We start from the raw sequence: 115,343 nt of genomic DNA, 5'->3' as shown, positions 1-115,343 counted from the left end.
TTACAAGTACAGTACCTTCATAATTAATAAGAGCATCCTCTAAAACTTCTTTAGAATCTATATCAAGATGATTTGTAGGCTCATCCATAAGAAGGAAATTTGCTTCAGAAAGCATAAGTTTAAGTAAAGCCACTCTACTTCTTTCACCACCACTTAAGTCATTTATTTCCTTAAAAATATCATCACCATGAAAAAGAAATTGTCCTAACATCTTTCTAGTTTGATAATAGGTTAGGGAAGGATTGTCATCCCAAATTTCATCTATTACAGTTTTTTCAGGGTTTAAATCTGCTTGTTCCTGGTCATAGTATCCTAAATTTACGTTGTGTCCTATTATTATATTGCCATCAGTAGGTTTAATTTTTCCCATGATCATTTTAGTTAAAGTCGATTTACCGATACCATTTGGTCCTATAAGACCAACTTTTTCACCTTTATATATTCTAAAATTAACATTATTAAAAAGTTGAAAATCGTCAAAATTCTTTTTTAGTTGTTCTACTTTTAATACATCATTTCCACTTTTTACTTTAGGAATAAATCTAATTTTAGCTTTTTTTCTGTCATTTTCAGGCTTGTCTATTTTCTTCATCTTATCGAGCATCTTTTGTCTACTTTGAGCTTGTCTTATATATCGTTTACCACCATATGACATAAATCTTTTTATTATTTCCTCTTGACGCTTTATTTCTTTTTGCTGTTCTTCATATTTTTTATATAGAAGTTCCATTTCCTTTTTTCTCTTTTTCATGAAAGTTGTATAATTTCCATCATAAACTTTTAAATTAGAGTTACTTAAATAAAATATTTTACTTACAGTAGCATCTAAAAAATATCTATCATGGGATATTATTATTGCAGCACCTTTATACTCTTTGATGAACTTTTCAAGCCAATCAATTGCATCTATATCAAGATGATTTGTAGGCTCATCTAACAAAAGAATATCTGGCTTTTCAAGTAATAATTTTGCTAAAGCTATCCTTGATTTTTGTCCTCCACTTAATTGATATATTGGTTGATCAAATTGTTCTTCTTTAAACCCTAGCCCCTTTAGAACACCTTTTATTTCACTTTTGTACCCATACCCATTCTTATTTGTAAATTCTTCAGTTAAACGGGAATATTCTTCCATTAAAGGTTGAAGCCTTTGAGAATCTTCTTTTTTTCCTTCAATAGTAATTTCCTTTTCTAATTCTCTAAGTTTTTGTTCCATTTCAATTATAGGATTAAAAATTTGTAGAACCTCTTCAAATACAGTTTTATCACTATTAATTTGGGTATTTTGTTCTAAATGGCCAATTTTTGTGTTTTTGGCAATATAAATTTCCCCTTCATCCCTTGATAATTTTCCGGATAAAATATTAAATAAAGTAGATTTTCCAGTACCATTAAGTCCAACTAATCCAATTTTTTCGCCATTATTTATTGTAAAAGATATATTATCAAGAACTTTATCAACAATATAGCTCTTAGATATATTTTTACATGATAAAACTATCATGTTATTTCACTCCTTTAGGTTAAAACAAAATTTTCCTTTATCATATTAACAAATTTTACTGTTTTAAATTAATAGTTTTGTTATATTACAAAAAAATAATTTGTAAAAAAAATTACCACATTGGTTGATAAATTATTAACTTTTATATTATAATTTTAATATATTTTAATTTTATCAGAAACATAATATAAATTAAATATGGGAAAGTTATTATAAGTTATGGTAATTTACATAATTTTCACTAAATGGTATAATAACTTTGTTAACATAAATAAATATTTGATAAAAAGACAGTTGGAGGTTTGCTTTATGGGTAAAAAGAGTAAAGTATCTATGGCTGTTATAAGGAGATTACCGAAGTACTATAGATATCTAGGAGAACTTCTTGACAGGGATATAAAAAGGATTTCTTCCCAACAGCTAAGTGAATTAACAGGATTTACAGCTTCTCAGATAAGACAGGATTTAAATAATTTTGGTGGCTTTGGGCAACAGGGATATGGTTACAATGTTGAAGAGCTTCATAAACAATTAGGAAAAATATTAGGGTTACAAAAAACCTATAAAACAATTATAGTTGGTGCTGGAAACCTAGGTCAAGCAATTGCACATTATAGAGGATTTCAAAGAGAAGGTTTTAAAATGCTAGCCTTATTTGATATAAACCCTAGGTTAATAGGATTAAAACTTTGGGATATAGAGATTAAAGATGTAGAGACATTAGAAGATTTTATAAAAGAAAACGAAGTTGATATAGGGGTAATATGTACGCCAAAAGAGGTAAGCCAAGAGATTGCCGATAAACTTGTAAAAAGTGGAATCAAGGCAATTTGGAACTTTGCCCCAACAGATTTAAAAGTCTCAAAGGATGTAGTTGTTGAAAACGTTCATTTAAATGAAAGTTTATTTACATTATCATATTTATTAAAAGAAAAATTAAAAAAGGATGAAGAATAAAAGTTGGTGTCATAGACGCCAGCTTTTTTGCTATCTAAGAAAGTATATTTCTATGAACTGCTGAAATAAATACACATACTGTATTTAAGGTTTCCCTAGCGGAAGTGAGCTTTGCTCGCTTTTTTTATAATAAAGTAAAAAATATGCTAATGTTTATTTTGTACATGATATGATAAAATATATATAAGATAAAGGAAACAAACTGGAGGATTACAGATGGAAATTATAGCTTTAATTGGAGAAAGTGGAACAGGAAAAAGCCATAAGGCAATAATGATTGCTAAAGAGTTAGATATAGAATATATAATAGATGATGGGCTACTTATAAAAGGAACTAAAGTAATATCAGGTAAATCAGCTAAAAGGGAGAGCTCTATTGTTGCAGCAGTAAAAAGGGCATTATTTATGGATGAAGGTCATAAAAGAGAAGTAAAAAATGCAATAGATAAATTAAATCCTGATAAAATATTGATAATTGGTACATCAAATAGAATGGTTGAAAAAATATCTAAAGCTTTGGAACTACCGCCTATTAGTAAAAAAATATATATAGAAGAGATATCTAGTGATGAAGAAATAAAATTAGCAAAAAAGCATAGAACAAAAGAAGGGAAACATGTTATACCTGTACCGACATTTGAAATAAAGAAAGACTTTTCTGGATATTTTTTAGACAAACTAAAAATATTTTTAGGACGAAAGGATAAAGGGAAACAGGTATATGAAAAAACAGTAGTAAGACCTACATTTAGTTATTTAGGAAAATATACAATATCCCATACTGTTGTAATAGATTTAGTAAAGTTTGCTGCTAAAAAAGTTAAGGATATTTATAAGGTGGGAAGAATATATATAAATGACAGGGAAGAAGGAATAGTTATTGAAGTAGATGTCTCTATAAGATATGGGGAGCCGATAATTCCTATAATAACTGAGCTTCAGCGAAATATTATTCTAGAAGTTGAAAAAATGACATCATTAAATATATTAAATGTGAATGTATATGTAAAAAAATTAATAAAATAACATAAAAAAATGTAAAAAGTGTTTACAAAGAAAATTGAATATGATATTATTAGATTGTGAAAGATGAAAATATAAATATTACCCCTTAGGAAAAGGTTTGTTGCCAAATAATAGAAAATATTTTATTTTACACCCAGGAAAACCTTTTCCAAATAAGGGGGTTTGGGAAAACAAGTTAATTTTTTAACGAAACTTTAAAGTTATACTGTCATAAGTATGTACTTATTACAGCTATGATCATTTTATTTATAATCTATGTTCTAAGGTGTAATACTATTAATTAACCTTAGACTGAAAAATTCAGATATTTTATCTGAATTATAATCATATTACTTAAGTGAGGGGAGATGTAGGTATGTCTTATATTGAAGAAGTATTAGCAAAAGTAAAAGAAAGAGATGCTGATCAACCTGAGTTTATTCAAGCAGTTGAAGAGGTATTAAAATCATTAGAACCAGTACTTGAAAAACATCCAGAATATGTTAAAGCTAACATTTTAGGAAGAATAGTAGAACCAGAAAGACAAATAGTTTTTAGAGTGCCATGGGTTGATGATGAAGGTAATGTACAAGTTAACCGTGGATTCAGAGTTCAGTTTAATGGTGCAATAGGACCATACAAAGGTGGATTAAGATTCCATCCGTCAGTTTATCTTGGAATAATAAAATTCTTAGGCTTCGAACAAATATTCAAAAACTCACTAACTGGCCTTCCAATAGGCGGAGGTAAAGGTGGTTCAGACTTTGACCCAAGAGGTAAATCTGACGCTGAAATTATGAGATTTTGCCAAAGCTTTATGACTGAGCTTTATAAGCACATAGGTCCAGATGTTGACGTTCCAGCAGGAGATGTTGGTGTTGGTGGAAGAGAAATTGGATATCTTTATGGACAATACAGAAGAATTAGAGGTGCATTCGAAAACGGAGTATTAACTGGTAAAGGTTTAGCTTATGGTGGTAGTTTAATTAGACCAGAAGCTACTGGATTTGGTGTTACTTACTTCTGTCAAGAAATGTTAAGACATGAAGGAGAGTCTTTTGAAGGAAAAACTGTTGCTATTTCAGGATTTGGTAATGTTGCATGGGGAGCAGTTCAAAAGATTAATGAATTAGGTGGAAAAGTTGTAACATTATCAGGACCAGATGGATATATTTATGACCCAGATGGAGTTAAAGGAGAAAAAATTGAATACATGCTAGAAATGCGTGCATCTGGTAGAGATAAAGTTCAAGATTATGCTGACAAGTTTGGTGTTGAATTCTTCCCAGGAGAAAAACCATGGGGAGTTAAAGTTGATATCGCTATGCCATGTGCAGTTCAAAATGATATACGACTAGAAGATGCTAAGAAGTTAGTAGAAAATGGAGTAAAATTCGTTGCTGAAGGTGCTAACATGCCAACTACAAACGAAGCATTAGAATACCTACAAGAAAATGGAGTTATAATCGGACCAGCTAAAGCAGCAAATGCTGGTGGAGTTGCGGTATCAGCACTTGAAATGTCACAAAACAGCATGAGATTATCATGGACTAGAGAAGAAGTAGATAAGAAGCTTAATGAAATCATGGTTAATATCCACAACAATGCAATGAAGGCTGCTGAAGAATATGGATTTGGATATGACTTAGTTGCAGGAGCTAATATTGCAGGATTCTTAAAAGTTGCAGAAGCTATGCATGCACAAGGAAATTATTAAGGATAAAATAAAAACCCTTGACCCAGTTAGGTCAAGGGTTTTTTGATTTATAATATACACTCATATTTTAATAAAAATTTGGTAATAGTAAAATAAGTAAATGAAAATAAACCTAGGATTTTATACATTAAAAGGAAGTATATAGTATAAAAAAGCTTTATTCAGCTAAAAATGAATTTTACAGATTTAGCTAAATTGTGATATAATTCCTATTGAATGATATTTTAGAATTTTTTTGCAACTTTCATTTATTAAAAAACACATTTTGCAAACCTTTGCCTATCAAAAAACTTAATATTTACTAAGAATAATTACATAGGTAAACAAAACTAAAAGGAGGTCCTATTTAATGGCTGAAAAAACTTTAAATCCATTTGAAATTGCACAGCAGCAATTAAAAACAGCTTGTGACAAACTAGGAGCCGATGATGCAGTATATGAATTACTTAAGGAACCTAAAAGGGTTTTAGAAGTATCAATCCCTGTAAAGATGGATGATGGAAGTATAAAAGTATTTAAGGGTTACAGATCACAACATAATGATGCTATAGGTCCAACTAAAGGTGGTATAAGATTCCATCCAGATGTTACAAGGGATGAAGTTAAAGCATTATCAACTTGGATGACATTTAAATGTGGAGTAGTAGGTCTACCATATGGTGGAGGAAAAGGTGGAATAACTGTAGATGTAAATGAATTATCAGAGGGAGAAATAGAAAGATTATCAAGAGGATTTGCTAGAGCAATAGCTCCTATTATAGGAGATAAACAAGATATACCAGCTCCAGATGTTAATACTAATGGACAAATAATGTCATGGATGGTTGATGAATTCTCTAAAATTAAACAACAAAACGTACCAGGAGTATTTACTGGTAAGCCTGTAAGTTTTGGAGGTTCACTAGGAAGAACAGAAGCTACTGGTTATGGTGTTGCATTAATGATAAGAGAAGCTGCTAAGAAAAAAGGTCTTAAAATGGAAGACTTAAGAGTTGCAGTACAAGGATTTGGTAATGTTGGTTCATATGCTGCTATGTATGCAGAAGAATTTGGTGCAAAAGTAGTTGCAGTTTCAGATTCATCTGCTTGTATAATAAATGAAAAGGGCCTTGATGTAAAAGCAGTAATGAAGCATAGAGAAGAAAATGGTAAGCTTTCAGGTTTTGAAGGAGCAGAGAGAGAAGAACATAGAGATGAGATATTTAAAGTTGAACCAGAAGTATTTGCACCATGTGCATTAGAAAACGCTATCACTAGTGAAAATGTAAATGACTTAACTGCTAAAATAATATGTGAAGGTGCAAATGGTCCTACAACTCCAGAAGCTGACAAGGTTCTTTATGATAAAGGAGTATTAGTAGTTCCAGATATATTAGCAAATGCTGGTGGAGTTACAGTTTCATACTTTGAATGGGTACAAAACTTAATGAACTACTATTGGAGCTTCGAAGAAGTACAAGAAAAACAAGAAAAATTAATGGTAGATGCATTCAATAAGATTTTTGAAATAATGGAAGAACACAAAGTAGATATGAGAACTGCTGCATATATGATGTCAATTAAGAGAATAGCTGAAGCTATGAAGCTTAGAGGTTGGTATTAATTACTATTAAAATTAAATAGAGATAAAAGGCTGGTGGTTTTAATCCACCAGCTTTTTTTCTGTAATGAAACTTTAAATACAATTTACAATTAACAATGGACAATTAAGAATTAGAAGTGCAATTGAGAATTGATAATGGAGAATTGAGAATTTAAAGAAAAAAATTAGTTATTAGTGGCTGGTGATTAGTGGTTAGGGAAAGCAGTTTACAATTAAAGAAATTAAAAATTGAAAATGTAAAATGGAAAATTACAAAATACAGTTATTAGCTTTTGGCTCCTAGTTCCTAGCCAAAAAAGTTTTTAATTTTACTAAGAGCTGAGAGCAAAGAGCTAGGAACTGCTTTTAATAGCAAGAACTTAGTAAGATGTTTTTCTAATTAATAATCTTCATAGAATTACTAAAACCCAACCACTACCCACTAACCACCAAAAACTGCATTTAAAAGTAACGGTCCTCGAAGGCTACACCTCCTGGCATAGTAACATATCTTTTACTAATCACAATGTTTATAAATTAACTTTATTGGGAAAATATATATTATCAATCCAAATAAGGGAAGGTGGAATAATGGATTACAATATTATATATGAAGATAACAGAGTAATAGTTGATGATATAAAGGATTTTGAACCAAAGCATATATTTGAATGTGGGCAATGTTTTAGATGGAATGAAGAAAGTGATGGTAGCTATACAGGAGTTGCAAAGAAAAAAGTCATTAATGTAAAAAAAGAGGATAACAGGGTAATTTTCTCGAATACTAATAGGGACGATTTTGATAATATATGGTATAATTATTTTGATTTAGATAGAGATTATGGTGAGATTAAAGAGATATTAGCTAAGGATGAAGTGTTAAATAAAGCAATAAAGTTTGGATATGGTATAAGAATACTTAAACAGGATGAATGGGAAACACTTATATCTTTTATAATTTCAGCAAATAACAGAATACCGATGATAAAAAAGGCAATTGAAACACTAAGTAAGAGGTATGGAGAGTTTGTAGGTGAGTATAATGGAAAAAAATTCTATAGCTTTCCAACTTCCAAAACATTAGCCAATCTTAGGGTTGATGAAATAAAGGAATGTGGTACAGGGTTTAGAGCAAAATACATAGCAAATGCAGCAAATGTAGTGGCTGGTAAGCAAATGGATATATACAGATTAAGAAACATGCCTACAGTAGATGCAAGAAGGGAATTAATAAGGTTTTCTGGAGTAGGACCTAAAGTATCAGATTGTATAATGCTTTTTTCTATGGAAAAGTATGATGCCTTCCCAATAGATGTGTGGGTAAAAAGGGTTATGGAGTATTTTTACTTAAAAGAGGATACAAAATTGAAAGATATACAAAACTATGCCCAAGATAAATTTGGCAAATATGCTGGATTTGCACAGCAGTATCTTTTTTATTATGCTAGGGAACTAGGAATAGGGAAGTAAATATAATTGATAATTTACAATTGACAATTAAACACAATTGAAAATTAAAAATGTAAAATTGAAAATGGATAAGTTAGTGGTTAGTAGCATGTCGTTAGTAGAAAGTTAATGTTGAGGGATTACCAATCCCTCAATAACGCTAAGAGGGACCATAGAGTTTTTCTTCTAAGGCAAAGTAACGGACCAATAAATACAATTGAGAATGGAGAATTGAGAATTGACAATTAAAAGAAAAAGACTTCATAGTGTTACTTATTAGGTTAAATAACAGACCATAAAGTCTAGCGTCTATGACCAAGCAACGGACACCGGAGGCTAGACATCTTAGGCATAGTAACGGACAACAGAGCCTTGCTCCAAAGGTCAAGTAACGGACCTCAACGCATCACTACTGAGGTTAAGTAACGGACTACGTAGCCTTGACTCCTTAGGTCTAAGTAACGGACTACAAAGCATAACTTCTTAGGCTTAAGTAACGGACCTCAACGCATCACTACTGAGGTTAAGTAACGGACATCTTAGACTCTCCTCTGAGGTCAAAGTAACGGACCACAAAGAATGTCTACTTGGTCAAATAACTGTTTTCACCAATAACTAACAACTAGAAGCTATAGTTAGAAGGGGGACTGAATAATGTTAGGTACTATAGTAAATTCCTTATCAATCATGTTTGGAGGAATATTAGGAACTGTATTTAAAAATGGCTTAAAGGACAAGTATAAAGATACAGTAATGCAAGGAATAAGTATGGCAGTAATAGTTATAGGTCTTATGGGTGCCTTAGAATCTAAAAACATATTGCTTGTAATAGGAAGTTTAGTTATAGGAAGTCTTTTGGGTGAGTGGATTGATATAGAAGATAAACTTAACAGTTTTGGAAACTTTATAGAAAATAAAATAGGAAGGAAAAAATCTAACTTTTCTAAGGGGTTTGTTACTGCCTCTCTTATTTATTGTGTAGGAGCTATGGCCATAGTTGGAGCACTAGAAAGTGGACTTACAGGAAATCATGAAACACTTTTTGCAAAATCTATATTGGATGGAATATCTTCAATAATATTTGCATCAACATTGGGAATTGGAGTTGCCTTTTCTGCACTATCAGTTTTCATTTACCAAGGTTTTATTACAATAACCGCTTCACTAGTAAAAACATTTTTAACAGATCCAGTAATAAATGAGATGTCTGCAGTAGGTGGAATATTGATAATGGGAATAGGAATTAACATTCTTGAAATAAAGAAAATAAAGATAGGAAATATGCTACCTTCAATATTTATTCCAGTCTTTTACTATGGTTTAGTCCTACTATATAATACATTATTTTAGGAAAATATTGAGGAAGCGAGCAAAGCTCGCTTTTTTTATAACACATAGGAAATTATAATAAAATAAGAATTGTGAATAAAATATAATTTTCGTTATGTGTTTCGAAAAGTCAATCTTGAGAATCTTCTATTTCTAATAGAAGACTTTTTTATATAAAAGGGACAAGGTGAAAAATTGAGAAAAATAAAGTAAATTAATGAAAATAGAATAAATATTAACCTAAATGGATATAATACCTTTCGGTGGTTAATTATTGAAAAACACAGGGTTTGCTTACAATTCTTCTATTATATAACATTATACATGTGGGAGTTAGCACTCGGTAAGGGAGAGTGCTAACAAAATTAAAAAAGAAAACAATTTAATTAAAATAAAATACTAAGGAGGGTAAAGGTATGAACATCAAACCATTAGGTGACAGAGTTGTTATTAAAAAGATTGAAGTTGAAGAAAAGACTAAAGGTGGTATAGTATTACCAAACTCAGCTAAAGAACAACCACAAATGGCTGAGGTATTAGCTGTAGGCCCAGCGATTGCAAACGATGAGAAGAGAAAAGATGAAATCAAAGTTGGAGACAAAGTTATTTTCTCAAAATATGCAGGCACAGAAGTTAAGCTTGATGGAGAAGAATATACAATCTTAAAACTAAATGATATTTTAGCAGTAGTAGAATAATTAAATATCTACTTAACAATTATAAATGATTTAAAGCATAAAAAATAAAACTATAAAATTAACTAAAAGGAGTGAGGAAGTAATGGCTAAAGAAATTAAGTTTGGTGAAAATGCACGTCGTGCAATGGAAAAGGGAATTGACAAATTAGCTGATACAGTTAAGGTAACTTTAGGACCAAAGGGAAGAAATGTTGTTTTAGATAAAAAGTTTGGTTCACCACTAATTACAAATGATGGAGTTACTATAGCTCGTGAAATAGAGTTAAAAGATCCATATGAAAATATGGGTGCTCAATTAGTTAAAGAGGTTGCAACTAAAACTAATGATGTAGCAGGTGACGGTACTACTACAGCTACAGTATTAGCTCAAGCAATGATAAAAGAAGGTCTTAAGAACGTAGCTGCTGGTGCAAACCCAATGATCATTAGAAGAGGTATACATAAAGCTGTTGACAAAGCAGTAGAAGAAATAAAATCATTCTCAAAGTCAATTGATAGCAAAGAAGCTATAGCTCAAGTTGCTTCAATTTCAGCTGCTGATGAAGAAATAGGAAAATTAATAGCAGAAGCTATGGATAAAGTAGGAAAAGACGGAGTTATTACTGTTGAAGAATCAAAAACAATGAAAACTACTTTAGAAGTAGTAGAAGGTATGCAGTTTGATAGAGGTTACCTATCACCATACATGGTAACTGATACTGAAAAAATGGAAGCTGTATTAGAAGATGCATACATCTTAATTACTGATAAGAAGATATCAAACATTCAAGAAATATTACCATTATTAGAGCAAATAGTACAACAAGGTAAAAAGTTATTAATCATTGCTGAAGATGTAGAAGGAGAAGCACTAGCTACATTAGTTGTAAATAAACTAAGAGGAACATTCAATTGTGTTGCAGTTAAGGCTCCAGGATTTGGTGACAGAAGAAAAGAAATGTTAAGAGATATTGCTATTCTAACTGGTGGTCAAGTAGTTTCAGAAGAATTAGGATATGACTTAAAAGAAACTACTATAGATATGCTAGGTAGAGCTAGCACAGTAAAAGTAGATAAAGACAATACTACAATTGTAGGTGGAGCTGGAGATGAAGCTGCAATTAATGATAGAGTTAAGCAAATAAAAGCTCAAATAGAAGAAACTACTTCAGAATTTGATAAAGAAAAGCTACAAGAAAGATTAGCTAAGTTGGCAGGTGGAGTTGCAGTTATCGAAGTTGGTGCAGCTACTGAAACAGAAATGAAAGAAAAGAAATTAAGAATAGAAGACGCATTAGCTGCTACAAGAGCTGCAGTAGAAGAAGGAATAGTTCCAGGTGGTGGAACTGCATTAGTAAATACAATTCCAGCAGTAGAAAAATTAATTGAAGAGCTTGAAGGAGACGAAAGAACAGGTGCTAAAATAGTATTAAGAGCATTAGAAGAACCAGTAAGACAAATAGCTAAGAATGCTGGATTAGAAGGTTCAGTAATAGTAGAAAAAGTTAAAAATGAAGAAAAAGAAGTTGGATTCGATGCATTAAATCAAAAATATGTAAACATGATAGAAGCTGGTATAGTAGACCCAACTAAGGTTACAAGATCAGCTCTACAAAACGCTGGTTCAGTATCTGCAATGGTATTAACTACTGAAAGTGTAGTAGCAGATAAGGAAGAAGAAAATGAAGCTCCAGCTGCTCCACAACCAGGAATGGGCGGCGGCATGCCAATGATGTAATAAGTTTATAAAAACTCCGGGATTATCCCGGAGTTTTTATGTTTTTATTGCATACCTACATAGTTAACTCATATCTTTTCAATATATTCTTTACTTCCCTTTCACTAACCAACTTATTATTATTCCAGCCTCGCTTTTCAATTGCATCATATATAGAATATTCGATATTTTGGGTATTTGATAGGCATTCCGAAAAAATTTTACGTAATACAGGACATGGAGATTCTACAATTGCATTATTGTATGACATAGATAAATGCTTTTCTGACATTATAAGGTCATTTAATATTTCTCTCTCTGTTAAAGAATCATAGCTATTATATAAGTACATAAAAAGGCCTCCCTAGATTATTCCCTTAGATAAGAAAGTATCTTTTCAAAATTTTTCTTATGTTTTTGACTTGAATTATAACAAATGTTTTTTAGTTCAGCATCATAACACATATGAGAATAGTTTAAATATTTCTTGTATAAAAGTATTTCATGATTTAGCTGTTCCTGAATGATTAGGAGTGTTTTATAGTCTAAATCTTTCTTTTTGTCAGTTTCCACGGGAATACCTCCGAAAAATTTAAGATTATTTAATATTATTATGGCATTATATAAAAAAATATATAGCATGTAAAAAAGAGTGTTTGCCCAATAAAATAGCTTATTATACAAAAATGGCCAGTGATACAAAATAATAGTTTAAAAAATTATAAGTTTTCAACTTGACAAGCTTATATTTTTCTGATAGTTTATAAAAAAATCTATTATAGAATAATGTAGAAAAATTGAATATAATGACACTCATATAACTCTCAGAATATGGCTGAGAAGTCTCTACCAGACAACCGTAAATTGTCTGACTATGGGTGGAATTTGAAAGTCATAGTTATTTATAATTATGGCTAAAGGATATATTTATATTTTTTCAAAAAAACACAAATTCCACTCAAGGAATTTGTGTTTTTTTGTTTTTGATAAAAGTATATATCTATGTACTTTAAATGAATAATAATAGAAGAATTAAAAATTACTTTTAAAATGTAGTTTCATTAGTTATTGTTTTGTACTTATTTTAATTTTATCTATACGGGAAAATGTGAGATAATAAGTAAATAAAAGGAGGAAAATAATATGACAAAATTTTTAGGAGAAGGGTTAACTTTTGATGATGTTCTTTTAGTACCTGCAAAATCGGAAATATTACCAAAGGATGTTAGAGTAAATACTTATCTTACAAAAAAGATTAAACTTAATATACCTATTATGAGTGCGGGTATGGATACAGTTACAGAATCAAGAATGGCAATAGCTATGGCTAGAGAAGGTGGAATTGGTATAATACACAAAAATATGTCTATAGAACAGCAGGCTATGGAAGTAGATAAGGTAAAAAGGTCAGAGCATGGTGTAATAACTGATCCATTTTACTTATCATCTGAACATAAATTAGGGGATGCATTAGAGTTAATGGAAAGATACCATATATCAGGTGTTCCTATAACGGATAAAAATAGGAATCTAATTGGAATAATAACTAATAGAGATATAAGGTTTGAAACAGATACTTCAAGAAAAATTGGGGACGTAATGACAAAGGAGAATCTAGTTACAGCTAAACAAGGTATTGATATGGAAGAGGCTTTAGAGGTAATGAAAAAACATAAGATAGAGAAGCTTCCATTAGTAGATGAAGAAGGAAAACTTGCAGGGCTTATAACTATTAAGGATATAGAAAAGGCAATCCAATATCCAAATTCAGCAAAGGACGAAAATGGAAGGCTTTTAGTGGGAGCTGCTGTTGGAATTTCTAAGGATATGATGGATAGAGTTAAAGCACTTATTGATGCAAAGGTAGATGTAATTGTAATAGATACTGCCCATGGTCATTCAAAGGCTGTATTAGAAGCTGTTAAAAAAATAAAAGGAAGATTTCCAGATATACAATTAATAGCAGGTAATGTTGCTACTGCAGAAGCTACAGAGGATTTAATAAAAGCAGGTGCAGATGCTGTAAAGGTTGGTATAGGACCTGGTTCAATCTGTACAACAAGGGTTGTAGCTGGAGTAGGAGTTCCTCAAATAACTGCAGTATATAATTGTGCTGAAGCTGCTAAAAAATATGGTGTACCTGTAATAGCAGATGGTGGAATAAAGTATTCAGGGGATATACCTAAGGCAATAGCAGTGGGAGCCAATGTTGTAATGATAGGTTCATTATTTGCAGGTACAGATGAAAGTCCTGGAGAAATGGAATTATATCAAGGTAGAAGATTTAAAGTATATAGAGGTATGGGTTCTTTAGGAGCAATGGCAGCAGGTAGTAAAGATAGATATTTCCAAGAAGAAAGCAAGAAATTTGTACCTGAAGGAGTTGAAGGTAGAGTACCATATAGAGGTCCATTAAGTGATATGATATATCAGTTAGTTGGAGGACTTAAGGCTGGTATGGGATACTGTGGAGCTAAAGATATTGAAGAATTAAAGGAAAAAGCTCAGCTTATAAAGATAACACAGGCAGGACTTATAGAGAGTCATCCACACGATATTCAAATTACAAAAGAGTCACCAAACTATAGTATAGATAGATAAACTTATGAAGATGGAGGTAAAAGGGATGAAGCATGATTTAATATTAATATTAGATTTTGGAGGACAATATAGCCAATTAATAGCTAGAAGGGTTAGAGAGGCAAATGTATATTGTGAGATTGTTCCTTACAATTATCCAATAGAAAAGATAAAAGAAAAAGCACCTAAAGGAATAATTCTTTCAGGTGGCCCAGCTAGTGTATATCAAGAGAATTCACCTAAGTGTAGTGAGGAAGTATTTAATCTAGGAGTACCAGTTTTAGGAATATGTTATGGTGGTCAGCTGATGGCTGAGGTTTTAGATGGTAAAGTTAATAGAGCAGAAGGAAGGGAATATGGAAAAACAAAGTTACAGATAGTTGGTGGAGAAGAGTTATTTAAAAATGTAGGTAATACAATTGTTTCATGGATGAGCCATACAGATTTTATAGAGTCAGCACCAGAAGGATTCGAAGTAATAGCTAAGACTGATTCATGCCCAGTTGCTGCTATGGAAAATAAAGAAAAGGGACTTTATGCAGTACAATTCCATCCTGAGGTTCAACATACACAAAAGGGAAAAGAAATAATTAAAAACTTTTTAATAAGAATATGTGATTGTACTCCAGATTGGAATATGGGAGACTTTATAGAAGAAACAGTAGATAAGATAAGAAAAGAGGTTGGAGACGGAAAGGCATTATGTGCATTATCTGGTGGTGTAGATTCTTCTGTAGCAGCAGTATTAGTACATGAGGCTATAGGAGATAATCTTACTTGTATATTTGTTGACCATGGTCTACTTAGGAAAAATGAAGGAGACCAAGTAGAGAAGATATTTAGAGATAAGTTTAAAATTAATCTTATAAGAGTAAATGCACAAGAGAGATTCTTAAATAAATTAAAGGGTGTAACAGACCCTGAAAGAAAGAGAAAAATTATAGGAGAAGAATTTATTAGAGTATTTGAAGAAGAAAAGAAGAAATTAGGTAAAATTGATTACTTAGTTCAAGGGACAATTTATCCTGATGTAGTAGAAAGTGGTACAGAAACTGCATCTGTAATAAAGAGTCATCATAATGTTGGTGGATTACCAGAAGATGTTGACTTTAAAATTATTGAACCATTAAATCAACTTTTCAAAGATGAAGTAAGAGAGGTAGGAAGAGAGCTTAATATTCCAGAGGAAATAGTTAATAGACAGCCTTTCCCAGGGCCAGGATTAGCAATTAGAGTACTTGGAGAGATTACAGAAGAAAAGCTTGAAATAGTAAGGGAAGCAGACTGGATATTTAGAGAAGAAATTAAGAAAGCAGGACTTGATAGTGAAATATGGCAATACTTTGCAGCTTTACCTGATATAAAGAGTGTAGGTGTAATGGGAGATGAAAGAACCTATGCCTATACTATAGCCCTTCGTGCAGTTACTAGTACTGATGGTATGACAGCAGATTGGGCAAGGATACCATTTGATGTATTAGAGAAAATTTCAAATAAGATAGTAAATAATGTTGATGGTGTAAATAGGGTAGTATATGATATAACATCAAAACCTCCTGCAACTATTGAATGGGAGTAGGGAAAACAATTGAGAATATATTTGTTAGTAGTTAGTAGCATGTAGTTAGTAAATACAGTTGTTAGCTTTTGAATCCTTGTTCCTAGCCAAAAAAGTTTTTAATTTTACTAAGAGCTGAGAGCAAAGAGCTAGGAACTGCTTTTAAAAAGCAATTGACAATGGACAATTGAGAATTGAGAATTTAAAGAAAATAATAGTTATTAGTGGCTGGTGGTTAGGGAATACAATTGAGAATTGATAATGGACAATTGAGAATTGAGAATTTAAAGAAAATAATAGTTATTAGTGGCTGGTGGTTAGTGGTTAGGGAAAGCAATTTACAATTTACAATTAAAGAAATTAAAAATTGAAAATGTAAAATGGAAAATTACAAAATACAGTTATTAGCTTTTGGCTCCTAGTTCCTAGCCAAAAAAGTTTTTAATTTTACTAAGAGCTGAGAGCAAAGAGCTAGGAACTGCTTTTAATAGCAAGAACTTAGTAAGATGTTTTTCTAATTAATAATCTTCATAGCATTACTAAAACCCAACCACTACCCACTAACCACCAAAAACTGCATTTAAAAGTAACGGTCATCGAAGCATGGCATCCTAAGTCAAGTAACGGACATCTTAGATTTACTTCCTTGGTAAAGTAACGGACTGCGAAGCTTTACTACATAGGTATAGTAACGGACCTCAACGTGCTACTTCTCTGGTATAGTAACGGAGCACTACTTCTTAGGTCTAAGTAACAGACTTTAACACATTACTTCCTGGGTCTAGCCTAGTGACAATAAATTCCAAACTCTAAACATAAAATAAAAGAGAATGTTCGGGTCTGGCTAAATAAATATAATAAAAAATCGTAAAATATTCGTAAAAAATATTGACTTATACATGCTAATCTGTTAATATGTAAGTGCAGTAAAAATTGATATCGAATCACTCATATAATCCTTGGAATATGGCTAGGGAGTTTCTACCAGGTGACCGTAAATCACCTGACTATGAGTGAAAGTGTACCTAGGGTTCCGGAGAAGTGTTTTTATGTACTTCTTGTCTGGTCCAAGCGGTACAGGTATTGATTCATCAATACTACACCGAGGGGATAAAAGCCCGGACGGGTAGGTTTCACTTATAGAGCCTACCCTGTCCGGGCTTAATTTGTTTTTGTTATGTCGTTAGCTTATATACTTTTTAATATATTGGATAAACTAGTACTAATACTTAGCTAGCGACTATAATTTATTACTTATTATAAGCATTAATATTTACTCACTAAAGATAATATAAGGAGGTACAAAAATGGAATCACTTTTTAAACTAAGGGAAAACAAGACAGATGTTAAAACTGAGATCATGGCAGGAATTACAACTTTTGTTACAATGGCTTATATTATTTTTGTAAACCCAAACATTTTAAAGTTAGCGGGAATGAATACACAAGGTGCATTAGGAGATGCTGCAGCTAAAATAGGATTTGAAGACCCTATAGTTGGGGCTGTATTTGTGGCAACATGTATAGCTGCTGCAATAGGAACCTTTATAATGGGATTCTTTGCTAATCTACCTTTTGCATTAGCACCAGGTATGGGATTAAATGCTTTCTTTACTTATGGAGTAGTTTTAGGATTAGGTTATACTTGGCAGGAAGCTTTAGCAGCTGTGTTTATATCAGGAATACTTTTTATAATACTAACAGCAACAGGACTTAGAGAGGCTATTGTGGATGCTCTACCAGATTCATTAAAAAGAGCTATAGGTGGAGGTATTGGTTTATTTATTGCCTTAATAGGACTTCAACAGGCACATATTATTGTAGATAACCCAGCTACATTAATTGGATTCGGCGATTTTACTAAAGCTAATACAATAGTCCCTGTAATTGGACTTATGATAATAGTTATCCTAATGGTAAAAAGGGTTAAAGGTGCAATATTATTTGGAATTATTGCTACAACACTATTAGGTGTACCTTTTGGAGTTACAAATATTCCAACAAACTTTACTTGGTCTATACCAAGCCTTAAACCTACATTATTTACACTAGATTTTGGAGGATTACTAAACTTAGGTGAGGCATCTATTATTGGAGCGATTATGAGTGTTATTACTGTAGTTATTTCCTTCAGTTTAGTAGACATGTTTGATACTATTGGAACATTAATAGGTACAGGTGCAAAGGCTGGCTTTTTAGATGAGCAAGGAAAACTTAAAAATATGAATAAAGCACTATTTGCAGACTCAATAGCAACATCAGTAGGAGCACTTTTAGGTACTTCAACAACTACAACTTATGTAGAAAGTGCTTCTGGAGTTAGTGAAGGTGGAAGAACAGGATTAACTGCGGTAACAGTAGGGGTACTTTTCATACTTTCATTATTCTTAGCACCATTTGTAGGTATTGTTCCAGCTGAGGCTACAGCACCAGCTCTAATCGTAGTAGGTGCATTAATGATGACATCAATAACAGAAATAAACTTTGAAGACTTTTCAGAAGGTTTACCTGCATTTTTAACTATTGCAATTATGCCTTTTAGTTATAGTATTGCTAATGGAATTGCAGCAGGAATCATTTTCTATCCATTAACTAAACTATTCGTAGGAAAAGGAAAAGAAGTTCATCCAGGAATATATTTCTTAGCTATATTATTCATATTAAGATTTACAATATTACCACACTAAATGAGAAGTAAAAGTCCGAAATAGGTATGAATCTATTCGGACTTTTACTTTATTTTCATTAATAGGAGTGAATTTAATGACTAACAAAGTAAGAAGAATATTTGTGGAAAAAAAGAAAGGCTTTGATGTTGAAGCAGAAAAAGTGTATAAAGACTTAAAAAGCAACTTAAATATAGAAGGATTAAAAGGACTAAGGATAATAAATAGATATGATATATCAGGAATCTCAGATGAAGAATACAAAAAATCTATTAATATTGTTTTTGCTGAACCAACAGTAGATATGATATATGAGGAAGAATTAAAAGTAGATTTAGAAGATAAAGTATTTGCAATAGAATTTCTACCTGGTCAATACGACCAAAGGGCAGATTCAGCAGCACAGTGTGTTCAAATATTAACTCAAGATAAAAAGCCAAAGGTAAGAACTGCTAAAGTTATAGTATTACAAGGAAAGATAACAGATGAAGAGTTTGAAAAAGTAAAAAATTATTGTATTAACCCTGTAGAGAGTAGAGAAGCCTCACTTGAAAAGCCAACTACTTTAGAAGAAGATTTTGATACACCAAAAGATGTACAAGCTATAGAAGGGTTTATACAAAAGGATGAAAAGGAATTAGAAGTCTTTAGAAGAGACATGGGATTTGCCATGGATATAGAAGATTTACTATTTTGTCAAGAATATTTCAAAAATACTGAAAAAAGGGACCCAACTATTACAGAATTAAAGGTAATTGATACCTATTGGTCAGATCATTGTCGTCATACTACTTTCTTTACAAAAATAGAAAATGTAGATTTTGAAGAAGGTATATATACAGAAATGATAAAAGAGGCTTTTAAGGAATATCTAAAGTCAAGGGAATATGTATACGGGGAAGAAGAAAGAGATATTTGTCTAATGGATATGGCAGTAATCCAAATGAAAGAACAAAGGAAAAAAGGAAATCTAGATGATTTAGAGGTTTCAGACGAAACCAATGCTTCAAGTATTATAGTTGAAGCTGATATTAATGGTAAAAAAGAAGAATGGCTTATAATGTTTAAAAATGAAACACACAACCATCCAACAGAGATTGAACCTTTCGGTGGTGCAGCAACATGCCTTGGAGGAGCTATAAGGGACCCATTATCAGGAAGAGCCTATGTTTATCAGGCAATGAGGGTTACAGGTAGTGGAGATCCAAGAACTAAAATTGAAGATACCCTTCCAGGAAAGTTACCACAGAGAAAAATTACTATTGGTGCAGCTGAAGGCTATAGTTCCTATGGGAATCAGATAGGATTAGCAACAGGGCAAGTGGCAGAAGTTTATGATGAAGGCTATATAGCAAAAAGAATGGAGATAGGAGCAGTAATAGGTGCTGCTCCAAAAGAAAATGTTGTAAGAAAGAAACCTAAAGGAGGAGATGTAATTCTTTTAGTAGGTGGAAGAACAGGAAGAGATGGATGTGGTGGTGCTACAGGCTCTTCTAAAGAGCACACTAAAGAATCAATATATACTTGTGGTGCAGAAGTACAGAAAGGTAATCCTCCAACAGAGAGAAAAATTCAAAGATTATTTAGAAATCCTAAACTAAGTAAATTAATAAAGAAATGTAATGATTTTGGTGCAGGCGGTGTTTCAGTAGCAGTTGGAGAGTTAGCAGATAGTTTAGAGATTGATTTAAATAAAGTTCCTAAAAAATATGAAGGACTAGATGGAACTGAGCTTGCAATATCCGAATCTCAAGAACGTATGGCGGTTGTAGTAAATAAAGATGATGTCCAGCTATTTAAAAAGTATGCAGATGAGGAAAATTTAGAAGCTACAGTTATAGCTAAGGTTACTTCAGGTAATAGAGTAATAATGAAATGGAAGGGAAAAACAATATTAAATATAAGTAGGAAATTTTTAGATACAAACGGTGTGAAAAAGAAAACGAAAGTACTAGTAAAAGAACCTGATAAAAGTAAGAACTATTTTGAAAACGAAAAAAGTAAAATTGGACAAGATATTAAAAAAGCATGGATAGATAATTTAAAGGATTTAAATGTAGCAGGCCAAAGGGGACTAGTAGAAAGATTTGATAGTACTGTAGGAGCAGGAACAGTTATTATGCCATTTGGAGGAAAATATGGTCTTACACCTGCAGAAGGAATGGTAGCTAAATTACCTATTCTTAGTGGAGAAACAAACACATGTACAATTATGACCTATGGATTTGACCCTAAATTATCAAAATGGAGTCCATTCCATGGAGCAATGTATTCTGTCTTACATTCTATTGCAAAGGTTGTTGCAATAGGTGGAAGACATAAGAAAGTTAGGCTTACACTTCAAGAATACTTTGAAAAACTGGGAAAAGATAAAGAAAAATGGGGTAAACCATTCAGTGCTTTATTAGGTGCTTTTTATGTTCAAAAAAGTTTAGGTATACCTGCCATTGGTGGTAAAGACAGTATGTCAGGAACCTTTGAAGATTTAAATGTACCACCAACACTTGTTAGTTTTGCAGTAGCAGCTGAAGATGTAAGAAATATTATTTCACCTGAATTTAAAAAGAAAGATACTAATGTTGTATTAATACCAGTAAAGAGAAAAGTAGATGAAACCCCTGATTTTCAAAAATTAGATAAAACTTATTCTAAGATAACTAAACTAATTCATGAAGGTAAAATATTATCGGCACATACAGTTGGTAAAGGTGGGATTGCGGCTGCTACAACTAAAATGGCATTTGGTAATAATATAGGAATGGTATTTAATGAGACAATTTCAATAGAAGATTTATTTAGACCAGATTATGGTTCAATCGTTGTAGAGATTGACAAAACAGAGGAACTTGAAGGAATAGATTATATCCTACTGGGGTCTACTCAGGATAAACCAGTTATAGAAATAAATGGAGTAGAAATAGACTTAAAATTAGCATTAGAATCATGGGATGAAACATTAAATGATATTTTTCCAGTTAAAGACGATATTAAAGGAGAACCACAAGAAATTATTTACAATAGGGGAAATAGAGTAAAATCTTCTGTAAATATAGCAAGACCAAGGATATTTATACCAGTACTTCCCGGGACAAATTGTGAATATGATACAAAAAAGGCCTTTGAAAGGGCAGGAGGAATAGTAGAAACATTAGTATTTAAGAACTTAACTCCAAAGCATATAGAAGATTCAGTAGAAAAGATGGCAGAAAAAATAAATAATGCTCAGATTATTGCATTACCTGGAGGATTTAGTGCAGGTGATGAACCAGATGGATCCGGTAAGTTTATTGCGGCTGTTTTTAGAAATCCAAGGATTAAAGAAGCTGTAATGGAATTATTAAAAAATAGAGATGGGCTAATGTTAGGAATATGTAATGGTTTCCAAGCATTAATTAAACTTGGATTAGTACCATTCGGTGAGATCATAGATATTGAAGAAGATTTTCCAACATTAACATTTAACAAGATAGGACGCCACATTTCAAAAATGGTAAGAACAAAAGTAGTATCTAACTTATCACCTTGGTTTAATAATGTAAATGTTGGAGACGTTCATACAATACCAGTATCCCATGGAGAGGGAAGATTTATTGCAAATGAGAAGCTTATGAAAAAACTAATAGAAAATGGACAGATTGCAACACAATATGTAGATTTTAATGATAATCCGAGCTATGATGGAGAGTTTAATCCAAATGGGTCAGTCCATGCAGTTGAAGGTATAACAAGTCCAGATGGAAGAATACTAGGAAAGATGGGACATTCAGAGAGAATAGGTTCAAACCTTTATAAAAATGTTCCTGGTAATAAAGATCAGAAAATTTTTGAAGCAGGAGTGGAATACTTTACAAAGTAGGTAGCAATTTTACTTTAGTGAGGTGAAAAAATGAACCTGAATGATACAAAAGTTGGAATAATCGGTGGAGGGCAGCTGGGAAAAATGCTTATCCAAGAAGCAAAAAAAATGGATTTCTATGTATGTGTATTAGCTCCTTCCATCAATTCTCCAGCAGCTAAAATAGCCGATGAAGTTATTGTCGGTGATTTATATGATGAAGAAAAGATATCGGAAATTGTAAAAAAGTGTGATGTTACAACCTATGAAATAGAACATATAAATACTGATATTTTATGTAGTTTAGAAGAAGAAGGCTATAGAATATATCCTTCTCCAAAAATATTAAAAACTATAAATAATAAATATGTGCAAAAAGAGTTTTTAAGAAAAAATAACCTTCCAACACCAGAGTTTGAAAAGATTTCAGATTTAAAATATACAGCTTCAAAATTTGGTTTTCCTTTTGTACAGAAAGCATGTATAGGTGGATATGATGGCAGAGGGGTTGAAGTTATAAAAACTGAAAAAGATTTTTCTAATGCATTAGAATGTGATAGTTTTGCTGAAAAATATGTGGAGTTTGAAAAGGAGCTAGCTGTTATTGTTTCAAGGGGAATAAATGGAGAAGTAAAGGTCTTTCCTGTAGTAGAAATGATGTTTGACCATAATAAAAATATCTGTGATAGAATTATTGCCCCTGGAAGAATAGAAAAGGATATAGTAGAGAAAGTTCAAGAAATTGCTATAAAATGTGTAGAGCTATTAGATGGAGTCGGAGTATTTGCCATAGAAATGTTTTTAACTAAGGGTGGAAGAGTATTGATAAATGAAATAGCCCCAAGGGTTCATAATTCAGGTCATTATACAATAGAAGCTTGTGTTACCTCACAATTTGAACAACATATTAGGGCTATTTGTAATTTGCCCCTTGGGTCAACTGATTTAATTATCCCTGCTGTAATGGTTAATATATTAGGAGAAGAGGGAAAAAATGGTCATCCTTTTTATAAAGGACTTGAGGATATAATGAAAATATCTGGTGTAAATATTCATATTTATGGCAAAAAGATTGTTAAGCCCTTTAGAAAGATGGGGCATATAACAGTAGTTGATAAAAGCGTTGAAAAAGCTTTTTCAAAGGCTACACAGGTAAATAGAATATTAAAAGCAATTTCTTTGGAGGGATATAAAAGTGAAGAATGAAAAGAAAATAGGAATAATAATGGGTAGTGACTCAGATTTGCCAGTAATGAAAGAAGCTGCAGAAATATTAGATAAATTTGGTATAGGATATGAATTGACTATAGTTTCAGCCCATAGAACTCCAAAAAGACTTTATGAATATGCAAAGAATGCTAAATCTAGGGGAATAGAAGTAATCATTGCTGGAGCCGGAGGAGCTGCACATCTTCCTGGTATGGTAGCTTCAATTACTGAATTACCAGTTATAGGAGTGCCAGTAAAAACATCTAAATTAAATGGTTTAGATTCTCTACTTTCCATTGTTCAAATGCCTGGAGGTGTGCCAGTAGCAACAGTTGCCATAAATGGAGCTAAAAATGCTGGGATTTTAGCTGCCCAAATTATAGGTATAAAAAATGAAGAAATTCAAAATAGAGTGAAAGAATATAAAGAAGAATTAGAGAAAAGTGTATTAACAAAGGCAGAAAAATTAGAGGAAATTGGCTATAAAGATTATTTAAATGAATAGGGGGAAGTAAATTGAAAAAAGACATGGTTTATGAAGGTAAAGCTAAAAAGGTTTATAAAACTGAAGATGAAAAGAAATATATAGTTGAATATAAAGACGATGCAACGGCTTTTAATGGTGTTAAAAAGGGAACTATTAAAGGTAAAGGAATTATTAATAATAAAATGTCAGCTTTATTGTTTAAGATTTTAGAAGAAAAGGGAATTCCTACTCACTTTGAAGAGCTAATAAGTGATAGAGAAATGATAGTAAAAGCAGTAAAGATACTTCCTATAGAAGTTATAGTTAGAAATATTGCAGCTGGTTCATTAGCAAAAAGATTAGGGTTAGAAGAGGGAACAGAGCTTAAAACTACAGTACTAGAGTTTTGTTACAAAAAAGATGAACTTGGTGACCCTATGATTAATGAATATCATATAAAGGCTATAGAACTTGCTACTGAGGAACAATTAGAGAAGGTTAAAGATTATGCCCTAAAAATTAATGATATACTTGTCAAATTCTTTAAGAGTAAAGGTATAAAATTAATTGACTTTAAGCTTGAATTTGGACTATATGATGGAGAAGTTATTTTAGCTGATGAAATATCACCAGATACTTGTAGATTATGGGATGCAGAGACTAATAAAAAGCTTGATAAAGATAGATTTAGAAGAGATTTAGGGGATGTAGAAAAATCTTATATTGAAGTGTTAGAGAGAATAAAGTAAGGCAATGGACAATTAACAATTTACAATTGACAATTAAATACAATTAAAAAATACAGTTATTAGCTCTTAGTTCTTAGTTCTCAGCGCAAAACAGTAGTTACTATTTGTTAGTTTTGCTAAGAGCTGAGAGCTAGGAGCAAGGAACTGCTTTTAAAAGTAACGGACCAATAACTACAATTGAGAATGGAGAATTGAGAATTAAAAGAATAATAGTTATTAGTGGCTGGTGGTTAGTGGTTAGGGAAAACAATTTACAATTAGAAAATTATGAAAAGTTAAAATAAAAACTGTAGAGCAGACTTTAGTCTGCGATTAAAGATTGAGGAATTACGAATCCCTCAATAACGGAAAAAAGACCACGAAGTTTTACTTCTTAAACCAAATAACGGACATCGGAGAATTTTCTTCTTTGGTCAGGTAACAGACATCAGAGCTTTACTCCCTATGATAAGTAACGGACTTCGAAGTCCGGCTTCATTGGTTTAGTAACGGTCCTCATAGGCTAGACGTCTTAGGTTAAGTAACGGACCTCTTAGACTTTCTTCCTAGGTCAAAGTAACGGTCTTCGTAGGCTAGACATCTAAGGTATAGTAACGGACTTCAGAGTTTTGACTTCTTAGGATTAAGTAACGGACAGCGAAGCATTACTTCTCAGGCATAGTAACGGACATCCTAGACTTTCTTCCTAGGTCAAAGTAACGGTCTTCGTAGGCTAGACATCTAAGGTATAGTAACGGTCGTCTTAGGCTAGACATTTTAGTTCAAATAACTACCCAATGACTTTTACCCATAACATAGAAGGATGTGATTAATGTGTATAAGGATTTACCCTTTGATGATAAATTAAAAGAAGAATGCGGTGTAATGGGAGTTTACTCTAAAGATGAAGAAAGTGTTTCAAAATTAGTATATTATGGGCTTTATTCTTTGCAACATAGGGGTCAAGAGAGTGCAGGAATTGCTGTATGTAAGAATGAAACTATAGATTATCACAAGGATATGGGATTAGTGCCAGAAGTGTTTCAAGATGAAATTTTAGAAAAGCTAAAAGGAAAGGCTGGAATAGGACATGTTAGATATTCTACAACTGGAGGAAGCCAATCATATAATGCTCAACCTTTAGTTGTAAAGTATAAAAAGGGAAGTATAGCTATAGCCCACAATGGTAATCTAGTAAATGCTGATGGTTTAAGAGAAATCTTAGAAGATGAAGGAGTTATTTTTCAAACATCTACTGATACTGAAGTTATAGCTAATCTTCTTGCGAGATATCATAAAAGGGGCATAAGAGATGCTGTTAAAAAGTGTATGGATATAATTAAAGGGTCATATGCTATGGTTATTACTACTGAAAATAAATTAATAGGTGTTAGAGATTTTTATGGATTAAGACCTCTTTGTATAGGTAAATTAAAAGATGGTTATGTGTTAGCATCAGAAAGTTGTGCATTAGATACTATAGGAGCAGAGTTTGTTAGAGATGTAGAACCAGGAGAAATTGTTGAAATAGATGAAAATGGGTTAAAATCTTATAAAAGTAATAAGTGGTGTAAAAAGAATCTATGTGTTTTTGAGTTAATTTACTTTGCTAGACCTGATAGTGTAATAGATGGTGCTAATGTCTATTTATCAAGGAATAAAGCAGGCAGAATACTTGCAAAGGAAGCTCCAGTTGATGCAGATATAGTAATAGCTGTTCCAGATTCAGGGACACATGCTGCTATTGGATATGCGGAGGAAAGTGGAATTCCCTTTGAGATTGGATTAGTAAGGAATAGATATATTGGTAGAACATTTATCAAACCAAATCAAGATCTAAGGGAACAAGGAGTTAAAATTAAGCTTAATGTTCTAAAGGAAAATGTTGAAGGTAAAAGGGTAATAATGGTTGATGATTCAATAGTAAGGGGAACTACTAGTAGAAGGATTGTAGATATGCTAAAGAAGGCTGGAGCTAAAGAAGTACATGTAAGGGTAAGTTCTCCTCCAGTTAAATATTCATGCCATTTTGGTATTGATACACCATATAGAAAGAATTTGATAGCAGCTAATTATCCTGTGGAAGAAATTAAAGAAATGATAAATGCAGATAGCCTTGCTTATCTTTCACTTGAGGGACTTATTAAGTCAACTGGACAAAAGGAAGGATTCTGTACTGCATGTCTTAACGGAGATTATCCAATGGAGGTTCCAAAAGAGGGAGATAAGAGGTGAAGGTGATGAAAGAGAAAAAACTCACATACAAAGATTCAGGGGTAGATATAGAGGCTGGATATGAATCAGTAAAATTAATGAAAAAGTATGTTAAAAAAACTTTTACAAAAGGAGTAGTTTCTGATATAGGAGGATTTGGTGGATTATTTGCTATTAATAAAGATGATTATGATGAGCCCATTTTAGTTTCTGGAACTGATGGTGTAGGAACTAAACTTAAGATAGCTTTTATGATGGATAAACACGATACTGTAGGGGAAGACTGTGTGGCAATGTGTGTAAATGATGTTTTATGTCAAGGTGCAAAGCCACTTTTTTTTCTTGATTATATAGCTACGGGTAAGTTAGAGCCAAGAAAAGCTTCTGATATTGTTAAAGGAGTTTCTAACGGATGTATTAAAGCTGGAGTAGCATTAATTGGTGGAGAAACTGCAGAAATGCCAGATTTTTATAGTGAAGGAGAATATGACATAGCAGGATTTACAGTAGGTATAGTTGATAAGAAAAATATAATTGATGGAAAAGATATTAAAAAGGGCGATGTTTTAATTGGCTTACCATCAAGTGGTGTTCATAGTAATGGATTTTCTTTAGTTAGAAAGCTATTCTTTAAAATTAAAGGCTATAAAATAGACAAATATATTGATGAATTAGGAACTACTTTAGGAGAAGAATTAATAAAGCCAACTAGAATATATGTAAATCCTGTCTATGATTTAATAAAAAAGTTTAATATTAAAGGAATAAGTCATATTACTGGTGGAGGTTTTTATGAAAATATACCTAGAATGCTACCAGAGGGACTTAAAGCAGTAATTAATACAAAAGTTATAGAAAGACCTCCTATATTTGATGTTATAAAAAGATTAGGAAATATAGAAATTGATGAAATGTACTCAACTTTCAATATGGGAATAGGATTGGTTTTAGCAGTTTCTGAAGATGAAGTAGATAGCGTTATTAATACTTTAAAGGATAAAAATGAGAAAGCATATATAATTGGCCAAATTACTAAAGGAAAAGGTGGAGTTGAGTTATGTCACTAGTAAAAATAGGAGTCCTAATTTCTGGATCAGGTACTAATCTTCAATCAATTATAGATAACATTAAATTAGGTAAAATAAATGGAAAAATATCTATAGTTATATCTAATAAAAAAGAGGCCTATGGACTTACAAGAGCTAAAAAGAACGGAATAGACAGCCTATTTTTGGATAGGAAACAATTTGATAGTCATTTAGACTATGATAAAGCAATAATAGAAGAATTTAAAAAACGTGGAGTGGAACTGGTAGTATTAGCAGGTTATCTAAAAATTTTAACAAAGGAATTTGTTAAAGAATTTAGGAACAAAATAATTAATATACATCCATCATTAATACCTAGTTTTTGTGGAAAGGGATATTATGGTAGTCACGTCCATAAAGCAGCTTTAGAATATGGAGTAAAAATATCAGGTGCAACTGTACATTTTGTGGATGAAGGTACAGATACTGGACCTATAATACTTCAAGAATCAGTTAGGCTTGATGAAAGTGAAACAGTAGATTCCCTTAGAGAGAAGGTTTTAAAAATAGAACATAAACTTCTTCCAGAGGCTATAGGCCTTTATTGTGAAGGGAAGTTAAAGGTTGAGGGAAGGAAAGTACGTATAATTAATTGACAATTAACAAATTACAATGGACAATTAGAAAATACAATTGAGAATGGAGAATTAGAAAAATACAATTGAAAATGGACAATTGAGAATGGAGAATTAGAAAAATACAATTGCCTAGCTCTTACTTTTACTAATAGCTGAGAGCTAAGAACTAGGAACTAAATTAAAACAAAGGAGGATAAATGATGCCAAGAGCACTAGTTAGTGTTTATGATAAAACTGGAGTTGTAGATTTTGTAAAGGAATTAGTTAATTTAGGATGGGAAATTGTATCAACAGGTGGTACAGCAAAAAAGTTAAAGGATGAAGGAGTAGAAGTTATAGATATATCAGAGGTAACAGAGTTCCCAGAATGTTTTGATGGTAGAGTGAAAACTCTTCATCCTAAAATACATGGTGGGCTTTTAGCTGTAAGAGAAAATAGTAACCATAAAGCTCAAATGGAAGAATTAAAAATAAAACCAATAGATATGGTTATAAATAATCTTTATCCATTTAAAGAAACTATATTAAAAGAGAACGTAACACATGAAGAAATAATTGAAAACATAGATATAGGTGGTCCTTCTATGCTAAGGGCAGCAGCGAAAAATTATAAATATGTAACTGTAATTGTAGATCCTAATGATTATAGTAGGGTTTTAGATGAATTAAAAAGTGCTGGAAAGGTAACTCTAAAGACTAGAGAGTATTTAGCAGCTAAAGTATTCCAACATACTAGCCACTATGATACTTTAATTTCTAATTATTTTAATAAAATAGCAGGTATAGAATTACCAGATAAGATTTCATTTACTTATGAGAAAAAGCAAGAATTAAGATATGGAGAAAATCCACATCAAAAAGCAGCATTCTACAAAGAAATTGAAGAAACAAAGGGTACACTTTCAGAAGCAGTTCATCTTCATGGAAAACAGTTATCTTTTAATAACATAAATGATACTAATGGTGCATTAGAAATACTTAAAGAATTTGAAGAGCCAACAGTTGTTGCAGTTAAACATGCAAATCCATGTGGTATTGGAAGTGGAAAAACAATTAAACAAGCATATAAAAAGGCGTATGAAGGTGACAAACTATCAATTTTTGGTGGAATAATAGCGGCAAATAGGGAAATAGATGAAGAAACAGCCAAAATGATCAATGAAATTTTTATTGAGGTTGTAGTAGCACCTTCATATACAGATAAGGCCTTAGATGTACTTACATCAAAGAAAAATATAAGAGTACTTAAGCTTTCTGATATTATGAAAAAAGATTATACAAGTTATGATATGAAGAAGGTTTTAGGTGGATTATTAGTTCAAGAGAAGGATAAAGTTTTATTTGAAGATGAGTTAGAGATTGTAACTGAAAGAAAACCAACAGAAAAAGAAATGGAAGATTTAATATTTGCTTGGAAGGCTGTTAAAAATGTAAAGTCAAATGGAATAGTATTAGCAAAAGATAAGGGAACAATTGCAGTAGGTCCAGGACAAACAAGTAGAATATGGGCAGTAGAAAATGCCATAAAACAAGGTGGAGAAAGAGTAAAAGGAAGTGTTATGGCTTCAGATGCTTTCTTCCCATTCCCAGACTGTGTAAAAGCTGCAGCAGAAGCTGGAGTAACTGCAATTATACAACCAGGTGGTTCTATAAGGGATGAAGAGTCAATTAAAGAGGCCAATGAACATGGAATTACAATGGTATTTACAAAAATGAGACATTTTAAGCATTAATCATAAGCATTAATCAACTCCTTGAGTTGGTTAATGCTTAATTGTGAATTGTAAATTTTAAATCTTGAATTACTATTTAATGAAAATTGCCCGGGAAATATGTCGATATTTCAACTAAATAATTTAATATTCATTAAGCTAGACTTTTTCAACATATTACTAAAATTATGTTCTTACCTAGTTAATTTTACATTTTAAATTTCACATTTTTAATTTTATTTTGTTGGGTGGTGAAGTAGATGAAGGTATTAGTTATAGGAAGTGGAGCTAGAGAACATGCAATTGTATGGAAAATTGCCCAAAGTGAAAGGGTTTCTAAGATATATTGTGCTCCTGGTAATGGAGGCATATCTCAAATTGCAGAGTGTGTAAATATTAAAGCTGAGGATATTGATACACTACTTGCATTTGCATTAAAAGAAGAAATTGATTTAACGGTAGTGGGTCCTGAAGCTCCTTTGGTTGCAGGTATAGTAGATAGATTTACTGAAAAGGGATTAAAGGTTTTTGGTCCTAATAGAGAAGGGGCACGCCTAGAAGGTAGTAAGGTTTATTCTAAGAAATTTATGGAAAAATACAATATACCTACAGCAAAGTATAAAACATATAATAGCTATGAAGATGTAAAAAATGAGCTTAGTGAATACAATTATCCATTAGTAATAAAGGCCGATGGTTTAGCAGCAGGAAAGGGAGTAATAATATGTCAAGAGCTTCAAGAGGCTGAAGATGCTATTGAAAGTATTATGGTAGATAAAAAATTTGGAGAATCTGGAGATAGAATAGTAGTTGAGGAATTTCTAGAAGGAATAGAAGCATCACTTTTATGCTTTGTTGATGGTAAAAATATAGTACCAATGGAAAGTGCAAGGGACTACAAAAAAGCTTTTGATGGAGATAAGGGTCCAAATACAGGTGGAATGGGATGTTTTTCACCAAATCCTATTTTTACAGATGGTCTAAAGGAGAGAATAAGAAAGGAAATATTAGATAAAGTTATAGAAGGTTTCAAAAAAGAAAAAATTGATTTTAAAGGAGTATTATTTATAGGTTTGATGATAACAGATGAAGGTCCTAAAGTTTTAGAATTTAATGTTAGATTTGGAGATCCTGAAGCAGAGGTAGTTTTACCAAGATTAGAAAGTGATATAATTGATATTTTTGAAAAAACAATAGATGGCAGATTAGAAAAGGAAGATTTAAAGTGGTCAACTAAAAAAAGCCTTTGTGTTATAGCTGCTTCTGGTGGATATCCTATAAAATATGAAAAAGGAAAAGAAATAAATGGATTAGATAAAATAGATGATGACGTAATAGTATTCCATGGCGGCACTAAAAAAGAAGATGGAAAGCTTTATACCAATGGTGGTAGAGTATTAGCAGTAACATCATTAAGAGATGACATGGAGAGTGTAAGAAAAGTTGTTTATGATAACATAGAAAGAATAAAATTTCAAGATATGTATTATAGGAAAGACATTGGAGATGCAATTGACAATTAGGAAAATACAATTGACAATGGAGAATTGAGAATTGACAATTAAGAGAAAAAAACTAAAAAAAGAGCACGAAGCTTAACTTCTCAGGTAAAGTAACGGACCAATAAATACAATTGAGAATGGAGAATTAAAAGAATAATAGTTATTAGTGGCTGGTGGTTAGTGGTTAGGGAAAACAATTTACAATTAGAAAATTATGAAAAGTTAAAATAAAAACTGTAGAGCAGACTTTAGTCTGCGATTAAAGATTGAGGAATTACGAATCCCTCAATAACGGAAAAAAGACCACGAAGCTTTACTTCTTAAACCAAATAACGGACATCGGAGAATTTTATTCTTTGGTCAGGTAACAGACATCAGAGCTTTACTCCCTATGATAAGTAACGGACTTCGAAGTCCGGCTTCATTGGTTTAGTAACGGTCGTCTAAGGCTAGACGTCTTAGGTTAAGTAACGGACCTCTTAGCCTAGACATCTAAGGCAAAGTAACGGACCTCTTAGATTCTCTTCTTGGGTCAAAGTAACGGACCTCTTAGCATATCTTCATTGGCATAGTAACGGACATCTTAGACTTACTTCTTAGGATTAAGTAACGGTCTTCAAAGCATGGCTTCTCAGGTCAAAGTAACGGACAACAAAGGCTAGACCTCTTAGGAATATTAACGAAACACAAAACATGATACACGAAACACGCTGTAAAAAACAATTGACAATTTACAATGGACAATGGAGAATTAAATACAATTGAAAATTGAGAACAGTCAAAAAGCAGCCGTTTAGGCTGCTTTTTACTACCTTAATCTTGTATTTTTCATATTTTTAGGTGATGCCGGTATTCCCTCAATACCTCTTTGTTCTGTATGAGCTGTAACCTCTGTATAAAACCTCATACTATCAATTGCATCTACATCTCTTTGCATGCTCCATGGAAAGAAAAATGCATTTGTTTCTCTTTCGATTATAGGATATTTTTCTCTATTATAAGTTGAAACTATAGGGTCTTGGCCATTTTCAGGTCTAAATTGTCTTTGATGATCATTTAAATTACCCATTTTATCACTTCCTTCCCCTATTTAAATAATTTTTAGAAGTGCAGTAACATAGTATTTTTACTTTATTGTATATAGTTTATTATTCTCTTTTAAAATATAAGTATTACAGTAAATTTTTCCATATAATATATAAATAGAAATATGATTTTAAAAGATATAATAAAAAAGTCTTTTATTAAAAATAGAAGATTCTCAAGGTGAATTTTTTGAAACACATAACGGAAATTATATCTTATCCACAATTTTTATTTGATTATAATTTCTTATGTGTTATAAAAAAAGGAATTAGAGAAGTATTTGTAGTATTTTATTTATAATAGGAATAAATGCAGTAAAGAGAAGGAGGATTAAAATGGGTTATGAGTCTAAGCTTAAAGATAAATATTTAGATGAATTATTTGAGGCTATATTATCACTAGACAATATAGAGGAATGTTATAGATTTTTTGAAGACATATGCACAATAAATGAAATCCAATCTATTGCTCAAAGGTTACAAGTTGCTAAAATGTTAAAGCAGAAAAGGACATATAATGAAATAAAAGAAAAGACTGGGGCAAGTACAGCCACTATAAGCAGAGTTAATAGAGCATTAAATTATGGAGCTGATGGATACAAAATTATTCTAGAGAGGCTTGGATACGGTAGTAAAGAATAATTATAGATAGATAAAGGGGGATAATATGAATAAAAAATTTTTAGAAAAAGAAATAGAAATTATATTACAAAATGCAAGAAGTATACACAAAAAACCTATTGAAGCTTACTTAAGGATGTTAGGAAATCCTAAAACAGTAGGAGAATTTTTAGAGATTTTAAGTAACTCTGTTAAAGAAAATAGCTCTAAACAGACAATTTGTTTTAAAATAATTGAGAGGAGCAATATAGGTGATTTTTTCCCTTATGTTATAGATATAATTAGGGATAGTAGAAATAATATTCAAGTACAAACTACATTTAAATCTTTAAGGGTTTTGCCAGATGATATTAAGACTTTAAAAGAATATATGTCTATAATCATAGACTTAATGAAAAATAATGTTGACACAGAGGTCATTTATCATGGTGTTTGTTTAATTTATAGAATTATAAAAAAAATATCCTCAGTTAGAGGAATATTTAGTAGAGTTAAAAATAACTTTAGATTTTAAATTACTTGCAAATATTTTAAAAAAATTTGAAATCCAAGAGAGATGGGCAACTGAAGGACATAGGGGAAAATCAAAGCTAGGTTATTTGCAAAATGAAAATGAATTTTTAAGTTTTGCCACAAAATTTATTGTTTTTAATAATTAAAGATTAAAAGTTTACATTCTCCCAAGCTTTAAATATTATTTCATTAAATTTGTCTATATCTTTAATTTCAGTAGGTATATTAATTTTATATCCTTTATTTGAAGAATTAGTAATTTTTAAGTATCCAGTCTTTAAATCTTCTACAGTAGAAACTACATTTTCAATATTTTTATCAAATAATTGAGGATGAGTTATATATACACCTGCAACTATGTCCCAATTATAGAATCCATTTATTCCGAATTCTTCCATTACAGAGTCAAACCAGTTAGTAGTTTTTTCTTTTATATATTTATATATATTTAAATCTTTACTTTCAATAGTTTCATAAAATTCTTCTTTTTCAACAAAGGCTTGAAGACAAATATGTCCTGTCATTATAGTTATTTCTGCTCCTGAAGTTAAGACTTTATAACAAGCTTCATTATCAGAAGAGAAATTTAGTTCATCTAAATTTTTACCATTTATTATTAAAGGTTTAGTTATGCCTCCCATAAGTACAATATTTTTTACTTTTTTAAAGAAATCATTATCTATTTTATAAGCACCATAAAGGTTTGTTAGGGAGCCTGTGGCAAGTATTGTAATTTCATTTGGGTATTTATTAACAATGTTTACAAGAAATTCTGATGCAGGGCTTATCCTTTTACTCTTATCTTCAGTTCCTTTATAAAGGGGAATATTTTTTATATTTAGCTCTTTAAACATATTAGCTGTGTTCTCATGAACAATATCAATAGTACTATTTCCAAAGGTTGTTGTAACACCTAAAAGCTCTATATCATCTCTACCTAATAGGTATAACAGAGTTAATCCATCATCAACATCTTTCCCTTTTACTCCCATGGTGTTATCACAGTCAAATACCACTTTTTGCATATTAACTTCTCCTTTCTTTATTGCTTTATTTAATTTTAGCAAAAAAAAGGTATAAAACCAAGTAATTAACTAATATATAAAGAATCGTTATTCTATATAATTATAATATATATAAAAGTTAATTTTATTAATGTATAATAAAAATAGAGAATTTGATTATTATTTAACATTCTTTAAAGTAAATTATATAAGGAGGGACAAGAATGTCCTCGAAAATAGAAGAATTAAAGAAAAGGCGAAAAAAGGAATTTAAAAAGAAGAAAAATCAAACCCACTATGGACTCATATTGATGGTTCTGGCTTTAGGAATATATTTTTTTCTATTAGTTAAAGGCATTAGTTATAGTAGTTTTTGGATTATAGGTTTATTTATTGGTTTTGTTCTTCAAAAATCTAGATTTTGCTTTACATCCAGTTTTAGGGATTTTATTATGGTAGGAAATACAGCACTTTTTAAGGCTATAATTATTGCATTTATGATATCAACAATTGGATTTGCAATAGTTCAGTATATGAATATAGATGATATTCAAAACTTTAGTATAGAGAATGTTGTAGGAAAAATTCATCCAGTAGGAATTCACACAATTATAGGGGCCTTAATGTCCGGGATAGGTATGGTTATAGCAGGAAGCTGTGCAAGTGGAACTTTAATGAGAATAGGAGAAGGTTTTTTGTTGCAAATATTAGTTTTAGTAGGGTTTATAATAGGTACACTTTTGGGAGCTAATCAATTCCAATTTTGGGACAAGTTGTTAATAGCTCAGTCCCCTACTATTTATTTTCCTCAACATATAGGGTTTGTTAAGTCAGTTATAATACAGCTTATAGTATTAGCAGGACTTTATATACTAGCAGACTGGTATGATAAAAAAAATAATATTATGTCTATGTAATTAGGAGGGTAATAGATGAAAGAGGTTAGAATAGACTGCATGCATGAAATATGCCCTATACCACTTCTAAAGGCAATGAAAGAATTAAAAAAGATGGCAAAAGGGGAAATTTTAGTCCTAGAAACAAATCATAGCTGTTCAATAGCAAATGTAGTTGAATGGGCAAAAAAACAAGGGCATAATGTTGATTATATGGAAGTAAGTGAAGGAGAATGGGAGATTTATATAGAGAAATAAGGAGTGATATATTGAAACTTTATAATAAAATTATGAAAAAACCTTGGCCATATTTAATTGGAGGAATTCTTCTTAGTATACTAAACATAATATTAATAGCTAAAACTGGTATACCATGGAAGGTTACAACAGGCTTTTTATATTGGGGTGCACATTTTTTTGAATCTATAGGAATAGATGTATCAAGCTGGTACTATTTTCAACAGTATCAAGCCGATTTTGCTAAGGGAGAAAACTTTATAATAAATTATTATACTTTTTTAAATATAGCTGTAATTTTAGGAGCACTAATAGCATCTTTACTATCATCTGAATTTACTATAAAAAAGATAAAAAATAAAAAAGCAATTATTTTTCGGCCTTTTAGGTGGAATATTGATGGGTTACGGTTCAAGATTGGCATTTGGATGTAATGTAGGAGGTTACTTTAGTGCAATACCATCTCTATCTTTACATGGATGGGTCTTTGGAATTTTTATGTTTGTAGGTGCATGGATTGGTTCAAAAATATTATTTAAATATATTCTTTAAATATTATTTTGAAGGAGGAAATATTATGAAAAGATTAGCTGTAATTTTATTAACACTAGTTTTAGCATTAAACTTGGCTGCCTGTGGAAATCAACAGACTAAACAACAAGCAAGTGTATTAGAAAAAGATTGGGAAACAATTCTAAAAGAAGCTAAGGGTACAAAGGTTAATTTCTATGGCTGGGGTGGCAGCCAAATGACTAATAGTTGGATTGATAATTATTTAGCTAAAAGGCTAAAGGAAGAGTATGATATTACCTTAAATAGAGTTGGAATGGATATAGACTCAATATTAAACATTATGCTAAATGAAAAACAGATGGAAGTTAAAGAAGGAACTATTGATGTAGTATGGATAAATGGTGAGAACTTCTTTACTGCAAAGGAGAACGATTTACTTTTTGGACCATTTACAGATAAACTACCAAATTTCAACAAATATATTGATAAGGATTCAGTGGAAGTAAAATATGACTTTGGATTCCAAGTTGAAGGGTATGAAGCTCCTTATGGAAAGGCACAATTTGTAATGATACATGATAAGGCAAGGGTAGATAAAGTGCCTGTAAATCATGAAGAATTACTCCAGTTTGTTAAAAACAACCCAGGTGAATTTACTTATCCAGCGCCACCAGATTTTACAGGAAGTGCCTTTGTAAGAAATATAATTTATGATATTGTAGGATATGAACAGTTTTTAGATATGGAACCTAAAAAAGAAGTAGTAGAAGAAGCCATAAAACCAGCTATTGATTACTTTAAACAATTAAAACCTTATTTATGGAAGGAAGGAAAAACTTATCCTGCTACAATAGCTCAATTGGATAATATGTTTGCAGATAAAGAAGTAGTAATGACAATGAGTTATAATCCTAATCATGTAGTAAGTAAAAAACAAACGGGAGAGTTCCCTGAAACTGCTAGTTCATTTGTTTTTGATAAAGGTACAATAGGTAATACTCACTTTTTAGCAATACCACATAATGCTCCTAATAAAGCAGGTGCTTTAGCCGTTATCAATTTCATATTAAGTGTTGAAGCACAGGCTTCTAAATATGACCCTAATAATTGGGGAGACTTACCAGTATTAGATAATGATAAGCTAAATGAAGAAGAAAAAGAAGTTTTCAGTAAAATAAAAATAGGAGAAGGGGCTATTCGTCAAGATGTACTTTTAGAACATAGATTGCCAGAAATGCCAGCTAATTTAATTCCTATAATAGAGGAAATTTGGATGGAAAACATACCTGCAAAGGGTGAATAATAAGTGAAAAGAAATCTAAAACCTTATGTTCTACTATTACCAGTAATGTTGGTGATTTTAGGTATATTTGTCTCTGGATTAGTCATGGCACTAATCCAGAGCTTAGGTTATTTTCCAGTAGTAGGACTAAAGGATATAACATTAAAGTATTATAAAGAAGTTTTAACAGATAAAAGCTTTTTATCTTCATTAAGCTTTAGTCTTTATATTTCATTTACATCATCTATAATTGCAATTATTGTTGGTATTTTATTAGCCTATTCAATCTTACGAAGCAATAAAAAGGAAAGAATGGAACAGATTGTATATAAACTCCCTATAATTGTACCCCATGCTGTTGCTGCACTACTTATGTATAATGTTTTATCTCAAAGTGGGATACTTCCAAGAATACTATACAATATGGGGATAATAAGTAGTCAGTCAGAATTTCCTTCGTTAATATTTGATAATAGGGGAATTGGTATAATTTTAGCCTATGTTTGGAAGGAAATTCCCTTCATAGCTATGGTAGTATATACTATATTGAGTAATATAAACGATAAACTTTCAGAAGTTGCACTAAATTTAGGTGCAAATAAAAGACAAGTCTTTTTTCATATTTTACTTCCTTTGATTATGCCATCGGTTTTTTCTGCTTTTATAATAATATTTGCATTCTCTTTTGGCGCATTTGAGGTTCCATATCTTCTTGGACCTACTGCTCCAAAGGCATTACCTGTTAAAGCCTATATTGAGTATAATAATCCTGATTTAACACATAGACCCTATTCAATGGTTATAAATATGAGTCTTACATTTATTTCTATAATATTGGTGTGGCTTTATCATAAAAGTTTTAAATTAATATCTAAATATGATGGGTGAAAAAAATGAAAAAAAGAAGCTTATTTTTTACGGTTATTATGTATTCAATAATATTTTTACTACTTTTTCCTTTAGTAATTTTATTTGTTTGGAGTTTTACAAAAAATTGGCCTTGGCCTAATATAGTACCAAAAGCATTTGGTCTAAGGGCAATAAAATATGTTTTTAGTCCAACTAGTAAGTCGTTAAAAACATTGTTATTTAGTGTATGGCTTTCATCAGTAGTTACAATAATAACTCTTTTTATAAGTATTCCAGCAGCTAAAGCCTTAGGTTTATATAAATTTAAAGGAAAGAGATTATTTAAGCTATTAATTCTTGCTCCTATAATTGTACCTCCAGTTGCTGTAAGTATGGGTATACATGTTACATTTATACGTTTAGGTTTGGCAAATACATTTTTAGGAGTTGTATTAATGCATATTATACCTTGTATACCCTATGGAGTACGGATACTTACTAATGTATTTGAGATAATAGGAGAATCAATGGAGATGCAAGCAAGGGTTTTAGGGGCAAATCCCTATAAGACCTTTTTTTATATAACTTTACCTATGATTTCACCAGGGTTAGTATCTGCTGGTAGTTTAATTTTTATCGTCTCTTTTAGTCAATATTTTACTACCTTTTTAATCGGTGGAGGAAAAATAGTTACATTTTTTATGTTAATGTTCCCATATATACAAAGTGGAGACAGAATGATGGCTTCAGTATATAGCTTGATCTTTATACTAACATCTTTGGTATTGTTTGTAGTAATTGAAAAAACAGTTAAGGCTTACTATAAAGCAGAAAACTACTTCTATATATAAGGAGAATGTAGAGATGTCAAGACTTGAGCTAAAAAATATAACTAAAAAGTTTGATAATAAGATTATATTAGATAATATCAACTTGGTCGTTGAGGAAGGAGAAATGGTATCCCTTCTAGGTCCATCAGGTTGTGGTAAAACTACTACCTTAAAGATTATTACTGGACTTATTTATCCAGACAATGGAGATGTACTTTTAAATAATAAATCTGTATTAGCTGTTCCAGTAGAAAAAAGGGAGACAGTAATAGTTTTTCAAGACTATCTTTTATTTCCCCATATGACAGTAGAGGAAAATATAGGTTTTGGACTTAAAATGGCTAAAGTGGATAAAAAAGTAAGGGATAAAAAGGTTAAAGAAATGATAAATTTGGTAAGATTAAATGGACATGAAAAAAAATATCCTAGAGAACTTTCAGGAGGACAAAAGCAGAGGGTAGCCCTAGCAAGGGCAATAGCAGTAGAACCTAAGGTATTACTTTTAGACGAACCTTTTTCAAATTTAGATGGAAGATTAAGAGAAAACATGAGGGAATTTGTATGTGAATTACAAAAACAGCTAAAGATAACTACAATTTTAGTTACACATGATAGGGAAGAGGCTTTAATGACCTCTGATAAGGTTGCAGTAATGTTAGAAGGTAAAATAAGGCAGTTTGGTTCACCTGAAGAAATATATAAAAAACCAGCTACCAAAGATGTGGCAGATTTTTTTGGAGAGAAAAATTATATAAAGGGAACAATAGAAAACAATATATTTAAGTCAAGAATAGGCAATTTTAAAACTACATTTAATAAATTTTCTAAAGGAAAGGCAATGATAAGGCCTGAAGAAATTGAGATTTTTTCTAAAGATGTAGATACAGGTCTTTTAGGCAAAATAAAGAAAAAGAAATTTGCAGGAGATAGAATGTATTATAATATTTTAATTAATGATGTAGAGATTAAGTGTATAACTAAGTTTAATAAAAACTATAATGTTGGTGATATGGTATCTGTAAAAATAGATTTTAATGATGCAGTGTTTTTCAAAGAAGAATAATAATTTTTATTTTTATAAGGTGGTATTATGATATCTATAATAGTTCCAGTATTAAATGAGGAAAAAAGCATAGAAAGGGTTTTAGAAGGCCTTAACAGATTAGAGGGCGAAAAAGAGATTATAGTTGTAGATGGTGGAAGTAGAGATAAGACTGTGGAAATTGCATCTAAATATGCTAAGGTTATAAAGAGTAGAAAAGGTAGAGCATACCAAATGAATAAGGGTGCTAAAGAGGCAAAGGGAGATATATTATGGTTTGTGCATTCAGATTCAATATTAGATAAAAGTTCATTAAAAGAGATAGAAAAAACAGTAAGTAACGGATGTATTGGAGGGGGATTTTCACTTTACTTTTCCGATTATAATACAGCTTTTATGAAATTTGTATCAATAACCTCAAACTGGAGGGCAAAATATTTAAAACTATTTTTTGGTGACCAAGGAATTTTCGTAAAAAGAGACATTTTCAATAAATTAGGAGGATATCCAGAAATAGATATAATGGAAGATTGGGAGTTTTCAAGAAGATTGTCTAAGGAAGGAAAAATAAAAATATTAGAAGTTCCTATAGGTACATCAGCTAGACGATTTAAAAAAGGAGGACCCCTTAAAACATTACTATTAATGCATAAAATTAAAGTATTATATTTATTAGGAGTACCCCCTTCTAGGTTGAGTAAAATTTATAGGGAGGCTAGATGATGGAAGCTTTTATCTTAATGACAAGGGTTCCTATTCCCGGTAAAACAAAGACTAGACTTATGGAGATTCTTACAGCTGAAGAATGTGCTGAAATTCATAGATGTTTTCTTAAGGACTTATTTAATATGTTTGACTATATAAAAAATGATATTGATATATACCTTACTTATACTCCAGAGGATTCTTTTGACTTAATGAAAGATATTGTACCTGATTATATAGAGTGTTTTCCTCAAAATGGACATGATTTAGGAGAAAAGATGCTAAATGCATTTAAACATATATTTAATAAGGGTTATTCAAAGGTATGTCTTATGGGTTCAGATATACCTGATATACATTATGAAGAGATAAAAGATTCCTTCAAAAAGCTAGAGAAAAGTGATATTGTCATAGGACCAACCTTTGATGGTGGCTATTATTTTGTTGGAATGAAGAGAATATACAAGGAATTGTTTACTGGAAATTTAAAATGGGGTAATAAAACTGTACTTGAGGGTACCGTTGATATTGCAAATAGCCTAGGATTAAAAGTGGATTTATTAAATAAACATAGAGATATTGATACAAAGGATGATTTAATAAGCTTTAATAAAAGGATAAATAATAGAGAATTTAAAAAAGGAATTTACCCTGAAAATACAATTAAATTTCTAAAGAATAATTGGGGTGATTTTAAGTATGTTAAGAGATACATTAAGGGATAAAATAGCTGATTATTTAAAACAAGATAAGGTAAATAGTATTTTGAAGCTTGGAAATAACTTTAATGTTTCATTTTTGGCACAGGGAGAATATAATATTAACTTTACAGTTGATAATGGAAACAAAAAATATGTTTTTAGAGTGAATACAGGAAGTCAGCTTGAGCTTCAAAATCAGATAAGATATGAATATGAAGCTTTAAAAAGGCTTAAAGTAAGTGGTGTAACTCCAGATGTTTATTTCGTAGATGATACTAAAGATTATTTTGATTATGGGATTTTAGTTATGGAATTCCTAGAGGGAAGACCCTTAGAATATAGTAAAGACCTTAAGAAGGCTGCTAAAATATTTGCTAATATTCATTCAATAAATTTAGAAAAAATAGATATATCTAATTTTATAGTAGAAGAAAATATATTTACTGATAGAATTAATGAAGGAAAGAGATTACTTACAAATTATCTTGAATCACCAAAAGTGGATAAGGAACTAAAAAAGTTCTTTATAAAATTCCTTAAATGGGCAGAAGATAATAGACATAAGGAGAAATATTTTAAAGAAAATAAGTGGCATGTGATAAATAATACAGAGGTTAATTCTCACAATTTTATTATAGGTAAAGATAAAAGTTATTTAATTGACTGGGAAAAGCCTGTAATAAGTGATCCTTGTCAGGACCTTACACAATTTTTAGCTAAAACAACTACCCTATGGAAGAGAAATTATGTATTGTCAGAGGAAGAAAAAGAAGACTTTTATAAAGAGTATGAAAAAGAGCTTAAAGGAGAACATAAAGATATTAGGGAAAGGGTACACTTATATATGCCATATTTACTCTTAAGGGCCCTATCATGGTGTGCTTATGCATGGCTAGAGTATCAGAGACCAGATAAAGAGATTAAGAATATGGATACATTTAGGAAAATAGAAGAGTACTTAGATTTAGATTTTATGAATGAATTACTAAAGGAATATTTTTAGTTTAGGGCTGAATATATTCAGCCCTTAGCTTAGGATAATAAAAGAAAGCTGATGGATATAAAATCCATCAGCTTTTTTTAGCAAAAACCTCTATTTGGTGATTTAATAAAGTTAATAAATTCAACCTCATGTGGGGTTAGATCATGATCTTTTCTGTAAGCAAGGTAGAAATTAGTAACTATATCAAGGCCTTCTATTTCAATTACCTTAAGGGTCTTATCCCTTAATTCCCTCTTAATACTTAGTTCAGGAATAAATGAGATACCTTTACCTGAAATAACTGAAGTTTTTATTGCCTCCATGGAGTTTAATAGATACACAATATTTAAGTCTTCATAGGTAATATTATGTTTTTTTAATGTCTTTAAAATATTTCTCCTAGTTCCTGATCCTTTTTCTCTAAAAATAAGGGGCAGTTTAGTAATTTCATCAATAGAAATTTTATCCTTAACAACAGGAAGAGAGGTTACAAGCAATAGCTTGTCTGAGGTAATCTTTTCAACCTTTAACTCTTTATTATTAACTTTGTCGTTTATAAGTCCTATATTAACAGTTCTATCTAAAAGGTTTTCAACTACCTCATCAGTATTACTAATTTCTAAGTTTATATCTAAATCCTTATTATCCTGTTTAAAAACATATATACTACAGGGAAGGGCATATTCTCCTAAAGCTTTACAGGAGCCTATTAAAAGCTGTTTCTTTTCAGTTTTCAAATTTTCTAAATCCCTTTCGATGTTTTCCTGTAGTGAAAGTATAGTATTGGCATAATCAAATACTATTTTCCCTGCTTCAGTTAATTCAACCCCTTTATTACTCCTTTTAAGAAGGTTTACTTGTAATTCCTTTTCTAAAGATTGGATTTGCATACTTAATCCTGGTTGTGTTAAGTGAAGGATTTTTGCAGCCTTAGAAATACTATTAACTTTTACAGTAACAAAAAAAGCCTTTAAATATTGTAGGTTCATAGCATCACCTTTTGATATTAGTTATTAATAATATTATTATAACATATGTCTTAGTTTTTTTTTTGTATACATTAGAATATTGTTATTTTTTTCACTTTCAATAAAGGATTATTATATATCATAAGTAATACTTATTATTTAAAAACATTCTTTTATATTATAATTAAATTGTAAAGAAATTAACAATTATGTTAAGGATGTTAATATCCTGTTAAGATAAAGGGGGTCAACTGATGGAAAAGATAACTTATCCCAAAGAAGTCCTAGAAAAGATGCAAGAAATTGTTGATAATTGTATGGGCGATGCTCCACCATATTGTGAAGCTACATGTCCAATGCACACTGATGTAAAGGGATATGTAAATCTAATATCTGAAGGAAAATATGAAGAAGCAATTAAACTAATAAGAGAAAAACTATTTATACCAGCTACATTAGGAAGAATATGTGCTCATCCATGTGAAGAAAAATGTAAAAGAGAAGAAGCCTTTAGACAACCTATGGCAATTGCTGCTTTGAAAAGGTTTGTCGCTGATAACTATGATAATGAGAATCTTTGGCAATTAGATACAGAAGATGAGAAAAATAAAAAAGTTGCAGTAATAGGTGCAGGGCCTGCAGGAGCACAGGCAGCATTAGACTTAAGAAGAAAAGGATATAAAGTAACAATTTATGAAAGATTACCAGTTGTTGGTGGTATGATGAGGGTAGGTATTCCTGAATATAGGCTACCAAGAAATATAATTGACTTTGAATATAGCCTTCTTGAAAAGTTAGGAGTTGAATTTAAACTAGGTGTAGAGGTTGGAAAGGATATTTCCTTTGACCAATTAAGAAAAGAACATGATGCAGTAATTATAGCAGTTGGTGCACACAAAGGAGTAATAATACCAGTACCTGGACATGACCTTGAAGGTGTTCACCATGCAGTAGAGTTCTTAAGAGAAGTTAGCTTAACAAGAAAATTTAACATAGGAAAGAAGATAGCAGTAATTGGTGGAGGAAATGTTGCAATAGATGTTGCAAGAAGTGCAAGAAGAGTAGGAGCAGAAGAAGTACATCTTATTTGTCTAGAGGATAAAGAAAACATGCCTGCCCACGACTGGGAGGTTGAAGAGGCTGAAGAAGAAGGAGTAACAGTACATGATAGTTTCGGAACAAATCAAATTATAGGAAAAGATGGCAAGGTATCAGGAATTGAAATAAAGAAATGTACATCAATTTTTGATAAAGATGGTAACTTTAATCCACAGTATGATGAAAATAATAAGAAACTTTTAGATGTAGATAATGTTATATTTGCAGTTGGTCAAGGTGTAGATAATTCCTTTGTAGCTGAAGGTCAGTTAGAGACTCAAAGAGGAGGAAGATTTAAAGTAGACCCTGTTACATTACAGACTAAAATAGACAATGTTTTTGTAGCAGGAGATGCAAGTGGTAGGTCAGTTATTGCAATAGAGGCTATGGCAGAAGGTAGAAAGGCTGCTACTTCTGTAGATAGATTCTTAAAAGGCGAAGATATGTATAAAGATAGAGAATTTGAAGGTACTTATGAAACTTGGTTAGAGAAGGATGTAGAAGGAGAAGAAGACTTACCAAGGGTTGAAACAAGGAAGGTAGATCCAAAAGAGAGAGTTAAGAGCTTTACTGAGGTGGATTTAGGATTTACAGAAGAACAGGCTAAAGAAGAAGCTTCAAGATGTCTACAATGTGAATGTAAGCTTTGTATGAAGGAATGTGAAATGTTAAACGACTTCTGTGAATGTCCTAAAGACCTATTTGAAGAGATTCTTGAAACAGGAGAAATAAATCCTAAAATACCTTATTCATGTAATATGTGTAGTCAATGTACTTTAGAATGTCCTAAGGATTTCCCAATTAAAGCTAGGTTTATGGATATAAGAAAAGAAATGATTAAGGCTAATAACGGAAAATCTCCAATGAAGGGACATAATGCAATAGAAGTGCACCAGGCACTAGGATATTCTAAACTATTTAACATAACTAAAGCCGCAAATAAATCAGGTAAAGCAAAAAGGGTATTTATACCAGGATGTAGTTTACCATCATACAACCCTGAAGCAGTTGGTAAAGTATTAGAATACTTACAAAAGAAAATGCCTGGAACAGGTGCAATACTAAAATGTTGTGGTAAACCAACTAAGGCTCTAGGTCAAGTAGATAAATTTAAAGAAAGATATGCACAATTACAAGCAGAAATAGATAGACTTGGTGCAGAGGAAATAATAGTTGCATGTCAATCATGTTATCTAACTATATCAGAATATAGTCCTAACCAAAGAGTAAGATCACTTTGGGAAGTATTACCTGAAATAGGTCTACCTGAAGAGGTAAGAGGTATAGGAAAAGATAGTGATATAGTATTTGCTGTTCATGATTCATGCTCAACTAGAGATAGAAAAGAGATTCACGATGGAATAAGATGGATTATAAATGAACTTGGTTATAAGTATGAAGAACCACCTCATACAAAAGAAAATACAAGATGTTGTGGCTTTGGTGGAATGGTAGTTCCAGCAAATCCTGAGTTAGCTCTTAGAGTTATGAAGAGAAGAACTGCTGAAGTAAAATCAGATTACATGGTAGCTTACTGTGCTGCATGTAGAGAATCTATGGTTAAGGGTGGTAAAAAAGCACTTCATATCTTAGATTTAATATTTGGAGGACCATGGAATTCAAAGTCTGAATTCCCTGGAGTACCATCAAGTCCAGTTAAGAGCTGGGTAAATAGGTATAAGTCTAAGAGAGCTATTAAAAAAGTATAACATAGCATAAAAAGAGGAGTTTTCCTCTTTTTATGGATAGATTTGACACAAAATTAACATTAAAAACAGGAGGGATTTTAAGTGAAAAAGTTTGGAATCGTAGCTTTAGTAGTTGTAATTGCTTTAATTGGTGGAATAGTATGGTATACAAATCAAGGTCCAGATGTAAAATCATCATCTGAACTTGAAAAACAAGAACAAAAATATGATGAATATGCTAATCAAGAAGTAATTGTTAGTGCTGTTAAGGCAAAGGAGATTATTGAAAACGAAGACAATGTAGCAATTATTGATATTAGAAGATCAGCACAATATATATTAGGACATATACCAGAAGCAGTAAATGTATGGAGACCAGACTATAGTGCAGATGAAGGAGAATATCCTTTTGGTGGTATGAGATGTAGCAAAGAAAAAATGGAAGAATTACTAGGAAGTCTAGGAATCGACAACGAGACATTCATACTACTTTATGATGGTAAAGGTGACTATGATGCAGCTAGATTCTGGTGGCAATTAGATATGTATGGACATGACAAAGTAGCTTTAATTGATGGTGGAATTGATGGATGGAAAGCAGCTGGATTTGAATTAACAATTGATGAACCAGAAGTAACTGCTAAAGAATATAAATTTAAAGGAGAAACAGACTTAAGCAAATTAGCTACTTTAGAAGATGTTAAGAAGGCTATGGAAGATCCAAATGTAGTAATATTAGATACTCGTTCAATAGAAGAATTTACAGGAGAAACATTAAAGAAAGGTGCTTATAGAAAAGGTAGAATTCCAGGAAGTGTTTGGATAGAATATAAAGAAGCTATTAATGTAGCAGAAGGTGAAGATAAGACATTTAAAACTGTAGAGGAATTAAGAAAGATATATGAAGCAAAGGGTATAACTCCTGACAAGACTATAATTCCTTATTGTCAATCAGCGGTAAGATCAGCACATACTACTTTTGTATTAACTCAATTATTAGGATATGAAAATGTTAAAAACTATGATGGTTCTTGGATAGAATGGAGCTATCATGAAGATCTACCACTAGAAACAGGTGAAGCTAAGTAGTTTTAAAGTAAAGAGGGAGGGAATATCCCTCCCTATATTTTCAATATATATTAAAGTATAGATGGTACGATATTTAGGGAGGTGTAAACCTAATGGCTAATGGAAAGCAAGCTGAACAAAGTAAAAATAGTAATGTAACTAAACTAATAGCTGCAGTATTAATAATAGGTTTAGGTTTTTTCGTGGCTTGGAAAACAGGTCTAGTTGAAAAGATTCAAGATGTAGAGGCTATGCAGGCATTTTTTAAATCCTTTGGAATTTGGGGATATCTTGTTTTTATCTTAGTATTCATAGCATCATGTGTATTCATGCTTCCAGGATCAATGCTTACTATAATTGCAGGAATTGCATTTGGCCCTATATCAGGAGGAATTGTATCATTAATGGGAGCAACTTTAGGAGCTACAGCAGCATTTTTAGTTGCTAAGTATGTGGCTAGAGGTATGATAGAAGAAAAAATTGGTCAAAATGAAATGTTTAAAAAGATAGATGATGGAGTTGAGAAAAACGGAACAAGTTTCTTAATCTTAACTCGTTTAGTTCCTGTATTCCCATTCTCTTTCCAAAACTATGCCTATGGATTAACTAAAATTAAATTAAGCACATATTTCATTGTATCACTAATTTGTATGGCACCAGGGGCATTCATATATGCATATATGGCTGGTGAGATAGTAACTAACGGCTTTTCAACAGGATTATTAGTTAAATTTGCATTAGCAGGTATAATCTTATTCTTAATATCATTAATACCAAAATATATAGCTAAGAAAAAAGGTATTAATATGGAAGAATTAAAATAAGGATAAATCTATTGTATTCTTAAATTAAAGCTATAAACACTGGAACAGCTGTCTGTTCCAGTTGTTTCCATATCTATAATGGTACATAATATTAAAGTAAAAAATATAACATATAAGAAAATATAATAAAGTTTGAAATGTCAGAAAATAATGTATATTTTACACAATATTGAAAAAAGATGGAATTGTGATATAATTTATTCTAGATTGTTTGTTAATTTTTTATTAGAAGGGGGAAATTTATTTATGTTTAATGCAAAAAAGGATTAATTTTTGTAATGGTTTTAGTTTTATCTATGGTCTCTGTATTAACAGGCTGCTCTAGTACAGAGCCAAGTGGTACAGATTCCCAAAAAACAGCTAATGAAAAGGGATATGCTCATCCTGAAAGCATTGTTACAGCTCAAGAATTAAAGGAAATGATAGATAATGATGAGGTTGTAGCTGTTGACTTTAGAGATGCAAAATTACCTGGCGGCTACATACCAGGAGCAGTAAAGATTGCTAGAAAGGATATAGCTACAGAAAAGAATGGAGTTCCTGGAATGATAGCTGATAAGGAACAAATAGAAAAAGTATTAGGTAATGCAGGTATAAAAAATGATGATACTGTAGTTATTTATGATGACAAAAATGAACTTTGGGCAGCACGTTTATGGTGGGTAATGAAGGTTTATGGACATGAAGATGTAAGACTGTTAGATGGTGGATTAGATGCATGGAAAGCAGCAGGATATGATACTGAAGCATCAGCTAAAGAAGCAGAAGCTGCTGAATATAAAGCAAAAGAGGCTAACAAAGATTTAATCGCAGACTTAGAATTAATTAAGAAGAGCTATGATAATGAAAACTTACTTGTATTAGATACTCGTTCAGAAAAAGAATGGAATGATGGACATATACCAGGAGCTGCATGGATTGAGTGGACTAATGCATTAAAAGAAGACGGAACATTCAAGAGTGCAGAAGAATTAAAGAACATTTATGAGGGAAAGGGAGTTACTGCTGACAAAGAGGCAATTATGCCACACTGTAAGAGTGCAGTAAGATCAGCTCATACTTTCTTCGTATTAACTCAATTATTAGGATATGACAATGTTAAAAATTATGATGGTTCATGGTTAGAGTATTCAAAATCAGGTGAAAAAATAGTAAAATAATAGTAAAATAATATGGGAATCTGCCATTAGGCAGATTCTTTTTTTAAAAACTGAAAAACCGGGACGGTTCTGATTTGCATAACTTAAAAAATTTGTCGAATCCAAAAAAGTTATTTTTAAATCAAATATGAAAGGGGATATTTATGGGAAAGGAAAAATTACTTTTAATTGGTGCAAATGGATTTATAAGTTCTAGGATAAATAAAGAGTATAAAACTAAATTTGATATCTATCCACTTACTCGCAAAGAATTAGACATAACTAATTTTAAAAAGGCGGAGGAAATAATAAAAGAAATTAAACCTGATATTATAGTACATAGTGCTGCAATATCTTCAACAAATGCCTGTGAAAATAATATTGAATTAGCTTATAAAGTGAATGTTGAAGCATCGGTCAATATTGCTAAAATAGCCAATGAAACAGGGGCAAAGGTTCTGTTTTTTAGTAGTGAACAAGTATTTAATGGAAATACTAATGAAGGTCCCTATAGTGAGGAAGATAAAGCTCTACCTAATACAGTATATGGAGAAACCAAATTAAAAGCTGAAGAATTAATGGTAAAAGAGTTAAATGAATTGTGGATATTAAGATTAAGTTGGATGTTTGGATTACCAGAAAGAATGACTTCTAATAATCCAAATCTTTTTTGGAAGGTTATAAATGCATTAATTTTAGATAAGCCAATTAGCGTTGCTGCAAATGAATATAGAGGTATAACATATGTATATGATTTGATAAATAATCTAGAAAGAATTTTCAATTTGCCATATGGGATATATCACTTTGGGTCAACTAATGAGAAAAGTACATATGAAACAGCAGTTTTTATGTTGAAGGAGATGGGTATTTCAGATAAAAGAATAGAAAAAATAATTATTAAAGATGAAGAAAAATATAAAGATAAAATTAGAGATTTAAGATTATCCTATAACAAAATTAAATCATTTGGTATTAATATTAATACATCCCAAGATAGCATAAAAAGGGCAATGAGAGAATTTAACTTTAAAATATAGGAAAGGTTCTGATTTGCATAACTTAAATAATTTGTCCCATAGAGAGCAGCCAAAAAAGGCTGCTTTTTTTAATCAAATTCTAATCTTTCATTAAGAATGTTTTAATCCTTGAAGTCTATAATATAACTATAGTAAAAAATAAATTTTCCGGGGGGATAAAAATGTCAATTAATTTAGAGCAAATTGATTTAATAAGAGAAAGGGCAAAGGTTAGCTATAATGAGGCCAAAGAGGCATTAGAAAAATGTAATAATGATGTGGTAGAGGCACTTGTTTATCTAGAAAACAAAAACAAGATTAAGGATAAGAAGGAAGATAGAAAGAAATTTTTTAACAAGGTCAAAAAAGTTATAGATAAAGGTAACAAAATGAAATTTACAATTAAGAAAGAAGGAAAAAATATAATAAAGCTACCACTTACTATAGCCATTTTAATTACAATTTTTGCAACACCATTTGTAATCGCAGGTCTTATAATCGCTCTATTAACAAAACATAGTATAAGTTTTGAAAAGGAAAGCGGTAAAGTAATAGAAGTAAATAAAATATTTGATAATATGTCATCTTCTACAAATGATGAACAAAATAAAACAGAATAATGATAGTATAAATAAAACCTACATATTAATATGTAGGTTTTATTTAATATGTTTTTTATAACACATAGGAAATTATAAACAAATAAAAATTGTGGATAAAATATAATTTGCGTTATGTGTTTCAAAAAAGTCAACCTTTAGAATCTTTTATTAAAATTGAAGACTTTTTTATTCACTTAATTATAAGTTATAATTTAATAAAGAGTGCCTTAAAAGGGGGATTATTTGATGCCACCAAAAATACTTTTAGTTGAAGATGAGGAGAAAATAGCTAGATTTTTAGAATTAGAGCTTCAATATGAAGGATATTTAGTTGAAAAGGCCCATGATGGTAGAGAGGGCTTAAAAAAAGCCTTAGAAGATAATATAGATTTGATTATATTAGATGTAATGTTACCAGGATTAAATGGTATGGAGGTTTGTAGACGGATTCGCCAATCCTCGGAAGTTCCTATAATAATGCTTACTGCCAAAGATTCAACTATGGATAAGGTAATGGGTTTAGATATAGGGGCAGATGATTATGTTACTAAACCATTTGCAATCGAAGAATTATTAGCACGTATAAGGGTAGCACTAAAAAGGAAAAGAGGTAAAATTAATGAAAATTCCAAGGTTTTATCAATAGAAGATTTAAAATTAGATTTAGAAAAACACCTTGTAACCTATAAGGATGAACCAATAAATTTGACTAAAAGGGAATTTGACTTATTAAAATATCTCTTAAAAAATAAAAATATTGTGTTATCAAGGGATAAAATCTTAGAGGAAGTATGGGGATATGAGTATGCCGGTGACACCAATTTAGTAGATGTATACATACGCTATTTAAGGAGTAAGATTGACCAAAAATATAATAAAAAGTTTATACATACTGTTCGAGGGGTGGGTTACCAAATAAAAGATGAATAAATTAGGATCTTTTTTTATGATTATAAGAAAACTAGGGGGATTAGTGATATTTATTACAAAACTATTATGGAAAGTTATATGGCTTTTTATTAAAAACATAAACAATATATTTGGCTTTGTAAAAAGTATCCTAGGGAATATAATCGAAAGAATAAAAAGATTATTTCGATTTTCTATTTCATTTAAAATAACAGTAGTGTATGCTTTTATATTTACACTTTTATTATTAGTCTCTAGTATGGGTATTTTAATTGGATTTAAATTTTTTCTAATAAAACAAGCTGAATTTGACCTTAATGAAGATATTGAAGTTGTAAGTAATAATATAATTGATAATTCAAGTATTCCTAAGAATGAAATAGAGAATATAGCCAAACGTAGGAATATAGTAATTAATATTTTAGATGATGATAATGAGTTGATTTACTCTAATAAAGGTTTTGAGGATAATCTTTTACAGTTTAATAATAATTCCCTGTCTAATGATATACTTAATAAAGAAAATTTGTCCTTAAGAGAAGAAATTATTTTAAATAATAAGACTTTACATGTTGAGATAATAAAGGACTTATCTAGGGAGAATTTATATATATCAGTACTATTTATAGCATTATTAATCACAAACAGCATTGCTGTTATTGTAACCCTTTTAACAGGTTCAAAGGTTAGTAAAAGGATGCTTAGACCAGTTGAGGTTATGACAAAAACTGTAAAGGATATTACAGTACAAAACTTAGATACTCGCCTTGATGTAAAGGGGTCTAAGGACGAATTAAAGGAATTAGCACAAACATTTAATGAAATGATTGATAGAATACAGAGTTCCTATGAAAAACAAAAACAGTTTGTTTCCGATGCATCCCATGAGCTTAGAACACCAATATCAGTTATACAGGGATATGCTAATTTATTAGATAGATGGGGTAAAGATGATAAAGAAGTATTAGAGGAATCAATACAGGCAATTAAAGGTGAGTCGGAAAATATGAAAGACCTAGTAGAAAAACTTTTATTTTTAGCTAGAAATGATAATAATTTACTAAAGCTTGAAAAAGAGAAATTTTGGATTAATGAATTAATAGATGAAATTGTAAAGGAAACCAAACTAATTGATACTAAACATGAAATAATAAGTAATATAAATGAAAAGACTTCCATTAGTGGAGATAGGAAATTAATTAAACAGGCATTAAGGATATTTGTAGATAATAGTGTTAAATATACCCCTGAAAATGGGGAAATAGAGATATCCTGTTCAAGGAAGAAGAAAAATATAGAAATTACAATAAGGGATACAGGTATTGGAATACCTAAAGAAGATTTACCTTATATTTTTGATAGATTTTATAGGTCAGATAAATCTAGAACTAAGAAAAGTGGTGGAAATGGATTAGGACTATCTATTGCTAAATTAATAATAGATAAGCATAGAGGAGTAGTAGATGTAAAGAGTAAAGTTAAAGTTGGAACTAAAGTAACTATATATTTACCAATTGCATGAAAAACAGTTCTCAGTTTTTGGTTCTCAGTTGTTAGATTTAGGGTAATGCTTGGACGTCTGTTACTTAATCAATGAGGTCTAGCTTATGAGGACCGTTACTATACCTAAGAAGCAAGTTGCAGATGTCCGTTACTTGTAAAAACAGTTTTTGGTGGTTAGGGGATAGTGATTGGTTTTTAGTAATGCTATAAAGATAATTAATTGGAAAATAATTGTATTAAATCCTTTGTATTTAATAATTTTATATTTTTTGTATTACCCTAACCACTAACCACCATCCACTAATAACTACTATTATTTTACCACTAAATACTACCTACTAACTTTCTTCAATTTTAAATTTCTTAATTTAACATTGACAATTTAAAATTTAACATAAAAAAACCCCTGTTTTAAACAGGGGTTTTTTTATTATTCAGCTGGAATCCAGCTATTTACTAAGTCTTCGTTTTGTTTCATCCATTCTCTTGCAACATCAACAGGCTCTTTATCTTGATTATCTGCTATCATACCCATTAGGCTACCAAGTTGTTGATCATTCATCTTAAAGTTCTTAAAGAATTGAGCAACCTCTGGCATATCTTCTTCTAAGTCTTTTCTTGCTATTGTATGGATGTTTTCTGCTTCACCATAAGTTTTCTTTGGATCTTCTAAGAATTTTAAGTCCCAACGAGCAAATTTCCAGTGTGGCTTCCAACCTGTTACAACAATCCATTCATTGTTATCTACAGCATCAGCTAAAGCAGCTGTCATAACAGGTCCACTACCTTCAACTAATTCAAAGTCTAAGCCATATTCTTCGATAGCTTTTTCAGATGCTTGCATTATTCCAGCACCAGATCCGATTCCTACAATTTTTCCATCAAATTTATCTTTTACTGAATTCATTTCTTCAATACTGTTTATATCAACGTATTCAGGTACAACTAGACCTATACGAGCACCTTCAAAGTTATATCCTAAGTCAGCTAAATCATCACCAAATTGCTCCATATAGCTTTGATGTGTTACAGGTAACCAACCATCTAAGAAAGCGTCATAGTCACCTTCAGCTAATGACGTGAAGATAAGTCCTGGTTCAGCCATAGTTACTTCAACATCATATCCCATTTTATCTTCTAGTATTGCCTGTGCTAAATTTGTCATAGCAATACCTTCTGCCCAGTTAACAACTCCTAATTTTACAGTTCCTTTTGCTTCATCAGCACCTTGTTGCCCATCCCCTTTTTCATTTGTTTGAGTACAACCAACAAGAGCAAATGTTGCAATTAAAGCAAATACAAGAAATAACGATACAAATCTTTTCACCTTATCAAACCTCCTGATAATTTTAATTTATTTATTTATTTAGAATTCCCAAAAGCTTGGGTAATTCTATCTAAAACCATTGCTAATATAACAACTGAAACACCACTTTCAAAACCTAATCCAATTCTATACTGTTGGATACCTTTAAGAACTTGGTTTCCAAGACCTCCAGCACCGATCATTGCTGATATAACAACCATTGATAGTGCTAACATTATAGTTTGGTTTATACCAGCTAATATTGTTGGTAATGCTAAAGGTAATTGAACCTTAAAGAGTAATTGGTTAGATGTTGAACCGAAAGATTTAGCAGCTTCAACTACTTCCGTTGGAACCTGTCTAATTGCTAAGTTAGTTAATCTAACAACTGGTGGCATTGAGAAAATAATTGTTGCAACAGAACCTGGTACCTTACCTAGTCCAAAGAATAAAACTGCTGGTATTAAGTATACAAAAGCTGGCATTGTCTGCATGAAATCTAGTATAGGCCTTAATATTTTATCAACAAGTTTACTCTTTGCTGCTAGTATACCTAAAGGAATACCAAATATTAATGCTACTAAGGCTGAAATTAATACTAATGCTAAAGTTTTCATTGTATCATCCCATAGTTCCATACTGTCAATTAATAGCAGTCCTACAAAAGTAAATGCTGCTACACCTCTGCCAGCAGATTTCCATGCAATAAGAGTTATTGCTATAATTAATACTATACTTGGTAATAATAGAAGTAAATCCTCTGTACCAACAATTCCTGATTCAAGAACATTTTTTACTATATCAAAGAATCCTTCAAAGTTGTCTTTAAGCCATTTTATGAAAACTTCAAACCATTGTCCTATATTTAAGGTAAGCACTCTAGTTTCCCTCCCCTACAATTCCGCTGATTAGTGATACTCTAACTATTATTCCTAATAATCTATTATCTTCATTAATAACAGCTATAGGATAATCTGCTTCAGCAGACATTGGCATTATGTCTACAATTGGAGTATCAGGTGATACAGTTGGAATTTCTTTTATTATTTCTTCTATGTTTTCATTATCTTTCTTTGCTAATTCAACTGCATCATCTATTGTTACTATTCCTTTTAATTTTTTTTCAGCATCAGTTACAAGTATGCTGTTTATACCTGCTTTTTTCATTTTTCTAATAACTACCCTTGGACCATTTTTAGGAGAAGCAAGTTCGATAGGCTTTTGCATAATAGATTCGGCTGTTATAACTTTAGACCTGTCCACATCTTGAACGAATTCCCTTACATAATCATTGGCTGGATTAGTTAATATTTCTTCAGGTGTGCCAATTTGTACAATTTCTCCATCTTTCATTACTGCAATTCTATCTCCAAGCTTTAATGCTTCATCAAGGTCGTGAGTAATAAAAACAATAGTTTTATGCATTTTTGATTGAAGTTCTAAAAGTTCATCTTGCATTTCTTTTCTAATTAACGGGTCTAACGCACTAAATGCTTCGTCCATTAAAAGTATATCTGGATCATTAGCTAGTGCCCTTGCTAAACCGACTCTTTGCTGCATACCACCACTTAACTGGTCTGGCATACTCTCTTCATATCCTTTTAATCCAACTAGTTTTAATGCTTCATAAGCCTTCCTTCTACGTTCATTTTCATCTATCCCTTGAACTTCTAGTCCATACTCAACATTTTTAGCAACAGTTCGATGGGGAAATAGTCCGAAATTCTGGAAAACCATTGATATTTTTTTTCTTCTTATTTCTCTTAGTTTTTCTTTGCTTGCTGTAACTACGTCTTCACCATCTATTAATATTTGACCCTTTGTAGGCTTTATAAGTCTGTTTATACATCTGATTAATGTTGATTTTCCACTTCCTGAAAGGCCCATTACAACGAAGAATTCACCTTTTTTTACTTTAAAGCTTGCATCGTTTACTCCTACAGTATTTCCTGTCTTTTCAAGTATTTCTTCTTTGCTTAAGTTCTTTTCTAAAAGTGGAAAGACTTTTTTTGGATTACTTCCAAAGATTTTAAAGACATTTTTCACTTCAATTTTAGTCATTTTTTACCTCCTTTATATAGTGCTATAAAAGATAAAATCTATTTAAAAAGATTTATTTTCAATACAGAAAATTACAAAAATTCCAAATACACACATTAATTAATAATAACAAACATTTGTTTCTATGTCAAATTTATGTTAACCAAAAACAATAAAAAAATATATTAATTGACTTTCTACTTTTCAAAAAATAAAAAAAGACTTCCTAGAGTAAATAGAAGAATAGGAAGTCTTCCGTTAAATATTATACACTACTTTGCAGGAAAATGCAAAAATGGACCTAAAAGGTCGAAATTTATGTAGTTTAGAATGTAGTTTTTAGGTTATTTAACCCTGCTAATTTAGCGGCTTTAACAGCTTCCCTATATTCATCCATTGTGATTCTTCTATTCAATTTATTGAATTTGTATGCTTTATGTGTAGGATAATATTGTGACATTATATTTATATAGACATCTGGGGACAATTCTTCTTTAATAAATTTGATTATGTTATAAGTTCCAGCTAAATTTTCAGGTAAAACTAAATGTCTAATAATTAAACCTCTATATGCAATACCACTTTTTGTTTTAAGATTACCAACTTGCCTATACATTTCCTTTAGAGCATTTTTGGCTATTTTATAATAGTTTTTTACTCCAAGGTATTTTTGAGCAAGTTTATCATTAGAAAACTTTATGTCAGGCATATATATATCAATAATTCCATCTAGAAGTTTAAGTGTATCAGTCAAATCGTATCCATTAGTATTGTAAACTATAGGAATGTTAAGTCCATTTTTTGCAGCTATAAAAATAGCTTCAACTATTTGGGGAACTATATGTCCAGGAGAAACAAGGTTTATATTGTGACATTTCTTATCCTGTAAATGAAGCATCATATTAGCTAATCTATAGCTGTCAATCTCAGTCCCTTCCCCACAATAGCTTATTTGGTAGTTTTGGCAAAAAACACATCTAAGATTACAATGGGAAAAAAATATAGTCCCTGAACCATAGTTACCTACAAGCTCTTCTTCTTCACCAAAATGGGGTTCGGCTCCAGATACAATAACATTGTCTAAGGTTTTACAATATCCCCTCTCACCATTTAACCTATTAACTTCACATTGATGTGGACATAAAACGCAATTTTTTAACATTTCTTTTAGTTTATTAACTCTTTCTTCTAATTCTCCACTATTTAATAAGTTTAAATAACTAGGTTTATACATACCAATCATCCCTTATTAAAAGTGTTCCACTATTATTTATTTACCTTATAAGGAGTTAAAATTCAAAAAAATAAATAAAACAGTTACTATTCAATAAAAACGAATAAATAATCTAATAATTGTAAAACTAAAATATAGGAATATTAAATTAGGGAGGTTTTAGATTGACTGTAGATTCTAAAATAAAACAGACTTTAAGTAATTTAAAAGGTATAAAAAGTACTTTAAGAATTTATTCAGCACAAACACAGGATGAAGAAGCTAAACCTGTATATGATGAAGCATTAGAGGCAGTAGAAGAGACTATTATAGATTTAGAAAATAGAATGAAAACTCTAGAGTTTGAAGAACCACAATATAAGGGTTATTAAGGAGGTAAAGAAATGCCAGCTTGGGCGAATATATTATTAAGATCTTTAGGATTATTCTTTGTAACTTTAATTTTTGTAAGAATTATTGGGAAAAGAAATCCAGCTAAAATTACACCATTTAAATTTATTAACTATGTAGTAATTGGAATTTTGGTCTCATTAATGGCTGTAAATATTATTACTAATTTAGTATTTGGATTTATTGCTTTAGCTGTTTGGAGTTTACTACCTATAGCAATAGATTATTTATCTATGAAGAGTAAATGGATTCATGAATGGGTTAATGGAAAAGAAACAATATTAATTAAGAATGGAAAGGTAATGGAAGAAAATCTAGGTCAAGCAAGATTAACAGGAGAAGACCTATTAAGGGAGTTAAGATCTAAAAACATATTTAATATAGCTGATGTTGAATTTGCAATTTTAGAACCAACAGGTGATATTAATGTACTCTTAAAATCAGACAAAAAACCTGTAACAGCACATGATTTAGGGAAACAGGTTTCTCCTCAATCTGAACCACAGACTGTCATACTTGATGGAAATATACTAAACGAACCATTGTCTAATATGGGCCTTAATCAAAATTGGCTAAAAACAAAGCTAGAGAGTATGGGAGTATCCTTAGATAATGTATTTATTGGGCAGGTAGATTCATCAGGAGATTTATATGTAGATCTTTTTGATGATTCAATACAACTTCCACAGCCTAAAGTAAAGGAATTACTTTATGCAAATATAGAAAAATGCCAAGCTGATTTAGAAAGCTTTGCAATTGATACTAAGGATGAAAAGGCTAAAGAAATGTATTCTAAAAATGCTAATAAGCTTAAAAAAGTAATGAAAAAAATAGAACCATATTTATTACGCTAGGAGGAGAGAATATGTCAAGTAAAAAAAAGAAAAAACTAACTCCTACTCAACAAAAATATCAAGAATATGCAAAAAAGAGAGATCCAAAACGACCGGTTTTATCAAACTGTATTAGGGCATTTGTAGTTGGAGGAACTATATGTACAATAGGCCAAGGTTTACAGATGATATTTATAAAATATTTTAATTTTACAGAGGATACAGCTGGAGACCCTACTGTAGCAGTACTTATTATGATATCAGTATTACTTACAGGTTTAGGAGTTTATGACCATATTGGACAATGGGCTGGTGCTGGAACAGCAATACCAGTTACAGGATTTGCAAATACTGTAGCCTCCGCTGCAATAGAACATAGAAGTGAAGGATATGTATTAGGAGTAGGTGGGAATATGTTTAAGCTATCAGGTTCGGTAATTGCCTATGGAGTTTTTTCTGCTTTTATTGTTGCTATTGTAAAAATTGCTATTCAATGGTTAGGTGGGATGTAGATGCTTAAGGGTCACAGAACTTGGGTTTTTGAATCTAAACCAGTGTTACTAGCTTCTTCAGCAATAGGTGGCCCCTTTGAAGCCCAAGGGCCATTAGCTGATGACTTTGACATACTCCATAAAGATACATGGCTAGGACAGGATAGTTTTGAAAAGGCAGAGAAAAAATTATTAGAACAAGCCTGTGAAATAGCAATTGAAAAAGCTGGCTTAAAAAAAGAAGATATTCAGTTTTTCTTGAGTGGAGATTTAATGAACCAAATTATCTCAAGTAGCTTTACTGCCCGTACATTAGGTTCAGCTTTTCTTGGTATTTATGGTGCATGTTCAAGCTCTATGGAAGGCTTAGCCTTAGCTGCATTAATAGTTAATAGTAAATCAGCTAAATATGCATTGGCCGGTACATCAAGCCATAATGCAGCTGCAGAAAAACAATATAGATATCCTACAGAATATGGAGGTCAAAAGCCTCCTACTGCCCAATGGACTGTAACAGGTGCAGGTGCAGCATTGTTAGGTCAAGAGGGTGAAGGGCCTAGGATTACATCTGCAACTATAGGTAGGGTAGTAGATATGGGACTTTCTGACCCATTCAATATGGGAGGAGCTATGGCTCCTGCTGCAGTAGATACTATCGAGGCGCATTTTAGAGATTTAGGGATTGATCCATCATATTATGATATTATTGCAACAGGTGATTTAGGGAGGGTAGGTCATAGAATTGCTACTGATTTATTAACTGATCATGGATTAAAAATTCCTCCAGAAATATTTACTGATTGTGGAATTTTAATATATGGTAAAGATCAGCCTGTTATGGCAGGGGCAAGTGGATGTGCATGTTCTGCTACTGTAACATATGGACATTTTATAAACAGAATGAAAAAAGGCGAAATAAAAAGGATATTAATTGTTGCAACAGGGGCTTTACTTTCACCATTATCATATCAACAAAAAGAAAGTATTCCATGTATTGCCCATGCGGTATCTATAGAAATGTAAGAGAGGTGTTTTTTTATATGGAAAAATTTATTTGGGCTTTTATTGTTGGAGGAGCTATATGTGTAATTGGGCAGATTATGATGGATGTGTTTAAACTTACTCCTGCCCATACAACAAGTACATTAGTGGTTGTTGGTGCAATTTTAGGAGGATTAGGATTATATGAACCTTTAATTAAATTTGCAGGTGCAGGAGCATCTGTTCCTATAAGTAGCTTTGGCAATTCATTGGTAAAAGGTGCATTAATGGAGGCTAAAAAAAGTGGAATAGTTGGAGTACTTACAGGAATTTTTGAAGTAACAAGTGCAGGAGTTTCCGCAGCTATAATATTTGGTTTTTTAGCAGCATTAATATTTAGGCCAAAGGGTTAGAAAGCAGTTAAAGACTGCTTTTTTATATTAGTTCTTTTTTATGGAGAATATATAACACAATAAAACCAACTATTATAAACACAAAAGTAAATATTCCTTCATAAAGTAAATTCATATCTATCACCTCACATATTTAGTTATCTAAGTATAGTATTTGTTGATAAAAGAATAATATAAAACAAGGGTGATACTAAGTGAAAATTTTAATAGAAATTATAATTCAGACATTCTTAGCCTTTTTTACAATACTTTTTATTACAAGACTTTTGGGAAGACAGCAAATTTCTCAGTTAACACTTTATGAGTATGTAAATGGTATTACATTTGGGTCAATAGCTGCCACATTAGCAACAGATACTGAAGCCCATACATACCAACACTTTATTGGCCTTGTATTATTTGGAGTGCTTACAGCAAGCATTTCTTATATTTCTTTAAAAAATAGAGGATTTAGAAAGTTAGTTCAGGGTGAACCTGTTTTAGTTATTGAAAATGGTAAAATCCTTGAAAATAATCTTAAAAGAACAAGATATAGTATAGATGAATTAAATGAGCTATTAAGGCAAAAGGATTGTTTTTCACCATTAGAGGTTGATTATGCATTATTAGAGGCAAATGGAGATTTAAGTGTAATAAAAAGAAATGATAAAAGGAATGTAACAGTAGGTGATTTAAGCCTAGTATCTAAGCCTGAAGATATACCAACAGAGCTTATAATTGGTGGACAAATAATATACGAAAATTTAAGGGAGAGAAACTTAAATGGTAAAGATTTAATAGAGAAGCTTAAAGCATTTGGAGTAAAAAAGGTTGATGAAGTGATGTATGCAACAATAGACCAAAATGGGAATATGTATGTTGATAAATATAAGGATAATATAAAAAATCAAATTGATATTAGTGAAAATAATAAAAATGTTTAAAAAATCATTACTAAAAAATGAAATTATTTAAAAATATTAATAGGGATAATAATAGGTAAAAGGCAAAAAATATAAATGTAATACCCAATAAACCATAAAATGCTTTTGACCATGGAAGGAGAGATTAGCTTGGGTACAAAGAAAAAATTAGATCAAGCTTTAGCAAGTGCTAAAGGGTTAGCAGCAGACTTAAAAACATTTTCAATGGATACAAATGATCAGCAAGCAAAACAGATGTTTAATCAGTTATCAACATCTGCTGAAAATATAGCTCAAACACTTCAAAATAGAGTTAATTATGTACAGCAGGAGGAACCAGAGTATAGACAGCAAAGCTAGTAACTAATTTACAGCTGACAATTTTTAATGAACAATTAGAAAAGCAATTTTAAAATGTAAAATGAAATACTTGTTAGAAGGTAGTGGTTAGTTGTTAGCAATGTAGGGAATGAATATATGGGTTTTAAGAACAGTTGTTATTAACCTTGTATTCGACAAAGTTTTTAAGTTATGCAAAACAGAACCGTCCCTATTTTTCAATTTTAATGCTGATGGATTTTTAATCCATCAGCATTTTTGATTTAATATAGTAACAAAACCTGCTAAAGATGATCCGATAATATTAAAAATCATATCCAGATTAGTATCGATTAATCCTTTTTGTTTATTAGTATTTAGAAGTGTATCTAAAATAAATTCTATTATTTCAAATATAGACCCAGAAGCAGTTCCTAAGGCCAATATTAAAATGAATATAAAAGACTTAGATTTAACAGTAAATTGGGTAGTATTTACGACTATAGAATAGAACAAAAGAGCAAAAGAAAAACTACCAAAGGTATGTAATGCATTATCAAACCAATGAGTTTTATCATATAAACCTAAATTATGACCTAATAAACTATGTATTATAAAAGTTAAAACTAATAATAATTTTATATAATCTTTTGTTTTTAAACTGTATTTTTTATCTAAAAAAGTAAAAGTTAAATATCCAAAGTAAGTAACTAAAACATCAAATAAATATGTATATTCTTTTTTAACAATAAAGCTAACAATATTTATAGCCTGAATTATAGTCAGTAGAATTATTAGATAGATAGAAAATTTGTCTCTTTTCATAGTAACTCCTTTTAGGGTTTATTATCTAGTTCAATATTTTTTACTATTAAGTCTATAAATATTCAAGATGGGGTTAGGACTGAATAATTAAATTATTAGCGATGATAGTTATAATAATTCAATAACTGGTTTAACTTTTGTGTTAGAAAGAAAAATAAAAATACAGTATAATAAATACAATGAATTTAATGGAAGGAGATGTATATAAATGAAAAAATTTATTTCAATATCAATGATTTTAATACTATTAATAACTGCAATGCCTATTTACTCATATGCTACTGATGGAAATGGACTAAATCTTTCAGAAACCCTAAAAAAACTAGTAACAAGAACTACTGAACATTTTAAAGAACTCGTAAAGAGATTTTCAGATATGGGAAATCACTGGGCTGATGCCACAGTAGGTAAGTTAGTAGAGTTAGGTATATTAGACGGTTATGGTGATGGAACATTTAGACCAGATAACACAATTACTAGAGCTGAATTTGCAAAGGTAGTAAGAACATCATTAAAGTTAGATTTGAAAGAAGGAAACAATTTTAATGATACTAAAAATCACTGGGCTAAAGATGAAATATATACATTGGTACAAGAAAATATTATTGTTCCAAGTGAATATGGACAAAACTATGAGCCAGATAAAAATATTACTAGAGTAGAAATGGCGAAAATGATAGTTAGAGCAGTAGGACTTGATGAAAAGGCTAAAGAATTAGTAGGACAAAAGACAAAATTCAATGATGATAATACTATCAAATCAGAAGATAAAGGGTACATAATTATTGCTAGTGAAAATGGAATTATAAATGGCTATCCAGATAATACATTTAAGCCAAATGGTGAAGCTACAAGAGCAGAGGCAAGTCAAATGATAGTAAATATGTTTGATGCTTTAGATAAGGGAATAGAAATTGATGAAGATAATGATGTTTATAAAGAGCTAAAGGAAGATAAAGAAATAACAGATACAGTTAATGAATATATGGAAGATGGTGAATTAGATAAATCGGAACAACTTGCTTTATGGAGAAAAGCAAAAGATTCAAGGGCACAACTACTAGCAAAATATTCACCTACTGATGATGATACAGCCTTTCCAGAGCCAAAGTTTAGAATTTATCATGATTATGACAAAGTAAGTAATACTGTATTTTTTTTATTTTTAGAAAACGCTAGAGAATATAATGAAAAATTCACTTTTAAAACAGAAGTTATAAACAAAGATTTAGATTGTTTGAATTACTTTGAAGGTGTTATAAATAGACAAGGGGATAGGAGGATTTTCAGAACAGATAGAAAGGTGCCTTGGAATGAAGTAAAAAAGTCTGGATTATTGTGGAGGTTAGATTCAAGATATTATGGAACATTCGAAGAGCGTGATAAAATAAAATTGAAAAATGGAATGGAGATAAAACTTAAAACTACAATAACAAATACCCACACTAATGAGAGTAAAGTGTATTACAACAAAGCAACAATAAAAACATTATAAGAACTTTTAAAGGGGAGGTAGCCTACTACCTCTCCTTTTTAAAGAAGGAAGGAATAGAAGGGACGGTTCTTGTGTGTCACTTTGAGTTACCTTTGTGTTATCACTTACAATTTTTAGTATATTATTATATGTTAGGAATATAATAAAACTGGAATAATTATGAGGTGTTTTAGTTTGAAAAAAAAGAAAACAATCTATTCAATACAAGAAATCATAATATTTTTTGTGATAATCTTAGGAATACCTATTTATGCTCATTTTACTAAGTCATTTAAAAACTATACGCCCCTCATTGCGACCATGGCAGCTTTTTTTAGTCGGTTTTTGTTCTTTTTACATCGTAGAATAACAAAAAAATAAAAGTTTTGTCTAATACATTAATAATATCTTATAGATTCACACAAAGAGACAGTCCCCTTCTGTCTTGTAGTAGATTTGGTTTCTGGACGTTGTTATCTTGTTGAAGAATTGGCTAAAAAAACGGACAATTTTATTGTGGCTACTGATTTTAGTCCCCGTGTATTAAGGCACAGTAGACTGGATTTAAAACAATTAGGTTTATACGATAAAATTAGCCTAATTTCCTTTGATGCTAGAATTACGCCTTTTAAAGATGGAGCAGTTAATATACTAACCTCAAATCTAGGGTTATCTAATATTGAAAAGCCTAAAAATTTATTAAAAGAATTAAGACGTATAGTAAGCGGAAGATTAATGTCAGTGATTCATTTTTATCCTGAGGTGGATAATGAAAATACTAATATTATTTACAAGTGAGGTGTTGAAACATTTGCATTTAAAAATATTGCAATAAATAGTTTTAGTGAAGCTAATTGGAAAGTAGAACTAGTAAATAAATGTATAGGTTTAGCAAAACCAACACCAATAGGAAAAATAATAAAGGAAGCTAAGATAGATGGCTTACCTGTAGAAGAAACAGAGCTTGAATGGGCTGTGTTAATTGCGGAGTAGATAAAAACTTAATTCTTTAACTATTTTTTTAATTCAATTATTCAAGCCTGACTCTTAACTATTAAAGAAAAACATGACACAACAGAACCGTCCCTTTGTGATTAACTATTAAAGAAAAACATGACACAACAGAACCGTCCCTTTGTGCACTTATGACACAACAGAACCGTCCCTTTGTGCACTGTACCCTTAACTATACCTTTAACTATACTCCTTTTTTTTATATAATAGATTTGAATATAAAAGAAAGGAGTATATAAATGGATTACTTACAGGGACTTAACGACAAGCAAAGAGAAGCAGTATTAACAACAGAAGGTCCTTTACTTGTACTTGCAGGAGCAGGTTCCGGAAAAACGAGGGTTTTAACACATAGAATTGCATATCTTGTTGATGAAAAAGGAGTACTTCCAGAGAATGTACTTGCCATAACCTTTACCAATAAAGCAGCAAATGAAATGAAGGAAAGAATAGGGAAATTAATAAAGAGTAAATTAGATGATATGTGGGTAGGAACTTTCCACTCAATATGTGTAAGGATTTTAAGAAGGCATATAGATAAACTAGGCTATGATAGAAGCTTTGTTATATTTGATACAGCTGACCAAAAGACATTAATAAAAGATATAATTAAAGAACTTGATTTAAACAAAGATTACTATGAACCTAAATCTATGTTAAACTTCATTAGTTCACAAAAAGATAAGCTTATTAATCCAGATACATATATAAAAGAAAATTATGGAGATTTTAGGGAAAGACAAAAAGGAGAAATATATAGTCTTTATCAGAAAAAGCTAAAGGAGAATAATGCATTAGACTTTGATGATTTAATAAATAAAACTATAGAACTGTTTAGGACAAACCCTGACATATTAGAATTTTATCAAAAGAGATTTAGATATATATTAGTAGACGAGTACCAAGATACTAATAGGGCACAATATGAACTAGTAAGATTACTATCTAAAATCCATATGAATATATGTGTTGTTGGTGATGATGACCAGTCAATTTATAAGTTCAGGGGAGCAGATATAAGAAATATTCTAGATTTTGAAAAAGATTTTCCAGATACAAAGGTAGTAAAGCTAGAACAAAATTATCGTTCTACTAAAACAATTTTAGACGCTGCAAATCATGTAATTAAAAATAACTATGGTAGAAAAAATAAAAAGTTATGGACTGCAAACCATACTGGAAAGCCGATAAAAATATATAAAGGCTATAATGAGCATGATGAAGCTGCTTTTATTTCTAAACAGATAATAGATACTAAAGAAAGTGACGGATTAAGCTATTTAGATTTTGCAATTCTCTATAGAACAAATGCCCAATCACGTGTACTTGAGGAAGCACTTATAAAAGCAAATATACCTTATAAGATTGTTGGTGGAACAAAGTTCTATGATAGAAAAGAAATAAAGGATATAATAGCATATTTAAGGCTTATACAAAATCCCCTTGATAATGTAAGTTTAAAAAGAATAATTAATGTACCAAAAAGGGGAATAGGTAAAAAGACCATAGAAAAGATAGAAAACTATAGCCAACAAAAGGGAGAAAGTATGTATTCTTCCATATTAGATGTAGAAGAAATACCAGGATTATCTAAAAGGGCTATTAATAATATAAAGAAGTTTACTTCTTTAATAAATAAGTTTATAGCAATGAAAGAGGTATTAGGAGTAAAGCAATTAATTGAAAATGTTATTGAATCTTCAGGATATTTAGAATCACTTAAAAAGCAAAATACTGTTGAAACTGAAACTAGAATAGAGAATATACAAGAATTTATTTCTGTTGCAATGGATTTTGAAGAAACTAGTGAAGAAAATACTCTAGAAGAATTCCTTGCTAGTATTTCGTTACTTTCAGATGTAGATAATATGGAAGAAGATAGTGATTCAGTAACTCTAATGACTTTACACAGTGCTAAGGGGCTAGAGTTTCCAGTTGTGTTCTTAGCAGGAATGGAGGAAGGTATATTCCCGATTTCAAGAGCATTAGAGAATGATATAGAATTAGAAGAGGAAAGAAGATTGTGTTATGTGGGAATAACAAGGGCAGAAAATGACCTTTATATGACACATGCATCTGTTAGGACATTATATGGTCGTACAAGTAGTAATATTCCTTCAAGATTTTTAAAAGAGATACCAAATACTTTAATAGAAAATTGTAATGAAGAGGATACTAGTTGTAAAGAAACTGCTATATCTAAAGAAAGTAACAAGTATTTTAGAGGAAGTTCTAAAATAGCAGTAAAGCCTAAAGATAAGGATACTAATGTAACAGTGGGAATGAAGGTTAAACATAAAACATGGGGTGTAGGAACAATAGTACAAGTAAAAGGAAAAGGTGACAAAACAGAGATTACAGTAGCCTTCGATACAATAGGTATTAAAAAGCTTATGTTATCATATGCACCAATTGAGATAATATGATTTAGCAATTGAGAATCAAAATCAGTTAGTAGTTAGTAGCTTGTAGTTAGTAGAAAAATTTAATGAAACGTGAACCGGGTTCCCCTTTCGATTTTGGGAAAATATGGATGGTAAAATGGTAAAAGGGTGAGGAAAATGGATAAAAGAAGTAGAATAGAGGAGCTTATAAATATTCTAAATGACTTAAACTATCATTATTATGTATTAGACAATCCTAAAGTAAGTGATAAGGAATATGATAGTTTATATGATGAGCTTGTTCAATTAGAAAAAGAAACAGGAATTATCCTTCCACATTCACCAACACAAAGAGTAGGTGGAGAAATATTAGATAAATTTGAAAAGCATAGACATTTAGGGAAGTTATGGAGTCTTGATAAATGTAAAAGTATAGAAGAGTTAAAAAATTGGGATGCAAGGGTAAGAAGACTTATTAATCAATATAATAATGAGCATGATTATAAATTACCAGAACCAACATATGTTATGGAATACAAGTTTGATGGTTTAACAATCAATCTTACTTACAGAGATGGTAATCTAATTCAAGGTGCTACTAGAGGAAATGGAGAAATAGGAGAGGCCATATTGCCACAAATTAAAACTATAAGATCTATACCATTAAAAATAGATTATAATGGGACAATTGAGATACAGGGAGAAGGTTTAATGCCCCTATCTGAGTTAGAAAGATATAATAAAAGTGCTGATGAACCATTAAAAAATGCAAGGAATGCAGCAGCTGGTGCCTTAAGAAACTTAGACCCAAAGGTTACTGCAGAGAGAAATCTTATAGCATATTTCTATAATGTAGGATATATTGAGGGAATGTCCTTTAATACCCATATGGAAATGATAAATTTCCTTAAAGAAAATAGGCTTCCTGTTTATGACTATATAAGGGAATTTGATAATCTAGATGACCTTATTAAAGAAATAGAAAGACTAGATGAAGAAAGACATAATCTTGATGTACTTACAGATGGATTAGTAATTAAAATAAATGATATGAGGACAAGGGAAATTTTAGGCTATACACAGAAATTCCCACGTTGGGCAATAGCATATAAGTTTGAAGCACAGGAGGTAACCACAAAATTAATTAGAGTTGAGTGGAATGTAGGAAGAACAGGAAAGGTTACTCCTACTGCTGTACTTGAACCTGTAGAGATAGGTGGTGCAACTATAAGAAGGGCAACACTTAATAACTGGGATGATATACAGAGAAAAAAGGTTAAAGTAGGTTGTAGGGTTTGGCTAAGGAGGTCAAATGATGTTATACCTGAGATAATGGGTACAGTAGAAGATAGCTGTGATGATGCTGAAGAAATAGAAAAACCTAAACATTGTCCAGCCTGTGGCAGTGAGCTTGTTAAAGATGGAGTTCATATATTTTGTCCTAATTCACTATCATGTAAACCTCAGTTAGTTTCAAGACTTGTACATTTTGCTAGTAGAGATGCCATGAATATTGAAGGCTTTAGTGAAAAAACTGCAGAACAGCTATATGAAGAATTAGGACTTACAGATATTCCTGAGCTATATAATATAAAGTTTGAAGACTTAATTAAATTAGAAAGGTTTGGAAAGAAAAAGGCTGAAAATTTATTAAATGCTATAGAAAAGAGTAAAGAGTGTACATTATCCTCATTTATATATGCCCTAGGAATACCTAATGTAGGAAAGAAAACGGCAACAGATTTAGCTGATAAATTTAAATCGTTAGATAGTCTTATGAAAGCAAAATATGAAGAACTTATTACAATGAGAGACATAGGGGATACAGTTGCTAATAGTATAATTGAATTTTTCCATGATGAGAGAATTGTAAAAAGTGTAAATGAGCTTTTAAAGGCAGGAGTAAATCCTATATATGAACAACAGGAGATTGAAGAAGAAACCATATTTACAGATAAGACAGTAGTAATAACAGGAACGATAGAAGGTATAAGCAGAAAAGAAGCTAAAGAAATAGTAAAGAAAATGGGTGGAAAGGTAACAAGTAGTGTTAGTAAGAAAACTGACTATGTAGTAGTAGGAGAAAAACCAGGTTCTAAATATGATAAAGCAAAGGAACTTGGAATTGAAATTATTGATGGAGAAAAGTTCCTTAATATAATTAACAATTAGCAATTTACAATTGACAATTAATTGAAAATTAAAAGTATAAAGATAAAGAAAGGAGGCTATCTCCTTTCTTTTATCTTTATTTAATAAAAAGACGGTTTACTTTTACATTTATATAATATGTGGTTTTGGACAAAGGGTTACTGATTTAGTTTACAGAGAGATTGTATTGTTGTATCATATTCTGTAAGGGATAAATTGAATGTTTATCCAATTAATTTTAGGTAACAATAATAAAAGCAGTAGATGGATATATTTAAGCAAGTTTTTTTATTTGCAAAAATGATCTAGGTATACTTTAGCATACTAAAGAAACTAAAAAGGAGGATTAAAGAATGGATATTTCTAAGGAAGATGTAAAACATGTTGCAAAACTAGCTAGATTGGAGTTTAGTCAAGAGGAAATAGAAGATTTTACTCAAAAATTTGCTTCAGTTATAGAGTATGTGGAAAAGCTTAAAGAGGTTGATGTTGAAGGGATAGAGCCTACATATCATGTACATCCAATAAAAAATGTAATGAGAGAGGACAAAGTAGGAAAATCAATGGATAGGGATAAAGTTTTATCTAATGCACCAGATAAAGAAACGGGCTTTTTTAAGATACCAAATGTATTAGACTAAGATAACATAAAAATAATTTTTACATTTTTAGAAGGGGTGAAAAAGATGGATTTAAATAACTTTACTATACATGAACTAAGGGACAAATTAAGAAAAAAAGAAATTTCTTCAGAGGAATTAGTAAATAGGTACTTTAAAAGAATAGAAAAAGTTGAAGGAAAGGTTGAAAGTTACATAACTTTAACTAAGGAGGAGGCATTAAAAAAGGCTAAAGAGGTTGATGAAAAACTAGCAAAAGGCGAAGAGCTTGGAGACTTAGCAGGGATACCTGTTGCTGTAAAGGATAATATAGTTACTGAAGGCGTAAAGACAACTTGTGGTTCTAAAATGTTAGAAAATTTTGTTCCACCATATGATGCAACGGTTACAAAAAAATTAAAGGATGAAGATGCTATAATATTAGGAAAAACAAATCTAGATGAATTTGCAATGGGTTCTTCAACTGAGAATTCAGCCTTTAAAACTACTAAAAACCCATGGGATTTAAGTAGAGTTCCGGGGGGTTCAAGTGGTGGTTCTGCTGCTGCAGTAGTTTCAGATGAAGCAGTATATGCCCTTGGCTCATCAACAGGAGGTTCTATAAGACAACCTGCAGCTTTTTGTGGAATAGTTGGACTAAAGCCAACATATGGGTTAGTATCTAGATATGGATTAGTTGCATTTGCATCATCATTAGACCAAATTGGTCCAATGACAAAGGATGTAGAAGACTGTGCTATAGTGTTAAATAATATAGCAGGATATGATAAAATGGATTCTACTTCAGTAAATAGAGAGAAAGTAGATTATACTAAGGCTTTAAAAGAAGGAGTAAAAGGATTAAAGATAGCACTTCCAAAGGAGTATTTTGATGATAGGATAGATTCAAGAGTAAAAGATAAGATTTACGATGCTGTTAAAGTTTTAGAGGGATTAGGTGCAGAAGTTAGTGAAGTTTCACTTCCTCATTCAGAATATGCCCTTAGTACATATTATATAATTGCCCCAGCAGAGGCAAGCTCTAACTTAGCTAGATTTGATGGTGTAAGATACGGGTATAGAACAGAAAATTATAATTCTATTGATGAATTATTTATTAAGACTAGAAGTGAAGGATTTGGTGAAGAAGTTAAAAGGAGAATTATGGTAGGAACATACTGCTTAAGTTCAGGATACTATGATGCATATTATAAGAGGGCTCAAAAGGTTAGAACGTTAATTAAGAAAGACTTTGAAGATGTATTTAAAAAATATGATGTAATAATTTCTCCAACAACACCAACATTACCTTTCAAGATTGGAGAAAAGAAAGAAGATCCAATATCAATGTATCTATCTGATATATTAACAGTATCTATAAACCTTGCTGGAGTACCTGCACTTTCAATGCCATGTGGATATATTGATGGGTTACCAGTAGGTATGCAAATTATCGGTAAGGCTTTTGACGAAAGTACTATATTAAAAACAGCATATGCATATGAGCAAAATAGCAATTATGAAAAGAAAACGCCAGAAATAAAGTAGTTGATAATATATGGATTTAATATTTAAAAGTAATTGAAAATTGCTAATGAAAAAAGGAGGTAAAAGTAAATATGTCCTATAATACAATAATTGGACTTGAGATACATGCTGAGCTTATGACAAAATCGAAGATATTCTGTGATTGTTCAACAGAATTTGGTGGAGAAGTAAATACACATTGCTGTCCTATATGCTTAGGCCTTCCTGGGACACTTCCTGTTTTAAATAAAAAGGTTGTTGAGTATGGAATGAAGGCAGGTTTGGCTTTAAATTGTAATATATCTGAGAAAACAAAAATGGATAGAAAAAATTATTTCTATCCAGACTTAGTAAAGGGATATCAGATATCTCAATATGATATGCCTTTATGTAAAGAAGGTTATGTTGAAATAGAGACAGAAAAGGGAAAGAAAAAAATAAGAATAAGAAGAGTACATATTGAGGAGGATACTGGTAAATCGATCCACTCAATAGATGGAGGCTCACTACTTGACTATAACAGAAGTGGAGTTCCGTTAATAGAGATAGTTACAGAACCTGATATGAACTCTCCAGAAGAGGCTAAAATGTTTTTAGACAAACTAAAATCAATATTACAATATATTGAAGTATCTGACTGTAAAATGGAAGAAGGTTCATTAAGGGTTGATATAAATATAAATGTTGTAGATGAAGAAAAGGGTTCAAAAACTACAATAACTGAATTAAAGAATTTAAACTCCTTTAAAGCTGCTGTAAAGGCTATGGAATATGAAGAAAAAAGACATAAAAAACTATTAGAAGAGGGTAAAGATACTAGAAGAGAGACAAGAAGATGGGATGAGTCTAAAAATGAAACAATAGTAATGAGGGTAAAGGAAAATGTTGAGGATTATAGATATTTTCCAGAGCCTGATATTGTGGAATTAGAAATAGATAGAGAATGGGTTGAAAATATTAGAGAAAACTTACCAGAATTACCTCATGTAAAAAAAGAGAGGTTTATAAAAGAGTATGGATTACCTGAATATGATGCAGAAGTCATTACATCTTCTAGGGCTTTAGCAAACTTTTATGAAGAGACTAATAATTATGCTAAAGATCCAAAACAAATAAGTAACTGGATAATGGGAGATGTGTTAAGAAGACTTAATGAAGAAGAAATGGAAATAGAGGATATTAAATTTACTCCTAAAGATTTAGCAGACTTACTAAAGCTAATAAATGAAGGAAAAATTAATAATAAAATAGGTAAAAAAGTATTAAGGACAATGTTTGAAGAAGGAAAGGATCCAAATACTATAGTTAAGGAAAAAGGATTAATACAGATAACAGACGAAAATAAATTAAGAGAAATAGTAGAAAATGTAATAGCTGAAAATGAACAGTCTGTAATTGATTATAGAAATGGAAAGGATAGGGCTTTAGGATACTTAGTTGGACAGGTAATGAAGGCCACAAGGGGTAAAGCAAATCCACAAATGGTAAATAAATTAATATTAGAGATGATTAAAGAATAGGTGGGTATATCTCACCTATTCTTTTGCAATTTTTATTTAACCTTTTTGCAATTTAAATACAATTTTTAACATAGTAACTATAATTTTTTCAAAACTTTAATAATTACTTGGAATAAATTTTTAAATTATAAACATAAAAATAGATTAATAAATATAAACAAAAAACTATAATCAAGTAAAAAAGAAGTAAATTAAATCTAAATATAATGAATTATAAAATAGCTTAAAATTACAAAAAAGGTCCATATAACTAAAAAAATTGATTATGTAAATCATGTGTAAAAAAATATTAAAAAAAGTTAATAAAGCCCTTATTTTAGCTATTTACATCAACCTATTGATTGTTAGACAATCTAAATAATCTAAAATCTTGAAAAAAGTAATAAAGTCCTATATATTATAATAGAAGTATTTTAAACATTTATTTTTTTAGTATATTTATCCACACCTTGTCATATGAAATAACATAATTTTCTGTAAATTGATTTTAATTGATTAACTTTTGCAATAGGATTGGGAAAGAAATTATCGGGAGGTGGAAAACTGGTAAAAAATTAATTATCTACTTTAATTTGACCGAAAATTCTAAAATATTACAATCGGAGGTGTGAAAGAATGGGAAAATATATAACTAAAAGGCTTATTTATATGGTTATAAGTATATGGCTTATTGCCACAGTTACATTCTTTTTAATGCATGCTATACCTGGAGACCCTTTTACAGATTCTAAAAAACTTCCCCCAGAAATTATGGAAAACTTAAAGCGTAAATATAATTTGGACAAACCACTTATTGTTCAATACTTCCTATATCTTAAAAATTTAGCTAAGGGAGATTTAGGAATATCATTAAGGTATAAAAACAGGACAGTAAACGGAATATTATTTTCAGCTTTTCCTAATTCGGCAAAATTAGGATTGGCAGCAGTAGGAGTTGGTGTTACTCTGGGATTAACTCTGGGAATAATAGCCGCCTTAAACAATAAAGGCTTCTTTGACTATTTTGCAATATTAGTAGCAGTTATAGGTGTATCTGTACCTAGTTTCGTTCTTGCCGGAATGTTCCAGTATTGGTTTGGTGTTCAACTTGAAATTTTACCTGTTGCAGGTTGGGGAAAACTTAAATTTATGATATTACCCGTCTTTGCTCTTGGTTTTAGACTTATAGCATTCCAGGCTAGATTAATGAGAACAAACATGATTGAAATTATGGGTCAAGACTACATTAAAACTGCAAAGGCTAAAGGATTATCTAAGCCTGCTATAGTAGTAAAACACGTTATCAGAAATGCAATCCTACCTGTAATAACAGTTCTTGGTCCTTTAACAGCAGCAATTATGACTGGTTCATTCGTAATAGAAAGTATATTTGGTATTCCAGGAATGGGTAAATATTTCGTTGATGCGATTAATCAACGTGACTATACATTAATACTTGGTACAACATTATTCTATGCAACATTACTAATTATGATGGTATTTGTAGTTGATATACTTTACGGAATAGTAGATCCAAGAATAAGAATAGATGAGTAAGGAGGGAAGATTAGATGGCAGAATTAAGCAGAGAAAAGTTTGAGATTGTAGGGAAAAGTATAAAAGAATCACAAGCTGTTGTTAGGCCTAGTATGACATATTGGCAAGATGCTTGGAGAAGGCTGAAAGCAAACAAATTAGCAATTGCTTCTCTTATAATATTAGGTATTATGATTTTTATGTCTTTGGCTGGTCCTTATATGAGACCATATAAATTTGATGAAGGTGATCTGTTACTTATGAACCAAACACCTAGCAGTGAGTACTGGTTTGGTACAGATGAATTAGGAAGAAGTTTATTTGTTAGATGTTGGGTAGGAGCAAGAATTTCCATATTTATCGGAGTAGTTGTTGCATTATTAAACTTTACAATAGGAGTTATTTATGGAGGTATTGCAGGTTATCTTGGTGGAAATGTAGACAATATAATGATGCGTATTGTTGATATATTATTCTCAATTCCATTCTTACTATGGGTAATTATGCTTATGGTTGTTATGGAAAGAGGATTAGGAACTATAATTATAGCTATGGCAATAGCCGGCTGGGGAGGTACAGCACGTCTAGTACGTGGTCAGGTACTCCAATTAAAAGAAATGGAATTTGTTATGGCAGCTAAAACTTTAGGTGCTGACGCAAAAAGAATTATATTAAGACACCTTATTCCAAATACAATGGGAGTAATTATTGTTAACTTAACTTTTGCTATCCCGACTGCTATATTTACTGAGGCTTTCCTAAGCTTTATAGGTCTAGGAATTCCAGTGCCTTATGCAAGTCTTGGATCATTATCTAGGGATGGTATACGTATGCTTCTAGTACATCCATACCAGTTATTCTTCCCATCACTGATAATAAGTATTCTGATGCTAGCATTCAACTTATTTGGTGATGGTTTAAGAGATGCTCTAGATCCAAGACTAAGACAGTAAGGAGGGTAATAATAATGGTTGATAAAAATAGAGTTCTATTAGAAGTTAATAATTTAAAGGTGTCTTTTGACACTTACGCAGGTGAAGTACAAGCAGTTAGAGGAGTTACTTTCCATGTAAATAAAGGAGAAACATTAGCTATAGTTGGAGAATCTGGATGTGGTAAGTCAGTAACATCTCAGTCAATTATGAAGCTAATACCAATGCCACCGGGAAGAATTAAAGAAGGTTCTATAAAATTTGATGGAAGAGAATTAACTAAGCTTACAGATAAACAGATGGAATCAGTACGTGGTAGTGAAATAGGTATGATTTTTCAGGACCCAATGACATCATTAAACCCAACTATGAAAGTTGGTAAGCAGATAATGGAAGGCCTTATTAAACACCAAAAATTGAACAAAAAAGAGGCTAAAGAAAAGGCTATAGAAATGCTTAAGCTTGTTGGAATACCAACTCCAGAAAAGAGGGTAGACCAATATCCTCATGAATTTAGTGGTGGTATGAGACAAAGGGCTATGATAGCTATAGCTTTGGCATGTAATCCAAAGCTATTAATAGCCGATGAGCCAACTACTGCACTTGATGTTACTATTCAGGCTCAGATTCTTGATTTAATGAGAGATCTACAAGAGAAACTTGATACTGCAATTATACTAATTACCCATGACCTTGGAGTTGTTGCAGATATTGCTAATAGAGTAGCAGTAATGTATGCTGGAGTTATTGTAGAAACTGGAACCCTTGATGAAATATTCTATAATCCACAACATCCATATACATGGGGATTATTACAATCAGTTCCAAGACTAGATACTAAAAATAAAGAAAGATTAGTACCAATTGAAGGTACACCACCAGATTTATTTTCACCACCAAAAGGATGTCCATTTGCCGCTAGATGTGAACATGCTATGAGAATATGTAAAGAAGAATTCCCAGAAAAAACACAAGTTAGCGATAACCATTATGTACACTGTTGGTTACAGCATGAAATGGCTCCAAAAGTAGAGAACCCAGTAGCAGAGAGGAGGGAAGGCTAGTGGCAACAAAAGATTTATCAAATGCAAAAGATCTTATTCAAGTTAAAAACCTAAAGAAGTATTTTAATGTTGGGAGAGGTTCTGTCTTAAAGGCAGTTGATGATATATCATTTTCAATTAAAGAGGGAGAGACTTTAGGATTAGTTGGTGAGTCTGGTTGTGGTAAGTCTACTACAGGTAGAACAATAATAAGGCTATATGAGGCAACAGGCGGCGAAGTTATATTTGATGGTATGAATGTTCATAAGTTGAATAAAAAGGAAATGAAGAAATATACAAGGGAAGCACAAATGATTTTCCAAGACCCATATGCCTCCCTTAATCCTCGTATGACTGTTGCTGATATAATTGGAGAAGGAATTGACATTCATGGTCTTTATAAAGGAAAAGAGAGACAAAAAAGAATTTATGAACTACTTGAAATAGTAGGGTTAAATAGAGAACATGCTAATAGATTCCCACACGAGTTTAGTGGTGGTCAGAGACAGCGTATAGGTATAGCAAGGGCATTAGCCATAGAGCCTAAATTTATCGTGTGTGATGAGCCGATTTCTGCCCTTGATGTGTCTATTCAGGCTCAGGTAGTTAACCTTCTTATAGACCTACAAAAAGAGTTTGGATTAACTTATTTATTCATTGCCCATGACTTAAGTATGGTTAAGCATATATCAGATAGAATTGCTGTTATGTACCTTGGATCAATTATGGAATTAACAGAAAGTCATGAACTATATGAAAATCCACTTCATCCTTACACTAAGGCATTATTATCAGCTATACCAATTCCAGATCCTGAGGTAGAAAGAAACAGAAAGAGAATTATACTAGAAGGGGATGTACCAAGTCCTATAGACCCACCTCCAGGCTGTAAGTTCCAGTCTAGGTGTAATATGTGTGATGATATATGTAGAAAGGAAACACCTAAATTAAAAGAAGTTAAGCCTGGACATTTTGTAGCATGTCATAAAGTAAAATAATTAATATAAAATATTAAGTTTTTGAAACAATTATGTTAAAAAGCTAATGGATTATAATCCGTTAGCTTTTTTTGTTTAGTTAATAATTTAATCCTTGTTTTTATTTATTCTTGAAAATAGTAATAAATTAAAAAAATATAGCGTATCTTAGTAATAAATAAATATAGTAAGGTATATAAAAAGGTAACAAAAACTAAAAGCCATTTTTTAACTTGACATCCTATTAATAATAATTTATACTTTTATTAAATCCTCGTAACAAATAAATTACACACAATTAATAAAGACTTAGAAAAATTAATACGTTTTAAAAGTTATTAATAACTTTTATATTATCTTGTAATATTTTAGATTGTTCTAAATCTAAAATAAAATTTTTTTGACTTTTTACTTTCTATTGTAAAGGGGGTGCAAAATAAGAATTTAGAATATTTACATTATTAGCAATATTCTAAAAAATCAACGAAGGGGGATTATTAGATGAGAAAAGGTAAATGGCTAGTATTACTACTAGTTTTTGTAATGGTAGCTTCATTAGCATTAACAGGTTGTGGTGGAGGTCAAGGAGAAGATACTCAGCCACAAGATCAGCAAGAGCAAGGTGCTGGTGAAGATACAGATAAACAAGAACAGGGTACAGATGAAGCTAAAGAAGAGCCAAAAGGTGAAAAGTTAGCAGAAGAGCAAGTACTTAGAGTTAACTTAGGTGAAGAACCACCATGCTTAGATCCACAAATTAGTACTGATGCAGTTTCAAGTGAGGTACTACTAGATACATTAGAAGGAATCATAAGAATGGATAATAGTGGTCAAATTAAAAAAGGTTCAGGAATGGCTGAAGATTGGGAAATCAATGAAGAAGGTACAGTATATACATTCCATCTAAGAGATGCTGAGTGGGAAGATGGACAGCCAGTTACAGCCCATGACTTTGAATTTGCATGGAAGAGAGCATTAGCTCCAGAAACTGCTTCAAGTTATGCATTTATAGCATATGACATTAAGAATGCAGAAGAGTATAACACAGGAAAAATAAAAGATCCTGATAAGGTAGGAGTTAAGGCATTAGATGATAAGACATTACAAGTTACATTAAAGGCTCCAAACCCAGCATTTATAAGCAAATTGCAACATAGTACATTCTTACCAGTAAGAGAAGACCTAATAGAAAAATGGGGCGACAAATACGGTTCTGAAGCAGAATATTTTGTAGCATGTGGACCATTTAAGATAACTGAATGGATACATGAACAAAAGCTAGTAATGGAAAAGAATGAAAACTATTGGGATGCAGACGCAGTTAAGCTTGAAAGAATAGAAGCTTTAATGATAGATGATTCTAACACAATGATTAACCTATATGAAACTGGACAATTAGACTATACAGTAGTTCCATCACAATTTATTGACAAGTATAAAGATGAGATTATGCAAGTACCTAGAGCAGCAGTTTACTACTTTAACTTTAATGCTCAAAACGATATTTTCAAGAGTGCTAAGGTAAGAAAGGCATTTGCATTAGCTATAGATAGAGCTAAGATATTAGAGCTTAGAACTAAAGGTATGACACCACCAGCATTTGGATTTGTACCTCCAGGAATACCAGGAGTAGATGGAAAGACATTCAGAGAAATGAATGGAGATTTATTCCAAGACTTAGGTGCTGGAGAAGACATGAAAGAAAAGGTTAATCAATTACTAGATGAAGGATTAGCTGAAGTTGGCAAAACTAGAGAAGACTTAAAAGGACTTAAGTTCTTAACATATAATGGAGATAACAACCTTCAAGTTGCACAAATCTGGCAACAATATTGGAGAGAAAACCTTGGAGTAAATGTTGAAATTGAACAGTCAACATTCAAGATTAAGCTAGACAAAGAAGATAAAGGTAATTACCAATTCTCATTCTCAGGATGGATTGGAGACTACAATGATCCAATGACTTACATGGATATGTGGATTACAAATGGAGAATTTAATGACCCAGGTTGGTCAAATGAAGAATATGATAAGCTAATAGAAAAGGCTCAAACAACAATGGATCCAAAAGAGCGTATGCAAGCAATGTTAGATGCTGAGAAGATATTAATGGAAGAAATGCCTATTTCACCTTACATGTTTGCAGTTGATCGTATAGTACAAAGACCATACGTAAAAGGCATGATAAGACTTCCATTACAAGTTGAAAATGGTAAGAAATATGCGTACATCTTAGAACATTAAAATTAAAACCCCAGTCAATTTGACTGGGGTTTTTTTATGTATTAAATTCTTTTAATAAAAATCCTAAAAAAATGTAACAAAATTAAAATGGCTATAAAGCTGTAAAAATACAGGTTTGACGCCGATGGAAAAATATTCAACTTACCTATTGTTACCAATTAAAAATAAATTCTTGACAAGATTTTAATAAAAAAATATAATCGATATTAGTTTTTAGAAAATTTCAAAATTTGCAGAAGGGGGAAATTAAATGAGACGTAATAAGTGGATTATTTTGACTCTTGTATTTGTTATGGTAGCATCCATAGCACTAACTGGATGTGGTGGTCAAGATACTCAAGAACCACAACCAGGTGAAAATACTGGAGAAAACCAAGAACAAAATCAAGAACAAAACAATGATGCAACTGAAAAGTTAGCAGAAGAGCAAGTACTTAGAGTTAACTTAGCTGAAGAACCACCATGTTTAGACCCACAATTAAGCCAAGATGCAGTTTCAAGTGAGGTACTACTAGATACATTAGAAGGAATTATAAGAATGGACAATGATGGCCAAATTAAAAAAGGTTCAGGAATGGCTAAAGATTGGGAAATCAGCGAAGATGGTACAGTATATACATTCCATTTAAGAGATGCTAAATGGGAAGATGGACAGCCAGTTACAGCCCATGACTTTGAATTTGCATGGAAGAGAGCATTAGCTCCAGAAACTGCTTCACCATATGCGTTTATAGCATATGACATTAAGAATGCAGAAGCGTATAACATAGGAGAAATAGAAGATCCTGATAAGGTAGGAGTTAAGGCATTAGATGATAAGACATTACAAGTTACATTAAAGGCTCCAAACCCAGCATTTATAAGCAAATTACAACATAGTACATTCTTACCAGTAAGAAAAGATTTAGTAGAAAAATGGGGCGATAAATATGGTTCTGAAGCAGAATACTTTGTAGCAAGTGGACCATTCAAGATAACTGAATGGATACATGAACAAAAGCTAGTAATGGAAAAGAATGAAAACTATTGGGATGCAGACTCAGTTAAGCTTGAAAGAATAGAAGCTTCAATGATAAAGGATTCAAACACAAGAATTAACTTATACGAAACAGGACAATTAGATTACATTGAAGTACCAACACAATTTATTGACAAGTATAAAGATGAAATAGTTCAAGTACCAAAGGCAGCAACTTTCTACTTCAAGTTTAATGTTAAAAATGAGTTCTTCAAAAATGCTAAAATAAGAAAAGCATTTGCAATGGCTGTAGATAGAAAGAAAATACTTGATTTAAGAACTAAAGGAACAACACCACCAGCATTTGGATTTGTACCTCCAGGAATACCAGGAGTAGATGGAAAGACATTCAGAGAAATGAATGGAGATCTATTCCAAGACTTAGGTGCTGGAGAAGACATGAAGGAAAAGGCTAATCAATTACTAGATGAAGGATTAGCTGAAATAGGAAAAACTAGAGAAGACTTAAATGGAGTTAAGTTCCTAACATTTAATGGAGATAATAACCTTCAAAATGCACAAATCTGGCAGCAACATTGGAAAGAGGTACTTGGTGTAGATGTTGAAATTGAACAGTCAACATTTAAGATTAAGATAGATAGAGAAAATAAAGGTGATTATGCTTTCGCATTCTCAGGATGGATTGGAGACTACAACGATGCAATGACATTTATGGATATGTGGATTACAGATGGTTCTGTAAATGATGCCTTCTGGTCAAATGAAGAATATGATAAGTTAATAGAAAAGGCTCAAACAACAATGGATCCAAAAGAGCGTATGCAAGCAATGTTAGATGCTGAGAAGATATTATTAGAAGAAATGCCTATAGCACCATATATGTATGATGTTTCACTTATACTACAAAGACCATACGTAAAAGGCATGATAAGACTTCCATTACAAGTTGAAAATGGTAAGAAATATGCATACATCTTAGAACATTAAGATTAAAACCCCAGTCAAATTGACTGGGGTTTTAATTATTTTTTGTTTTTTAATTTGTTTCCATTAGCTTTGTTCTTATATTTATAATAGGGACAATTATTATGGGTTAAGCCCGATGAATTTGCAGCATAAGTTAATGTACATAAACCATCAATCTGATAGAGGCAATCCTCGGAGCAATTAATATTTATTATTGTGTTCACCTCCTGAATTAAGTACGATAAAAAATATGCTACAAAAAACAATTCTTTATAAATATTTTGTCCATTTTTAAATTGTATTATTTTAAATATTTTTTTAGAATAAATTCCCTTCAAAACAGTTAATAATAAAGATGACTTCTTAAATGGAGATGGTAATTATGTTATTTTCAGACTACACACAAACAGGATACATATATCATATAGTGCCAATTACAGACCTTAATAAGACCCTTAATAGAGGGATTAAATATGATGATAAAAACACCTATGTAACTAAGTATTTACAGTTCCATAGGTTTATAGATAAATATAAGCCTATTTATATACCAGATTGGGTTATTAGAGAAAAGGCTATATTTGGTAGCATGAACTTCTCAAGCAACCATTACTTTCACTCCCACAGTGCTTTACTTGCTGTGAAAATTAACCCTAAAAAGTGTTGGATTGCAAATGAAAACTTAGCAAATTGCTTATATGAACCATATATACTAAAGAACATTGAAGAGTTTAAAGAAGCAGAGGAATATATTAAAAAAAATGGTGAAAAAATTATTCAAAGATATTGGGAAACATCCCTAAGCTTTACAGATAATTTAGAAAAAAGAAAGGACAAAAACAAAGGATATGATGCAGAGGTTTTAATTTTTCACGATATATTACCTAAAGATATCAAGTTATTGTCAATAGTTTCAGACCATAAAATAATGTCAGTTGAAGAATGGAAAAGGTTTTTCACTACGAAAAAACTATAGTTTTTGATAGAATATTAAATGTGTAATTGTTTTTGATAATTATTTTTCTATGTTGGGAGTTGGTAGGATGGAAATAGGAAAATTACCAAATGATTTACTAGAAAAACTAGTTTTCTCAAATATAAAAAATAAAAGGGAAGAAGTATTGGAAAGGGCAGGTATAGGTAGAGACTGTGCAGTATTAGACTTTGGAAAGGATGTCTGCGTAACTTCAACTGACCCTATAACTGGTGCAAGTAAAAATATAGGTAGTATAGCAGTACATATATCATGTAATGATGTTGCCTCAAATGGTGCAGAGCCTATAGGACTTCTTATGACAATACTAGCACCTAAAGATACAACTGAAAAAGATATTGAAATTATAATGGATGAAGCAGGAGAAACAGCCTCTAAGCTGAATGTTGAAATTATAGGAGGTCATACTGAAATAACAGATGCAGTAAATAAGATTGTTGTAACAACTACGGTTATAGGTAAGAAGGCTAAAGAAAAAGTTATTCCATTAGATAATATAAAGCCAAAGGATAAAGTACTAATTACCAAAGTAGCAGCCCTAGAAGGAACAGGTATAATTGCAAATGAATTGGAATATAAACTTCAAGGAAAAATTTCTAAAAAATTAATAGAAAATGGGAAAAAACTTTTAAATAGTATTAGTGTTGTTAAAGAAGGAATAATTTGTGGAAATATTGGAGTACCATATATGCATGATATTACAGAGGGAGGAGTATTAGGAGCAGTATGGGAGGCGGCAAAGGCAATAGGTAAGGGAATAAGGATAAAAAAGAATAGTATTCCTATTTTAGATTCAACAAAAGAAATATGTAAGTTCTTTAATATAGACCCATTAAAACTTATATCAAGCGGAAGTATGCTTATAATAGCTCCTGATGAAAAGGTTAATATTATAGAAGAAAGACTAAATAAAGAAGGAATTAATATTTCAGTTATTGGAGAAGTAATAGAAGAGGGTATCATAATGGAAAATGATGGACAAATAGTTGAAATAGGACAACCAGAAAGTGATGAGTTATATAAAGTTGTTTAAAAATTTTTTGTTCACAGATGAATAAATTGGCATTAATAGCTAAAGGTGGCCATTTTGGCCACTTTTTACATTAAAGAAATATTACTAAAATTAAATTATCATTACAAATTCTAATATTAATTGACATTAGCTTTTTAATAATGGTATAAATAAAAATGTGAATATCAAATTATGTCATATTTTTTCACCAATTGTCAGAGATGGTTTATAAGGGGGCTTAATAAATGAAGAGATTAGTTGCATTAAGTATTATTTTAGTAATGATACTAGGAGTAGTACATATTTCATATGCTGAATATGAACCTGAGTTGGTAGATGTAAGGGTTGATGGAGATACAGTAAAATTAAAGAAAATAAATGTATTAATTAATGGAGAACCTATAGACTCGGATGTACCCCCTGTTTTATATGATAATAGAACTTTAGTTCCAATAAGATTTGTTGCTAATCACTTGATGGCAGATATTAGTTGGAATCAAGAAAATAGAGAGGCAACAATAAAAACTTCAGATAAAGAAATAATATTAAAAATAGATAGTTCTACTGTAAAAATAAACGGGGAAGAAAAGGAACTTCCATATGGAGTACCAGCTAAACTTATAAGTGATAGAACTATGGTACCTTTAAGGTTTGTATCAGAGGCACTAGGTTTTAAGGTAGGATGGATTCCAGAAACTTGGACAGGAACTATTGATTATAATGAACAAGAGATTACCAACATTTTAGTTGATTTAAAGGGGTCCATGCCTAAAATTATTGTAGAAACTACAGGTATGGTAAATTATAATTCTATTTATCTTGAGGATCCATATAGACTTGTTGTTGATATACCTAAGACTAAACTTAATATAGAAAACGAAAATATAATTGAGTCTAATGGCGTTGTTGAGATAGATATAGATGAATACCCTATTAAAGAAGTTAGGACTTCACAATTTTCAACAGACCCAAATACAACAAGAGTCGTAGTAGAACTAGACAAGCTAGTAGAACATAAAATAAAGTATATTAACGATAAAAAACTTGAAATATCATTTTTAAATAAAGTTGAAGATATAGAACTTGAGAAGGTAGATAGAAAAGATGCTATTGTAATTAATACATCTAAGGTTCCAGATTATAATGTATTAAGACTTTCCAATCCTGATAGAATAGTGTTAGATTTAATGGATTCAATACTGGCCACAGAAAAAAATAAATATGATGTAGAAACTGAATATTTAAAAGGAATAAGAACATCACAGTTTATGCCTGATGGTTTATACAGTAATAAGGAAAAAATAGTACGAATAGTGTTAGATATAAAAGAAAAAGAAGAAAAACCAAATTTAATTGCAGAGTTTGATAAAGATAAAATAATCCTTTTTGTTGATGATAAAGTTTTAGATGAAATGGATTATGATGTTGAAGACTTAGAAGCTAATCTAGAGATTGATGCTACACGCAGGACAAGCTATGATGTAGAATATAATGAAGATAAAAGAATAATAACAGTAAAACTACCTGATAGAAGAACGAGGATTGAAGATGGATTATTAGTAATAAATGATGACTTCATAAATAATATTAAAGTAGAGGAAATTGATGATGATAAAGTTATAAAAATAAAGCTTCAAAAAAATGTAAAATATGAGATTGAGTCTAGAGATAGAGATGATGAAGTAGAATTTAGTTTTGTTAAAGAGAAGATTGAAGAAAAAGAAGAAGATAGTAAGTATAGTGATAAAGTAATAGTTATTGACCCTGGACATGGTGGAAAAGACCCAGGTACCCATGGTTATGTAACAAAGGTTAAAGAGAAATATCTAAATTTAAAAGTTGCACTAAAATTAAACGAAAAATTAAAAGAATTAGGATTTAAAACAGTACTTACAAGAGAAAGTGATAAGTTTGTAGATCTTTATGAAAGGGCAGATATTGCAAATGCCGCAGATGGAGATTTGTTTGTGAGTATTCACTTTAATGCACATCCTAAAAGGGATGTTTCTGGAATTCAAACATTCTATTGTCCAGCATATGAAAGTGAATTAAAGACAGAAGATAACTTCCCATTTGCAGAGGCTATACACCTTGCACTACTAGAAGAACTAAAAAGAGAGGATAGGGATATAATAAGGAAACCAGAGTTTGTAGTAGTAAGGGAAACTAAAATGCCAGCTGTATTAGTTGAGTTAGGCTTTTTAACCAATGAAGAAGAGGAAATGCTAGCTGTAACAGACAGTTATCAAGATAGAGCAGCACAAGCTATCGTAAATGGTATAATAAAATACCTTGAAAGCAAAGAAAAATAGAAAAATTAGCATAGACCCTCCCTGTATTTAATATAATTTAGTAACAGAAAATATGGGGAGGGTAGTTTATGTATATAAAAAGAATTTTAGTATTAATGCTTGTCATAATTTTAGGAATTACGATGTATGGCTGTAAAGCAGTAGATGTCATGAAAGACTTAGTATCAAATGAAGAAGAACCAGAAGTAGAAATAATTAGGAGTGATGTGGAGGAAGATATAGAAATATCGAATGAGGTTAAAGTAAGGGATACTGTATTATATTTCCAAAATGAAAATGGATATCTTATTCCTGTTAAAAGACAAATACCATGGGAAACAGGAATAGCTAAAGCTGCATTGAGAAATATGATTGACAGTCCTATCTTAAGAGAGGATTTAGGTGCAATTGGGCTTTCTCCAATTATACCAGCTGGTACTCAAATCAGAGGTATGGCTATTCATGAAGATACAGGTTTATGTAAGGTAGATTTTACAGAAGATATATTAAACTATGAATCTCAAAAAGATGAAGAAAATCTAGTTAGAGGTATTGTATATACTTTAACTGAGTTTCCAGCAGTAAGTAAGGTACAATTTATGATAGAGGGAAAAATAGTTGATAAGTTAAAGTATGGTACTGATGTAAGTAAACCTTTAAATAGAGAAGATATAAACCTTATGAGTGCACAAGGAGATTATAATTCAAAGGTAGTTGTTTACTATAAAGGAACTTCAAATGGTGAATATGAATACTACGTTCCAGTTACTATACCAACATCAGCACCACAAGCAAATGTTTTAACTGCACTTAAAGAATTATTTAAAGGTGCTCCAGCTTCATCGGGTCTATATACTGATATACCTGACACTGTACAACTTCAAGGAGTAGAGGTTAGTGATGGAATAGCTTACATAGATTTATCAGTTTCTTCTATTGATTCAATAGCAAGTGAACCTGTGTTTAATAGTATGGTTAGCAATATAGGATTAACACTAAGACAATTTGAAGAAATTGAAGATATTGAAATATTAATTGATGGTAAAACTGCTGCAGAAGCTGGAATAGAATTTGGAGAACCTGAAGGTATCCCTGTATTTGCAAATGAATATTAGAATAATAGATAATTGTTAATTTAAACTATAAGGCACATTTAATGTGCCTTTTTATTTTGTTGGAAGTAACAGAGTAATAAAAGCAATTGACAATTAGAAAAAATAATAGTTATTAGTGGGTGGTAGTTAGTAAAGTACAGTTGTTAGCGCTTGGTTCCTAGTTCCTAGACAAAAAATTTTAGTTTTGCTAAGAGCTGAAATCAAAGAGCTAGGAACTGCTTTTAATAGCAAGAACTTAGTACAATTGTTTTTAATCAATAATCTTCATAGCATTACTAAAACCCAACCACTATACACTAACCACCAAAAACTGCATTTATAGTAACGGACCTCGAAGCCTTATTTCTCAGGTCAAGTAACGGTCCTCGTAGGCTAGACTTCATGGCTTAAGTAACGGACAGCGAAGCATTACTCCTTAGATTAAAGTAACGGACGTCTTAGGCTTACTTCCTAGGGAAAGTAACGGACAACAGAGGCTATTTTCTCAGGTTAAGTAACGATCTTCCAAGCATTTACTTCTTAGTCTTTCTTGGTAGAAAAAAATAAAAAGTTTTGATATTATAAGAATAAGTGTGGCAAAATAATATACCAAAACCAGTAGATAGGAGAGATATAATGACTAGAGTAGATGGCAGAAAGTTTGATGAGCTTAGAAAAGTCACTATAACTAGAAATTATTTAAAACACCCTCAAGGTTCTGTACTTATAGAAATGGGAGATACTAAAGTAATATGTACTGCAATGGTAGAAGATAGGGTTCCACCTTTTTTAAAAGGAACAGGAACAGGTTGGGTAACTGCTGAGTATTCTATGTTACCAGGCTCAACTGAAAATAGAAAAATAAGAGCAGCTGCTAAAGGTAGGATAGATGGAAGAAGTCAAGAAATACAAAGGCTTATAGGAAGGTCTTTAAGGTCTGTTGTTAATTTAGAAGACCTAGGAGAAAGAACTATTTGGGTTGATTGTGATGTTATTCAGGCAGATGGAGGTACAAGAACTGCAGCAATAACTGGTGGGTTCGTAGCTTTAGTTGATGCTCTTTATAAGTTATATAGTGAAGGTGAAATAGATTATATGCCTGTAAAAAGCTTTCTTTCAGCTATTAGTGTAGGTGTAGTAGATGAGAATAGGTTATTAGATCTTTGTTATGCAGAAGATTCTAAAGCTAAGGTAGATATGAATGTAATAATGACTGATAAGGAAGAGTTTGTAGAATTACAAGGGACTGGAGAAGAAGCACCTTTCTCAAGGGAAGATTTAGTAGAGCTTATAAGATTAGCCGAAAAGGGAAACAGAGAACTTACAAAAACTCAGAGAGATGTATTAGGAGAGATTGCTGATTTAGTGGGTATGGAAAAACCTAATAAGGAAGAACCTGATAAAGGAGAAGAGGAAAATGAAGAATAAGAAAAATTTAATAGTTTCTAGTGGTAATCCCCATAAAATAGAGGAAATAAAAAGTATATTAAAGGACTTACCATTTAATATCCTTTCAAAGGATGAAGTAGGCCTTAAAGATTTAGAAGTAGTGGAAGATGGTGAAACTTTAAAGGAAAATGCCCTTAAAAAAGCTTTAGAGGTATCAAAAAAAGTTGAAGGTATAGTTATTGCTGATGATACTGGATTATTTGTAGACAAGTTAGATGGAAGGCCTGGGGTTTACTCATCAAGGTATGCGGGAGAAAATGCAACATATAAAAACAATAACGAAAAACTCTTAAAAGAGCTTAAAGATGTTCCTTTAGAAGAGAGAACGGCCAAATTTAAAACTGTAATAGCTGTTGTTTTAGAGGATAAAAATCATATAACTATAACAGGTGAATGTAGTGGAAAGATAGGCTTTACTCCTGAGGGAGAGGATGGATTTGGATATGATCCATTGTTTATAGTAGATGGATATAATAAAACTTTTGCAGAATTAGGTGATGATATAAAAAATAAGATTAGCCATAGGGCAGATGCTTTGAAAAAACTAAGGGAAGCACTAAAGAATATAATAGAGGATGATAGGAATGAAAATACTAGTAGTAAGTGACACCCATGGTGATATACATAAATGCACAGAAATACTAGAAAAGGAAAAGAGTGTTGATTTGTTTATTCATTTAGGAGACTATACTAAGGATGTTAATCAAATAAAGGAAAAATTTAATATAACTATATTAAATGTTAGAGGGAACTGTGATTATCTAGATTATAATACTCCTGAGGAAGAAATAATAAAAGTAAATGGAAAGAGAATATTATTGACCCATGGACACAGATATGGTGTTAAAAGGGGTCTTCAGAATTTATATTATAGAAGCAAAGAATTAGAACTTGATGCAGTCTTTTTTGGACATACCCATATTCCTACATTAAGGAATTTCGATAACATATTATTTTTTAACCCTGGAAGCATTTCAAGGCCAAGAGGTAGAAACCTTGACAAAACATATGGGTTAATTACGATAGAAGATAATATAAAGCCAAATATAATAAAAGTAAAGGATTGACCCAAAAAAAGGCAATAAAAAAACTTATAAAAAAGTCTTGACAGTATATGTTTTATGTTGTATAATCTGATATTGTCAGATTGAAAAACGCGGGTGTAGCTCAGTGGTAGAGCCCTGGCCTTCCAAGCCAGTTGCGAGGGTTCGATTCCCTTCACCCGCTCCATTTATGCACCTGTAGCTCAGTTGGATAGAGCAACGGACTTCTAATCCGTGTGTCGGGGGTTCGAATCCTCCCAGGTGCACCATTAAAAACGAGGCGGGTATAGCTCAGGTGGTTAGAGCGCCAGATTGTGGCTCTGGAGGCCACGGGTTCGAGTCCCGTTACTCGCCCCAATATATTATAATATGACCCATTAGCTCAGTTGGTAGAGCACCGGACTTTTAATCCGGGTGTCCTGCGTTCGAGTCGCAGATGGGTCACCACTTGTGCGGGAGTGGCGGAATTGGCAGACGCGCTAGACTTAGGATCTAGTGCCTTATGGCGTGGGGGTTCGAGTCCTCTCTCCCGCACCAATTCCCCTGCGGGAGTAGCTCAGGGGTAGAGCACCACCTTGCCAAGGTGGGGGGCGCGGGTTCGAATCCCGTCTCCCGCTCCAATTACCTTACTAAAGTAAGGAATTTAAAATTAATAATGAAAAATGTAAAATATAGTTTCTTTTTTTGTTTAGAATAAAATTTCAGTATATGTAAATAATATATAAAAGAAATATAAATATAAGGTTTTTATAAGTTGATTTTCAATTTTAAATTTAACATTTTAAATTCTAACGGATTTAGTTTTGCACCTGTAGCTCAGTTGGATAGAGCAACGGACTTCTAATCCGTGTGTCGGGGGTTCGAATCCTCCCAGGTGCACCAACTTAACTATAAACCAATATAATTCAACCTAGAAGTGGTTGGCTTAAAGCCAACTTTTTTGAGTTTTTGCATCATACGACAAAGTTCAACACATACTTTCATCTCCCCTATGCGCCCTTAGCTCAACTGGATAGAGTCGCTGACTTCGAATCAGTTGGTTGGGGGTTCGAGTCCCTCAGGGCGCACCATAGAAAATAACCTTGTAAACACAAGGTTATTTTTTTGTGTTTAAAATTATTACAAAAATGAAAAATACTTGAAGTAAAGGTTAAAAGATGTTACAATTTTTTTGTTAATAAACCTACAAACGTTTTCCCTTAAATTTGAAAGGAGGTTTAATATGAAATCAGTAACTAGTAAAAATTCTAAAAGAAAAGCTGGTATTTTAAATGGATTTTTGGATGGAATTGAAAAAGTAGGTAACAAACTCCCACATCCAATAACACTTTTTGTTATATTTAGTTTAGCAATAATAGTTATTTCAGAGATAGCTCATAGGGCAGGATTATCAGTTGAGTTTCAAATGATTGATAGGGCAACCCTTGAGAGTAAAATGACTACAATTAAAGCTGTTAGTTTAATGAATGCAGAAGGTATTAGATTTATGTTTTCTACAGCAGTTAATAATTTCACCAGTTTTGCTCCTTTAGGAACTGTTTTAGTAGCTATGATAGGGGTTGGTGTAGCAGAAGGAACAGGACTTATTTCTGCTTTATTAAGAAAATTAGTAATAAGTACACCAAAAAGGCTTATTACAGCAGTAGTAGTATTTGCAGGTATTATGTCAAATATAGCTTCTGATGCAGGATATGTTGTTTTAGTGCCATTAGGGGCAATAGTATTTTTAAGTTTTGGAAGACATCCATTAGCAGGACTTGCTGCTGCCTTTGCGGGAGTTTCAGGAGGATTTAGTGCCAATTTATTAATAGGAACAGTAGACCCTCTATTAGGAGGTATATCTACAGAAGCAGCTAAGATTTGGAACCCACAATACATGGTAGACCCAACAGCCAATTGGTATTTCATGGTTGTTTCTACAGTAATAATCACTGCTATTGGAACATGGGTAACAGAAAAAATAATAGAACCAAGATTAGGAGAATATAAGGGAAAACAAAATGAAAAAGTTGATGATTTAACTACTGAAGAGAAAAAAGGATTAAGGTTAGCACTTATTTCAATGATACTTTTCGTTATAATTATGGCATTATTAGTTGTGCCTTCAAATGGAATATTAAGAAATGTTGAAACTGGAAAAATAATAGGACACTCACCTTTTATGGCAGGTTTAGTACCAATAATAATGTTATTCTTCTTAATTCCAGGAATTGCTTACGGTATTGGAGCAAAAACTATTAAAAATGATAAAGATGTAGCTAAAATAATGAGTAAATCATTAGGAACTATGGGAGGCTATCTAGTATTAGCTTTTGTTGCAGCACAATTTGTAAAATACTTTTCTTATACAAACCTAGGAACTATATTAGCAGTTAAAGGTGCTGAATTCTTAAAAGCAACAGGTATGACTGGATTCCCATTAATATTAGGGTTTATAATTGTTTCAGGTTTTATAAACCTGTTTATAGGGTCAGCTTCAGCAAAATGGGCTATTATGGCACCTGTATTTGTTCCTATGCTAATGGCTTTAGGCTATTCACCAGAATTTACACAAGCTGCATATAGGATAGGAGATTCAACGACTAATATTATTACTCCTTTAATGCCTTACTTTGCAGTAATTGTGGCTTTTGCTCAAAAATATGACGAAGATACTGGAATTGGAACATTAATTTCCATGATGTTGCCTTATTCAATGGCATTCATTTTAGCTTGGACAATATTACTATTAATATGGTATGTATTTAACCTACCAATTGGTCCAGAAGCTTTTATACATTACATCCAATAATATAAAAATATAGTTTTATTGCTAACTAAACTATTAAAAAAGGATATAATTAAAAGCCACGGTCAACACCGTGGCTTTTAATTAATCATCATTTCCTAAAAAACCTCCAAGGATTCCGCCGGCTATGCCACCTATATTTCCTCTATTTTCTCCTTTATTACTTGCTATTCCAGAAAAAAGTCTTTCAGATAGTCTAGATAGTGGTAAACTTTGTAGATAAACTTTTCCAGGACCAGTTAACTTAGTAAGAAAAAGTCCTTCCTTCCCAAACAAAGCATTTTTAAATCCACCAATAAATTGGATATCATAGTCTACAGTAGGTGAAAACCCAACAAGACAGCCAGTATCAACCCTTAAGACTTCATTTGCTTTAAGCTCTCTTTCAACTATTGTACCGCCAGCATGAACAAAAGCCATTCCCTTTCCTTCAAGACGTTGAAGTATAAATCCTTCTCTACCGAAAAAACCAGCCCCTATTCGTTTAGTAAATTCCACTTCAATTTCTATGCCATTAGCAGCACATAAAAATGCATCTTTTTGACATATAAACCTACCATTAAAATCTTCTAGCTGAATAGGAATTATGTTACCAGGATAGGGAGCACTGAAAGCCACGTGCTGCTTACCTCTACCTCTGTTCAAGAAAGTTGTTATAAAGAAGCTCTCACCAGTAAGCATTCTCTTAAAACCTTTAAATAAACCTCCATCTGTTGAAGTCTGCATTTCTATGTCATTATCCATATATATCATTGTTCCTGCTTCAGCTCTAACTCCTTCCTGAGGGTCTAATTCTACCTCGACTATTTGCATTTCTTTACCGTAAATTTTGTAATCGATAATATCAGTCATCATTTTCTCTCCCTTCAACAAGTATCACTTATATTTTTATTCTTTACAATGATATTATATCCCTCTTATTATGATGAGAATATGTAGATTTAAATATTGATTTGGGAATATTTTTAAAAGTTAATCCTAGGAGTTTTTTATAACACATAGGAAGTTATAATCAAATAAAAATTGTGGATAAAATATAATTTCCCTTATGTGTTTCAAAAAAGTCAACCTTAAGAATATTCTATTTTAATAGAAAATTTTTTATATTAACAAAAAATTTTTTATAAAAAACATGTTTAATAATATATGGACAGGGTATTAATATAATATCAAAGGGAAAGGTTAATAAATTAAAAACTTATTAATCAAGAACCTTTGAAAAAAGCATTATCAAAAAACTTTACAGGAGTGAAGCTTTTGGATAGTGTAGTAAAGACCTAAGGAACAGTAATTACTAGTCGATGTGAATTGGCAAAGTAAAAACTGTTCCTTAGGTCGTTTTTGTGTAAATATATATTTAAAAAATATATGCACAAGAAAAGCTAGAATCGAAGTTCTACTTCGACTCTAGTTATAGTTATTATTATTATAAACTTTGTGGGCTGCTAAAATCATTTTATAGGAGAGTACAATAATGTTATTTAATATTTGGTCTTTCTTTTCACTAACTGATTGTTGAGAGTAACATATTTGTTTAAGCTCTTGAATCCATTTATCAAAACAAGGTTTATAGATTGAATCAAATCTTTTAATATATTCTTTTGGTATATTTTCTTCTTTAATTTCTTTATTCATATCATTTGTAGACTTTTCTATTAGAGACATTATCTTATAATACAAATGTTCCTTATCTTTTTTGCCGTTAGTAGAAAAAACTTTACTAATCTGCATAGCAACTAACTTCCAATATTTAAATTTTATTCTTAAAAGTTTTTTAATCTCTTTATCTTCAAATGCAGGTATTTGATATCTTATAATATCATCAATTTCTGAAATCTCGTTATTTTGGCTTTTTATACCTAATTTAATGGCAGTGTTTAGTCCGGGAATTTTTATATGGTTCAGTAGAAAGGTAATAAAATTTGATGGTAAAGGAACACCTAATAATGTTAGGTTTTCTAGAATACTAATGGTTTCTGTTACTTGAAGAAAAGCTACTAAAATTTTAGATATTATTTCTGTTTCAAGAAATGTCATTATACCTATCTCTAGTAATCGTACTGTTAATATAGCTGCACCATAGGTGATAGTTTTTTTTACTAGTCGACTTAATCCCTTACTGTTAAAACTTCCATACTTTACAGCAACAGCTATTCCTGTAATAGTATCTAAAATTATTAGGAAAAATAAAATTATATATGAAACATCAATGTTTCCGAAAACACTTTCAATTATTGCAACAAGACTAGATAAAAATGAAATTTTAATAATAGAAGCCTTATCCATACCAATTTCCCCTAAATAAAAATTTATTTTTTATAAGCTAACTTTCTATATTATCTCACTACATAATATGGAGATTAAATAAATTTGTTAATAATCATAATTTAAAACCAATAAACAAAAAAACGTCTGCATTGCAGACGTTTTCAAACCTATAATGTATCTGGATTCTTTTTAAAATAAACCCTTTCACTTTTATCCCTTGCTTCTTTAATAAGATCTTGAATTTCTTTTATCTTAGATTTTATTTTGTTTGTATATTCATGTGGTACATTATAATAAAGATACAAATCTTCAAAATTTCTAGAAGTCTTTGCTATCTCTTGATTCACATTAAGGAATAAGTCAAAAACTCTACTATTTTTTGCATTTTTAAATTGTTCTATATCTATTTTAATTACATCTATTACATCCTTTTCAGTATCAAATGTTCCAGCAGGCTGTGGATATGGCGCAACTCTTTCAAGATAATATTTATTTTTTTTGTTAACATTATATACGTAAGCTACTTCTGTACCAGCTATGTCAAAGGATACATAACACATAAAGGAGTTTATTACATCAACCTTTGCTCCCATTTGAACAAGAACCATTTCATGCCTATTTATTTCAGCAGTCATATACTTCCTCATAGGGCCCCTCCTTTTTTAGAATCTAGCAATTATATGTAGCTAAGTAGTGATAAAGTTATTATAATTATACCATATCTCATGTAAATAATTCTCAACCATATAAAAACTTTAGTAAAATTAAGCTTTATTTAGTTTAAATAATTGTAGCCGGTGTACAAGTTAATATTTTAATTGAATTGAATACTTTGATTATATTTAGAAAAAATTAAAATAATATGATGTTTTGTTATATATACAAAAAGGTGTATTATAAATATTAGAGTTTTTTATATGACATAGTAAAGGAGATGTAGCGTATGTTTGGTGATTCTCATGTTCTTATTGCTTCAATAGTTTTTATCTTAGTTTATATTTTAATCGTTTCTGAAAAACTTAACAGAACAACTGTAGCATTATTAGGTGCTTCAATGATGGTAGTTTTAAAAATAATAGACCAAGAGTTTGCTTTCGAAGCTATAGACTTTAATACTATTGGTCTACTTATAGGAATGATGATAATCGTTACAATCACTAAAAAGACAGGAATTTTTCAGTATTTGGCAATAAAAGCTGCTAAATCTGCAAGTGGAGACCCTTGGAAGATAATTTTTTTCTTCGCAATAATAACTGCAGTTTGTTCAGCTCTTTTGGATAATGTTACTACCGTACTTTTAATTGCACCTGTTACACTTGTTATAACTGACACACTAAAAATTAATCCTATACCATTTCTTATATCAGAAATACTTTTCTCAAATATTGGAGGAACTGCAACTCTAATTGGAGATCCACCAAATATTATGATAGGAAGTGCAACTAAATTAGGCTTTTTAGATTTTGTTATAAACTTAGCTCCTATAGTTGTAGTTATTTTTATTGTTACATTATTTATATTAAAGTATATATACAAGAATGAGTTAAATGTAGATGAAAAGCATAAGGAAAAAATCATGAAATTTGATGAAAATAAGTCAATCCAAGATAAGGAGCTTCTTAAAAAAAGTTTAATTGTTCTTGGGCTTACTATAGTAGGTTTTATTTTACACCAATCACTTGAACTTGAATCAGCCACTGTTGCTTTAGCTGGTGCAGCAGTTTTACTTGCTATAAGTGGTGAAAATCCAGAAGATATACTTTTAGAAATAGAATGGACAACTATATTCTTCTTTGCTGGATTGTTTATATTAGTTGGTGGTTTAGAAAAAGTAGGTATAATAGAGAGTATTGCTAAAGAAGTAGTTAATATGACAAAGGGGAATTTATTTTTAACTGGAATAATTATTGTGTGGGTTTCCGCTATAGCATCTTCATTTATTGATAATATACCTTTTGTGGCTACCATGATACCATTAATTAAAAGCATAGGTGCTATGTCTGCTATGGATATTACACCCTTATGGTGGTCATTAGCATTAGGTTCATGTCTTGGAGGAAATGGAACTATTATTGGAGCGTCTGCTAATGTTATAGTTGCAGGAATGATGGAAAAGACAGAGAACAGAATAACATTTAGAAAATTCTTTAAGATAGGATTCCCTATAATGATTGTTTCAATAATAATTTCTACAATTTACCTTATATTATTTTATTTATAAAGAGGTGAAGGTATGATAAAAAAAAGAAATATATTTTTAGATTTGCTAATTATTTCAGTTTTTATAGGATTACTGTTAGGAATAAAATGTTTCAAATATCCTGAAAGATTAAGCTCCGATTATTCTAAAGGAATTGGAGAAAAGATCTTAATAGAAGATGAAAGATTTTGGGGCATACCATTAACAGGAAAATTACAAAATTTTTAATATATGAATAATGTGAGTAGAAATTATTATTTTTAGATACAAGGTTTTTCCTTGTATCTAATATTGATATCTTTTTAAATAAAGATTAGAAAGCTTTAAAAGGGTATTTTTTTATAACATATAGGAAATTATAATCAAATAAAAATAGTAGATAAAATATAATTTCCGTTATGTGTTTCAAAAAAGTCAACCTGTGAGAATCTTCTATTTTAATAGAAGACTTTTTTATTTTAAGAAGTTTTGTAACTTGAAGGGATGATAATATGTGTGGTAGATATCAATTAAGGGTTGATTTAGATTTACTGTTATATAGATATGGAATAAAAGGTTTAGATACTGAAATTAACTATAATGGGAAAAATGAAATATTCCCATCTTATAAAGTTCCTGCTATATTAAAGGATAAGAAAAAGAAAATAGACTTTATTAAATGGGGATTCCCTTCGGAATTTTCAAATAGTCTTATAATAAATGCAAGAAGTGAAACAGTTGATGTTAAGCCTACTTTTAAAAATTCTTTTATAAATAGAAGATGTTTAATTCCAGCTAATAGTTTTTATGAATGGGATAAAAAAGGTAGAAAAAATGAAAAATATAAAATATATCTTAAAGATGAAAATATTTTTTCTATGGCAGGTATATGGTCGATATTTCAAGACAAGGAAGGTAGAGTTTTTAAAGCCTTTACCATTCTAACTACTTCTGCAAATAAAGAAATGGGAAATATACATAATAGAATGCCAGTAATTATTCCAAGGGAGAAAGAAGAATTATGGATAAGTGATGATATTAAAGATATTAAAACCATAAAAGAACTTTTAAATTCCTTTGAAGGAGAAATAATTATAGAAAAAGTAGTTGAAGATAAACAACTAACATTTGATGATTTTATTAACAGTAAAACTAGAACATAAGGAGTTGTTATAATGGATAAAATAATAATATATACAGATGGTGCTTGTTCAGGAAATCAAAATGAAAACAATAAAGGTGGATACGGAGCAGTACTTATATATAAAGAACATAAAAAAGAAATATATGGTGGTGAAAAAAACACTACAAACAATAGAATGGAACTTAAAGGATGTATTGAAGCTTTGAAATTACTTAAAAGGAATGATATTCCTGTGGAAGTATATACAGATTCTGCCTATTTGTGCAATTGTATGAATCAAAAATGGTATGAAAAATGGCGAAAAAATGGATGGAAGAATTCCAAAAAGAAGCCAGTTGAAAATAGGGATTTATGGATTGAATTAATCAAACTTGTAGAAAGCTTTGATAGTATAAAGTTTATTAAAGTAAAAGGTCATTCTGGTATTGAATTGAATGAATTGGCAGATAGCCTTGCCAATAAGGGAATTGAGGAATTGGAATAAAATAGAATAAAAAAATTTTTAAAAATCCCTTGACAATATAATAAAAAGTCTCTATAATATACTTTGTCGATAAGTTAAACTTCAAATTTGTGCGGGAGTGGCGGAATTGGCAGACGCGCTAGACTTAGGATCTAGTGCCTTATGGCGTGGGGGTTCGAGTCCTCTCTCCCGCACCAAGGATTGACTGAAAAACCAATGGGTAAAATCCATTGGTTTTTTTGTTGTATAAAAAAATAGTTTTTTAGTATGTTTAAAAAATTTTATTATTGAAAAAATGAAAAATAGTAACCTTTCTCAATTCTAAAATGTTGGTATACAAAATTATTTATGATATAATATAATGGTTAAGAAGGGACATACAATATCTGTATTTTTTAAGGATTGCTTATATTAAAATTTTTTAATACATAAACTTCAAAGATTTAAAAAGAAAAATGAGGAGGATCGGAAAAGATGAGTTCAACAGTACTAAAGAAAGAAAATAATGAAGTAACATTAAAAATTGAAGTACCAGCTGAAAAATTTGAAGAAGGGATTCAAAAGGCATATTTAAAAAACAGAAAAAGATTTAATATTCCTGGATTCAGAAAAGGAAAAGCTCCTAAAAGAATCATTGAAGCAAGATACGGGAAAGGAATTTTCTATGAAGATGCTATAAACTTTGTATTCCCTGAAGCATATAGTAAAGCAGTAGATGAGCATGAATTAGAGCCAGTTGATAGACCAGAAATTGATATCGAGCAAATAGAAGAAGGTAAGCCAGTAGTATTTACTGCTAAGGTTACAGTAAAGCCAGAAGTTAAATTAGGTGATTATACAGGTATAGAAGTGGAAAAAGTAGAGTATAATGTTACTGAGGAAGATGTAGAAAAAGAAATAGAAAGAATGAGAGAAAGAAATGCAAGACTAGTAGAGGTTAAAGATAGACCTGTAAAAGAAGGAGATATTCTAACAATAGACTATGAAGGTTATGTTGATGGTGAGCAATTTGAAGGTGGAACAGCCCAAAATCAAAGCCTAGAGATTGGTTCTGGTAGATTTATACCAGGTTTCGAAGAACAATTAGTTGGTAAAAATAAAGATGAAGAAGTTGAAGTAAATGTAACATTCCCAGAAGAATACCATGCTGAGAATTTAGCAGGAAAGGATGCAACTTTTAAAGTAAAAATCCATGAAATAAAGGAAAAAGAATTACCTGAATTAGATGATGAGTTTGCAAAAGATGTTAGTGAATTTGATACTTTAGATGAATTAAAGTCTGATGTTAAGACAAAACTAGAAGAACAAGCCAAGAATAGAGAAAAAGCTGAAAAAGAAAATAAAGTACTTGAGAAAGTAGTAGAAGGAGCAGAGATAGATATTCCAGAAGTAATGATAGAAAATCAAATAGATAATGAATTAAGAGAGTTTGAATATAGATTAAGATTCCAAGGATTAGACTTAGAAAAATACTTAGAAATGACTAATACTAAACGTGAGGATTTAAGAGACCAACTAAGACCAAATGCTGAAAAAGCTGTAAGAACTGAATTAGTACTAGAGGCTATAGCAGAAAAAGAAGAAATAAAAGAGACAGAAGAAGAATTAAATAAAGAATTAGAAAAAATAGCTAAACAGTATAATCAAGATGCAGAGAAGTTCAAGAAAAATATGAAGGCAGATGATTTAGAATATATTAAATTGGGTATAATTAAGAGAAAGACAGTTGAATATTTGGTAGAAAATGCTAAATTTGTTGAAAGTAAATAATCAGGAGGGATAACTTATGGCATTAGTGCCAGTAGTTGTTGAACAAACCAATCGTGGTGAAAGATCCTATGACATTTATTCTAGGCTATTAAAAGAAAGAATAATATTTTTAGGGGAAGAAGTAAATGATACAACTGCTAGCTTAGTAGTTGCACAATTATTGTTCCTAGAAGCAGAAGATCCTGATAAGGACATACAATTATATATAAACAGTCCAGGTGGATCAATTACTGCAGGTTTTGCAATCTATGATACTATGCAATATATTAAACCTGATGTATCAACTATATGTATTGGTATGGCTGCAAGTATGGGAGCATTTTTACTTGCTGCTGGTGCTAAAGGGAAGAGATTTGCATTACCAAATGCTGAGGTTATGATCCATCAACCATTAGGCGGTACTAGAGGTCAAGCAGAAGACATTAAAATACATGCAGAAAGAATAATAAAGATGAGAGAAAAAATTAATAAGATATTAAGTGAAAGAACAGGTCAACCATATGATAAAATAGCTAGAGATACAGATAGAGATTTCTTTATGTCTGCTGAAGATGCAAAAGAATATGGCATCATTGATGAAGTAATAACTTCTAGGAAATAACATTTAAGAGAGGTGTCTTAATGGCAAGATTTGACCAAAAACAGCTGAAATGTTCTTTTTGCGGTAAATCACGAGATCAAGTTAGAAGGTTAATTGCTGGCCCCAATGTATATATATGTGATGAATGTATTGAGCTATGTCAAGAGATAATAGAAGAAGAATTTGAAGAATCAGTAGATTTTGAAATGAATGAGCTACCAAAACCTAGAGAAATAAAAGACATTTTAGATCAATATGTTATAAAACAAGAAAGGGCAAAAAGAGCATTAGCTGTTGCTGTTTATAATCATTATAAACGAATAAATAAGAAGGTAAAAAATGAAGATATAGAGCTTCAAAAGAGTAATATAGTTATGCTTGGACCTACAGGGTCTGGTAAAACATTACTTGCACAAACATTGGCTAAAATTTTAAATGTACCTTTTGCAATAGCAGATGCTACTTCACTAACAGAAGCAGGTTATGTAGGTGAAGATGTTGAAAATATCCTATTAAAACTAATACAAGCAGCAGATTATGATATTGAGAAGGCAGAAAAAGGGATTATATATATAGATGAAATAGATAAAATAGCTAGAAAATCAGATAATCCTTCTATAACTAGAGATGTTAGTGGAGAAGGTGTACAACAGGCATTGCTTAAGATTTTAGAAGGTACAGTAGCTAGTGTGCCACCTCAAGGTGGAAGAAAACATCCTCATCAGGAGTTCATCCAAATAGATACTACAAATATTTTATTTATAGTTGGAGGAGCTTTTGATGGTATTGGAGATATAATCCAAAAGAGAATAGGCAAAAACTCAATGGGATTTGGAGCAGAAATTCAAAGTAAAAAGGAAAGAAATGTAGGTGACCTGTTAAAGCATATCGAGCCAGATGATTTATTAAAGTATGGTTTAATACCAGAGTTTGTTGGAAGGGTGCCAGTAATAGTAACATTAGATCAATTAGACCAAGATGCTTTAGTAGAAATATTAACTAAGCCGAAAAATGCTCTAGTAAAGCAATATAAAGAACTATTTGCAATGGATGAAGTTGAATTAGAATTCGACAAAGAAGCACTTGAATTAGTAGCTAAGAAAGCAATAGATAGAAATACAGGAGCTAGAGGATTAAAAGGTATTTTAGAAGATGTAATGCTTGATATAATGTATGATATACCATCAAGGGAAGATATTGAAAAATGTGTAATAACTAAAGAATGTATTAAGAATAAATCTAACCCAACCTTCCTTCTTTCAGAAAAGAGAAAGAAAAATAATAAAAAAGAGGAAACAGCCTCTTAAAAAAATACCCGCTAATGCGGGTATTTTTTATTCTTTTTTATTCCAAAATATCTATTCTATAACTGGATAAAATTGTAGCATAAAAAGAAAAATAATGCTAAACAATAGTACAGAAAGTTTTTTTCTGAAGGAGGAAGATAGTTGCAAAACTTACTTTTTTTAATTCAATTTTTCTTTGCTGTAGTTATTGGATTATACTTTTTAAATCTTCTAAGAAGTCAACAGGAAAGTAAAAGTGCAGTTAATAAAGAATCTAAAAAAGAAATGGAAAAGCTTAATAAGTTAAGGGATATTAAACTAACAGAACCACTATCCGAGAAAATTAGACCACAGAGTTTTAAAGATATAGTAGGTCAAGAAGAAGGCTTAAAGGCTTTAAGGGCAGCATTATGTAGCCCTAATCCACACCATGTAATAATATATGGTCCACCGGGAGTTGGAAAGACTGCTGCAGCAAGACTAGTTTTGGAAGAGGCTAAAAAGAATAAATTTTCTCCATTTGAAAGAGATGCAAAGTTTATAGAGATGGATGCTACAACCTTGAGATTTGATGAAAGAGGAATAGCAGACCCACTTATGGGTTCAGTCCATGACCCTATATATCAAGGTGCCGGTGCAATGGGTCAAGCTGGAATTCCTCAACCTAAGCCAGGGGCTGTAACAAAGGCACATGGAGGGATACTTTTTTTAGATGAAATAGGTGAGTTACATCCTATACAAATGAATAAATTGTTAAAAGTATTAGAAGATAGGAAGGTATTTTTAGAAAGTGCCTATTATAATTCAGAAGATATGAATATTCCAGATCATATACATGATATATTCCAAAATGGCCTTCCTGCTGATTTTAGGCTGGTAGCGGCCACTACTAGAAGTCCAGATACACTTCCACCAGCCTTAAGGTCTAGATGTGTAGAAGTATATTTTAGAGCACTTTACCCTAAAGAAATAAAATTAATTGCTGAAAGGGCTGCAAAAAAAGGTGGATTTACTATAGATAATAAAGCTATAGAAAAAATACAACTATATTGCAGTAATGGAAGAGAAGCAGTAAATATGATTCAAATTGCTGGAGGATTATGCCTTATAGAAGGAAGACATCATATAACTATAGAGGATATAGAGTGGGTAATAAATAGTGGTCATTATAATCCAAGGTTTGATAAAAAGATTAATGATAAGCCAGAAATAGGTTTAGTAAACGGACTTGCGGTTTTTGGAGCAAATATGGGTTCGGTTATTGAAATAGAAGCCTCTTCTGTACCAGTTATAAACAAAAACAAAGGCAGAATTACAGTTACAGGTATAGTAAATGAGGAAGAAATGACTACAAAGAATAAAAAATTAAGAAGAAGAAGTACTGCACAAGGTTCTGTAGATAATGTTTTAACTGTTATAAAAAAATTTTTCAACATTAATCCATCAAATTATGATATACATCTTAATTTTCCAGGTGGAATGCCTATAGATGGTCCATCTGCAGGAATAGCTATAGCAACAGCTGTTTATTCAACTCTTACAAGAACTCCTGTTGATAATAATGTAGCTATGACTGGAGAATTATCGGTAAGGGGAAAAGTAAAACCAGTAGGAGGAATTATAGAAAAAATTGAAGCAGCAAAAAGGGCTGGATGTACAAAAGTTTTAATACCTAAGGATAACTATCAGGAAACTTTAAAGAAAATAAAGGGAATTGATATAATACCTGTAGAGGTTATAGAAGAAGTAATAGAACATTCTACATTAAAAGAGGAAAGTAAAAAGTCTACTATTCCAAACATTTCAGATAATGAAAAAGTATTTGTTGCTAAAGGTATTGATCCAAATTATAATTAAGTGTGGAGGAATTTCCTCCCACTTATTGCAACTGTTTGGCTTATGTTATTGAAAAAATATGGACTTTCCAATACAATAGGTAGTGAAAGTAGCTTGGGAGGTCAAATAATGGGGGTTTTATTTTTTTTTAAAATACTTCTATATTTGGGGATTATTTTAATATTATTAAAACAATACATAGTATCATGGGTTTTATTAGATAAAGTAGGGTATAAATTTCTTAAATACATTATTCCTATTTCTGAAATCTTATTACTGTTATTTTTTGATGGATTATTTCTTCTACCATCAGTATTAGCCTTTCTATTTTTAATATATAAGCATGAAATATATAAAGATAGAGCTTTCAAAAAATACTATTCAATAAATAAGGAAAAATTTTTTTTAAAAAGAGAAAAGTTAACCTATGTCATATTAATATCCCCTGTTATATTCCTTACATTAAATAACATGTGGGAAAGCATAAATAATTTTTTATATAAGTTTAATATAGAGTTAAAAATATCAGAATATAATTTTACCTTTTTACAAAAAGATTTTGTTGACTATTTAGTATTATTTGTTTTAGTATGTATAATAGCCCCTATTGTAGAGGAATTCACTTTTAGAGTTTTAATATATGATAATTGGTTTAGAAAAAAATATGATAAGAAGATAATAGCTTTAATTGCATCAGCACTATTGTTTTCACTAAGTCATTTTGATATTAACACTTTATTATTTACTTTTATAACGGGAATTGTCTTAGGTTTTATTTATGATATTTTTGGTTATTTAGGTTCAGCAGTTTTCCATATGTGCATGAATTTTTATACCTTTATGGGAGTTATAGGACTATCTATAAATAAAATATTTACTTTATCTATTATATTAATATTAGGATTTTATCTGTTTATTAATAGAAAGGATTCGGAAAGAGTAAAAACGTAAGGAAGTAGTGGCCATAAAAAATGCAGTTTTAGTTGAGATATTATTGTAAAAGCAAAGGAGTTGATTTTATGGAAAGGTTTGAAGTTAAAAAGGAAAAAAGAACCATACCTCTTATACCATTAAGGGGATTATCTATTTTTCCATATATGGTTATGCACTTTGATGTTGGAAGGGATAAATCTATAAACGCTTTAGAGCAGGCAATGGTTAATGATTCACTTATATTTTTAACATCACAAAAAGAGGCTAAAGTTGATATGCCTACACCAGATGATTTTTATCATGTAGGAACAGTATGTAAAATAAAGCAAATGTTAAAGCTCCCTGGAGATACAATTAGGGTTTTAGTTGAAGGAATTAATAGAGGGAAAATAACAGAAGTTTTAAAGGAAGAGCCTTATTTTGAAGTAGAGATTGAAGAATATATATATGAATTAAAGGAAGAAGATAAAGAAACTGAAGCTATGATGCGAATGGTATTAGACACATTTAAAGAATATGCTAGTATAAGTGATAAGATTACACCTGATGTTGTTGTTTCAGTATCTGAAATACAAGAACCAGGCAGATTTGCAGATGTAATAGCTTCATATATCTTTTTAAAACCTGATGATAAGCAGAAAGTATTAGAAGCCTTTAATCCATATGAAAGACTTGAAACCCTTCAAGTTATCTTAAAAGAAGAAATAGAGGTTCTTCAATTAGAACAAAAAATAAGTCAAAGGGTTAAAAAACAGATTAATAAAGTACAAAAAGAGTACTATCTTAAGGAACAACTAAAGGCAATACAAAAAGAATTAGGTCAAGATGAGGGAATAGAATCTGAAGTAGAAGAATACAAAGAAAAGATAAATGCAATAGATATGCCAGAAGAAGTAAAAGAAAAGGCTTTAAAAGAAGTTGATAGACTACTTAAATTGTCTCCAGCTTCGGCAGAAACTGGTGTTATAAGAAATTATGTTGAATGGATTATTGAATTACCATGGGATAAGCAGACAAAAGATAGGGTAGATATTAAAAAGTCAAGGAAAATACTAGATGAAGACCATTATGGACTAAAGGATGTAAAAGAGAGAATTTTAGAATATTTAGCAATAAGAAAATTAGCTAAAAACATGAAAGGACCAATACTTTGTCTAGTAGGACCTCCAGGAGTAGGTAAAACTTCTATTGCAAAATCTATAGCTAGAGCATTAAATAGAAAGTTTGTTAGGATGTCACTTGGTGGAGTAAGGGATGAAGCTGAAATTAGAGGACACAGAAGAACATATGTAGGTGCTATACCTGGTAGAATTATATCATCAATGAAAAAGGCAAGTTCTAAAAATCCTGTATTCTTATTTGATGAAATTGATAAGCTAAGCAGTGATTTTAGGGGAGACCCTGCATCAGCACTACTAGAAGTATTAGATCCAGAGCAAAATAATACCTTTACTGACCATTTCCTTGAAGTTCCATTTGATCTTTCAAAAGTAATGTTTATTACTACAGCAAATACTACAGCTACAATCCCAAGACCACTTTTAGATAGGATGGAAGTTATAAGGCTATCAGGATATACAGAAGACGAAAAGGTACAAATAGCAAAAAAATATTTACTTCCTAAACAAATAAAAGAACATGGACTTAAGAAGAAAAACTTACAAATTTCAGAAAATGCAATAAGAGATGTTATAAGTAAATACACAAGGGAAGCTGGGGTAAGAAATCTTGAAAGAAATATAGCAAATATTTGTAGAAAAGCAGCTAAAAGGATTGTGGAAGAAAATAAAAAATCTGTAAGAATTAATAGTAGTAATTTAAATAAATATTTAGGAATTCCTAAATATAGATATGATAAGGCTAATGAAGAAGACCAGATAGGAATAGCTACTGGACTTGCATGGACAGCTGTAGGAGGAGATACTCTATCTATTGAAGTAACTCCTATGAGTGGTACTGGAAAACTTCAATTAACAGGACAACTTGGGGATGTTATGAAAGAATCTGCCATGACAGGTATAAGTTATATTAGATCTAAGGCAGAGGATTTAGGTATTGATGGTAAATTCCATAAAGAAAAAGATGTACATGTTCATGTACCTGAAGGTGCTATACCAAAGGATGGACCATCTGCAGGAATTACTATAGCAACTGCTGTTATATCTGCTTTATCAAATAAGCCTGTAAGAAGTGATGTGGCAATGACAGGAGAAATTACATTAAGGGGGAGAGTATTACCTGTTGGAGGTATAAAGGAAAAAGTTCTAGCTGCTAAAAGGGCAGGTATAAAGAAGGTATTACTTCCATGGGAAAATAAAAAGGATATGGAAAATATACCTGATAAAGTAAAGAAAAAGCTAGAATTCGTATTTGTAAAAAGTATGGATGAAGTATTAAAACATGCAATTGTAGAGAAGGGTGAAGGGAAAGATGAAGATTAAAAATGCCGAGATGTTAAAAGTTGCAGTAAAAAAGGAACAATATCCCAAGGAAGGCCCTATTGAAATAGCCCTTGCAGGCAGGTCAAATGTGGGGAAATCCTCGTTAATAAATACCTTAGTTAATAGAAAAAAACTAGCTAGAACTAGTTCACAGCCAGGAAAGACTCAGACTATAAATTTTTATAGTATTAATAATGATGAATTTAGATTAGTAGATTTGCCAGGATATGGATACGCAAGGGTTTCAATGAAAGAAAGGGAAAAATGGGGTAAAATGATAGAAAACTTTCTTACAAGTAGAAGAACTTTAGCAGAGGTAATACTTTTACTTGATATAAGACATTCACCGGGAGAACATGACAAGATGATGTATAATTGGATAAAATCCTTTGGATATAATGGTATAATTATTGCAACAAAGGCTGATAAGATATCAAAAGGAAAGTGGATGAAGCATAAATCTATAATAGCTAAAGCATTAGGTGTGCAAAATAGGGAGCTAATAATACCTTTTTCAGCAACAAAGAGGTTAAATAAAGAGAAAGTGTTAAACTTAATAGAGGAAATAATTAAAGTAAATACAGTGTAGACAATAAAAAAGTAGCGGAAGATTTATTCTCCGCTACTTTTTAAACTATCATCCTTAATTTTAAATTTAATATTTTTAAAATTTAACTTTAACTCACCTAAAATCATTCCTAAAAGTATAAGTATGCTTCCCACAATAGCTTTAGTAGCCATTCGTTCCCCAAGTAAAATATAGGCAAATACAGCAGAAAATACAGGCTCACCTGTATATATTAAAGCTGTATGAGTTGGAGAAGTAAATTTCTGCATCGTATTTTGAATTAAATAAGCACCAGATGTTGCTAAAGTCCCTGTTATTAATATTGCAAACCATAAATCAAATGATTTAGGAATAAAAAAGTTTTCTGATGATAGTGAGAATATAAGGCTTAATATACCTACAACTCCTATCTGAATTACTGCTAAGGCTATTGAATCAACATCTACTGTATACTTTCCAACTAAGATAATATGGAATGCAAAACCGAAGGCACAAAGAAGTGTGTAAAAGTCACCAATATTTAAACTTAGCTCAGAATTTAGAGTCATAAGACCGAGACCTGTAATAGCTAAAATTACTCCTATTATAGTAGATGTTTCAGGAGTCTTTTTTAGTAATAAAGCTGAAATAATCGGGACTAATACAACAGAAAATCCAGTTATAAAACCTGATTTAGAGGCAGTTGTATAATTAAGACCAACGGTTTGAAATGCATATCCACCAAATAATACTACTCCAATTAATGCTCCATATAGTAAGGTTTTTTTATTAATATTTTTCATGTTTTTATAAAAGATTATAGCTGAAGATAAAAAAGCTATTAAAAATCTTACAGCTAAAAAGTTATATGTTTGAATATCTTGTAATGCATTTTTTGTTATTACAAATGAAGCCCCCCATACAACTGTAACTGATAGTAGGGATAAGTCTGCTTTTAATTGTTTTGACATACAACTTCCCCCAAAAAAATAATTTATTTCATTTTATCATTACTAATCTACTTTTTCAAACATGTCTTTTCCTACTCCACAGATAGGGCATACCCAATCATCTGGTAAATCTTCAAATGGAGTACTAGGATTGATTCCTGAATCTGGATCCCCCTTTTCTGGATCATACACATAACCACAAGCTATACATTCATATTTAGCCACTTTAAAACCCCCTTTTTATATTTTATTATCAAGATATGAAATGTCTATATTAAAAAGTACCCCTTAAAAGTATTTCCTAAACATTAAAACTAGATTTTTCATTAATTTAGTGTATAATAATAATCGGGAAGTAATTAAAAGATTAACATTAATATATATGGGTAAAATATCAATGACAGGAGTTAAAATAAATAAAGTTAGGTGGGTGTGTATAGTTGTGGATAACAATAAATAAAGAAACAAACAGCGACCTATACAATATTAAAGGACTTGTGGCCTCAGTTCTTGATAAGCTTAATAGTATTATTAAAGATGAGTCTGTCCTTTTCGATATAAAACTTATTTTAAATGAATTATTAATAAATGGTGTGATACATGGTAATAAACAAAATAAAGACAAATCTGTAAGTGTAAGTGTTAAGGCAAATGACAGATTTATTCGAATAGAGGTCAATGATGAGGGGAAAGGTTTCAAATATAACAAGAAAAACTATAACCCTATGGAATTAAAGCCAAATGGTAGAGGACTTATTATTGTTGATGGATTAAGTGATGAGTTTTATATTGAAGGCAATAAAGTTGTATCAGTAAAATATTTAAAAAAAGCTATAAATTATAATAGCTAATAAATGGGAAATTAAACTTAAAATTAAACATTTATTAAGAGATAGTTTTCGCCCGACGTATAATGATGCTGGTGGATTTAGAATCCATCAGCTTTTTATGTTTAAAGCAAAAACGACCATACACCAAAGGAAACAAAAAATAATAATATATGAATATATATTATTTTCCTATATTTGTATATTTATTAATTTAATTGAAATAAAAATGTTTTCTTACAACACATAGGAAATTATAAACAAATAAAAACAGTGGAAAAAAATGAATTTGCCAAAAATAAAAAAATATATTAAAATTATGATTATAAGACTGTTCAAATAATTATGCAAATTATTTAAAAATTTTTAATAAATCTAAAAGAGAGGGAGTGGAAGGATTGCCTAAGAAATTTAAAAGAGTTCTTGTAGCCAATAGAGGAGAAATTGCCATAAGGGTATTTAGAGCATGTCAAGAATTAGGTATAAGGACTGTTGCAATTTACTCAAATGAAGATAAATGTTCATTATTTAGAACAAAAGCTGATGAAGCATATTTAATAGGTAAAAATAAGGATCCAATAGAAGCATACTTAAGTATTGACGAAATAATAGACTTAGCAGTTAAAAAAGGTGTAGATGCAATCCATCCGGGATATGGATTTTTATCAGAGAATCCAGAGTTTGCAAGAAAATGTGAAGAAGCAGGAATAGAGTTTATAGGACCTACCCATGAAATGATGGAAAAATTGGGAGACAAAATAAAATCTAAAATAGTTGCAAAAAAAGTAGGAGTACCTACAATACCAGGAGTAGAAAAACCTATTACATCAGAAGAGGAAGCAATAGAATTTGCTAGACATTGCGGATATCCTGTTATGCTAAAAGCAGCTGCTGGTGGCGGCGGAAGAGGTATGAGAATTGTAAAAAGTGAAAATGATTTAATTAAAGAATTCCGTAGTGCCAAAAGTGAAGCCAAAAAAGCCTTCGGTATTGACGATATCTTTATTGAAAAATATTTAGAAAAGCCAAAGCATATTGAGGTACAAATTCTAGGGGACAAGTATGGAAACATTGTTCACTTATTTGAAAGGGATTGTTCAATCCAAAGAAGACATCAAAAGATTATAGAATATACTCCAGCTATTTCATTAACAGAAGAAAAAAGACAAGCTATATGTAATGATGCAATAAAAATAGCTAAAGCTGTAGATTACAGAGGAGCAGGTACAGTAGAGTTTTTAGTTGATGCTCAAGGTAATCATTATTTTATAGAAATGAATCCTAGAATACAGGTTGAGCATACAATAACAGAGATGGTTACAGGTATAGACATTGTTCAAAGCCAAATATTAGTAGCAGAAGGCTATTCTTTAAATTCTCCACAAATAGGTATAAAATCACAGGATAGTATAGAGACTAGAGGATATTCCATTCAATGTAGGATAACTACAGAAGACCCTTCACTAAATTTTGCCCCTGATACAGGGAAAATAGACATATACAGAACAGGTTCAGGTTTTGGTATAAGACTGGATGGAGGAAATGGATTTACAGGCTCAATAATCAGTCCTTATTATGACAGTCTTTTAGTAAAAACTATATCCTGGTCTAGAACATTTGATGATGCCATAAGAAAGGCTATACGTGCTATTAAAGAACATACAATAATGGGAGTTAAAACAAACGCAGACTTCTTAATTAATATATTAAATCATGAACAATTTAAAAAAGGTGAATGTGATACAAGATTTATAGCCGATAATCCTGATTTATTTGATATAACTCCAAAAGAAGATACTGAAATGAAAATACTAAAATATATAGGAGAAAAGGTAGTAAATGAAACAAAAGGAGAAAAGAAAGAGTTTGATGTTCCTATAGTGCCTGATGTAGAAGTACCAGATAACTTAATAGGAACAAAGCAAATATTAGATGAAAAAGGGCCAGAAGGCCTTGTAGATTGGATTAAAAATGCTAATAAGCTACTTTTAACTGATACCACTTATAGAGATGCCCATCAATCTCTTATGGCTACAAGAGTAAGAACGGTTGATATGTTGAAAATTGCAAAAGCAACATCTACCCTAGCAAAGGATTTATTCTCACTAGAAATGTGGGGAGGAGCTACATTTGATGTTGCTTATAGATTCTTAAAAGAATCACCTTGGGTAAGATTAGAAGAATTAAGAAAGAGAATACCAAATATACTATTCCAAATGCTTATAAGAGGTTCAAATGGTGTAGGTTATAAAAACTACCCAGACAATGTTATTAGAGAATTTATTAAGGAAGCATCTTCATCTGGAATAGACGTATTTAGGATATTTGATTCACTAAACTGGATAAAAGGAATGGAAGTAGCAATAGATGAAGTCTTAAAGAATGGTAAAATTGCAGAGGCATGTATATGTTACACAGGTGATATATTAGATAATAGTAGAGATAAATATACTCTAGAATATTACGTAAAAATGGCAAAGGAAATAGAGAAAAGAGGAGCACATATTTTAGGTATCAAAGACATGTCTGCACTATTAAAGCCATATGCTGCATATAAGCTTATTAAAGCCCTTAAAAATGAAATATCAATACCAATCCACTTACACACACATGATACAAGTGGTAATGGTGTGGCAACAGTATTAATGGCAGCTGAGGCTGGAGTAGACATAGTTGATACAGCATTTAACTCAATGTCAGGCCTTACAAGCCAGCCTGCATTAAACTCAGTTGTTGCAGCATTAGAAAATACTTCTAGAGATACTAGAATAAATCTTGAAGATATACAAAAAATATCAGATTACTGGAGTGCAGTAAGACCAGTATATGGTCAGTTTGAATCAGATCTTAAGTCTGGTACAACTGAGATTTATAAATACGAAATTCCTGGTGGACAGTATTCAAACCTAAAACCACAGGTTGAAAGCTTCGGATTAGGTCATAGATTTAAAGAAGTAAAAGAAATGTATAAGAAAGTAAATGAAATGCTAGGAGATATAATAAAGGTTACTCCTTCATCTAAAGTTGTAGGTGACTTAGCAATATTTATGGTACAGAATGACCTAACACCTGAAAATATATATGAAAAAGGAAAGGGTATGTCATTCCCTGATTCAGTAGTTGCATATTTTAAGGGCCTTATGGGTCAGCCTATGGGAGGCTTCCCTGAAGAACTACAAAAGCTTGTACTAAAGGGAGAAGAGCCTATAACTTGTAGACCAGGAGAATTATTAGAATCAGAGGACTTTGATAAAACAGAAAAATATTTAAAAGAAAACTTTGACATTAAACCTACTAAGAAAGATTTATTAAGTTATGCACTATATCCTAAAGTATTTGAAGATTATCTAAAATTCAGAGAAGAGTATGGAGATTTAAGCCGTATGGGTAGTGATATATTCTTCCATGGTCTATATGAAGGAGAAACATGTGAAATAGAAATTGCAGAGGGTAAAACACTAGTTATAAAACTATTAAGAATTGGTGAATTAGATAATGAAGGATTTAGAACAATAATATTTGAAGTAAATGGAAATAGAAGAGAGATAAAAGTAAAAGATAAAGCTAGTAACCTAAGAGGTGAAGAAAGCTTTACCCAAATGGCAGATCCTTCAAATAAACTAGAAGTTGGTGCAAGTATACCAGGTAAAATAGTTAAAGTATTAGTTGAAGAGGGAGATGAAGTAGAAGAAAATCAAACTCTAGCAATTATTGAAGCAATGAAGATGGAAACAGATGTTAAGGCTTCTTCAAAAGGAGTAGTTGAATCAGTACTAGCAAAAGAAGGAGAACAGGTTAAATCAGGTGAGCTATTATTTAAATTAAAAGAGTAAAACTAAGGCAGCCGTTATTAACGGCTGCCTTTTTCTAAAAAATTTGATTAAATTTTTAAAACTATCATAAAGAAAATTTTATCTATTGAAATATAGGGTATAAAAACAAATAATTAGGCTTAATTTTTTTATTTTATCAATATCATAGTTTTTGGAGGGATATTTTAATGAAGAATACGAAACAAGAAGTTATTGCAATGTTACTGGCTGGGGGCCAGGGAACAAGATTAAAGGATTTAACTAGAAAGGTGGCCAAACCTGCTGTGCCCTTTGGAGGTAAATACAGAATTATTGATTTTGCCTTAAGTAATTGTGCTAATTCTGGCATTCATACTGTTGGAGTCCTTACTCAATACCAACCCCTTGAGCTAAACTCCCATATTGGTATAGGAAGTCCTTGGGACCT

100 protein-coding genes, 9 tRNA genes and 2 riboswitches (1 of these 111 running past the window's edge) are annotated in these 115,343 nt (G+C 31.1%); of the genes, 93 read left to right on the top strand and 16 right to left on the bottom strand.

Annotation, left to right across the window (positions count from 1 at the left end):
* Positions 1 to 1,504, bottom strand: the 5' portion of a protein-coding gene (gene abc-f, locus BET03_RS12940; RefSeq protein WP_120170715.1) for a ribosomal protection-like ABC-F family protein. Its footprint begins 413 nt before the window's first position; only the first 1,504 of its 1,917 coding nucleotides appear in the window; the start codon lies at positions 1,502 to 1,504; the stop codon falls past the left edge of the window.
* 309 nt (positions 1,505 to 1,813) lie between these two features.
* Here abc-f and BET03_RS12935 point away from each other — a divergent pair, with 309 nt between their 5' ends.
* The 8 genes from BET03_RS12935 to groL all read left to right on the top strand — a co-directional run bounded on the left by BET03_RS12935 (position 1,814) and on the right by groL (position 11,958).
* Positions 1,814 to 2,461 (top strand): redox-sensing transcriptional repressor Rex, encoded by a 648-nt coding sequence (locus tag BET03_RS12935; protein ID WP_120170714.1) that lies wholly within the window; start codon positions 1,814 to 1,816, stop codon positions 2,459 to 2,461.
* Positions 2,462 to 2,677: 216 nt separating this feature from the next.
* On the top strand, positions 2,678 to 3,487 hold the full coding sequence (locus BET03_RS12930) for an Asp23/Gls24 family envelope stress response protein (RefSeq protein ID WP_120170713.1): 810 nt from the start codon (positions 2,678 to 2,680) through the stop codon (positions 3,485 to 3,487).
* 355 nt (positions 3,488 to 3,842) lie between these two features.
* Positions 3,843 to 5,183, top strand: coding sequence for an NADP-specific glutamate dehydrogenase (gdhA, locus tag BET03_RS12925; protein WP_120170712.1), 1,341 nt, complete (start codon positions 3,843 to 3,845; stop codon positions 5,181 to 5,183).
* Positions 5,184 to 5,532: 349 nt separating this feature from the next.
* Positions 5,533 to 6,786: a Glu/Leu/Phe/Val family dehydrogenase gene (locus BET03_RS12920; RefSeq protein ID WP_120170711.1), complete on the top strand. Its 1,254-nt coding sequence runs from the start codon at positions 5,533 to 5,535 to the stop codon at positions 6,784 to 6,786.
* Between the two features lie 570 nt (positions 6,787 to 7,356).
* Positions 7,357 to 8,235 carry a DNA-3-methyladenine glycosylase family protein gene (locus BET03_RS12915; RefSeq protein WP_120170710.1) on the top strand — a complete coding sequence of 293 codons (879 nt, stop codon included), beginning with the start codon at positions 7,357 to 7,359 and terminating at the stop codon, positions 8,233 to 8,235.
* Between the two features lie 633 nt (positions 8,236 to 8,868).
* Entirely contained in the window at positions 8,869 to 9,564 is a 696-nt protein-coding gene (locus BET03_RS12910) for a DUF554 domain-containing protein (RefSeq protein ID WP_120170709.1), read from the top strand.
* A gap of 395 nt (positions 9,565 to 9,959) precedes the next feature.
* The gene (locus tag BET03_RS12905) at positions 9,960 to 10,241 is read left to right on the top strand and encodes a co-chaperone GroES (protein ID WP_120170708.1); all 282 of its coding nucleotides are present in this window, start codon (positions 9,960 to 9,962) and stop codon (positions 10,239 to 10,241) included.
* A gap of 82 nt (positions 10,242 to 10,323) precedes the next feature.
* Positions 10,324 to 11,958: a chaperonin GroEL gene (gene groL / locus BET03_RS12900; protein WP_120170707.1), complete on the top strand. Its 1,635-nt coding sequence runs from the start codon at positions 10,324 to 10,326 to the stop codon at positions 11,956 to 11,958.
* A 55-nt stretch (positions 11,959 to 12,013) separates the two neighbouring features.
* Here the strand turns inward: groL and BET03_RS12895 are convergent, their stop codons facing one another.
* Both BET03_RS12895 and BET03_RS12890 read right to left on the bottom strand, forming a co-directional pair.
* On the bottom strand, positions 12,014 to 12,289 hold the full coding sequence (locus BET03_RS12895; RefSeq protein WP_120170706.1) for a spore coat protein: 276 nt from the start codon (positions 12,287 to 12,289) through the stop codon (positions 12,014 to 12,016).
* A 17-nt stretch (positions 12,290 to 12,306) separates the two neighbouring features.
* Positions 12,307 to 12,510 carry a hypothetical protein gene (locus BET03_RS12890; RefSeq protein ID WP_120170705.1) on the bottom strand — a complete coding sequence of 68 codons (204 nt, stop codon included), beginning with the start codon at positions 12,508 to 12,510 and terminating at the stop codon, positions 12,307 to 12,309.
* Between the two features lie 220 nt (positions 12,511 to 12,730).
* Positions 12,731 to 12,832: riboswitch (purine riboswitch) on the top strand.
* A 248-nt stretch (positions 12,833 to 13,080) separates the two neighbouring features.
* Between BET03_RS12890 and guaB the strand changes: the two genes are divergently transcribed.
* From guaB to purD, 13 genes are all read left to right on the top strand, one after another.
* Positions 13,081 to 14,538 carry an IMP dehydrogenase gene (guaB, locus tag BET03_RS12885; RefSeq protein ID WP_120170704.1) on the top strand — a complete coding sequence of 486 codons (1,458 nt, stop codon included), beginning with the start codon at positions 13,081 to 13,083 and terminating at the stop codon, positions 14,536 to 14,538.
* Between the two features lie 25 nt (positions 14,539 to 14,563).
* Entirely contained in the window at positions 14,564 to 16,096 is a 1,533-nt protein-coding gene (gene guaA / locus BET03_RS12880; protein ID WP_120170703.1) for a glutamine-hydrolyzing GMP synthase, read from the top strand.
* Between the two features lie 227 nt (positions 16,097 to 16,323).
* A complete protein-coding gene (locus BET03_RS14015) occupies positions 16,324 to 16,446 on the top strand; it encodes a hypothetical protein (RefSeq protein ID WP_279230411.1) in 123 nt (40 codons plus the stop codon).
* 557 nt (positions 16,447 to 17,003) lie between these two features.
* Positions 17,004 to 17,105: riboswitch (purine riboswitch) on the top strand.
* Between the two features lie 277 nt (positions 17,106 to 17,382).
* A complete protein-coding gene (locus tag BET03_RS12875) occupies positions 17,383 to 18,762 on the top strand; it encodes an NCS2 family permease (RefSeq protein WP_120170702.1) in 1,380 nt (459 codons plus the stop codon).
* Positions 18,763 to 18,838: 76 nt separating this feature from the next.
* On the top strand, positions 18,839 to 22,597 hold the full coding sequence (locus BET03_RS12870; protein WP_120170701.1) for a phosphoribosylformylglycinamidine synthase: 3,759 nt from the start codon (positions 18,839 to 18,841) through the stop codon (positions 22,595 to 22,597).
* A 30-nt stretch (positions 22,598 to 22,627) separates the two neighbouring features.
* Positions 22,628 to 23,782, top strand: a complete 1,155-nt coding sequence (locus BET03_RS12865) for a 5-(carboxyamino)imidazole ribonucleotide synthase (RefSeq protein ID WP_120170700.1) — start codon at positions 22,628 to 22,630, stop codon at positions 23,780 to 23,782.
* Complete coding sequence (gene purE / locus BET03_RS12860) at positions 23,772 to 24,290, top strand: 5-(carboxyamino)imidazole ribonucleotide mutase (protein ID WP_279230410.1); 519 nt, start codon at positions 23,772 to 23,774, stop codon at positions 24,288 to 24,290. Before BET03_RS12865 ends, purE begins: the two co-directional genes overlap by 11 nt.
* Positions 24,291 to 24,301: 11 nt before the next feature.
* Positions 24,302 to 25,000, top strand: a complete 699-nt coding sequence (purC, locus tag BET03_RS12855) for a phosphoribosylaminoimidazolesuccinocarboxamide synthase (RefSeq protein WP_120170699.1) — start codon at positions 24,302 to 24,304, stop codon at positions 24,998 to 25,000.
* 813 nt (positions 25,001 to 25,813) lie between these two features.
* Positions 25,814 to 27,214: an amidophosphoribosyltransferase gene (gene purF, locus BET03_RS12850; RefSeq protein ID WP_341466512.1), complete on the top strand. Its 1,401-nt coding sequence runs from the start codon at positions 25,814 to 25,816 to the stop codon at positions 27,212 to 27,214.
* 5 nt (positions 27,215 to 27,219) lie between these two features.
* The gene (gene purM, locus BET03_RS12845; RefSeq protein WP_120170698.1) at positions 27,220 to 28,260 is read left to right on the top strand and encodes a phosphoribosylformylglycinamidine cyclo-ligase; all 1,041 of its coding nucleotides are present in this window, start codon (positions 27,220 to 27,222) and stop codon (positions 28,258 to 28,260) included.
* Positions 28,251 to 28,877: a phosphoribosylglycinamide formyltransferase gene (gene purN / locus BET03_RS12840; protein ID WP_120170697.1), complete on the top strand. Its 627-nt coding sequence runs from the start codon at positions 28,251 to 28,253 to the stop codon at positions 28,875 to 28,877. Before purM ends, purN begins: the two co-directional genes overlap by 10 nt.
* Before the next feature lie 182 nt (positions 28,878 to 29,059).
* The gene (gene purH, locus BET03_RS12835) at positions 29,060 to 30,592 is read left to right on the top strand and encodes a bifunctional phosphoribosylaminoimidazolecarboxamide formyltransferase/IMP cyclohydrolase (protein ID WP_341466511.1); all 1,533 of its coding nucleotides are present in this window, start codon (positions 29,060 to 29,062) and stop codon (positions 30,590 to 30,592) included.
* 239 nt (positions 30,593 to 30,831) lie between these two features.
* Positions 30,832 to 32,094 carry a phosphoribosylamine--glycine ligase gene (gene purD / locus BET03_RS12830; protein WP_120170695.1) on the top strand — a complete coding sequence of 421 codons (1,263 nt, stop codon included), beginning with the start codon at positions 30,832 to 30,834 and terminating at the stop codon, positions 32,092 to 32,094.
* A gap of 787 nt (positions 32,095 to 32,881) precedes the next feature.
* Here purD and BET03_RS12825 read toward each other — a convergent pair.
* Positions 32,882 to 33,142, bottom strand: coding sequence for a hypothetical protein (locus BET03_RS12825; protein WP_120170694.1), 261 nt, complete (start codon positions 33,140 to 33,142; stop codon positions 32,882 to 32,884).
* A 352-nt stretch (positions 33,143 to 33,494) separates the two neighbouring features.
* Between BET03_RS12825 and BET03_RS12820 the strand changes: the two genes are divergently transcribed.
* A complete protein-coding gene (locus BET03_RS12820; RefSeq protein ID WP_120170693.1) occupies positions 33,495 to 33,800 on the top strand; it encodes a YerC/YecD family TrpR-related protein in 306 nt (101 codons plus the stop codon).
* 25 nt (positions 33,801 to 33,825) lie between these two features.
* Positions 33,826 to 34,293 carry a hypothetical protein gene (locus tag BET03_RS12815; RefSeq protein WP_120170692.1) on the top strand — a complete coding sequence of 156 codons (468 nt, stop codon included), beginning with the start codon at positions 33,826 to 33,828 and terminating at the stop codon, positions 34,291 to 34,293.
* A gap of 148 nt (positions 34,294 to 34,441) precedes the next feature.
* Here the strand turns inward: BET03_RS12815 and BET03_RS12810 are convergent, their stop codons facing one another.
* Positions 34,442 to 35,317, bottom strand: a complete 876-nt coding sequence (locus BET03_RS12810) for a nucleoside hydrolase (RefSeq protein ID WP_120170691.1) — start codon at positions 35,315 to 35,317, stop codon at positions 34,442 to 34,444.
* A 203-nt stretch (positions 35,318 to 35,520) separates the two neighbouring features.
* Between BET03_RS12810 and BET03_RS12805 the strand changes: the two genes are divergently transcribed.
* From BET03_RS12805 to BET03_RS12760, 11 genes are read left to right on the top strand one after another with little or no spacing between them, the layout of a single operon-like run.
* Entirely contained in the window at positions 35,521 to 36,213 is a 693-nt protein-coding gene (locus BET03_RS12805) for a YeeE/YedE thiosulfate transporter family protein (protein ID WP_120170690.1), read from the top strand.
* A 15-nt stretch (positions 36,214 to 36,228) separates the two neighbouring features.
* Entirely contained in the window at positions 36,229 to 36,450 is a 222-nt protein-coding gene (locus tag BET03_RS12800; RefSeq protein WP_120170689.1) for a sulfurtransferase TusA family protein, read from the top strand.
* 11 nt (positions 36,451 to 36,461) lie between these two features.
* On the top strand, positions 36,462 to 36,863 hold the full coding sequence (locus tag BET03_RS12795) for a YeeE/YedE thiosulfate transporter family protein (RefSeq protein WP_279230408.1): 402 nt from the start codon (positions 36,462 to 36,464) through the stop codon (positions 36,861 to 36,863).
* The gene (locus BET03_RS14010; protein ID WP_279230407.1) at positions 36,829 to 36,981 is read left to right on the top strand and encodes a YeeE/YedE thiosulfate transporter family protein; all 153 of its coding nucleotides are present in this window, start codon (positions 36,829 to 36,831) and stop codon (positions 36,979 to 36,981) included. The genes BET03_RS12795 and BET03_RS14010 overlap by 35 nt, the downstream gene beginning before the upstream one ends.
* 25 nt (positions 36,982 to 37,006) lie before the next feature.
* Positions 37,007 to 38,245, top strand: coding sequence for an ABC transporter substrate-binding protein (locus BET03_RS12790; protein ID WP_120170717.1), 1,239 nt, complete (start codon positions 37,007 to 37,009; stop codon positions 38,243 to 38,245).
* Between the two features lie 3 nt (positions 38,246 to 38,248).
* A complete protein-coding gene (locus BET03_RS12785; protein WP_120170688.1) occupies positions 38,249 to 39,112 on the top strand; it encodes an ABC transporter permease in 864 nt (287 codons plus the stop codon).
* A 5-nt stretch (positions 39,113 to 39,117) separates the two neighbouring features.
* The gene (locus tag BET03_RS12780) at positions 39,118 to 39,924 is read left to right on the top strand and encodes an ABC transporter permease (RefSeq protein ID WP_120170687.1); all 807 of its coding nucleotides are present in this window, start codon (positions 39,118 to 39,120) and stop codon (positions 39,922 to 39,924) included.
* A gap of 13 nt (positions 39,925 to 39,937) precedes the next feature.
* On the top strand, positions 39,938 to 40,966 hold the full coding sequence (locus BET03_RS12775; RefSeq protein WP_120170686.1) for an ABC transporter ATP-binding protein: 1,029 nt from the start codon (positions 39,938 to 39,940) through the stop codon (positions 40,964 to 40,966).
* Between the two features lie 27 nt (positions 40,967 to 40,993).
* A complete protein-coding gene (locus tag BET03_RS12770) occupies positions 40,994 to 41,668 on the top strand; it encodes a TIGR04283 family arsenosugar biosynthesis glycosyltransferase (RefSeq protein ID WP_120170685.1) in 675 nt (224 codons plus the stop codon).
* A complete protein-coding gene (locus BET03_RS12765; RefSeq protein WP_120170684.1) occupies positions 41,668 to 42,375 on the top strand; it encodes a TIGR04282 family arsenosugar biosynthesis glycosyltransferase in 708 nt (235 codons plus the stop codon). Before BET03_RS12770 ends, BET03_RS12765 begins: the two co-directional genes overlap by 1 nt.
* Positions 42,350 to 43,354, top strand: a complete 1,005-nt coding sequence (locus BET03_RS12760; protein WP_120170683.1) for a phosphotransferase — start codon at positions 42,350 to 42,352, stop codon at positions 43,352 to 43,354. Before BET03_RS12765 ends, BET03_RS12760 begins: the two co-directional genes overlap by 26 nt.
* A gap of 77 nt (positions 43,355 to 43,431) precedes the next feature.
* Here the strand turns inward: BET03_RS12760 and BET03_RS12755 are convergent, their stop codons facing one another.
* Entirely contained in the window at positions 43,432 to 44,322 is an 891-nt protein-coding gene (locus BET03_RS12755; protein ID WP_120170682.1) for a selenium metabolism-associated LysR family transcriptional regulator, read from the bottom strand.
* Positions 44,323 to 44,555: 233 nt separating this feature from the next.
* Between BET03_RS12755 and BET03_RS12750 the strand changes: the two genes are divergently transcribed.
* The 8 genes from BET03_RS12750 to BET03_RS12715 all read left to right on the top strand — a co-directional run bounded on the left by BET03_RS12750 (position 44,556) and on the right by BET03_RS12715 (position 54,170).
* Positions 44,556 to 47,108, top strand: coding sequence for an FAD-dependent oxidoreductase (locus tag BET03_RS12750; protein ID WP_120170681.1), 2,553 nt, complete (start codon positions 44,556 to 44,558; stop codon positions 47,106 to 47,108).
* Positions 47,109 to 47,189: 81 nt separating this feature from the next.
* Complete coding sequence (locus BET03_RS12745; RefSeq protein ID WP_120170680.1) at positions 47,190 to 48,176, top strand: sulfurtransferase; 987 nt, start codon at positions 47,190 to 47,192, stop codon at positions 48,174 to 48,176.
* A gap of 92 nt (positions 48,177 to 48,268) precedes the next feature.
* Positions 48,269 to 48,979, top strand: coding sequence for a TVP38/TMEM64 family protein (locus tag BET03_RS12740; protein ID WP_120170679.1), 711 nt, complete (start codon positions 48,269 to 48,271; stop codon positions 48,977 to 48,979).
* A gap of 278 nt (positions 48,980 to 49,257) precedes the next feature.
* Complete coding sequence (locus tag BET03_RS12735) at positions 49,258 to 50,139, top strand: sulfurtransferase (protein ID WP_120170678.1); 882 nt, start codon at positions 49,258 to 49,260, stop codon at positions 50,137 to 50,139.
* A gap of 143 nt (positions 50,140 to 50,282) precedes the next feature.
* Positions 50,283 to 51,158, top strand: coding sequence for an SDR family oxidoreductase (locus tag BET03_RS12730; protein WP_120170677.1), 876 nt, complete (start codon positions 50,283 to 50,285; stop codon positions 51,156 to 51,158).
* Between the two features lie 161 nt (positions 51,159 to 51,319).
* The gene (locus tag BET03_RS12725) at positions 51,320 to 51,757 is read left to right on the top strand and encodes a DUF4342 domain-containing protein (protein WP_120170676.1); all 438 of its coding nucleotides are present in this window, start codon (positions 51,320 to 51,322) and stop codon (positions 51,755 to 51,757) included.
* A 225-nt stretch (positions 51,758 to 51,982) separates the two neighbouring features.
* Positions 51,983 to 52,669 (top strand): response regulator, encoded by a 687-nt coding sequence (locus tag BET03_RS12720; protein ID WP_479725449.1) that lies wholly within the window; start codon positions 51,983 to 51,985, stop codon positions 52,667 to 52,669.
* Positions 52,662 to 54,170, top strand: a complete 1,509-nt coding sequence (locus tag BET03_RS12715; RefSeq protein WP_243096948.1) for a sensor histidine kinase — start codon at positions 52,662 to 52,664, stop codon at positions 54,168 to 54,170. Before BET03_RS12720 ends, BET03_RS12715 begins: the two co-directional genes overlap by 8 nt.
* A gap of 411 nt (positions 54,171 to 54,581) precedes the next feature.
* Here the strand turns inward: BET03_RS12715 and BET03_RS12710 are convergent, their stop codons facing one another.
* From BET03_RS12710 to BET03_RS12695, 4 genes are all read right to left on the bottom strand, one after another.
* Positions 54,582 to 55,478: a glycine betaine ABC transporter substrate-binding protein gene (locus tag BET03_RS12710; protein ID WP_243096947.1), complete on the bottom strand. Its 897-nt coding sequence runs from the start codon at positions 55,476 to 55,478 to the stop codon at positions 54,582 to 54,584.
* 35 nt (positions 55,479 to 55,513) lie between these two features.
* Complete coding sequence (locus tag BET03_RS12705) at positions 55,514 to 56,335, bottom strand: ABC transporter permease (protein ID WP_120170673.1); 822 nt, start codon at positions 56,333 to 56,335, stop codon at positions 55,514 to 55,516.
* Position 56,336: 1 nt separating this feature from the next.
* Positions 56,337 to 57,518 carry a quaternary amine ABC transporter ATP-binding protein gene (locus tag BET03_RS12700; protein ID WP_120170672.1) on the bottom strand — a complete coding sequence of 394 codons (1,182 nt, stop codon included), beginning with the start codon at positions 57,516 to 57,518 and terminating at the stop codon, positions 56,337 to 56,339.
* 304 nt (positions 57,519 to 57,822) lie between these two features.
* Positions 57,823 to 58,731: a radical SAM protein gene (locus tag BET03_RS12695; RefSeq protein ID WP_120170671.1), complete on the bottom strand. Its 909-nt coding sequence runs from the start codon at positions 58,729 to 58,731 to the stop codon at positions 57,823 to 57,825.
* Positions 58,732 to 58,895: 164 nt separating this feature from the next.
* Between BET03_RS12695 and BET03_RS12690 the strand changes: the two genes are divergently transcribed.
* The 7 genes from BET03_RS12690 (at position 58,896) to BET03_RS12660 (ending at position 63,101) form a co-directional block, all read left to right on the top strand.
* Positions 58,896 to 59,102, top strand: coding sequence for a DUF1657 domain-containing protein (locus BET03_RS12690; protein WP_120170670.1), 207 nt, complete (start codon positions 58,896 to 58,898; stop codon positions 59,100 to 59,102).
* A gap of 12 nt (positions 59,103 to 59,114) precedes the next feature.
* The gene (locus BET03_RS12685; RefSeq protein ID WP_120170669.1) at positions 59,115 to 59,975 is read left to right on the top strand and encodes a DUF421 domain-containing protein; all 861 of its coding nucleotides are present in this window, start codon (positions 59,115 to 59,117) and stop codon (positions 59,973 to 59,975) included.
* 11 nt (positions 59,976 to 59,986) lie between these two features.
* Positions 59,987 to 60,466, top strand: coding sequence for a stage V sporulation protein AC (gene spoVAC, locus BET03_RS12680; protein ID WP_120170668.1), 480 nt, complete (start codon positions 59,987 to 59,989; stop codon positions 60,464 to 60,466).
* Positions 60,467 to 61,468, top strand: coding sequence for a stage V sporulation protein AD (gene spoVAD / locus BET03_RS12675; protein WP_120170667.1), 1,002 nt, complete (start codon positions 60,467 to 60,469; stop codon positions 61,466 to 61,468). It abuts the gene before it with no gap.
* Positions 61,469 to 61,485: 17 nt separating this feature from the next.
* Entirely contained in the window at positions 61,486 to 61,839 is a 354-nt protein-coding gene (gene spoVAE / locus BET03_RS12670; protein WP_120170666.1) for a stage V sporulation protein AE, read from the top strand.
* Between the two features lie 194 nt (positions 61,840 to 62,033).
* Positions 62,034 to 62,762, top strand: a complete 729-nt coding sequence (locus BET03_RS12665; RefSeq protein ID WP_120170665.1) for a YetF domain-containing protein — start codon at positions 62,034 to 62,036, stop codon at positions 62,760 to 62,762.
* 129 nt (positions 62,763 to 62,891) lie between these two features.
* Positions 62,892 to 63,101 (top strand): DUF1657 domain-containing protein, encoded by a 210-nt coding sequence (locus BET03_RS12660; RefSeq protein ID WP_120170664.1) that lies wholly within the window; start codon positions 62,892 to 62,894, stop codon positions 63,099 to 63,101.
* A gap of 228 nt (positions 63,102 to 63,329) precedes the next feature.
* Here BET03_RS12660 and BET03_RS12655 read toward each other — a convergent pair whose 3' ends face one another.
* A complete protein-coding gene (locus BET03_RS12655; RefSeq protein WP_120170663.1) occupies positions 63,330 to 63,884 on the bottom strand; it encodes a DUF2238 domain-containing protein in 555 nt (184 codons plus the stop codon).
* Between the two features lie 208 nt (positions 63,885 to 64,092).
* Between BET03_RS12655 and BET03_RS12650 the strand changes: the two genes are divergently transcribed.
* From BET03_RS12650 to BET03_RS12510, 29 genes are all read left to right on the top strand, one after another.
* Complete coding sequence (locus BET03_RS12650; RefSeq protein WP_120170662.1) at positions 64,093 to 65,379, top strand: S-layer homology domain-containing protein; 1,287 nt, start codon at positions 64,093 to 64,095, stop codon at positions 65,377 to 65,379.
* A 435-nt stretch (positions 65,380 to 65,814) separates the two neighbouring features.
* Complete coding sequence (locus tag BET03_RS12645; RefSeq protein ID WP_183108860.1) at positions 65,815 to 66,156, top strand: class I SAM-dependent methyltransferase; 342 nt, start codon at positions 65,815 to 65,817, stop codon at positions 66,154 to 66,156.
* A 455-nt stretch (positions 66,157 to 66,611) separates the two neighbouring features.
* On the top strand, positions 66,612 to 68,798 hold the full coding sequence (gene pcrA, locus BET03_RS12640) for a DNA helicase PcrA (protein ID WP_120170660.1): 2,187 nt from the start codon (positions 66,612 to 66,614) through the stop codon (positions 68,796 to 68,798).
* 135 nt (positions 68,799 to 68,933) lie between these two features.
* Positions 68,934 to 70,928, top strand: a complete 1,995-nt coding sequence (gene ligA, locus BET03_RS12635; RefSeq protein ID WP_120170659.1) for an NAD-dependent DNA ligase LigA — start codon at positions 68,934 to 68,936, stop codon at positions 70,926 to 70,928.
* Between the two features lie 332 nt (positions 70,929 to 71,260).
* Positions 71,261 to 71,548: an Asp-tRNA(Asn)/Glu-tRNA(Gln) amidotransferase subunit GatC gene (gatC, locus tag BET03_RS12630; protein ID WP_120170658.1), complete on the top strand. Its 288-nt coding sequence runs from the start codon at positions 71,261 to 71,263 to the stop codon at positions 71,546 to 71,548.
* A 45-nt stretch (positions 71,549 to 71,593) separates the two neighbouring features.
* Positions 71,594 to 73,054, top strand: coding sequence for an Asp-tRNA(Asn)/Glu-tRNA(Gln) amidotransferase subunit GatA (gene gatA / locus BET03_RS12625; RefSeq protein ID WP_120170657.1), 1,461 nt, complete (start codon positions 71,594 to 71,596; stop codon positions 73,052 to 73,054).
* 71 nt (positions 73,055 to 73,125) lie between these two features.
* Positions 73,126 to 74,553 carry an Asp-tRNA(Asn)/Glu-tRNA(Gln) amidotransferase subunit GatB gene (gatB, locus tag BET03_RS12620; RefSeq protein WP_120170656.1) on the top strand — a complete coding sequence of 476 codons (1,428 nt, stop codon included), beginning with the start codon at positions 73,126 to 73,128 and terminating at the stop codon, positions 74,551 to 74,553.
* 615 nt (positions 74,554 to 75,168) lie between these two features.
* Positions 75,169 to 76,089 (top strand): ABC transporter permease, encoded by a 921-nt coding sequence (locus BET03_RS12615; RefSeq protein WP_120170655.1) that lies wholly within the window; start codon positions 75,169 to 75,171, stop codon positions 76,087 to 76,089.
* A 14-nt stretch (positions 76,090 to 76,103) separates the two neighbouring features.
* On the top strand, positions 76,104 to 77,021 hold the full coding sequence (locus BET03_RS12610) for an ABC transporter permease (RefSeq protein WP_120170654.1): 918 nt from the start codon (positions 76,104 to 76,106) through the stop codon (positions 77,019 to 77,021).
* A gap of 14 nt (positions 77,022 to 77,035) precedes the next feature.
* Positions 77,036 to 78,064 carry an ABC transporter ATP-binding protein gene (locus BET03_RS12605; protein WP_120170653.1) on the top strand — a complete coding sequence of 343 codons (1,029 nt, stop codon included), beginning with the start codon at positions 77,036 to 77,038 and terminating at the stop codon, positions 78,062 to 78,064.
* Positions 78,064 to 79,041, top strand: a complete 978-nt coding sequence (locus BET03_RS12600; protein ID WP_120170652.1) for an ABC transporter ATP-binding protein — start codon at positions 78,064 to 78,066, stop codon at positions 79,039 to 79,041. The genes BET03_RS12605 and BET03_RS12600 overlap by 1 nt, the downstream gene beginning before the upstream one ends.
* Before the next feature lie 480 nt (positions 79,042 to 79,521).
* Complete coding sequence (locus BET03_RS12595) at positions 79,522 to 81,264, top strand: peptide ABC transporter substrate-binding protein (protein ID WP_120170651.1); 1,743 nt, start codon at positions 79,522 to 79,524, stop codon at positions 81,262 to 81,264.
* Between the two features lie 250 nt (positions 81,265 to 81,514).
* Entirely contained in the window at positions 81,515 to 83,230 is a 1,716-nt protein-coding gene (locus BET03_RS12590; protein WP_120170650.1) for a peptide ABC transporter substrate-binding protein, read from the top strand.
* Positions 83,231 to 83,591: 361 nt separating this feature from the next.
* The gene (locus BET03_RS12585; RefSeq protein WP_120170649.1) at positions 83,592 to 84,185 is read left to right on the top strand and encodes a hypothetical protein; all 594 of its coding nucleotides are present in this window, start codon (positions 83,592 to 83,594) and stop codon (positions 84,183 to 84,185) included.
* Positions 84,186 to 84,252: 67 nt separating this feature from the next.
* Entirely contained in the window at positions 84,253 to 85,236 is a 984-nt protein-coding gene (locus BET03_RS12580) for an AIR synthase family protein (protein ID WP_120170648.1), read from the top strand.
* Between the two features lie 224 nt (positions 85,237 to 85,460).
* The gene (locus tag BET03_RS12575; RefSeq protein ID WP_120170647.1) at positions 85,461 to 87,527 is read left to right on the top strand and encodes an N-acetylmuramoyl-L-alanine amidase family protein; all 2,067 of its coding nucleotides are present in this window, start codon (positions 85,461 to 85,463) and stop codon (positions 87,525 to 87,527) included.
* A 68-nt stretch (positions 87,528 to 87,595) separates the two neighbouring features.
* Positions 87,596 to 88,621 carry a GerMN domain-containing protein gene (locus BET03_RS12570; protein WP_120170646.1) on the top strand — a complete coding sequence of 342 codons (1,026 nt, stop codon included), beginning with the start codon at positions 87,596 to 87,598 and terminating at the stop codon, positions 88,619 to 88,621.
* A 615-nt stretch (positions 88,622 to 89,236) separates the two neighbouring features.
* Positions 89,237 to 90,028: a ribonuclease PH gene (gene rph, locus BET03_RS12565; protein WP_120170645.1), complete on the top strand. Its 792-nt coding sequence runs from the start codon at positions 89,237 to 89,239 to the stop codon at positions 90,026 to 90,028.
* Positions 90,018 to 90,656, top strand: a complete 639-nt coding sequence (locus tag BET03_RS12560) for an XTP/dITP diphosphatase (RefSeq protein ID WP_120170644.1) — start codon at positions 90,018 to 90,020, stop codon at positions 90,654 to 90,656. Before rph ends, BET03_RS12560 begins: the two co-directional genes overlap by 11 nt.
* Positions 90,634 to 91,116 (top strand): metallophosphoesterase, encoded by a 483-nt coding sequence (locus BET03_RS12555; RefSeq protein WP_183108859.1) that lies wholly within the window; start codon positions 90,634 to 90,636, stop codon positions 91,114 to 91,116. Before BET03_RS12560 ends, BET03_RS12555 begins: the two co-directional genes overlap by 23 nt.
* 89 nt (positions 91,117 to 91,205) lie before the next feature.
* Positions 91,206 to 91,279, top strand: a tRNA-Gly gene (locus tag BET03_RS12550).
* A 5-nt stretch (positions 91,280 to 91,284) separates the two neighbouring features.
* Positions 91,285 to 91,361: transfer RNA gene (locus BET03_RS12545), tRNA-Arg, on the top strand.
* Between the two features lie 11 nt (positions 91,362 to 91,372).
* Positions 91,373 to 91,449, top strand: a tRNA-His gene (locus BET03_RS12540).
* Positions 91,450 to 91,463: 14 nt separating this feature from the next.
* Positions 91,464 to 91,539 (top strand) — tRNA-Lys (locus BET03_RS12535).
* A gap of 5 nt (positions 91,540 to 91,544) precedes the next feature.
* Positions 91,545 to 91,629 (top strand) — tRNA-Leu (locus tag BET03_RS12530).
* Between the two features lie 8 nt (positions 91,630 to 91,637).
* Positions 91,638 to 91,712: transfer RNA gene (locus tag BET03_RS12525), tRNA-Gly, on the top strand.
* Between the two features lie 185 nt (positions 91,713 to 91,897).
* Positions 91,898 to 91,974 (top strand) — tRNA-Arg (locus tag BET03_RS12520).
* Positions 91,975 to 92,085: 111 nt separating this feature from the next.
* Positions 92,086 to 92,162 (top strand) — tRNA-Arg (locus BET03_RS12515).
* Between the two features lie 152 nt (positions 92,163 to 92,314).
* Complete coding sequence (locus BET03_RS12510; protein WP_120170642.1) at positions 92,315 to 93,883, top strand: AbgT family transporter; 1,569 nt, start codon at positions 92,315 to 92,317, stop codon at positions 93,881 to 93,883.
* Between the two features lie 81 nt (positions 93,884 to 93,964).
* Here BET03_RS12510 and BET03_RS12505 read toward each other — a convergent pair whose 3' ends face one another.
* The 3 genes from BET03_RS12505 to BET03_RS12495 all read right to left on the bottom strand — a co-directional run bounded on the left by BET03_RS12505 (position 93,965) and on the right by BET03_RS12495 (position 96,795).
* Entirely contained in the window at positions 93,965 to 94,732 is a 768-nt protein-coding gene (locus BET03_RS12505; RefSeq protein ID WP_120170641.1) for a TIGR00266 family protein, read from the bottom strand.
* 555 nt (positions 94,733 to 95,287) lie between these two features.
* Positions 95,288 to 96,166, bottom strand: a complete 879-nt coding sequence (locus BET03_RS12500) for a phage holin family protein (RefSeq protein ID WP_120170640.1) — start codon at positions 96,164 to 96,166, stop codon at positions 95,288 to 95,290.
* A 149-nt stretch (positions 96,167 to 96,315) separates the two neighbouring features.
* Positions 96,316 to 96,795: a hypothetical protein gene (locus BET03_RS12495; protein WP_120170639.1), complete on the bottom strand. Its 480-nt coding sequence runs from the start codon at positions 96,793 to 96,795 to the stop codon at positions 96,316 to 96,318.
* A gap of 296 nt (positions 96,796 to 97,091) precedes the next feature.
* On the opposite strand from BET03_RS12495, the gene BET03_RS12490 reads away from it, so the two are divergent.
* The 12 genes from BET03_RS12490 (at position 97,092) to yihA (ending at position 109,369) form a co-directional block, all read left to right on the top strand.
* Positions 97,092 to 98,369 carry an ArsB/NhaD family transporter gene (locus tag BET03_RS12490; protein WP_120170638.1) on the top strand — a complete coding sequence of 426 codons (1,278 nt, stop codon included), beginning with the start codon at positions 97,092 to 97,094 and terminating at the stop codon, positions 98,367 to 98,369.
* 12 nt (positions 98,370 to 98,381) lie between these two features.
* On the top strand, positions 98,382 to 98,576 hold the full coding sequence (locus BET03_RS12485) for a hypothetical protein (protein ID WP_120170637.1): 195 nt from the start codon (positions 98,382 to 98,384) through the stop codon (positions 98,574 to 98,576).
* A gap of 263 nt (positions 98,577 to 98,839) precedes the next feature.
* Positions 98,840 to 99,490 (top strand): SOS response-associated peptidase, encoded by a 651-nt coding sequence (locus tag BET03_RS12480; RefSeq protein WP_120170636.1) that lies wholly within the window; start codon positions 98,840 to 98,842, stop codon positions 99,488 to 99,490.
* 12 nt (positions 99,491 to 99,502) lie between these two features.
* Positions 99,503 to 99,955 carry a ribonuclease HI gene (gene rnhA / locus BET03_RS12475; RefSeq protein ID WP_120170635.1) on the top strand — a complete coding sequence of 151 codons (453 nt, stop codon included), beginning with the start codon at positions 99,503 to 99,505 and terminating at the stop codon, positions 99,953 to 99,955.
* Positions 99,956 to 100,046: 91 nt separating this feature from the next.
* Positions 100,047 to 100,131 (top strand) — tRNA-Leu (locus BET03_RS12470).
* Between the two features lie 277 nt (positions 100,132 to 100,408).
* Positions 100,409 to 101,704, top strand: coding sequence for a trigger factor (gene tig, locus BET03_RS12465; protein WP_120170634.1), 1,296 nt, complete (start codon positions 100,409 to 100,411; stop codon positions 101,702 to 101,704).
* Positions 101,705 to 101,720: 16 nt separating this feature from the next.
* Positions 101,721 to 102,305: an ATP-dependent Clp endopeptidase proteolytic subunit ClpP gene (gene clpP, locus BET03_RS12460; RefSeq protein WP_120170633.1), complete on the top strand. Its 585-nt coding sequence runs from the start codon at positions 101,721 to 101,723 to the stop codon at positions 102,303 to 102,305.
* A 20-nt stretch (positions 102,306 to 102,325) separates the two neighbouring features.
* Positions 102,326 to 103,591 (top strand): ATP-dependent Clp protease ATP-binding subunit ClpX, encoded by a 1,266-nt coding sequence (gene clpX, locus BET03_RS12455; protein WP_120170632.1) that lies wholly within the window; start codon positions 102,326 to 102,328, stop codon positions 103,589 to 103,591.
* A gap of 141 nt (positions 103,592 to 103,732) precedes the next feature.
* Positions 103,733 to 105,427: an ATP-dependent protease LonB gene (gene lonB, locus BET03_RS12450; RefSeq protein WP_120170631.1), complete on the top strand. Its 1,695-nt coding sequence runs from the start codon at positions 103,733 to 103,735 to the stop codon at positions 105,425 to 105,427.
* A gap of 108 nt (positions 105,428 to 105,535) precedes the next feature.
* Positions 105,536 to 106,357 carry a CPBP family intramembrane glutamic endopeptidase gene (locus BET03_RS12445; protein ID WP_183108858.1) on the top strand — a complete coding sequence of 274 codons (822 nt, stop codon included), beginning with the start codon at positions 105,536 to 105,538 and terminating at the stop codon, positions 106,355 to 106,357.
* Positions 106,358 to 106,425: 68 nt separating this feature from the next.
* Positions 106,426 to 108,780: an endopeptidase La gene (gene lon / locus BET03_RS12440; protein WP_120170629.1), complete on the top strand. Its 2,355-nt coding sequence runs from the start codon at positions 106,426 to 106,428 to the stop codon at positions 108,778 to 108,780.
* Positions 108,770 to 109,369, top strand: a complete 600-nt coding sequence (gene yihA / locus BET03_RS12435; RefSeq protein WP_120170628.1) for a ribosome biogenesis GTP-binding protein YihA/YsxC — start codon at positions 108,770 to 108,772, stop codon at positions 109,367 to 109,369. The genes lon and yihA overlap by 11 nt, the downstream gene beginning before the upstream one ends.
* Positions 109,370 to 109,392: 23 nt before the next feature.
* Here the strand turns inward: yihA and BET03_RS12430 are convergent, their stop codons facing one another.
* A complete protein-coding gene (locus BET03_RS12430) occupies positions 109,393 to 110,298 on the bottom strand; it encodes a DMT family transporter (RefSeq protein ID WP_120170627.1) in 906 nt (301 codons plus the stop codon).
* A gap of 42 nt (positions 110,299 to 110,340) precedes the next feature.
* Positions 110,341 to 110,502 carry a rubredoxin gene (gene rd, locus BET03_RS12425; protein WP_120170626.1) on the bottom strand — a complete coding sequence of 54 codons (162 nt, stop codon included), beginning with the start codon at positions 110,500 to 110,502 and terminating at the stop codon, positions 110,341 to 110,343.
* A 215-nt stretch (positions 110,503 to 110,717) separates the two neighbouring features.
* On the opposite strand from rd, the gene BET03_RS12420 reads away from it, so the two are divergent.
* The 3 genes from BET03_RS12420 to BET03_RS12410 all read left to right on the top strand — a co-directional run.
* Positions 110,718 to 111,128 carry an ATP-binding protein gene (locus BET03_RS12420; RefSeq protein ID WP_120170625.1) on the top strand — a complete coding sequence of 137 codons (411 nt, stop codon included), beginning with the start codon at positions 110,718 to 110,720 and terminating at the stop codon, positions 111,126 to 111,128.
* 374 nt (positions 111,129 to 111,502) lie between these two features.
* Positions 111,503 to 114,937, top strand: coding sequence for a pyruvate carboxylase (locus BET03_RS12415; RefSeq protein ID WP_120170624.1), 3,435 nt, complete (start codon positions 111,503 to 111,505; stop codon positions 114,935 to 114,937).
* Positions 114,938 to 115,104: 167 nt separating this feature from the next.
* Positions 115,105 to 115,343 (top strand): sugar phosphate nucleotidyltransferase (locus BET03_RS12410; RefSeq protein ID WP_243096945.1); only part of this gene is annotated, 239 nt, incomplete at its 3' end.

The organism is Thermohalobacter berrensis, assembly GCF_003609645.1.
Lineage (GTDB): Bacteria > Bacillota > Clostridia > Tissierellales > Thermohalobacteraceae > Thermohalobacter > Thermohalobacter berrensis.
The sequence above is the reverse complement of the archived record's forward strand: the minus strand, read 5'-3'. Positions and strand labels throughout refer to the sequence as shown.

What these genes read in the sequence shown, in the direction of transcription:
- BET03_RS12755 (WP_120170682.1), bottom strand. Translation starts at nt 44,322, where the DNA reads ATGAACCTACAATATTTAAAGGCTTTTTTTGTTACTGTAAAAGTTAAT.
- BET03_RS12920 (WP_120170711.1), top strand. Translation starts at nt 5,533, where the DNA reads ATGGCTGAAAAAACTTTAAATCCATTTGAAATTGCACAGCAGCAATTA.
- BET03_RS12570 (WP_120170646.1), top strand. Translation starts at nt 87,596, where the DNA reads ATGTATATAAAAAGAATTTTAGTATTAATGCTTGTCATAATTTTAGGA.
- BET03_RS12430 (WP_120170627.1), bottom strand. Translation starts at nt 110,298, where the DNA reads ATGTCAAAACAATTAAAAGCAGACTTATCCCTACTATCAGTTACAGTT.
- BET03_RS12770 (WP_120170685.1), top strand. Translation starts at nt 40,994, where the DNA reads ATGATATCTATAATAGTTCCAGTATTAAATGAGGAAAAAAGCATAGAA.
- BET03_RS12905 (WP_120170708.1), top strand. Translation starts at nt 9,960, where the DNA reads ATGAACATCAAACCATTAGGTGACAGAGTTGTTATTAAAAAGATTGAA.
- spoVAD (WP_120170667.1), top strand. Translation starts at nt 60,467, where the DNA reads ATGCTTAAGGGTCACAGAACTTGGGTTTTTGAATCTAAACCAGTGTTA.
- BET03_RS12655 (WP_120170663.1), bottom strand. Translation starts at nt 63,884, where the DNA reads ATGAAAAGAGACAAATTTTCTATCTATCTAATAATTCTACTGACTATA.
- BET03_RS12930 (WP_120170713.1), top strand. Translation starts at nt 2,678, where the DNA reads ATGGAAATTATAGCTTTAATTGGAGAAAGTGGAACAGGAAAAAGCCAT.
- BET03_RS12510 (WP_120170642.1), top strand. Translation starts at nt 92,315, where the DNA reads ATGAAATCAGTAACTAGTAAAAATTCTAAAAGAAAAGCTGGTATTTTA.
- BET03_RS12575 (WP_120170647.1), top strand. Translation starts at nt 85,461, where the DNA reads ATGAAGAGATTAGTTGCATTAAGTATTATTTTAGTAATGATACTAGGA.
- BET03_RS12870 (WP_120170701.1), top strand. Translation starts at nt 18,839, where the DNA reads ATGACTAACAAAGTAAGAAGAATATTTGTGGAAAAAAAGAAAGGCTTT.
- yihA (WP_120170628.1), top strand. Translation starts at nt 108,770, where the DNA reads ATGAAGATTAAAAATGCCGAGATGTTAAAAGTTGCAGTAAAAAAGGAA.
- BET03_RS12820 (WP_120170693.1), top strand. Translation starts at nt 33,495, where the DNA reads ATGGGTTATGAGTCTAAGCTTAAAGATAAATATTTAGATGAATTATTT.
- BET03_RS12740 (WP_120170679.1), top strand. Translation starts at nt 48,269, where the DNA reads ATGGCTAATGGAAAGCAAGCTGAACAAAGTAAAAATAGTAATGTAACT.
- BET03_RS12615 (WP_120170655.1), top strand. Translation starts at nt 75,169, where the DNA reads ATGGGAAAATATATAACTAAAAGGCTTATTTATATGGTTATAAGTATA.
- groL (WP_120170707.1), top strand. Translation starts at nt 10,324, where the DNA reads ATGGCTAAAGAAATTAAGTTTGGTGAAAATGCACGTCGTGCAATGGAA.
- BET03_RS12895 (WP_120170706.1), bottom strand. Translation starts at nt 12,289, where the DNA reads ATGTACTTATATAATAGCTATGATTCTTTAACAGAGAGAGAAATATTA.
- BET03_RS12865 (WP_120170700.1), top strand. Translation starts at nt 22,628, where the DNA reads ATGAACCTGAATGATACAAAAGTTGGAATAATCGGTGGAGGGCAGCTG.
- gatB (WP_120170656.1), top strand. Translation starts at nt 73,126, where the DNA reads ATGTCCTATAATACAATAATTGGACTTGAGATACATGCTGAGCTTATG.
- spoVAE (WP_120170666.1), top strand. Translation starts at nt 61,486, where the DNA reads ATGGAAAAATTTATTTGGGCTTTTATTGTTGGAGGAGCTATATGTGTA.
- purH (WP_341466511.1), top strand. Translation starts at nt 29,060, where the DNA reads ATGCCAAGAGCACTAGTTAGTGTTTATGATAAAACTGGAGTTGTAGAT.
- tig (WP_120170634.1), top strand. Translation starts at nt 100,409, where the DNA reads ATGAGTTCAACAGTACTAAAGAAAGAAAATAATGAAGTAACATTAAAA.
- BET03_RS12555 (WP_183108859.1), top strand. Translation starts at nt 90,634, where the DNA reads ATGAAAATACTAGTAGTAAGTGACACCCATGGTGATATACATAAATGC.
- BET03_RS14010 (WP_279230407.1), top strand. Translation starts at nt 36,829, where the DNA reads ATGGGTTACGGTTCAAGATTGGCATTTGGATGTAATGTAGGAGGTTAC.
- BET03_RS12650 (WP_120170662.1), top strand. Translation starts at nt 64,093, where the DNA reads ATGAAAAAATTTATTTCAATATCAATGATTTTAATACTATTAATAACT.
- gatA (WP_120170657.1), top strand. Translation starts at nt 71,594, where the DNA reads ATGGATTTAAATAACTTTACTATACATGAACTAAGGGACAAATTAAGA.
- BET03_RS12730 (WP_120170677.1), top strand. Translation starts at nt 50,283, where the DNA reads ATGGGAAAGGAAAAATTACTTTTAATTGGTGCAAATGGATTTATAAGT.
- guaB (WP_120170704.1), top strand. Translation starts at nt 13,081, where the DNA reads ATGACAAAATTTTTAGGAGAAGGGTTAACTTTTGATGATGTTCTTTTA.
- BET03_RS12910 (WP_120170709.1), top strand. Translation starts at nt 8,869, where the DNA reads ATGTTAGGTACTATAGTAAATTCCTTATCAATCATGTTTGGAGGAATA.
- rph (WP_120170645.1), top strand. Translation starts at nt 89,237, where the DNA reads ATGACTAGAGTAGATGGCAGAAAGTTTGATGAGCTTAGAAAAGTCACT.
- BET03_RS12500 (WP_120170640.1), bottom strand. Translation starts at nt 96,166, where the DNA reads ATGGATAAGGCTTCTATTATTAAAATTTCATTTTTATCTAGTCTTGTT.
- BET03_RS12735 (WP_120170678.1), top strand. Translation starts at nt 49,258, where the DNA reads ATGGTTTTAGTTTTATCTATGGTCTCTGTATTAACAGGCTGCTCTAGT.
- guaA (WP_120170703.1), top strand. Translation starts at nt 14,564, where the DNA reads ATGAAGCATGATTTAATATTAATATTAGATTTTGGAGGACAATATAGC.
- BET03_RS12810 (WP_120170691.1), bottom strand. Translation starts at nt 35,317, where the DNA reads ATGCAAAAAGTGGTATTTGACTGTGATAACACCATGGGAGTAAAAGGG.
- purN (WP_120170697.1), top strand. Translation starts at nt 28,251, where the DNA reads ATGTCACTAGTAAAAATAGGAGTCCTAATTTCTGGATCAGGTACTAAT.
- BET03_RS12815 (WP_120170692.1), top strand. Translation starts at nt 33,826, where the DNA reads ATGAATAAAAAATTTTTAGAAAAAGAAATAGAAATTATATTACAAAAT.
- BET03_RS12585 (WP_120170649.1), top strand. Translation starts at nt 83,592, where the DNA reads ATGTTATTTTCAGACTACACACAAACAGGATACATATATCATATAGTG.
- BET03_RS12805 (WP_120170690.1), top strand. Translation starts at nt 35,521, where the DNA reads ATGTCCTCGAAAATAGAAGAATTAAAGAAAAGGCGAAAAAAGGAATTT.
- pcrA (WP_120170660.1), top strand. Translation starts at nt 66,612, where the DNA reads ATGGATTACTTACAGGGACTTAACGACAAGCAAAGAGAAGCAGTATTA.
- BET03_RS12800 (WP_120170689.1), top strand. Translation starts at nt 36,229, where the DNA reads ATGAAAGAGGTTAGAATAGACTGCATGCATGAAATATGCCCTATACCA.
- BET03_RS12480 (WP_120170636.1), top strand. Translation starts at nt 98,840, where the DNA reads ATGTGTGGTAGATATCAATTAAGGGTTGATTTAGATTTACTGTTATAT.
- BET03_RS12505 (WP_120170641.1), bottom strand. Translation starts at nt 94,732, where the DNA reads ATGACTGATATTATCGATTACAAAATTTACGGTAAAGAAATGCAAATA.
- BET03_RS12760 (WP_120170683.1), top strand. Translation starts at nt 42,350, where the DNA reads ATGTTAAGAGATACATTAAGGGATAAAATAGCTGATTATTTAAAACAA.
- BET03_RS12560 (WP_120170644.1), top strand. Translation starts at nt 90,018, where the DNA reads ATGAAGAATAAGAAAAATTTAATAGTTTCTAGTGGTAATCCCCATAAA.
- clpP (WP_120170633.1), top strand. Translation starts at nt 101,721, where the DNA reads ATGGCATTAGTGCCAGTAGTTGTTGAACAAACCAATCGTGGTGAAAGA.
- BET03_RS12605 (WP_120170653.1), top strand. Translation starts at nt 77,036, where the DNA reads ATGGTTGATAAAAATAGAGTTCTATTAGAAGTTAATAATTTAAAGGTG.
- BET03_RS12915 (WP_120170710.1), top strand. Translation starts at nt 7,357, where the DNA reads ATGGATTACAATATTATATATGAAGATAACAGAGTAATAGTTGATGAT.
- BET03_RS12750 (WP_120170681.1), top strand. Translation starts at nt 44,556, where the DNA reads ATGGAAAAGATAACTTATCCCAAAGAAGTCCTAGAAAAGATGCAAGAA.
- BET03_RS12695 (WP_120170671.1), bottom strand. Translation starts at nt 58,731, where the DNA reads ATGTATAAACCTAGTTATTTAAACTTATTAAATAGTGGAGAATTAGAA.
- gatC (WP_120170658.1), top strand. Translation starts at nt 71,261, where the DNA reads ATGGATATTTCTAAGGAAGATGTAAAACATGTTGCAAAACTAGCTAGA.
- BET03_RS12590 (WP_120170650.1), top strand. Translation starts at nt 81,515, where the DNA reads ATGAGACGTAATAAGTGGATTATTTTGACTCTTGTATTTGTTATGGTA.
- BET03_RS12485 (WP_120170637.1), top strand. Translation starts at nt 98,382, where the DNA reads ATGATAAAAAAAAGAAATATATTTTTAGATTTGCTAATTATTTCAGTT.
- BET03_RS12685 (WP_120170669.1), top strand. Translation starts at nt 59,115, where the DNA reads ATGCCAGCTTGGGCGAATATATTATTAAGATCTTTAGGATTATTCTTT.
- purD (WP_120170695.1), top strand. Translation starts at nt 30,832, where the DNA reads ATGAAGGTATTAGTTATAGGAAGTGGAGCTAGAGAACATGCAATTGTA.
- rnhA (WP_120170635.1), top strand. Translation starts at nt 99,503, where the DNA reads ATGGATAAAATAATAATATATACAGATGGTGCTTGTTCAGGAAATCAA.
- BET03_RS12775 (WP_120170686.1), top strand. Translation starts at nt 39,938, where the DNA reads ATGTCAAGACTTGAGCTAAAAAATATAACTAAAAAGTTTGATAATAAG.
- gdhA (WP_120170712.1), top strand. Translation starts at nt 3,843, where the DNA reads ATGTCTTATATTGAAGAAGTATTAGCAAAAGTAAAAGAAAGAGATGCT.
- ligA (WP_120170659.1), top strand. Translation starts at nt 68,934, where the DNA reads ATGGATAAAAGAAGTAGAATAGAGGAGCTTATAAATATTCTAAATGAC.
- BET03_RS12445 (WP_183108858.1), top strand. Translation starts at nt 105,536, where the DNA reads ATGGGGGTTTTATTTTTTTTTAAAATACTTCTATATTTGGGGATTATT.
- BET03_RS12495 (WP_120170639.1), bottom strand. Translation starts at nt 96,795, where the DNA reads ATGAGGAAGTATATGACTGCTGAAATAAATAGGCATGAAATGGTTCTT.
- clpX (WP_120170632.1), top strand. Translation starts at nt 102,326, where the DNA reads ATGGCAAGATTTGACCAAAAACAGCTGAAATGTTCTTTTTGCGGTAAA.
- BET03_RS12780 (WP_120170687.1), top strand. Translation starts at nt 39,118, where the DNA reads ATGAAAAAAAGAAGCTTATTTTTTACGGTTATTATGTATTCAATAATA.
- BET03_RS12610 (WP_120170654.1), top strand. Translation starts at nt 76,104, where the DNA reads ATGGCAGAATTAAGCAGAGAAAAGTTTGAGATTGTAGGGAAAAGTATA.
- spoVAC (WP_120170668.1), top strand. Translation starts at nt 59,987, where the DNA reads ATGTCAAGTAAAAAAAAGAAAAAACTAACTCCTACTCAACAAAAATAT.
- lon (WP_120170629.1), top strand. Translation starts at nt 106,426, where the DNA reads ATGGAAAGGTTTGAAGTTAAAAAGGAAAAAAGAACCATACCTCTTATA.
- BET03_RS12790 (WP_120170717.1), top strand. Translation starts at nt 37,007, where the DNA reads ATGAAAAGATTAGCTGTAATTTTATTAACACTAGTTTTAGCATTAAAC.
- purM (WP_120170698.1), top strand. Translation starts at nt 27,220, where the DNA reads ATGAAAGAGAAAAAACTCACATACAAAGATTCAGGGGTAGATATAGAG.
- BET03_RS12825 (WP_120170694.1), bottom strand. Translation starts at nt 33,142, where the DNA reads ATGGGTAATTTAAATGATCATCAAAGACAATTTAGACCTGAAAATGGC.
- BET03_RS12595 (WP_120170651.1), top strand. Translation starts at nt 79,522, where the DNA reads ATGAGAAAAGGTAAATGGCTAGTATTACTACTAGTTTTTGTAATGGTA.
- BET03_RS12580 (WP_120170648.1), top strand. Translation starts at nt 84,253, where the DNA reads ATGGAAATAGGAAAATTACCAAATGATTTACTAGAAAAACTAGTTTTC.
- BET03_RS12725 (WP_120170676.1), top strand. Translation starts at nt 51,320, where the DNA reads ATGTCAATTAATTTAGAGCAAATTGATTTAATAAGAGAAAGGGCAAAG.
- BET03_RS12765 (WP_120170684.1), top strand. Translation starts at nt 41,668, where the DNA reads ATGGAAGCTTTTATCTTAATGACAAGGGTTCCTATTCCCGGTAAAACA.
- BET03_RS12700 (WP_120170672.1), bottom strand. Translation starts at nt 57,518, where the DNA reads ATGACTAAAATTGAAGTGAAAAATGTCTTTAAAATCTTTGGAAGTAAT.
- BET03_RS12490 (WP_120170638.1), top strand. Translation starts at nt 97,092, where the DNA reads ATGTTTGGTGATTCTCATGTTCTTATTGCTTCAATAGTTTTTATCTTA.
- BET03_RS12715 (WP_243096948.1), top strand. Translation starts at nt 52,662, where the DNA reads ATGAATAAATTAGGATCTTTTTTTATGATTATAAGAAAACTAGGGGGA.
- BET03_RS12875 (WP_120170702.1), top strand. Translation starts at nt 17,383, where the DNA reads ATGGAATCACTTTTTAAACTAAGGGAAAACAAGACAGATGTTAAAACT.
- BET03_RS12935 (WP_120170714.1), top strand. Translation starts at nt 1,814, where the DNA reads ATGGGTAAAAAGAGTAAAGTATCTATGGCTGTTATAAGGAGATTACCG.